The organism is Janibacter limosus, assembly GCF_004295485.1.
Lineage (GTDB): Bacteria > Actinomycetota > Actinomycetes > Actinomycetales > Dermatophilaceae > Janibacter > Janibacter limosus_A.
The window spans coordinates 341,196-453,120 of sequence record NZ_CP036164.1 but is presented as its reverse complement, the minus strand read 5'-3'; the positions used below and the strand labels follow the sequence as shown (position 1 = coordinate 453,120).

At 70.9% G+C, this 111,925-nt stretch carries 115 protein-coding genes and 2 tRNA genes (2 of these 117 only partly in view); 39 read left to right on the top strand and 78 right to left on the bottom strand.

The window, feature by feature from the left end; genetic code table 11:
* On the top strand, window positions 1-380 hold the 3' end of the coding sequence (locus tag EXU32_RS02225; RefSeq protein WP_130628428.1) for an SGNH/GDSL hydrolase family protein. It extends 616 nt beyond the left edge of the window; only the last 380 of its 996 coding nucleotides appear in the window; its start codon lies off the left edge, out of view; it ends in the stop codon at window positions 378-380.
* A 255-nt stretch (window positions 381-635) separates the two neighbouring features.
* Here the strand turns inward: EXU32_RS02225 and EXU32_RS02220 are convergent, their stop codons facing one another.
* The 4 genes from EXU32_RS02220 to EXU32_RS02205 form a co-directional block, all read right to left on the bottom strand.
* The gene (locus EXU32_RS02220) at window positions 636-893 is read right to left on the bottom strand and encodes a hypothetical protein (RefSeq protein ID WP_130628427.1); all 258 of its coding nucleotides are present in this window, start codon (window positions 891-893) and stop codon (window positions 636-638) included.
* Window positions 890-1,864 carry a Bax inhibitor-1/YccA family protein gene (locus tag EXU32_RS02215; protein WP_130628426.1) on the bottom strand — a complete coding sequence of 325 codons (975 nt, stop codon included), beginning with the start codon at window positions 1,862-1,864 and terminating at the stop codon, window positions 890-892. Before EXU32_RS02215 ends, EXU32_RS02220 begins: the two co-directional genes overlap by 4 nt.
* A gap of 169 nt (window positions 1,865-2,033) precedes the next feature.
* Window positions 2,034-3,215 carry a cystathionine gamma-synthase gene (locus EXU32_RS02210; protein ID WP_130628425.1) on the bottom strand — a complete coding sequence of 394 codons (1,182 nt, stop codon included), beginning with the start codon at window positions 3,213-3,215 and terminating at the stop codon, window positions 2,034-2,036.
* Window positions 3,216-3,217: 2 nt separating this feature from the next.
* Entirely contained in the window at window positions 3,218-4,600 is a 1,383-nt protein-coding gene (locus EXU32_RS02205) for a cystathionine beta-synthase (RefSeq protein ID WP_130628424.1), read from the bottom strand.
* Between the two features lie 165 nt (window positions 4,601-4,765).
* Between EXU32_RS02205 and EXU32_RS02200 the strand changes: the two genes are divergently transcribed.
* On the top strand, window positions 4,766-5,596 hold the full coding sequence (locus tag EXU32_RS02200) for a siderophore-interacting protein (RefSeq protein ID WP_130628423.1): 831 nt from the start codon (window positions 4,766-4,768) through the stop codon (window positions 5,594-5,596).
* A gap of 7 nt (window positions 5,597-5,603) precedes the next feature.
* On the opposite strand, the gene EXU32_RS02195 is transcribed toward EXU32_RS02200, so the two are convergent.
* A complete protein-coding gene (locus EXU32_RS02195) occupies window positions 5,604-6,692 on the bottom strand; it encodes an MFS transporter (protein WP_165399543.1) in 1,089 nt (362 codons plus the stop codon).
* An 11-nt stretch (window positions 6,693-6,703) separates the two neighbouring features.
* On the bottom strand, window positions 6,704-6,868 hold the full coding sequence (locus EXU32_RS17095; protein WP_165399542.1) for a hypothetical protein: 165 nt from the start codon (window positions 6,866-6,868) through the stop codon (window positions 6,704-6,706).
* A 113-nt stretch (window positions 6,869-6,981) separates the two neighbouring features.
* On the opposite strand from EXU32_RS17095, the gene EXU32_RS02190 reads away from it, so the two are divergent.
* On the top strand, window positions 6,982-7,470 hold the full coding sequence (locus tag EXU32_RS02190) for a winged helix-turn-helix transcriptional regulator (protein WP_130628421.1): 489 nt from the start codon (window positions 6,982-6,984) through the stop codon (window positions 7,468-7,470).
* A 72-nt stretch (window positions 7,471-7,542) separates the two neighbouring features.
* Here EXU32_RS02190 and EXU32_RS02185 read toward each other — a convergent pair.
* The 6 genes from EXU32_RS02185 to EXU32_RS17630 all read right to left on the bottom strand — a co-directional run bounded on the left by EXU32_RS02185 (window position 7,543) and on the right by EXU32_RS17630 (window position 12,238).
* Window positions 7,543-7,617 (bottom strand) — tRNA-Leu (locus EXU32_RS02185).
* A 7-nt stretch (window positions 7,618-7,624) separates the two neighbouring features.
* Window positions 7,625-8,620: a Ppx/GppA phosphatase family protein gene (locus EXU32_RS02180; protein WP_130628420.1), complete on the bottom strand. Its 996-nt coding sequence runs from the start codon at window positions 8,618-8,620 to the stop codon at window positions 7,625-7,627.
* Window positions 8,617-9,153 carry a DUF501 domain-containing protein gene (locus EXU32_RS02175; protein ID WP_130628419.1) on the bottom strand — a complete coding sequence of 179 codons (537 nt, stop codon included), beginning with the start codon at window positions 9,151-9,153 and terminating at the stop codon, window positions 8,617-8,619. The genes EXU32_RS02180 and EXU32_RS02175 overlap by 4 nt, the downstream gene beginning before the upstream one ends.
* Window positions 9,150-9,689 (bottom strand): FtsB family cell division protein, encoded by a 540-nt coding sequence (locus EXU32_RS02170; protein WP_130628418.1) that lies wholly within the window; start codon window positions 9,687-9,689, stop codon window positions 9,150-9,152. Before EXU32_RS02170 ends, EXU32_RS02175 begins: the two co-directional genes overlap by 4 nt.
* An 8-nt stretch (window positions 9,690-9,697) precedes the next feature.
* Entirely contained in the window at window positions 9,698-10,978 is a 1,281-nt protein-coding gene (gene eno / locus EXU32_RS02165; RefSeq protein WP_130628417.1) for a phosphopyruvate hydratase, read from the bottom strand.
* A gap of 138 nt (window positions 10,979-11,116) precedes the next feature.
* On the bottom strand, window positions 11,117-12,238 hold the full coding sequence (locus EXU32_RS17630; RefSeq protein WP_130628416.1) for a GNAT family N-acetyltransferase: 1,122 nt from the start codon (window positions 12,236-12,238) through the stop codon (window positions 11,117-11,119).
* 164 nt (window positions 12,239-12,402) lie between these two features.
* On the opposite strand from EXU32_RS17630, the gene EXU32_RS02155 reads away from it, so the two are divergent.
* The gene (locus EXU32_RS02155; protein WP_130628322.1) at window positions 12,403-13,782 is read left to right on the top strand and encodes an IS1380 family transposase; all 1,380 of its coding nucleotides are present in this window, start codon (window positions 12,403-12,405) and stop codon (window positions 13,780-13,782) included.
* A 139-nt stretch (window positions 13,783-13,921) separates the two neighbouring features.
* On the opposite strand, the gene EXU32_RS02150 is transcribed toward EXU32_RS02155, so the two are convergent.
* The 3 genes from EXU32_RS02150 to mfd form a co-directional block, all read right to left on the bottom strand.
* On the bottom strand, window positions 13,922-14,593 hold the full coding sequence (locus tag EXU32_RS02150; RefSeq protein WP_242612855.1) for a MazG nucleotide pyrophosphohydrolase domain-containing protein: 672 nt from the start codon (window positions 14,591-14,593) through the stop codon (window positions 13,922-13,924).
* A gap of 95 nt (window positions 14,594-14,688) precedes the next feature.
* Window positions 14,689-15,255 (bottom strand): SurA N-terminal domain-containing protein, encoded by a 567-nt coding sequence (locus EXU32_RS02145; RefSeq protein ID WP_130628414.1) that lies wholly within the window; start codon window positions 15,253-15,255, stop codon window positions 14,689-14,691.
* Window positions 15,256-15,277: 22 nt separating this feature from the next.
* Window positions 15,278-18,916, bottom strand: coding sequence for a transcription-repair coupling factor (mfd, locus tag EXU32_RS02140; protein ID WP_130628413.1), 3,639 nt, complete (start codon window positions 18,914-18,916; stop codon window positions 15,278-15,280).
* Window positions 18,917-19,032: 116 nt separating this feature from the next.
* Between mfd and EXU32_RS02135 the strand changes: the two genes are divergently transcribed.
* The 4 genes from EXU32_RS02135 to EXU32_RS17085 all read left to right on the top strand — a co-directional run bounded on the left by EXU32_RS02135 (window position 19,033) and on the right by EXU32_RS17085 (window position 22,384).
* A complete protein-coding gene (locus tag EXU32_RS02135) occupies window positions 19,033-21,078 on the top strand; it encodes a TPM domain-containing protein (protein ID WP_165399541.1) in 2,046 nt (681 codons plus the stop codon).
* A gap of 103 nt (window positions 21,079-21,181) precedes the next feature.
* Window positions 21,182-21,898 carry a PspA/IM30 family protein gene (locus EXU32_RS02130; protein WP_130628411.1) on the top strand — a complete coding sequence of 239 codons (717 nt, stop codon included), beginning with the start codon at window positions 21,182-21,184 and terminating at the stop codon, window positions 21,896-21,898.
* 10 nt (window positions 21,899-21,908) lie between these two features.
* Window positions 21,909-22,073, top strand: a complete 165-nt coding sequence (locus tag EXU32_RS17090; RefSeq protein ID WP_165399540.1) for a hypothetical protein — start codon at window positions 21,909-21,911, stop codon at window positions 22,071-22,073.
* 149 nt (window positions 22,074-22,222) lie between these two features.
* Window positions 22,223-22,384, top strand: a complete 162-nt coding sequence (locus EXU32_RS17085; protein WP_165399539.1) for a hypothetical protein — start codon at window positions 22,223-22,225, stop codon at window positions 22,382-22,384.
* Window positions 22,385-22,408: 24 nt separating this feature from the next.
* On the opposite strand, the gene pth is transcribed toward EXU32_RS17085, so the two are convergent.
* Complete coding sequence (pth, locus tag EXU32_RS02125) at window positions 22,409-22,999, bottom strand: aminoacyl-tRNA hydrolase (RefSeq protein WP_130628410.1); 591 nt, start codon at window positions 22,997-22,999, stop codon at window positions 22,409-22,411.
* 125 nt (window positions 23,000-23,124) lie between these two features.
* On the opposite strand from pth, the gene EXU32_RS02120 reads away from it, so the two are divergent.
* Window positions 23,125-23,538, top strand: coding sequence for a hypothetical protein (locus EXU32_RS02120; protein WP_130628409.1), 414 nt, complete (start codon window positions 23,125-23,127; stop codon window positions 23,536-23,538).
* A 68-nt stretch (window positions 23,539-23,606) separates the two neighbouring features.
* Here EXU32_RS02120 and EXU32_RS02115 read toward each other — a convergent pair whose 3' ends face one another.
* Both EXU32_RS02115 and EXU32_RS02110 read right to left on the bottom strand, forming a co-directional pair.
* Window positions 23,607-24,275: a 50S ribosomal protein L25/general stress protein Ctc gene (locus EXU32_RS02115; protein WP_130628408.1), complete on the bottom strand. Its 669-nt coding sequence runs from the start codon at window positions 24,273-24,275 to the stop codon at window positions 23,607-23,609.
* 185 nt (window positions 24,276-24,460) lie between these two features.
* Window positions 24,461-25,492, bottom strand: a complete 1,032-nt coding sequence (locus EXU32_RS02110; RefSeq protein ID WP_130628407.1) for an EamA family transporter — start codon at window positions 25,490-25,492, stop codon at window positions 24,461-24,463.
* A 73-nt stretch (window positions 25,493-25,565) separates the two neighbouring features.
* Between EXU32_RS02110 and EXU32_RS02105 the strand changes: the two genes are divergently transcribed.
* Complete coding sequence (locus EXU32_RS02105) at window positions 25,566-26,123, top strand: CGNR zinc finger domain-containing protein (RefSeq protein ID WP_130628406.1); 558 nt, start codon at window positions 25,566-25,568, stop codon at window positions 26,121-26,123.
* A gap of 213 nt (window positions 26,124-26,336) precedes the next feature.
* Here EXU32_RS02105 and EXU32_RS02100 read toward each other — a convergent pair whose 3' ends face one another.
* The 10 genes from EXU32_RS02100 to EXU32_RS02055 form a co-directional block, all read right to left on the bottom strand.
* Window positions 26,337-27,308, bottom strand: coding sequence for a ribose-phosphate diphosphokinase (locus EXU32_RS02100; protein ID WP_130628405.1), 972 nt, complete (start codon window positions 27,306-27,308; stop codon window positions 26,337-26,339).
* Entirely contained in the window at window positions 27,305-28,732 is a 1,428-nt protein-coding gene (glmU, locus tag EXU32_RS02095) for a bifunctional UDP-N-acetylglucosamine diphosphorylase/glucosamine-1-phosphate N-acetyltransferase GlmU (RefSeq protein WP_431603057.1), read from the bottom strand. Before glmU ends, EXU32_RS02100 begins: the two co-directional genes overlap by 4 nt.
* A gap of 152 nt (window positions 28,733-28,884) precedes the next feature.
* Window positions 28,885-30,570 carry a phosphoenolpyruvate--protein phosphotransferase gene (gene ptsP / locus EXU32_RS02090; RefSeq protein WP_130628403.1) on the bottom strand — a complete coding sequence of 562 codons (1,686 nt, stop codon included), beginning with the start codon at window positions 30,568-30,570 and terminating at the stop codon, window positions 28,885-28,887.
* Between the two features lie 5 nt (window positions 30,571-30,575).
* Window positions 30,576-30,848: an HPr family phosphocarrier protein gene (locus EXU32_RS02085; protein ID WP_130628402.1), complete on the bottom strand. Its 273-nt coding sequence runs from the start codon at window positions 30,846-30,848 to the stop codon at window positions 30,576-30,578.
* 69 nt (window positions 30,849-30,917) lie between these two features.
* Window positions 30,918-33,026 carry a PTS fructose transporter subunit IIABC gene (locus EXU32_RS02080; protein ID WP_130628401.1) on the bottom strand — a complete coding sequence of 703 codons (2,109 nt, stop codon included), beginning with the start codon at window positions 33,024-33,026 and terminating at the stop codon, window positions 30,918-30,920.
* Between the two features lie 20 nt (window positions 33,027-33,046).
* On the bottom strand, window positions 33,047-34,009 hold the full coding sequence (pfkB, locus tag EXU32_RS02075) for a 1-phosphofructokinase (RefSeq protein WP_130628400.1): 963 nt from the start codon (window positions 34,007-34,009) through the stop codon (window positions 33,047-33,049).
* Window positions 34,006-34,827 carry a DeoR/GlpR family DNA-binding transcription regulator gene (locus EXU32_RS02070; RefSeq protein ID WP_347400287.1) on the bottom strand — a complete coding sequence of 274 codons (822 nt, stop codon included), beginning with the start codon at window positions 34,825-34,827 and terminating at the stop codon, window positions 34,006-34,008. The genes pfkB and EXU32_RS02070 overlap by 4 nt, the downstream gene beginning before the upstream one ends.
* A gap of 103 nt (window positions 34,828-34,930) precedes the next feature.
* Complete coding sequence (locus EXU32_RS02065) at window positions 34,931-35,389, bottom strand: PTS sugar transporter subunit IIA (protein WP_130628399.1); 459 nt, start codon at window positions 35,387-35,389, stop codon at window positions 34,931-34,933.
* Window positions 35,386-35,619, bottom strand: a complete 234-nt coding sequence (locus EXU32_RS02060; RefSeq protein ID WP_068263317.1) for a glucose PTS transporter subunit EIIB — start codon at window positions 35,617-35,619, stop codon at window positions 35,386-35,388. Before EXU32_RS02060 ends, EXU32_RS02065 begins: the two co-directional genes overlap by 4 nt.
* Before the next feature lie 28 nt (window positions 35,620-35,647).
* The gene (locus EXU32_RS02055; RefSeq protein WP_207233860.1) at window positions 35,648-36,670 is read right to left on the bottom strand and encodes an SIS domain-containing protein; all 1,023 of its coding nucleotides are present in this window, start codon (window positions 36,668-36,670) and stop codon (window positions 35,648-35,650) included.
* An 88-nt stretch (window positions 36,671-36,758) separates the two neighbouring features.
* Here EXU32_RS02055 and EXU32_RS02050 point away from each other — a divergent pair, with 88 nt between their 5' ends.
* The 4 genes from EXU32_RS02050 to EXU32_RS02035 are packed head-to-tail and all read left to right on the top strand — an operon-like array spanning window position 36,759 to window position 40,836.
* Window positions 36,759-37,508, top strand: coding sequence for a GntR family transcriptional regulator (locus tag EXU32_RS02050; protein ID WP_242612854.1), 750 nt, complete (start codon window positions 36,759-36,761; stop codon window positions 37,506-37,508).
* Entirely contained in the window at window positions 37,505-38,773 is a 1,269-nt protein-coding gene (locus EXU32_RS02045) for a PTS transporter subunit EIIC (protein WP_431603037.1), read from the top strand. The genes EXU32_RS02050 and EXU32_RS02045 overlap by 4 nt, the downstream gene beginning before the upstream one ends.
* Window positions 38,770-39,882: an N-acetylglucosamine-6-phosphate deacetylase gene (nagA, locus tag EXU32_RS02040; protein ID WP_130628397.1), complete on the top strand. Its 1,113-nt coding sequence runs from the start codon at window positions 38,770-38,772 to the stop codon at window positions 39,880-39,882. The genes EXU32_RS02045 and nagA overlap by 4 nt, the downstream gene beginning before the upstream one ends.
* Before the next feature lie 3 nt (window positions 39,883-39,885).
* Window positions 39,886-40,836, top strand: coding sequence for an alpha/beta fold hydrolase (locus EXU32_RS02035; RefSeq protein ID WP_130628396.1), 951 nt, complete (start codon window positions 39,886-39,888; stop codon window positions 40,834-40,836).
* A gap of 10 nt (window positions 40,837-40,846) precedes the next feature.
* On the opposite strand, the gene EXU32_RS02030 is transcribed toward EXU32_RS02035, so the two are convergent.
* Together EXU32_RS02030 and EXU32_RS02025 are read right to left on the bottom strand one after the other, a co-directional pair.
* Entirely contained in the window at window positions 40,847-41,524 is a 678-nt protein-coding gene (locus EXU32_RS02030; protein ID WP_130628395.1) for a histidine phosphatase family protein, read from the bottom strand.
* Window positions 41,525-41,533: 9 nt separating this feature from the next.
* The gene (locus EXU32_RS02025) at window positions 41,534-42,100 is read right to left on the bottom strand and encodes a TOPRIM nucleotidyl transferase/hydrolase domain-containing protein (protein ID WP_130628394.1); all 567 of its coding nucleotides are present in this window, start codon (window positions 42,098-42,100) and stop codon (window positions 41,534-41,536) included.
* A 53-nt stretch (window positions 42,101-42,153) separates the two neighbouring features.
* On the opposite strand from EXU32_RS02025, the gene EXU32_RS02020 reads away from it, so the two are divergent.
* Complete coding sequence (locus EXU32_RS02020) at window positions 42,154-42,786, top strand: cation transporter (protein ID WP_130628393.1); 633 nt, start codon at window positions 42,154-42,156, stop codon at window positions 42,784-42,786.
* A 20-nt stretch (window positions 42,787-42,806) separates the two neighbouring features.
* Here the strand turns inward: EXU32_RS02020 and EXU32_RS02015 are convergent, their stop codons facing one another.
* The 3 genes from EXU32_RS02015 to EXU32_RS02005 form a co-directional block, all read right to left on the bottom strand.
* Window positions 42,807-44,171, bottom strand: a complete 1,365-nt coding sequence (locus EXU32_RS02015; protein WP_130628392.1) for a hypothetical protein — start codon at window positions 44,169-44,171, stop codon at window positions 42,807-42,809.
* A complete protein-coding gene (locus EXU32_RS02010) occupies window positions 44,168-45,553 on the bottom strand; it encodes a hypothetical protein (RefSeq protein WP_130628391.1) in 1,386 nt (461 codons plus the stop codon). The genes EXU32_RS02015 and EXU32_RS02010 overlap by 4 nt, the downstream gene beginning before the upstream one ends.
* Before the next feature lie 29 nt (window positions 45,554-45,582).
* Window positions 45,583-45,661 (bottom strand) — tRNA-Gln (locus EXU32_RS02005).
* A gap of 66 nt (window positions 45,662-45,727) precedes the next feature.
* On the opposite strand from EXU32_RS02005, the gene EXU32_RS02000 reads away from it, so the two are divergent.
* The gene (locus tag EXU32_RS02000) at window positions 45,728-46,360 is read left to right on the top strand and encodes a TetR/AcrR family transcriptional regulator (protein ID WP_165399538.1); all 633 of its coding nucleotides are present in this window, start codon (window positions 45,728-45,730) and stop codon (window positions 46,358-46,360) included.
* 19 nt (window positions 46,361-46,379) lie between these two features.
* Here the strand turns inward: EXU32_RS02000 and EXU32_RS01995 are convergent, their stop codons facing one another.
* Window positions 46,380-46,739 carry a VOC family protein gene (locus EXU32_RS01995; RefSeq protein ID WP_130628390.1) on the bottom strand — a complete coding sequence of 120 codons (360 nt, stop codon included), beginning with the start codon at window positions 46,737-46,739 and terminating at the stop codon, window positions 46,380-46,382.
* A complete protein-coding gene (locus tag EXU32_RS01990; RefSeq protein ID WP_130628389.1) occupies window positions 46,736-47,536 on the bottom strand; it encodes a methyltransferase domain-containing protein in 801 nt (266 codons plus the stop codon). The genes EXU32_RS01995 and EXU32_RS01990 overlap by 4 nt, the downstream gene beginning before the upstream one ends.
* A 90-nt stretch (window positions 47,537-47,626) precedes the next feature.
* Here EXU32_RS01990 and EXU32_RS01985 point away from each other — a divergent pair, with 90 nt between their 5' ends.
* Window positions 47,627-48,133 (top strand): MarR family winged helix-turn-helix transcriptional regulator, encoded by a 507-nt coding sequence (locus EXU32_RS01985; RefSeq protein WP_130628388.1) that lies wholly within the window; start codon window positions 47,627-47,629, stop codon window positions 48,131-48,133.
* Window positions 48,134-48,153: 20 nt separating this feature from the next.
* Here EXU32_RS01985 and EXU32_RS01980 read toward each other — a convergent pair whose 3' ends face one another.
* The 6 genes from EXU32_RS01980 to metG form a co-directional block, all read right to left on the bottom strand.
* Window positions 48,154-49,971: an ABC-F family ATP-binding cassette domain-containing protein gene (locus tag EXU32_RS01980; protein WP_130628387.1), complete on the bottom strand. Its 1,818-nt coding sequence runs from the start codon at window positions 49,969-49,971 to the stop codon at window positions 48,154-48,156.
* Complete coding sequence (locus EXU32_RS01975) at window positions 49,971-50,909, bottom strand: 4-(cytidine 5'-diphospho)-2-C-methyl-D-erythritol kinase (protein ID WP_130628386.1); 939 nt, start codon at window positions 50,907-50,909, stop codon at window positions 49,971-49,973. Before EXU32_RS01975 ends, EXU32_RS01980 begins: the two co-directional genes overlap by 1 nt.
* Window positions 50,906-51,793 carry a 16S rRNA (adenine(1518)-N(6)/adenine(1519)-N(6))-dimethyltransferase RsmA gene (gene rsmA, locus EXU32_RS01970; protein WP_130628385.1) on the bottom strand — a complete coding sequence of 296 codons (888 nt, stop codon included), beginning with the start codon at window positions 51,791-51,793 and terminating at the stop codon, window positions 50,906-50,908. Before rsmA ends, EXU32_RS01975 begins: the two co-directional genes overlap by 4 nt.
* A 139-nt stretch (window positions 51,794-51,932) precedes the next feature.
* Entirely contained in the window at window positions 51,933-53,168 is a 1,236-nt protein-coding gene (locus tag EXU32_RS17595; protein WP_278044455.1) for a resuscitation-promoting factor, read from the bottom strand.
* A 253-nt stretch (window positions 53,169-53,421) separates the two neighbouring features.
* Window positions 53,422-54,306, bottom strand: coding sequence for a TatD family hydrolase (locus tag EXU32_RS01960; protein WP_130628384.1), 885 nt, complete (start codon window positions 54,304-54,306; stop codon window positions 53,422-53,424).
* Window positions 54,306-56,102, bottom strand: a complete 1,797-nt coding sequence (metG, locus tag EXU32_RS01955) for a methionine--tRNA ligase (RefSeq protein WP_130628383.1) — start codon at window positions 56,100-56,102, stop codon at window positions 54,306-54,308. Before metG ends, EXU32_RS01960 begins: the two co-directional genes overlap by 1 nt.
* A 92-nt stretch (window positions 56,103-56,194) precedes the next feature.
* On the opposite strand from metG, the gene EXU32_RS01950 reads away from it, so the two are divergent.
* On the top strand, window positions 56,195-56,794 hold the full coding sequence (locus tag EXU32_RS01950; protein ID WP_130628382.1) for a DUF4126 domain-containing protein: 600 nt from the start codon (window positions 56,195-56,197) through the stop codon (window positions 56,792-56,794).
* A gap of 3 nt (window positions 56,795-56,797) precedes the next feature.
* On the opposite strand, the gene EXU32_RS01945 is transcribed toward EXU32_RS01950, so the two are convergent.
* Window positions 56,798-57,391, bottom strand: a complete 594-nt coding sequence (locus EXU32_RS01945; protein ID WP_130628381.1) for a TetR/AcrR family transcriptional regulator — start codon at window positions 57,389-57,391, stop codon at window positions 56,798-56,800.
* Window positions 57,392-57,523: 132 nt separating this feature from the next.
* Here EXU32_RS01945 and EXU32_RS01940 point away from each other — a divergent pair, with 132 nt between their 5' ends.
* On the top strand, window positions 57,524-57,706 hold the full coding sequence (locus tag EXU32_RS01940; RefSeq protein WP_130628380.1) for a hypothetical protein: 183 nt from the start codon (window positions 57,524-57,526) through the stop codon (window positions 57,704-57,706).
* A 61-nt stretch (window positions 57,707-57,767) separates the two neighbouring features.
* Window positions 57,768-58,538, top strand: coding sequence for a CPBP family intramembrane glutamic endopeptidase (locus EXU32_RS01935; RefSeq protein ID WP_130628379.1), 771 nt, complete (start codon window positions 57,768-57,770; stop codon window positions 58,536-58,538).
* A 41-nt stretch (window positions 58,539-58,579) separates the two neighbouring features.
* Here the strand turns inward: EXU32_RS01935 and EXU32_RS01930 are convergent, their stop codons facing one another.
* Genes EXU32_RS01930 through EXU32_RS01915 form a run of 4 tightly spaced genes read right to left on the bottom strand, consistent with a single transcriptional unit; the run spans window position 58,580 to window position 62,949 of the window.
* Window positions 58,580-59,440, bottom strand: coding sequence for a hypothetical protein (locus EXU32_RS01930; protein ID WP_130628378.1), 861 nt, complete (start codon window positions 59,438-59,440; stop codon window positions 58,580-58,582).
* Window positions 59,441-59,477: 37 nt separating this feature from the next.
* The gene (locus EXU32_RS01925) at window positions 59,478-60,221 is read right to left on the bottom strand and encodes a succinate dehydrogenase/fumarate reductase iron-sulfur subunit (RefSeq protein ID WP_130628377.1); all 744 of its coding nucleotides are present in this window, start codon (window positions 60,219-60,221) and stop codon (window positions 59,478-59,480) included.
* A 2-nt stretch (window positions 60,222-60,223) separates the two neighbouring features.
* Window positions 60,224-62,218 carry a fumarate reductase/succinate dehydrogenase flavoprotein subunit gene (locus tag EXU32_RS01920; protein ID WP_130628376.1) on the bottom strand — a complete coding sequence of 665 codons (1,995 nt, stop codon included), beginning with the start codon at window positions 62,216-62,218 and terminating at the stop codon, window positions 60,224-60,226.
* 17 nt (window positions 62,219-62,235) lie between these two features.
* Window positions 62,236-62,949, bottom strand: a complete 714-nt coding sequence (locus EXU32_RS01915) for a succinate dehydrogenase cytochrome b subunit (protein WP_130628375.1) — start codon at window positions 62,947-62,949, stop codon at window positions 62,236-62,238.
* 136 nt (window positions 62,950-63,085) lie between these two features.
* Between EXU32_RS01915 and EXU32_RS01910 the strand changes: the two genes are divergently transcribed.
* Window positions 63,086-63,769: a hypothetical protein gene (locus EXU32_RS01910; RefSeq protein WP_130628374.1), complete on the top strand. Its 684-nt coding sequence runs from the start codon at window positions 63,086-63,088 to the stop codon at window positions 63,767-63,769.
* Window positions 63,770-64,244: 475 nt separating this feature from the next.
* Here the strand turns inward: EXU32_RS01910 and hemL are convergent, their stop codons facing one another.
* The 13 genes from hemL to EXU32_RS01845 form a co-directional block, all read right to left on the bottom strand.
* Window positions 64,245-65,576 carry a glutamate-1-semialdehyde 2,1-aminomutase gene (gene hemL, locus EXU32_RS01905; protein WP_130628373.1) on the bottom strand — a complete coding sequence of 444 codons (1,332 nt, stop codon included), beginning with the start codon at window positions 65,574-65,576 and terminating at the stop codon, window positions 64,245-64,247.
* 278 nt (window positions 65,577-65,854) lie between these two features.
* A complete protein-coding gene (locus tag EXU32_RS01900; protein WP_130628372.1) occupies window positions 65,855-66,337 on the bottom strand; it encodes a MarR family winged helix-turn-helix transcriptional regulator in 483 nt (160 codons plus the stop codon).
* Entirely contained in the window at window positions 66,334-67,338 is a 1,005-nt protein-coding gene (gene hemB / locus EXU32_RS01895; RefSeq protein ID WP_242612853.1) for a porphobilinogen synthase, read from the bottom strand. Before hemB ends, EXU32_RS01900 begins: the two co-directional genes overlap by 4 nt.
* Window positions 67,335-68,879: a uroporphyrinogen-III synthase gene (locus EXU32_RS01890; RefSeq protein ID WP_242612852.1), complete on the bottom strand. Its 1,545-nt coding sequence runs from the start codon at window positions 68,877-68,879 to the stop codon at window positions 67,335-67,337. Before EXU32_RS01890 ends, hemB begins: the two co-directional genes overlap by 4 nt.
* Before the next feature lie 92 nt (window positions 68,880-68,971).
* Window positions 68,972-69,931, bottom strand: coding sequence for a hydroxymethylbilane synthase (hemC, locus tag EXU32_RS01885; protein WP_130628370.1), 960 nt, complete (start codon window positions 69,929-69,931; stop codon window positions 68,972-68,974).
* The gene (locus EXU32_RS01880; protein WP_130628369.1) at window positions 69,928-71,202 is read right to left on the bottom strand and encodes a glutamyl-tRNA reductase; all 1,275 of its coding nucleotides are present in this window, start codon (window positions 71,200-71,202) and stop codon (window positions 69,928-69,930) included. The genes hemC and EXU32_RS01880 overlap by 4 nt, the downstream gene beginning before the upstream one ends.
* Window positions 71,202-71,882, bottom strand: coding sequence for a redox-sensing transcriptional repressor Rex (locus tag EXU32_RS01875; protein WP_130628368.1), 681 nt, complete (start codon window positions 71,880-71,882; stop codon window positions 71,202-71,204). Before EXU32_RS01875 ends, EXU32_RS01880 begins: the two co-directional genes overlap by 1 nt.
* Window positions 71,883-72,005: 123 nt before the next feature.
* A complete protein-coding gene (locus tag EXU32_RS01870) occupies window positions 72,006-72,254 on the bottom strand; it encodes a glutaredoxin family protein (protein WP_347400286.1) in 249 nt (82 codons plus the stop codon).
* An 8-nt stretch (window positions 72,255-72,262) separates the two neighbouring features.
* On the bottom strand, window positions 72,263-73,807 hold the full coding sequence (locus tag EXU32_RS01865) for a lysophospholipid acyltransferase family protein (protein WP_130628367.1): 1,545 nt from the start codon (window positions 73,805-73,807) through the stop codon (window positions 72,263-72,265).
* Entirely contained in the window at window positions 73,807-74,859 is a 1,053-nt protein-coding gene (locus EXU32_RS01860) for an NAD-dependent epimerase/dehydratase family protein (RefSeq protein WP_130628366.1), read from the bottom strand. The genes EXU32_RS01865 and EXU32_RS01860 overlap by 1 nt, the downstream gene beginning before the upstream one ends.
* A gap of 180 nt (window positions 74,860-75,039) precedes the next feature.
* On the bottom strand, window positions 75,040-75,138 hold the full coding sequence (locus EXU32_RS01855) for a 30S ribosomal protein bS22 (RefSeq protein ID WP_003792170.1): 99 nt from the start codon (window positions 75,136-75,138) through the stop codon (window positions 75,040-75,042).
* Between the two features lie 172 nt (window positions 75,139-75,310).
* Window positions 75,311-75,508 (bottom strand): helix-turn-helix domain-containing protein, encoded by a 198-nt coding sequence (locus tag EXU32_RS01850; protein WP_068315878.1) that lies wholly within the window; start codon window positions 75,506-75,508, stop codon window positions 75,311-75,313.
* Window positions 75,509-75,710: 202 nt separating this feature from the next.
* Window positions 75,711-76,901: an acetoin utilization protein AcuC gene (locus EXU32_RS01845; RefSeq protein ID WP_130628365.1), complete on the bottom strand. Its 1,191-nt coding sequence runs from the start codon at window positions 76,899-76,901 to the stop codon at window positions 75,711-75,713.
* Between the two features lie 71 nt (window positions 76,902-76,972).
* Between EXU32_RS01845 and EXU32_RS01840 the strand changes: the two genes are divergently transcribed.
* Window positions 76,973-77,632: a potassium channel family protein gene (locus EXU32_RS01840; protein ID WP_431603035.1), complete on the top strand. Its 660-nt coding sequence runs from the start codon at window positions 76,973-76,975 to the stop codon at window positions 77,630-77,632.
* Window positions 77,633-77,708: 76 nt separating this feature from the next.
* Here the strand turns inward: EXU32_RS01840 and EXU32_RS01835 are convergent, their stop codons facing one another.
* From EXU32_RS01835 to EXU32_RS01795, 9 genes are read right to left on the bottom strand one after another with little or no spacing between them, the layout of a single operon-like run.
* Entirely contained in the window at window positions 77,709-78,227 is a 519-nt protein-coding gene (locus EXU32_RS01835; protein WP_130628363.1) for a GNAT family N-acetyltransferase, read from the bottom strand.
* A 58-nt stretch (window positions 78,228-78,285) separates the two neighbouring features.
* Window positions 78,286-78,762 carry a GNAT family N-acetyltransferase gene (locus EXU32_RS01830; RefSeq protein WP_130628362.1) on the bottom strand — a complete coding sequence of 159 codons (477 nt, stop codon included), beginning with the start codon at window positions 78,760-78,762 and terminating at the stop codon, window positions 78,286-78,288.
* Window positions 78,762-79,550, bottom strand: a complete 789-nt coding sequence (gene proC, locus EXU32_RS01825; protein WP_165399537.1) for a pyrroline-5-carboxylate reductase — start codon at window positions 79,548-79,550, stop codon at window positions 78,762-78,764. Before proC ends, EXU32_RS01830 begins: the two co-directional genes overlap by 1 nt.
* Before the next feature lie 32 nt (window positions 79,551-79,582).
* Window positions 79,583-80,530: a hypothetical protein gene (locus tag EXU32_RS01820; protein ID WP_130628360.1), complete on the bottom strand. Its 948-nt coding sequence runs from the start codon at window positions 80,528-80,530 to the stop codon at window positions 79,583-79,585.
* Window positions 80,527-81,447 (bottom strand): diacylglycerol/lipid kinase family protein, encoded by a 921-nt coding sequence (locus EXU32_RS01815; protein ID WP_130628359.1) that lies wholly within the window; start codon window positions 81,445-81,447, stop codon window positions 80,527-80,529. The genes EXU32_RS01820 and EXU32_RS01815 overlap by 4 nt, the downstream gene beginning before the upstream one ends.
* A gap of 24 nt (window positions 81,448-81,471) precedes the next feature.
* Window positions 81,472-82,206: an ABC transporter permease gene (locus EXU32_RS01810; protein ID WP_130628358.1), complete on the bottom strand. Its 735-nt coding sequence runs from the start codon at window positions 82,204-82,206 to the stop codon at window positions 81,472-81,474.
* On the bottom strand, window positions 82,203-82,925 hold the full coding sequence (locus EXU32_RS01805; protein ID WP_130628357.1) for an ABC transporter ATP-binding protein: 723 nt from the start codon (window positions 82,923-82,925) through the stop codon (window positions 82,203-82,205). Before EXU32_RS01805 ends, EXU32_RS01810 begins: the two co-directional genes overlap by 4 nt.
* A 4-nt stretch (window positions 82,926-82,929) precedes the next feature.
* Window positions 82,930-83,748 carry a sugar phosphate isomerase/epimerase family protein gene (locus EXU32_RS01800; RefSeq protein ID WP_130628356.1) on the bottom strand — a complete coding sequence of 273 codons (819 nt, stop codon included), beginning with the start codon at window positions 83,746-83,748 and terminating at the stop codon, window positions 82,930-82,932.
* Window positions 83,749-83,789: 41 nt separating this feature from the next.
* A complete protein-coding gene (locus tag EXU32_RS01795; RefSeq protein WP_130628355.1) occupies window positions 83,790-84,716 on the bottom strand; it encodes a Ppx/GppA phosphatase family protein in 927 nt (308 codons plus the stop codon).
* 76 nt (window positions 84,717-84,792) lie between these two features.
* Here EXU32_RS01795 and EXU32_RS01790 point away from each other — a divergent pair, with 76 nt between their 5' ends.
* From EXU32_RS01790 to EXU32_RS01760, 7 genes are all read left to right on the top strand, one after another.
* Complete coding sequence (locus EXU32_RS01790) at window positions 84,793-85,629, top strand: hypothetical protein (RefSeq protein ID WP_130628354.1); 837 nt, start codon at window positions 84,793-84,795, stop codon at window positions 85,627-85,629.
* A 2-nt stretch (window positions 85,630-85,631) separates the two neighbouring features.
* The gene (locus tag EXU32_RS01785; protein ID WP_130628353.1) at window positions 85,632-87,050 is read left to right on the top strand and encodes an FAD-binding oxidoreductase; all 1,419 of its coding nucleotides are present in this window, start codon (window positions 85,632-85,634) and stop codon (window positions 87,048-87,050) included.
* Between the two features lie 44 nt (window positions 87,051-87,094).
* Window positions 87,095-88,492 carry a DNA repair protein RadA gene (gene radA, locus EXU32_RS01780; protein ID WP_130628352.1) on the top strand — a complete coding sequence of 466 codons (1,398 nt, stop codon included), beginning with the start codon at window positions 87,095-87,097 and terminating at the stop codon, window positions 88,490-88,492.
* Between the two features lie 9 nt (window positions 88,493-88,501).
* Window positions 88,502-89,578, top strand: coding sequence for a DNA integrity scanning diadenylate cyclase DisA (disA, locus tag EXU32_RS01775; RefSeq protein ID WP_130628351.1), 1,077 nt, complete (start codon window positions 88,502-88,504; stop codon window positions 89,576-89,578).
* A 7-nt stretch (window positions 89,579-89,585) separates the two neighbouring features.
* Window positions 89,586-90,827, top strand: a complete 1,242-nt coding sequence (locus EXU32_RS01770; RefSeq protein ID WP_130628350.1) for a DUF4185 domain-containing protein — start codon at window positions 89,586-89,588, stop codon at window positions 90,825-90,827.
* The gene (locus EXU32_RS01765; protein ID WP_130628349.1) at window positions 90,824-91,726 is read left to right on the top strand and encodes an A/G-specific adenine glycosylase; all 903 of its coding nucleotides are present in this window, start codon (window positions 90,824-90,826) and stop codon (window positions 91,724-91,726) included. Before EXU32_RS01770 ends, EXU32_RS01765 begins: the two co-directional genes overlap by 4 nt.
* Window positions 91,727-91,877: 151 nt before the next feature.
* Complete coding sequence (locus tag EXU32_RS01760; RefSeq protein ID WP_130628348.1) at window positions 91,878-93,164, top strand: ISL3 family transposase; 1,287 nt, start codon at window positions 91,878-91,880, stop codon at window positions 93,162-93,164.
* A gap of 125 nt (window positions 93,165-93,289) precedes the next feature.
* On the opposite strand, the gene EXU32_RS01755 is transcribed toward EXU32_RS01760, so the two are convergent.
* Entirely contained in the window at window positions 93,290-93,787 is a 498-nt protein-coding gene (locus EXU32_RS01755) for an amino-acid N-acetyltransferase (protein ID WP_130628347.1), read from the bottom strand.
* 1,404 nt (window positions 93,788-95,191) lie between these two features.
* Here EXU32_RS01755 and EXU32_RS01750 point away from each other — a divergent pair.
* From EXU32_RS01750 to EXU32_RS01740, 3 genes are read left to right on the top strand one after another with little or no spacing between them, the layout of a single operon-like run.
* Window positions 95,192-95,566 (top strand): ArsR/SmtB family transcription factor, encoded by a 375-nt coding sequence (locus EXU32_RS01750; RefSeq protein ID WP_130628346.1) that lies wholly within the window; start codon window positions 95,192-95,194, stop codon window positions 95,564-95,566.
* Entirely contained in the window at window positions 95,563-96,060 is a 498-nt protein-coding gene (locus EXU32_RS01745; RefSeq protein WP_130628345.1) for an SRPBCC family protein, read from the top strand. The genes EXU32_RS01750 and EXU32_RS01745 overlap by 4 nt, the downstream gene beginning before the upstream one ends.
* Window positions 96,057-96,638, top strand: coding sequence for a TIGR03086 family metal-binding protein (locus EXU32_RS01740; RefSeq protein ID WP_130628344.1), 582 nt, complete (start codon window positions 96,057-96,059; stop codon window positions 96,636-96,638). Before EXU32_RS01745 ends, EXU32_RS01740 begins: the two co-directional genes overlap by 4 nt.
* 212 nt (window positions 96,639-96,850) lie before the next feature.
* Here the strand turns inward: EXU32_RS01740 and EXU32_RS01735 are convergent, their stop codons facing one another.
* From EXU32_RS01735 to EXU32_RS01725, 3 genes are all read right to left on the bottom strand, one after another.
* On the bottom strand, window positions 96,851-99,373 hold the full coding sequence (locus tag EXU32_RS01735) for an ATP-dependent Clp protease ATP-binding subunit (RefSeq protein ID WP_130628343.1): 2,523 nt from the start codon (window positions 99,371-99,373) through the stop codon (window positions 96,851-96,853).
* A gap of 158 nt (window positions 99,374-99,531) precedes the next feature.
* On the bottom strand, window positions 99,532-99,846 hold the full coding sequence (locus EXU32_RS01730) for an antibiotic biosynthesis monooxygenase family protein (RefSeq protein ID WP_130628342.1): 315 nt from the start codon (window positions 99,844-99,846) through the stop codon (window positions 99,532-99,534).
* 61 nt (window positions 99,847-99,907) lie between these two features.
* Complete coding sequence (locus tag EXU32_RS01725; RefSeq protein WP_130628341.1) at window positions 99,908-100,606, bottom strand: DUF4328 domain-containing protein; 699 nt, start codon at window positions 100,604-100,606, stop codon at window positions 99,908-99,910.
* An 84-nt stretch (window positions 100,607-100,690) separates the two neighbouring features.
* Between EXU32_RS01725 and EXU32_RS01720 the strand changes: the two genes are divergently transcribed.
* Window positions 100,691-101,278, top strand: a complete 588-nt coding sequence (locus tag EXU32_RS01720; protein ID WP_130628340.1) for a flavin reductase family protein — start codon at window positions 100,691-100,693, stop codon at window positions 101,276-101,278.
* Here the strand turns inward: EXU32_RS01720 and EXU32_RS01715 are convergent, their stop codons facing one another.
* The 4 genes from EXU32_RS01715 to EXU32_RS01700 form a co-directional block, all read right to left on the bottom strand.
* Entirely contained in the window at window positions 101,279-102,103 is an 825-nt protein-coding gene (locus tag EXU32_RS01715) for an Fpg/Nei family DNA glycosylase (protein WP_130628339.1), read from the bottom strand. It lies immediately after the preceding gene.
* A 13-nt stretch (window positions 102,104-102,116) separates the two neighbouring features.
* On the bottom strand, window positions 102,117-103,055 hold the full coding sequence (locus EXU32_RS01710; RefSeq protein ID WP_130628338.1) for a Ku protein: 939 nt from the start codon (window positions 103,053-103,055) through the stop codon (window positions 102,117-102,119).
* 108 nt (window positions 103,056-103,163) lie between these two features.
* Window positions 103,164-104,378: an L-2-hydroxyglutarate oxidase gene (gene lhgO, locus EXU32_RS01705; protein WP_130628337.1), complete on the bottom strand. Its 1,215-nt coding sequence runs from the start codon at window positions 104,376-104,378 to the stop codon at window positions 103,164-103,166.
* A gap of 24 nt (window positions 104,379-104,402) precedes the next feature.
* Entirely contained in the window at window positions 104,403-106,289 is a 1,887-nt protein-coding gene (locus tag EXU32_RS01700) for a hypothetical protein (RefSeq protein ID WP_130628336.1), read from the bottom strand.
* A 106-nt stretch (window positions 106,290-106,395) separates the two neighbouring features.
* Between EXU32_RS01700 and EXU32_RS01695 the strand changes: the two genes are divergently transcribed.
* The 6 genes from EXU32_RS01695 (at window position 106,396) to ligD (EXU32_RS01670) (ending at window position 111,185) form a co-directional block, all read left to right on the top strand.
* Complete coding sequence (locus EXU32_RS01695; protein WP_347400285.1) at window positions 106,396-106,593, top strand: hypothetical protein; 198 nt, start codon at window positions 106,396-106,398, stop codon at window positions 106,591-106,593.
* A complete protein-coding gene (locus tag EXU32_RS01690; RefSeq protein WP_130628335.1) occupies window positions 106,590-107,333 on the top strand; it encodes an ABC transporter ATP-binding protein in 744 nt (247 codons plus the stop codon). Before EXU32_RS01695 ends, EXU32_RS01690 begins: the two co-directional genes overlap by 4 nt.
* A gap of 74 nt (window positions 107,334-107,407) precedes the next feature.
* Window positions 107,408-108,733, top strand: a complete 1,326-nt coding sequence (locus EXU32_RS01685; protein WP_130628334.1) for a hypothetical protein — start codon at window positions 107,408-107,410, stop codon at window positions 108,731-108,733.
* Window positions 108,734-108,825: 92 nt separating this feature from the next.
* A complete protein-coding gene (locus EXU32_RS01680) occupies window positions 108,826-109,332 on the top strand; it encodes a hypothetical protein (RefSeq protein ID WP_130628333.1) in 507 nt (168 codons plus the stop codon).
* A 43-nt stretch (window positions 109,333-109,375) separates the two neighbouring features.
* A complete protein-coding gene (gene ligD, locus EXU32_RS01675) occupies window positions 109,376-110,311 on the top strand; it encodes a non-homologous end-joining DNA ligase (protein WP_130628332.1) in 936 nt (311 codons plus the stop codon).
* On the top strand, window positions 110,304-111,185 hold the full coding sequence (ligD, locus tag EXU32_RS01670) for a non-homologous end-joining DNA ligase (protein WP_130628331.1): 882 nt from the start codon (window positions 110,304-110,306) through the stop codon (window positions 111,183-111,185). The genes ligD (EXU32_RS01675) and ligD (EXU32_RS01670) overlap by 8 nt, the downstream gene beginning before the upstream one ends.
* Window positions 111,186-111,214: 29 nt before the next feature.
* Here ligD (EXU32_RS01670) and EXU32_RS01665 read toward each other — a convergent pair whose 3' ends face one another.
* Complete coding sequence (locus tag EXU32_RS01665; protein WP_130628330.1) at window positions 111,215-111,829, bottom strand: (2Fe-2S)-binding protein; 615 nt, start codon at window positions 111,827-111,829, stop codon at window positions 111,215-111,217.
* A gap of 11 nt (window positions 111,830-111,840) precedes the next feature.
* A protein-coding gene (locus tag EXU32_RS01660) for a histone-like nucleoid-structuring protein Lsr2 (protein ID WP_130628329.1) crosses the window boundary here: on the bottom strand, window positions 111,841-111,925 show its final stretch. Its footprint extends 245 nt past the window's final position; 85 of the gene's 330 nt are visible here — the last part of the coding sequence; its start codon lies beyond the right edge, outside the window — the gene reads right to left on this strand; its stop codon occupies window positions 111,841-111,843.

The window sequence follows — 111,925 nt, the reverse complement described above, 5'->3', positions numbered from 1 at the left end:
CGGTCGCTGCCGTCGAGGCCGGGGCACGCACCGTGTCCCTGGCCGACTTGCTCGGGCCCGAGTTCGCCGCCAGCCCCACGGTGATGTTCAGCCAGGACCGCTTCCACCCCTCACCTGCCGGCTATGCCCGGGTCGCGTCCGCGCTGCTGCCATCGGTCGCCGCCGAGGTCGACGCCTGGCCCGAGGGCGCGGAGAAGGACACCGAGCCCGAGGCCCACCGGGGCGAGGGCATCGGCGCGCTGGACGACGCGGCCGAGCGGGCCGCGGCCTCCCCCGGCACCGAGGTGGGGCCAGCCGAGGTCAGCGGCCGCCGCGCCGGGCCCCGAGGCCCCTGGGCGATGCTGCGCCGGCGGGGCGAGCACGAGGTCACCGACCTCTGAGCGTCCAGCACCTCCCCACGCCCCCGCTCGGTGGAGGTAAACGCGCGGACGATTCACCCGCGCGCACGCCTCCACCCGCGCCCCACCCGCGCCAGGGCGATTGGAGGTAAACGCGCGGACGATTCGCCGGCGCGCATACCTCCACCCGCGCCGGCACCAGGGCGGTTGGAGGTAAACGCACGGATGATTCGTCGGCGCGCATACCTCCACTCGCGCCGACATCCGCCCGCGCGCGCGGGGCGGCGAGCCGGTCCCTCAGGACCAGCTGAGGCGCAGCTCGGCGAGCCGCTGCGCGAGGTGCGGGGGGCTCCCTTCGCCCCGGCAGATGTCGAAGACGACCACCCGCAGCTGATCCATCGCGACCCCGGGGCCGAGATCCGGGAGGGGCTCACCCGCCAGATCGGCGCACAGCGCGAGGACCCCGGGAAGCGCGTCGGCCGCGCGGTCCAGCGGCAGCTGCTGCCACCTGCGGACCGCGCGGCCGAGCTCCGTCGCGATGTCGTCCGGGATCAATCCGAGCGGAGCCGGGCCAGCAGGCGCAGCAGCTCGAGGTAGAGCCACACGAGGGTGACCAGCAGACCGATGGCCAGGTGCCACCCATAGCTGACCGGAGCGCTCGTCCGGATCGCGGTGTCGATCGCGTCGAAGTCGAGTGCAAGGGTGACCGCCGCGAGGCCGGTGCCGAAGACGGAGATGGCGATGCCCAACCAGCCGGTGCCGCCGAAGCCGAAGGGCGAGCCGTCGAAGAACATCATGTAGCCGAGGTTGATCAGGGAGAAGACGAAGTAGCCGACGATCATCATGCTGACGATCGCGCGGAACTTCGCCGTCACCTTGATGACACCGGTGCGGTAGAGGACGAGCATCGCGCCGAAGACGCACAGGGTGGCCAGGATCGCCTGGGTGACGATCGACTCGAAGACGCTCGTTCCGGGCGCGTCGTAGATCGCGTGGTAGAACCCGCTGATCGGGCCCACCAAGGCACCCTCGAGGACCGCGTAGAGGACGGCGACGACGGCGCCCACCGGCTTGCGACGGAACATCATGAACAGGCTCATGCCGATGGTGCCGACGAGGCCGACCATCAGCATGATGCTGCCGAGTGCCGGGACCATGGCCGAGAGTCCCCAGCCGACCGCGGCGACCGCGAGCATCACGGCGAAGAGCGCACCGGTGCGCATCAGGACGTCGTCGAGGGTGATCGCGCGACCACCACCACCGTCGCCACCGAGGCCGCCGACGGGACCGGGCTGGCCGTAGCCGGGCTGCGGCTGCTGGCCGTACCCGGCCGGCGCCTGGCCGTAGGGCTGCTGACCGTAGCCGCCAGGTGCCTGACCGTAGCCGCCCTGCTGAGGCGCGTAGCCCTGCTGGCCGTACCCCGCCTGGGGCTGGCTGTAGCCCTGCTGGGGGGCGCCGGTGTCGCGGAAACCCGCGTAACCACGCTGCGCGTCCTTCTGGACCCGGTCGAGGATCGGGTTGCTCATGTCTGCTCCTGGTGAGGGGCTGGCGCGGCCAGGTCGCCGCCGACTGTCACCAGACTAAGCGCTCGGGGGACGCTCGGTGTTCCCGCCATCCACAGACGTCGACCGGCCCCGCACCACCAGAGGCGGTACGGGGCCGGTCGACGTGCCCGGTCAGCGAGCGGGAGGAGCCTCAGGCCAGCCCGTCGAGCGCCTGCTCGAGGTCGGCGAGGATGTCCGAGCAGTCCTCGATACCGACGGACAGACGCACCAGGTCGTCGGGGACCTCGAGCATCGAGCCGGCGGTCGACGCGTGGGTCATCGCCCCCGGGTGCTCGATGAGCGACTCGATCCCGCCGAGGGACTCGGCGAGGGTGAAGACCTCGGTGCGGGCGCACAGCTGCTGGGCGGCCTCGCGCCCACCGGCCAGGCGGACCGAGATCATCCCGCCGAAGCGCGACATCTGCCGGGCAGCGACCTCGTGGCCGGGGTGCTCCGGCAGACCCGGGTAGAGCACGGTGGTGATCTCCGGCCGGGCGGACAGCAGGTCGACGACGGCCTCCGCGTTGTCGCAGTGACGGTCCATGCGCACGCCGAGGGTCTTGATCCCCCGCATGGTCAGGTACGCGTCGAAGGGCCCGGGCACGCCGCCCGACCCGTTCTGCAGGAAGGCGACCTGGGCGTCGATCTCCTCGTCGTCGGTCACGAGGAGACCACCGACGACGTCGCTGTGGCCACCGAGGTACTTGGTGCTCGAGTGGACCACGACGTCGGCGCCCAGCGTCAGCGGCTGCTGCAGGTAGGGGCTGGCGAAGGTGTTGTCCACGACCAGGCGGGCCCCGGCGCCGCGCGCCACCTCGGCGACCGCGCTGATGTCACCGATGTTGAGCAGCGGGTTGGTCGGCGTCTCGAGCCAGACGAGCTTGGTGGTGGGCCGGATCGCCGCACGGATCGCGTCGACGTCACCGACGGGCGCGGGCGTGTGCTCGATCCCCCACTCGGCGAAGACCTTGTCGATGAGGCGGAAGGTGCCCCCGTAGGCGTCGTCGGGGATGACCATGTGGTCCCCGGGACGAAGGGAGGCCCTCAGGATCGCGTCCGTCGCCGCCATGCCGGAGGCGAAGGCACGACCGTAGGTGCCCGACTCGATCGAGGCCGCGTTGGCCTCGAGTGCCCGACGGGTCGGGTTACCGGTGCGGGCGTACTCGAAGCCGCTGCGCATGCCGCCCACGCCGTCCTGCGCGAAGGTCGAGCTCGCGTAGATCGGCACGTTGACCGCGCCGGTCAGCGGGTCCGGCTCGTAGCCCGCGTGAATGGCGCGGGTGGAAAATCCTTGGCTCGAGCGGGCGTCCGCCGCGCTCTTGTGCTCTCCCATGGTCAGCCCTTCGCTCGGTTGGACAGGTGGCCCAGCAGGTCCTGCCGGGTGATGACGCCCAGCGGCTTGCCGCCCTCGACGACGAGCAGCGCGTCGGCGTGCTCGAGCGCCTCGGTGGCCGCGCCGACGGGCTCGACGGCACCGATCTGCGGCAGCTTGGCACCCATGTGCGCGCTCACCGGGTCGGCGAGGGAGGCGTGCCCCTCGAAGACCGCGGTGAGCAGGTCACGCTCGTTGACCGCTCCCGCGACCTCGCCGATGACGACTGGGGGCTCGGCCCCGACGACGGGCATCTGCGAGACGCCGTACTCACGCAGGATGTCGATGGCCTCGCGGATGGTCTCGTTGGGGTGGGTGTGCACCAGCGCGGGCAGCTCGCCGCCCTTGCCGCGCAGCACGTCGCCGACGCTGGAGTCGCTCCCTTCGTCCCCGGGGAGGAAGCCGTAGGACGCCATCCACTCGTCGTCGAAGATCTTGCCCAGGTAGCCGCGGCCGCCGTCGGGCAGGAGGACGACGATCTTGGCGTCGGGTCCCTCGCGCTCGGCGATCTGGAGCGCGGCGACCACGGCCATGCCGCTGGAGCCACCGACGAGCAGGCCCTCCTCGCGGGCGAGCCGGCGGGTCATGGCGAAGGCCTCGGCGTCGTTGACGGCGATGACCTCGTCAGGCACCGACGGGTCGTAGGCACCGGGCCACATGTCCTCGCCGACGCCCTCGACGAGGTAGGGGCGGCCGGTCCCACCGGAGTACACCGAGCCCTCGGGGTCGGCGCCGATGACCTTGACCCGACCCTGCGAGACCTCCTTGAGGTAGCGGCCGGTGCCGGTGATCGTGCCACCGGTCCCGATCCCCGCGACGAGGTGGGTGATCTCACCGTCGGTCTGCTCCCAGATCTCCGGACCGGTGCTCTCGTAGTGCGCCTGAGGGCCGTTGAGGTTGAAGAACTGGTTGGGCTTCCACGCCCCGTCGATCTCCTGCGTGAGGCGGTCGCTCACCGAGTAGTAGCTGTCCGGGTGGTCGGGGGCGACGGACGTCGGCACGATCTGCACCTCGGCGCCGTAGGCACGCAGCACGTCGATCTTGTCCTTGCCCACCTTGTCGGGGCAGACGAAGATGCAGCGGTAGCCGCGCTCCTGGGCGACGAGGGCCAGGCCCACGCCGGTGTTGCCGGAGGTCGGCTCGACGATGGTGCCACCCGGCCGGAGCTCACCGGAGGCCTCCGCGGCGTCGATGAGCTTGCGGGCGATCCGGTCCTTGACGCTGCCGCCGGGGTTGAGGTACTCGACCTTGGCCGCGACGAGGCCGGCCTCTGCGGGGGCGACGGAGGAGAGCTTGACCAGCGGCGTGTTGCCGATCAGGTCGGTGATGTGGTCTGCGATCTGCATGCTCAGCATCGTGGCACGGACCACCCGGCGGGTGACACCGGGCCCCGGTTGCCGGCTCGGCGACGGGGCCGGCGGTCGACCCACACGAAGGTAAGGGTATCCTTTGTTGAGCCAACAACTTTCCGCTGGCACGTCGCCGTCGGACCTCGAGTGATCGGATCCCCCATGCCTCCCTCCCCCAGGGCCCCACGGCCGCAGCGGGTGCTCACCGTCGAGTCCACGCAGCGACTCGGTCCGCACCTCGTGCGGCTCGTCCTCACGGGCGAGTCCCTCGCGGACTTCGGGGCGCAGGAGTCCACGGACGCCTACGTCAAGCTGCTCTTCGTCGACCCCGACCTCGGGCTGGAGCCTCCCTTCGACCTCGCGGCGCTGCGCGAGAGCCTGCCCGGCGACGAGCAGCCCGTGACCCGCACGTACACGGTCCGGGCGATCGACCGGGCCGCGCTGCGCCTGACCCTGGACGTCGTGGCCCATGGCGATGTCGGGTACGCCGGACCGTGGGCCCAGCAGGCGAAGGGGGGCGATGTCGCCGTCGTCATGGGGCCCGGTGGCGGCTACGCACCGCGGCCCGACGTCGGCTGGCACCTCTTCGCGGGCGATCTGTCGGCGCTGCCGGCCATCGCCGCATCGCTCGAGGCGCTGCCGACCGAGGCGAAGGGGGTCGCGCTGATCGAGGTCGAGCTCGAGGAGGACATCATCGAGCTCGAGGCGCCGGACGGTGTCCGGGTCAGCTGGCTCGTCAACCCCGACATCACCGACGTCGACTTCCTCGCCCGGGCCGTCGACGCGGTGGCCTGGCCGCAGGAGCTGGCGGCGGAGTCCGTGCAGGTCTTCGCCCATGGTGAGCGCGAGTCGATCAAGTGCGTGCGCGCCGCCCTCAAGCGGCGCGAGGTGCCCCGCGCGGCCATCTCGATCTCGGGGTACTGGGCGCGCGGTCGGACCGAGGACGCCTTCCAGGCGGAGAAGAAGACGCCGATCGGCAAGATCGAGGACTGAGTCCGGCTCACCCGCCGGTCGGCTGCCCCTGCTGGGGCGCCATCTGCGTGCTCCGCGCCGGGGCGGGGTGGACGAGGAGGAGGACGACCGTGGCCAGGCACAGGACACCCAGCCCCACGGCCCCCGCGCCGACGGCCAGCCCGAGCGTCCCGGAGGTCGCGAGCGCACCGACGCCGAGCGCCGTCACGGCCTGGAGGGTGTACGCGATCAGGTAGAGCAGCGAGAGGATCGCGCCCCGGTGATGCTGCGGGGCGAGCTGGTTGATCAGGCCCAGACCTCCGGTGAAGGCCAGCGAGTAGGCGATCCCGCCGACGACGCACCAGGCCAGGAAGAGGGGCAGCGACCGGACCGTGCTGGCTGCCGCCATGAGCGCCAGGCTGAGCAGCGTCAGGGCGGTGCCCGACCACACGAGGGTGCGGGCGGGCACCTTGGCGAGGAAGAGCCCGGTGCCGCCGATGAAGAAGGCCGACATGGCCAGGAGCGCACCGACCACGGCGGTGTTGTCGGTGCTGGTGAACTGGCCGATCATGTGCGCGCCGAGGGAGAGGAAGATCGCGCCCACGCTGTACGCCAGGGCGACCGACAGCGTCGCGATCGCGAAGCCGATGCGGATCCCCGCCGGCACGAAGGGGGTCTGGGGCCGCCATCCGGCCCGCACGGCCGGGCGGTCGTCAGGTGAGGCGAGCAGAGCCATGATGGACGCGGCCGAGAGTGCGAGCAGGACGACGTAACTCCACACCAGGGGCAGCGGCAGGTACTCGGCGAAGATCCCGCTGACCAGGAGCGCGAGGGTCAGGCCGGCGGCCGTCGCGACCGTCGCCACGGTGCTGGCGAAGCGCGGGTTGCCGGTGGTGTTGTTCTCGACGAGCGAGGCCGTCGCCGCACCCATCGCGAGGCCTGCTCCGGCGCCCTGCAGCATGCGCCCGACGAAGAGATAGCCGACGTTGGGCGCGACGGCGAAGACGAGTGCGGAGGCACCGATCAGCGCGACGCCCACGAGCATGACCTGTCGGCGCCCGATCAGGTCGGACAGGTTGCCGAAGAGCGGTAGCACGACCATCAGCGCGAGCTGGTAGGTCGCGAAGACCGATGTCACGACGACCGGCGTCAGGCCCACCGCGCGGCGTAGATGGGGTACAGGACGCTCGGCGCTCCCGAGGACCACAGCGCGAGGGCGAGCACGGAGGCTGCGGCCCAGAAGGTCGTCGACCGGTGCCTTGGCGTGATGGCGTCCGTGGTGGCGATGAGCGTGCTCGATGCAGGGTGCGTCATGCCGGGAGCTCCTGGAGGCGTCGGACGATCAAGTGCTAGGTTGGTTATACCAACACAGATGTCATGGCCTTGTCCATGTCTCGTCCACGCCGAGGTCAGGGAGGATGACCGGTATGCCTCGACAGTCCCCGACGCTCGCCCGGGCCCTGGACGACCCGTGCTCCATCATCCGCAGCCTCGGGGTGCTCAGTGACTCCTGGAGCTTCTTGATCATCCGCGAGGCACTCCTCGGCACCCGGACCTTCGGACAGCTCCGCGAGCGCCTGGGCATCGCGTCCGACGTCCTCACTGCCCGGCTGAGCATGCTCGTGGAGCAGGGGGTCCTCGACAAGGTGCCCTACCGAGAGCCCGGCCAGCGCACCCGCGACGCCTACGACCTCACACCTGCAGGTGAGGACCTGAAGACCGTCATGGTCGCCCTGCAGCAGTGGGGCGTGGCGCATGTCCCCCGAGAGCAGGGACCACGATTCCTCCCCGTCACCACCGACGCGGCAGAGCCCGTCCGCGCCTGCTTGGTCGACGCCCGGGGCAGGATCGTCTCCGATGCGGACGTCGCCTTCGTCCGCCGCGACGCCCGCCCGACCCCTGACCTGCCCGCCTGAAGGATCCCCGGACAGCTGTCGGGTACGTGGAGCGATCCTGCCTCCGGCCGTGACGGCGCCGAAACCATCAAGTGCCCCCGGCGGGACTCGAACCCGCACCGGTCGCCATTTTAAGTGGCGCGTCTCTGCCAGTTGGACTACAGGGGCGTGACGCTCAGTCCGTCGCGGACTCGTCCTCCACCACAGCAGGATGCACGATCGACAGTGCGATGCCGTCGAGGATGTCCCGCTCGGAGACCGTCACGACGAGGTCGGGGCCGTTGGCACCGCGCGTGCGCTCGAGGATCTCCCACCAGATGAGCGCGCCGGCGCCGATGACGTCGACCCGCCCCGGGTGCATGAAGGGTTGGGCCGCCCGCTCGGCACGCGTGCTGAGGATCAGCCGCTCGCACGCGGTCATCATCTCGTCGATGGAGATGCGCGCCAGGTGGATGGCGGAGGGGTCGTACGAGTCGAGCTGGAGGGCGAGGGCCGCCACCGTGGTGACCGACCCGGCCAGACCGACGACCGTCGTGACCCCACCGAGGCCGACCTGGGCCTCTGCCTCGTCCAGTGCCTCGGCGATGTCGAAGCGCGCGGCGTCGATCACCTCCTGGGTGGGCGGGTCCGTGCGGTGGTGCCGCTCGGTGAGCCGCACCGAACCGATGTCGAGGGAGGTGCCGGCGACGACCTCGTGGGTACCCCGGGCGAGCTCCGTCGAGCCACCGCCGATGTCGGCCACGAGGTAGGGCCCCTCGAACCCGGCTGCGAGCAGCCCGCCCGTCGCGCCGGTGAAGCTGAGCGCGGCCTCCTCGGAGCCGGGGACGACCTCGGGGACGACGTCGAGCTCACCGAAGGCCTCGCGCACGCCGGCGATGAACTCGTCGGCGTTGCTGGCGTCCCGCGAGGCCGATGTCGCGACGAAGCGGACATTGCCGGGTGGCACCGCGTGGTGGCGGCACTGCTCCGCGTACTCGCGGCACATGTCCAGGGTCCGGGCGAGCGCCTCGGGCGCCAGGTATCCCGTCGTGTCCACGCCCTGCCCCAGTCGCACCACCTCGCTGCGGCGCACGACGTCGACGATCGGCGTCGTCTCGGAGGCGGTCTCGTCGATGTCCGCGACGAGCAGACGGATCGAGTTGGTCCCGCAGTCGACGGCAGCGACTCTCATCGCTCGCTCCCTTCGTCCGTGCTGACGCACGGGCTGGCGCACCACCACTGGGGCAGCAGGTCGAGGGCCTCGTCGCCGAGCGGGTTGACCCCGGGGCCGGCGGCCAGCGAGTGCGCGACGAGGACGTGCAGGCACTTGACGCGGGTGGGCATGCCGCCCGCGGAGATGCCGTCGATCTCGGGGACGTCGCCGAGCTCGGCACGCCGGGCCAGGTAGTCGTCGTGGGCCGCGCGGTAGCGGGCGGCCAGGTCCTCGTCCTCGAGCAGTCGCTGCGACATCTGCGCCATCAGCCCGCTGGTCTCCAGGGTGGAGATCGCCCCGGTCAGTCGCGGGCAGGTCGCGTAGAAGGTCGTGGGGAAGGGTGTGCCGCCGGGCAGCCGTGGCTCCGTGCGCAGGACGGTGGGCCCGCCGCACGGGCACCGGTGGGCCACGTCGACCGTCGCCCGGGCCGGTCGGCCGAGCTGTCGGTGCACGATCTCCAGGTCCACGGGGTCGACCCGGTCAAGGTCGTTGCCCCACTCGTCGCGAGTCACCGCGCCGAGGCGGGGTCGTCGGCGGACTCCACGGAGGAGGAGATCTGCTCGTACCACGGCTGGGTGGATGGTGCCGTCACCGCTCCGGTCTGAGGGTCGACCGACGGGCCGTCCCCGTCCGGGTCGATCACGGTGTAGGACCGCTCCCCCGGCATGACGAACTTCAGCCGCTTGCGGGCCTGGGCCTCGACGTACTCGTCGGTCCCCCACAGGTCGCGCTCGCGCGAGAGGGTGTCGACATTGGCCTCCTGCGCCGAGACCTGCTGGCGCAGGTCGGCGAGCCGCTGACGCTGGTCGTACCAGGACTTGCCGGTCGGCAGGAGCATGACGGCCAGCAGCAGACCGAGCGACCCGAGCACCACCCAGCGACGGGTCGTCATGACGGCCCGCCCCTGCTGGGCCCGTCGGGCCGCGGCCCCGGTCCGAGGTCGTGGGGTGCGCGTCCCTGCCCGTCCCGCGGGGCGGGTCGTGCGGGCTCGCCGCGTCGCGCCCTGCCCGCTGGAGCGGGTGGGGCGACGACGCGGCGTACCGGCCATGACGGGGATCAGCCCTTGAAGCGCGGGAAGGCGCCCGCGCCGGCGTAGATCGCGGCGTCGTCGAGCTCCTCCTCGATGCGCAGGAGCTGGTTGTACTTGGCGACGCGCTCGGACCGGGCCGGGGCGCCGGTCTTGATCTGACCGCAGTTGGTGGCGACGGCCAGGTCGGCGATCGTCACGTCCTCGGTCTCACCGGAGCGGTGGCTCATCATCGACGCGAAGCCGCTGCGGGTCGCGAGCGCGACGGCGTCGAGCGCCTCGGTGAGCGAGCCGATCTGGTTGACCTTGACCAGCAGGGCGTTGCCGGCCTTGTCGCGGATGCCGCGGGCCAGCCGCTCGGGGTTGGTGACGAAGAGGTCGTCGCCGACGATCTGGACCTTGTCGCCGAGGCGCTCGGTCATCGTCTGCCACCCCTGCCAGTCCTCCTCGTCGAGCGGGTCCTCGATCGAGACGAGCGGGTAGGCGTCGACGAGCTCGGCGTAGTAGTCGACGAGCTCGGAGGCGCTGATCTGCTTGCCCTCGAAGGTGTAGCGACCGTCCTCGTGCAGCTCGCTCGCGGCGACGTCGAGCGCCAGCGCGATCTGCGTGCCGGGCTCGTAGCCGGCCTTGGTGATCGCGTCGAGGATCAGGTCGAGCGCCTCACGGTTGCTGCCGAGGTCGGGCGCGAAGCCACCCTCGTCACCGAGACCAGTCGACAGGCCCTTGTCCTTGAGGACCGCCTTGAGCGAGTGGTAGACCTCGGTGCCCCAGCGCAGCGCCTCGCGGAAGGAGGGCGCGCCGATCGGGGCGATCATGAACTCCTGGATGTCGACATTGGAGTCCGCGTGCGAGCCGCCGTTGAGGATGTTCATCATCGGGACCGGCAGGATGTGCGCGTTGGGTCCGCCGATGTAGCGGAAGAGCGGCAGCCCGGCGGACTCGGCAGCGGCCTTGGCCACCGCGAGCGAGACGCCGAGGATCGCGTTGGCGCCGATCTCGCTCTTGTTGTCCGTGCCGTCGATGGCGAGCATCTCACCGTCGATGAGGCGCTGCTCGCTGGCGTCGAAGCCCACGAGGCGCGGGGTGAGGTCGTCCTCGACCGCGCGGACCGCGTCCTCGACACCCTTGCCGAGGTACCGGTCCTTGTCGCCGTCGCGACGCTCGACCGCCTCGAAGGCCCCCGTGGACGCGCCGCTCGGGACCGCCGCACGAGCGATGGTGCCGTCGTCGAGGGCGACCTCGACCTCGACGGTCGGGTTGCCGCGCGAGTCGAGGATCTCGCGCGCGCCTACTGCTTCGATGCTGGCCACTACCGGCTCCTTGGTGGTGCTCGATCAACACGGGGAAGGACGTGTCCGAGCGTAACCGCTCCCCGGGGGCTGGTCGCGGTCCGACCCACCCCACGCGGCCCGCGTCACACGCTGCGCTGCTCCCGCGGCGAGCGGAGGTCAGCCCACCGCGAGCAGGTCGGCCAGGCGGCGCTGCTGGACCCCGTCGACGAAGTTGCCCTCCGCCAACCACGCGTCGTGCGCGGCCCGGATGCGCGGCCAGTCGTCGTCGGTCATCGCGAACCACGCGGTGTCGCGGGACCTCCCCTTCGTCACGCGGTGCCGGCGGAAGGTGCCCTCGTAGGCGAACCCGAGCCGCTCGGCCGCGCGTCGGGAGGGCGCGTTGAGCGCGTCGCACTTCCACTCGTAGCGGCGGTAGCCGAGGTCGAAGACGTGCCGCGCGAGCAGCGCCATCGCCTCGGTCGCGGCGGTGGTGCGCCGGAGGCGGGGGCCGAGCAGGACGTTGCCGATCTCGACGCCGCCGTGGGCGTGGTCGATCCGCATGAGGGCCACCAGCCCGCACGCCACGCCATCGGCGTCGCGGATGACGACCTCGACCGAGTCATCGGTCAGCCTCCCGGCGACGTACCGGGCGAAGGGGGCCGCCTCGGTGATCGGGTCCTCCCCCAGATAGGTCCAGAGGGAGGGGTCGATGGCGCCCAGCTCGACGAAGAGCTCGTCGGTGTGGCCGGTGGCCAGGGGCTCGAGGGAGCAGTACGCGCCGGTGATCGCCTCGAGCTCGGGTCGGGGCGGCGGGGTCCAGGCGGGCAGGTCGGGGCCCACGGGCTGGTCGAGGTCGTTGCGGACGACCTCCGCCCGCGAGTCCGGCGGCAGGACGGACTCCCCGATGGGCCCGGGGTTGACCGCGATCTCCCAGCGGAACCCGGCCGGGTCGGCGAAGTAGCCGGTGTACCCACCCCAGTCACGCGGCTGCGCCTCACCCACGTCCGAGGAGCCCGCCGCACTCGCCAGGGCGAGGATCTCGTCCACCTCTCGCGACGTGGCGACGTTGTGCGCCAACGTGATCGGCACGATCCCGGCCCCGCGTCGGACTGGACCGACCTCCCCTTCGAAGCCGTCGGTCGTCCACAGGCTGAGGACCTGCTGCTCCCCCACCCGGATCATCACGACCTCACCGGGCACCTCGAGCGCCACCGGCCACCCCAGCCCGGCCACGTAGAAGCGGCGCGCGGCGTCGAGGTCGTCCACGACGAGGGTGACGAAGCTGATCCGGGGGTCCATGCCCCCGACCCTATGAAGGGGTGGGCCTCAGCCCGGATCCACCGATGAGGTGTCGATGACGTAGGCAGTTGTGCGGGTCGGAACATGCGAATGCCCCTGCGAGCGAGGAGAATTGGGACTTACGACAGTTCCAGTTCACCAAGCAAAGAAGGGGCATCCGGTAGATGCAATCCTCTCACAACCTCACCGCCGTTTTCGATGACCCGAACCTGGTCTCCTGCGCCGGGCTGGCCCCGACCATGGCGCTGGCCCAGCGCGCCGGCCTGGCCCGGCTGGTCACCAAGCACCTGACACTCGAGGGGGACGGCAGCGCCAACGCGCACCTGAAGATCCCCGCCCTGGTCGCGGGGATGGTCGCCGGCGCGGACTCCATCGATGACATGGACCTGCTGCGCCACGGCGGGATGGACCGCCTGTTCACCGGGGTACGCGCTCCCTCCACGCTGGGCACGTTCTTGCGCACCTTCACCTTCGGGCACGTGCGGCAGCTGGACGCGATCGCCTCCCGGTTCCTGACCGGCCTGACCAAACAGTCTCCGGTCCTGCCCGGCGCGCACCGAATCGCCTACCTGGACGTCGACGACACGATCAAGGCCACCCACGGCTACGCCAAGCAAGGCGTCGGCTACGGCTACAACCACGTCAAGGGCGTCAACGCGTTGATCGCCACCCTGTCCACCCCGCTGGCCGCGCCGGTCATCGTGGGCACCCGACTGCGCAAGGGCAACACCAACTCCGCCCGCGGCGCGGGCAAGTTCGTCGCCGACGCACTGGCCACCAGCCGCGCCGCCGGCGCGACCGGCGAGCTGATCGTGCGCGCCGACTCCGCCTATTACGGCCACGACGTGGCCGCCGCCGCCCACCGGTCCGGTGCCAGGTTCTCCGTCACCGCCCGGATGAACACAGCTGTCACAGCGGCGATCTCGACCATCAGCGAGGAATCGTGGGTCCCGATCCGCTACCCCAACGCGATCTGGGACGAGGACGAACAGCGTCTGGTTTCTGACGCCGAGGTCGCCGAGATTCCCTTCACCGCGTTCACCTCCCGCCGCAAGAGTGAGCACATCACCGCCCGGCTGATCGTGCGCCGCGTCAAGCGCCTCAACCCCACCAGCGTGCCCGCCGGGCAAGGCGAGCTGTTCCCCACCTACCGCCACCACGGCGTGTTCACCGACACCCCGCTGCCCATGCTCGACGCGGAGGTCGCGCACCGCGCCCACGCCATCATCGAGCAGGTCCACGCCGACCTGCGCTCCGGTCCCCTGGCCCACGCACCCTCTGGCTCGTTCGCGGCGAACAGTGCCTGGCTGGTGCTGGCCGCGATCGCGTTCAACCTCACCCGCGCCGCCGGGGCCCTGGCCTCCCTCTTCCACGCCAAGGCCACCACCGCCACCATCCGCGACCAACTGATCAGCGTCCCGGCCCGGCTGGCCCGCTCCGCCCGCCGCCTGCGCCTGCATCTGCCCGAGGGCTGGCCCTGGCAGTACGCCTGGGAAGTCCTGTTCGCCGCCACCTGCGCACCACCAGGCACCGCGAGGAACTGACCACCAGCCCCGCCGGGGCACGACCAAGGACCTGCAGTGGAAGAGCCGGACAGACCGGCGACTACCTCACGCCCTCACACGCGACCACCCGAAAATCGTGAATCACGCCGTCACGAGAACCCGGACGGTGGATCCGGGCTCAGCGGTCGTCGGCGCGCGCGGCCTTTTCCTGCAGCTTGATCGCCTGCCACTGCGCCTCGATCTCCTCGAGGGTCTCGGCCTGCGCGTCGGCGAAGACGTGGGGGTTGCGGCGCACCAGCTTGTCGACGAGCGCCGCGGCGACGTCGTCGACGGTGAAGGGAGCCCCGACGTGGTCGGCGGCGACCCGGGCGTGGAAGAGCACCTGGAAGAGCAGGTCGCCGAGCTCGTCGGTCAGGTCTGCGCGCAGCCGGACGTCGTCGGGGTCGGCGATGACGGCCTCGAGCGCCTCGGTCACCTCGTGCGCCTCCTCCATGACGAAGGGGGCCAGGCTCGCGTGGTCCTGCGCCGCGACCCAGGCGCACCCGCCCGGTGAGCGCAGCCGGTCCATCACGGCGACGGCGTCCAGCAGCCGACCACCCTCGACGTCCCAGGAGCCGACGAGCACCTCGACCTCCGGCGCGTCCTCGAGGCGGGAGATCTCGGCCGCGATCGCGTCGCTGAGCCCGGGGTCGCCGTCGGGTGAGCCCGCCCAGAGCACGACGCTCCCGCGCGCGGCGGCCACGAGCTCACGCGCCCGCTCCCGTGCGGTGGTCGACGCGATGACCTCGACGCCCACGCCGTCGTCGACGAGCGCGAGCGGGAGGGCGTCGCCGCCGTCAGCGGCCAGCACCCGATCGGCGCTCTCGAGCGAGCGCCACGCATCCCGGCTCAGCAGGCCCGGCGAGACGCGAGGACTGGTCGCCAGCAGGACGAGCCGACCGGAGCTCAGGGCGCCTCCACGGGTGCCTGCTGCTGCTCGACCGGCTGCTCGAGCCAGTCGGGGGTCTGGCCGGTCGCGGCCGCGTACCGCGGGCTGATCGTGACCGTCTGCTTGTCCAGGTGGGCGAGGAGCTGCTTGCGCGTCTTGTCGTCGAGCTGGCTGCTGAGCGCGTTGGCCCGCAGGAAGTCGACGGTCTCCTCGGAGGGCGCCGGCAGGACCTTGGCCACGCTCTGGCGCACCGACGCTGCGGACGGGACCGGCATGTCCTGCTCCTCGGCGAAGTCCAGGACGGCGGGCGCCTGCACGAGCAGGGTGACGACGCTGCTCGCTTCCAGCTGCTGCGGCTGCTGCCCCGAGCTGGCGGCCTGCGCCTCGAGGAAGGTGCGCAGCTCACGTGTCGTGCGCTGCACGTCGCCGACGGTGATGTCCTGACCCGCGACGGCGGCGGCGACCGCGTCGCTGCCCTCGGCGGGCGCACCGTCGGAGCCGCCGCAGGCGCTCAGGGCGAGGGCGGCCACGGCCGCGAGGGCGGCCGCTCGAGCGGGGCGACCGATGGGGTGTCGACCGAGCACTGGTGGGTCCTTTCGTCGATCCTCAGCGCGAGCGCGAGGTGTCTCGGGGCGCCGTCGCCCCTGTGTCCACGATGACATCATCGAGCATGACCTGACGGATCAGGTCAGTGGCCCACGAGAGCACCGCCGTGTCCCGCAGGGGCGAGCCCCCGATGCGCGCCGTCATGGGCTTGGGGACGAGCACCGTGCCGGTGCCCTCCTTGTAGCTCGACCTGGGGTAGAGCCGCGACAGCCGCAGCTGCTTGCTCTCGCGCAGCTGGGCCGGGGCGAAGCGCACGTTGTTGCCCTGTGCGACCACGTCGGTCAGGCCGGCAGAGCGCACGACGATGCGCAGGCGCGCGACCTCGACGAGGTTGCGCACAGGCTCCGGCGGCTCGCCGTAGCGGTCGGTGAGCTCCTCGATGACCTCGTCCAGGTCCGCCTCGGTCTCCGCCGACGCCAGCTTCCGGTAGGCCTCGAGTCGCAGCCGCTCCCCCGGGATGTACTCGTGCGGCAGGTGTGCGTCCACGGGCAGCTCGATCTTGACCTCGGCGGGCGCGGTCTCCCCTTCGCCCTTGAAGTCGGCCACCGCCTCCCCGACCATCCGCACGTAGAGGTCGAAGCCGACCCCGGCGATGTGCCCGGACTGCTCGCCACCGAGGAGGTTGCCGGCGCCGCGGATCTCGAGGTCCTTCATCGCGACCTGCATGCCGGACCCGAGGTCGGTGTTGCTCGCGATGGTCTGGAGCCGGTCGTGGGCGGTCTCGGTGAGCGGCTTGTCGGGCGGGTAGAGGAAGTAGGCGTAGGCGCGCTCCCGGCCGCGGCCGACCCGGCCGCGCAGCTGGTGCAGCTGGCTCAGGCCGAAGCGGTCGGCCCGGTCGAGGATCAGCGTGTTGGCGTTGGAGATGTCCAGGCCGGTCTCGACGATCGTCGTGCAGACCAGGACGTCGAAGCGGAGCTCCCAGAAGTCGAGGACGACCTGCTCGAGCCGGTGCTCGCCCATCTTGCCGTGGGCGATCTCGACCCGGGCGTCCGGCACGAGCTCTCGGATGCGGGCGGCGGTCCGGTCGATGCTGCTGACGTTGTTGTGGACGAAGAAGACCTGCCCCTCGCGCATCAGCTCGCGGTGGATCGCGGCCGCGACCTGCTTCTCCTCGTACCCACCGACGAAGGTGAGCACGGGGTGCCGCTCCTCGGGAGGCGTTGCGAGAGTGGACATCTCGCGGATACCGGTGACGGCCATCTCCAGGGTGCGCGGGATGGGCGTGGCCGACATGGCGAGCACGTCGACATTGGTGCGCATCGCCTTGAGCTGCTCCTTGTGCTCGACGCCGAAGCGCTGCTCCTCGTCGATGATGACCAGGCCGAGGTCCTTGAACTTCACCTCGTTGCCGAGGATCCGATGGGTGCCGATGACCAGGTCGACGGCACCGGAGGCCATCCCCTCGAGCACGTCCTTGGCCTGCTTGTCGGTCTGGAACCGGCTGAGTGCCTTGACCGTGACCGGGAAGCCGGCGTAGCGCTCGGAGAAGGTGTTGAGGTGCTGCTGGACGAGCAGGGTCGTCGGCACCAGGACCGCCACCTGCTTGCCGTCCTGGATCGCCTTGAAGGCGGCCCGGACGGCGATCTCGGTCTTGCCGTAGCCGACGTCGCCGCAGATGAGGCGGTCCATCGGGACCGTCTTCTCCATGTCGGCCTTGACCTCGTCGATCGTGCCGAGCTGGTCGGGCGTCTCGACGTGGGCGAAGGCGTCCTCGAGCTCGCGCTGCCACGGCGTGTCGGGGCCGAAGGCATGCCCCGGCGTCGCCATCCGTGCGCTGTAGAGACGGATCAGCTCGGCAGCGATCTGCTTGACGTGCCGCTGGGCCCGCGACTTGGTCTTGTGCCAGTCGCCCCCGCCCATCTTGTTGAGCGGCGGCGCGTCCCCGCCGACGTAGCGGGTGACCTGGTCGAGCTGGTCGGTCGGGACGAAGAGCCGGTCACCGGGGTGCCCGCGACGCGAGGGCGCGTACTCGATGACGAGGTACTCGCGGGTCGCGCCCTGGACGGTCCGCTGGATCATCTCGACGAAGGACCCGACACCGTGCTGCTCGTGGACGACGTGGTCGCCCGGGCGCAGCTGGAGCGGGTCGACCTGCTTTCGGCGACGCGACGGCATCCGTCGCATGTCGCGCGTCGTGGCTCCCGTGCCGCTGGAGCCGAGCAGGTCGGCCTCCGTGATGACGGCCAGGCGCTGCTCCTCGGCGACGAAGCCGGTACCGAGGCTGGCCCGCACCAGCGTCACGACCCCGTCGGAGAGCTCCACCTGGTCGTCGGGTCCGGTCGTGCGGGTGGCGACGTCGGCCTCGCCGAGGACCTCGGCGACGCGCGCGACGAGGCCGGCGCCGTCGGTGGCCACGAGCACGCGCCACCCCGCGCCGCTCCACTCGGCGAGCTGGGCGACGGCCGACTCGGTGTTGCCCCGGAAGTGCGGCGGCTCCTGCGCCGGCACGCGCAGCCCGACGTTGTCGTGGTCGACGCGGTCGTCCATGTCGGCCGCGATCGCGGCCAGCTCGTCGTCGACGGCGAAGGGGGTGACCGTCCACCACGGCAGGTCGAGGTCGAGCGCGTGCTCGCGGGCCTGCGCCAGGGTCCAGTGGGACGCGGTCCCGAGGACGCCCTCGAGGTCGACCGGGACGGCATTGCCGGCCGCGGCATTGGCCCAGCTCGCCTGGAGGAACTCCTCGCTCGTCGAGACGAGGTCGTGGGCGCGAGCGCGGACCCGCTCCGGGTCGAGGAGGACGACGCCCGCTCCCTTCGGCAGCACGTCGAGGATCGACTCCATGCCGTCGACGAGGACCGGGCCGAGGGACTCCATGCCCTCGACGGCGATGCCCTCGGCGACCTTGAGCAGCATGTCGGCGACCCCGGGCAGCTCCTGCGCGACGGTCGCGGCCCGCTCGCGCACCGCGTCGGTCAGGAGGATCTCGCGGCACGGCGGCGCCCACAGCTCCTGCGCCGTCTCGGAGCTGCGCTGGTCGGCCACCTTGAAGCATCGGATCTCGTCGACGGTGTCGCCGAAGAACTCGACGCGGACCGGGGACTCGTCGGTGGGCGGGAAGACGTCGAGGATGCCGCCGCGCACGGCGAACTCACCGCGCCGCTCGACGAGGTCGGTGCGCACATAGGCAGCGGCGGCGAGTGCCGCGGTGACCTCGGGCAGTGCCCGCTCGTCCCCGACCCGCAGGCGCACCGGCTCGAGGTCGGCCAGGCCCTTGGCGATCGGCTGGAGGACCGCGCGGACGGAGGCGATGACATAGCCGGGTCGCCCGTGCCCCTCACCCGTGGCGTCGGGGTGACGCAGCCGGCGCAGCACGGCCAGCCGGCGACCGACCGTGTCGCTGCGGGGGCTCAGCCGCTCGTGCGGCAGGGTCTCCCAGCTGGGGAAGGTCGCGACGAGGTCCGGCCCGACGAGCTCCGTGAGCGCGGCGGCCATGTCGTCGGCCTCGCGGGCGGTCGAGGTGATCACCAGGCGCGGCGCGTCAGAGGGGACGTCGCCGCCGATGAGGGCGACGGTCGGCGCTCGCAGCCCGGTCGGGGCGACGATGTCCACCTGATCGCTCGAGGCGCGGTGTCGGGGGATGTCCGCGAGTCCGGGCAGGCCGGCGATCGCGCTCATGAGCGGGGCGAGTGAGGAAGTCATTCTTCTCCCGATTCTGCCGCATCCCACCGACAGCCCTGCCACGGCAGGCCTGCGTGTGGCAACGTACGACTCAGTACCGCCACCCGCGGCGGGAGCGACACGGACCAGGGGGCCACGTGACAGGGACCAGTCGGACGCACCGGGCAGCGAGCCTGCTCGCAGCCCTCGTAGCGGTCTTCGCCGTCCTGTGGGCGGCCGCCCCCGCCACGGCGCTCCCGGCCGACGCCCCCTTCAGCGTCTCCGGTGACATCACCGACCGCGCGGGCGTCCTCGGGGACACCAGCGTGCTCCAGTCCGAGATCGACGGTCTGCGCACGGACGCCGACCTGCAGCTCTTCGTCGTCTACGTCGACTCCTTCGACGGGCAGTCGGGGGCCGAGTGGACCCAGCAGACCTTCGAGACGTCCGGCATGGGTGGCAACGACGTGCTGCTCGCGGTGGCGGTCCAGGACCGCTCCTATGGCATGTGGACCACGGCCGACTCCGGGCTCGGCAGGGCCGACGTGACGAGGGTCCAGTCCCGCGACGTCGAGCCGGCACTCGGCGACGACGACTGGGCCGGCGCGGTCTCGGCCGCCGTCACCGGCCTGCAGCGGCAGGTCGACGACCCCGCCAGCGACAGCAGCAACGACGGCAGCAGCGGTGGCAGCAGCGGTGGCGGGATCTTCTCCTTCTTCTCCCCCTTCTCGCTCTTCTTCATCGCGGTCTTCATCCTCCCGATCATCGGCCGGGTCATCAGGTCCATCACCCGTCGACAGACGTCCGCCCAGACGCCGCCCCCGATCGACCAGCCGGCTCCCGTCATGTCGAGCAAGAGCACCGACCAGCTGCGCCAGGAGGTCGCGACCGCCCTCGTCGACCTCGACAACGCGATCCGCTCCTCGACGCAGGAGCTCTCCTTCGCCCAGGCACAGTTCGGCGAGCAGGCCACCCTGCAGTTCACGGCCGCGCTCGAGGAGGCTCGCGGTCGCGCCGCCGACGCCTTCCGGATCCAGCAGGAGCTCGACATCGCCCGCGGCGCCGGCCGGCTCGACGAGCCCGAGGAGCGGGCCCGGCTCGCCCAGGTCCTCGACCTGACCAGCGCCGCCGACGCCGAGCTGGACGCCCAGGAGGCGGAGTTCACCCAGCTGCGCGACCTCGAGGCCAATGTCCCCCAGTTCCTCGCGTCCTTGCGCACCCGCATCTCCGAGGTCGAGTCGCGCATCCCCGTCGCCACGCAGGAGCTGGCCGGCCTGTCTGCGACCCACCCCCGCGAGTCCCTGACGACCCTCAACGACCACATGCAGCAGGCACCCCGCCTCATCGAGTCGGCACGCGGCTTCGTCACCACCGGTGAGCAGCACGTCGACGCCGGGGACCGCCCTTCGGCAGTGTCCGCCGCACGGGCCGCCGAGGACGCCCTGGGCCAGGCCGACGCCCGGCTCGAGATGGTCATCTCCGCCCGAGCGGTGCTCGACGACGCCACCGCCTCGCTCGACACCGCCTTGGCCTCCATCTCCTCCGACCTCGTCGACGCCAAGCGCCTGCAGGCCAACGACCAGATGACCGTCTCCGCGGTCGGCGAGGCGCAGAAGGCGGTCGAGGTGGGCACCCGGGCCCGCTCCGGCGGCGACGTGCTCGGCGCGCTCGCCGGGCTCGAGCGCGCGGAGCACTACCTCGACACCGCCCTGGAGCGGTACCGCAAGGACGCGGACCGGACCGCTCAGCGGACCGAGAAGTTCGACCGCCGGTACGAAAACGTGCGCACGCGCATCGTCACGGTCGAGCGCCAGATCGACACCGTCCGCGGGATGGTCGGGACGCAGCCACGCACCCAGATCCGCGAGGCCTCGCGCCTGCTGGCTGCCGCGCACAGCGAGCGCACCCAGGACCTCGACAAGGCGTCGGAGCACCTCACCCAGGCCGAGGTGCTCGTCGAGCGGGTCGTCGCCTCCATCAACTCCGGCTCCGACGACTTCCACGGCTTCGGCGGTGGCATCGGTGGCGGTCGCAACAACGGCATCGACATCGGCTCCCTCGTCCTCGGCGGCATCCTCTCCGGCGGCTTCGGCGGTCGGGGTGGCGGCTGGGGCGGCTCCTCTGGCGGCTTCGGCGGCGGGGGTGGCGGCTTCGGCGGCGGTGGAGGTGGCGGAGGCGGCTTCGGTGGGGGTGGCCGCTTCTGAGCCAACTCCCTTCTGCCGTCCGACGCACTCCGAGACCTGACCCGCAGGCGAACTCATCCACACGCACCACGACCGGCGGTCCCACCGCCAGGAGGAACGCATCATGACCAAGAAGCAGACGATCATCGGCCGTGTCAGCCAGCTGGCCAAGGCCAACATCAACAGCCTCCTCGACCGCGCCGAGGACCCCGAGAAGATGCTCGACCAGCTCGTGCGGGACTACACCAACTCGATCGCCGAGGCCGAGGAGGCCGTGGCCCAGACGATCGCGCACGTGCGGATGGCCGAGGGCGACCTCAAGAGCGACCAGGACGCAGCGAGGGAGTGGGGCAACAAGGCTGCGGCCGCCGCCAAGAAGGCCGGCGAGCTCAGTGCTGCCGGGGACACCGCCGGCGCCGACAAGTTCACTAACCTCGCCAAGGTCGCGCTCGGTCGACAGATCCAGCACGAGGACGAGGCCAAGACGGCCGAGCCGGCCATCACGGCGCAGAACGCGCAGGTGGAGCAGCTCAAGGCCGGCCTGGTCTCGATGAAGACCAAGCTGGAGGACCTGAAGTCGCGCCGCTCGGCGCTCGTCGCCCGCGCCCGCAGCGCCGAGGCCCAGTCCCGCGTGCAGGAGGCCGTCGGCTCCATCGACGTCATGGACCCCACGAGCGACCTGGGTCGCTTCGAGCAGAAGATCCGCGAGCAGGAGGCCCTCGTCCAGGGTCGCGCCGAGGCGCAGTCGGCCTCCCTCGACGACCAGTTCGCCGAGCTCGAGGACCACAGCCAGGACGCCGAGATCGAGGCCCGTCTGGCAGCCCTGAAGAACCAGGGCTGAGAGCCGCACCATGTGGTGGCTGGTCGGCGGATTCGTCGTCGCCGCGTCCGGCCTTGGTGCGATCATCGGCCGGCGCGGCGGGGCCATGGACGGGTTCGACCACAACGACAAGGGCGCGCAGTTCCAACGGCAGGTCCTCGAGCGCATTCGGTTGCGCCGCAGCAGGAGGGACTGACCGACCGCTGCGCTCCCGGTTCGTCAGGCCCCCGGACAGCACCCCCTTCGCTCGGGATCAACGTCCCGGCGAAGGGGGTGTTCCCTACCGCCCGCATCTCTGGGAGGGTCGACCCATGGCGGAGACTCCGCCGAGGGGGAGGACACATCATGTGGTGGATCATCGGCGGGATCGTGCTCGTCATCGCGGGACTGGGCAGCGTCCTCGGCAGGCGCGGTGGCTCGATGTCGGCGACGGACGTCGACGGTCACGGCAGGGCCGCCGCCGAGACGATCGGCACCCGCAACGACAACGGCGGCGCCGGACTCTGACCCGCGTCGTCCCGGAGTGGTACCTCAGGGACGCGGTGCGTGCACGACCTGCTGCGCGTCCGTCAGGCCCCGCTCGATGAGCAGCTCGACGGCGTCGGCGGCATCGTCGACGAGGAAGGGCAGCTCCTTGCGCTCCGTCGACGAGAAGTCCTTGAGCACGTAGGACGCGGCGTCCATGCGGCCGGGCGGACGGCCGATGCCGATGCGCACGCGCAGGTAGTCCTTGGTCCCGAAGGAGCTGGAGATCGAGCGCAGGCCGTTGTGCCCCCCTTCGCCCCCGCCGAGCTTGAGTCGCACCTCGCCGAAGGGGATGTCCAGCTCGTCGTGCAGGACGATCGTGCGCTCGGGCGGGACCGAGAAGAAGCTCGCGAGCCCCTTGGTCGGGCCGCCCGAGAGGTTCATGTACGAGTGCGGGATCCCGATGATCGCCCGCGTGCCGGGCGGCGTCCCCAGCCGGACGGACTCGGCGCTGGCGCCGGCCTTGTGGGTCCGCAGGAGCGCTCCGGCTCGCTCGGCGAGGTGGTCGATGACCATCGCGCCCACGTTGTGCCGGTTGCCGGCGTACTGCGGACCGGGATTGCCGAGGCCGACCACGAGCCAGGTGTCATCACTCACGGGGCCCCACTCTAGGCAATGACGAAGGGAGGTCCCTCCCCCTCCCGTGGCCGCGGTCCACAGATGTCCACAGCCGACCGCTGCCCGCTCTGCGAGATGATCGTCCGCGTGGCAATGTTCAGAGCATGGCTCTTGGCTCGCACCTTCGTCCCAGCCCGCCCACTCGAGACGAGTTCGACATCCGGGCTCGCAACGCGCGCATGCTCATGGCCACCATCGGTCGCCGCCTCGACAACGTGCACACCCACCCCCACAACGACCTGACGCCGGACGACATCGAGGCTCTGCGCCAGCGACTCGCTCAGGCCCGGGCCGGGCTGGATCGCGCGGAACAGCTGGTGGAGTCGAGCCCGTCGCAGGCGGCCCTGCTGCTCGACGAGGTGACTGAGGTGGCCGACGGCATCGGGGACAGGGCCCTCATCCGCACGCCGACACCCGGGCCGACCAGCCCGGGTCTCCTGGACAACCGTGATGGGCGGACACCGATCCTCGACGCCATCCTCTGGCTCATCGACGGAGGGTTCTTCCGCCGACGCTGACACGAGCCAACCGACGAAGGGCGGGACCCCCGTGAGGAGGTCCCGCCCTTCGTCGTGGTGCAGGTGGGTCACTCCTTGTCGGAGGACTCCTCGTCACCCTCGGGGGCCTCGGCGGCCTCCTCCTCGGGTGCGTCGTGCTCGATGCCGGCCTCGGCCTCGGCGTCGGCGAGCTCGGCCTCGAGCTCGTCGGCGGAGATCTGCTGGGTGATGTTGACGACGAGCAGCTCCGGGTCGGAGACGAGCGTCGCGCCGGCAGGCATCTCGACGTCGCTGGCGTGGATCATGGTGCCGATCGCGAGGCCCTCGACGGAGACGATGAGGTTGTCGGGCAGGTTGGTGACGTCGGCCTCGATCTCGAGGGTCTGGGCGTCGACCGTGACGACGGTCTCGGGGGCGGCCTCACCCTCGAGGTGGACGGGGACCTCGACGGTGACCTTCTCGCCACGCTTGACGATGACGAGGTCGACGTGCTCGATGACCGGCTTGATCGGGTCGCGCTGGACGTCCTTGGCCAGGGCCAGCTGGTCCGCCTCGCCCTCGACGGCGATGGTGAGCAGCGCGTTGGGGTTCTTCAGCGCCTGGAAGGTGCTGTGGAAGGGCAGCGCGAGGTGGACGGGGGCCTCGCCGTGACCGTAGAGGACGGCGGGGATCTTGTCGGCGCGACGCAGCTTGCGGGCCGCGCCCTTGCCGAACTGGGTGCGGGTCTCGGACTCGATGCGGATCTCGTCGTGGGCCATGTGGTGCTCCTTGTGCTGGTTCGGCCCGCGCAGGGAGCGGGCGATGTCTCGTGGATGCGGTGGCCTCGGCGCGGGACGCGGCGCGGACGAGATGTCGACGCGCAGGCGAACCCACGGGGCGGCACCGCGTCGATTACGGATCGCTGCGACCGTGCAGCGTCCCTCGCCGAGGCAACCCCGAGATACTAGTGGACCCGCTCCGACTCGGCAAAGCCGGTCGACGGCTCACCGTCGGCGGCGGCCAGCAGCGCGGCGTCCACGTCATCGGTGGGCAGCCCGGGACCGGGGCGCCCCCCTTCGCCCAGCTTGACCGCGACGACACCCGCGAGGACGGCCACTCCCCCGACGATCTGCACCGGTGACATCGCCTCGCCGACGATCAGCCACGCGAAGACGACGGCGAAGAGCACCTCGCTCAGCCCGACGAAGGACGCGACCGTGCCGCCGAGCAGGCGCGCCGCCGCGATCCCGGAGACGTAGGCGACCGCGCCCGCGACCAGCGCGAGCTCGATGATCGGGACCCACCAAGGGGCCGACCATCCGGCGAGGACGACGGCGGAGGTGTTGGCCGTCATCGGCAGCAGACCGAGCCCGGCGGCGAGCAGCAGGCTCACGGCACCCACGGCCAGGCCCGCGCCCGCGAAGCCGATCGGCGGGAGGGCGTCCTGATCGTCCGCGGCGACGAGGAAGAAGATCACGAGGCCGACGGCGGCGAGCAGGCCCCACAGCACGCCGACGAGGTCGAGCTGGGCGCCGGAGGCCACCTCGAGGACGAGGACGAGACCCAGCACCGCCGCGGCGACCCCGGCCATGGTGAGGGGCGAGGGCCGCCGGCCGTGCCGGGCCCAGACCCAGGCCACGATGAGCACGGGCGCGAGGTACTCCAGCAGCAGGGCCACGCCGACCGAGAGGTGGTCGACCGCCATGAAGTAGGCGAACTGGCACCCCGCGACCGCGAAGAGCCCGTACGCCACGATGCGAAGGGCGTTGCGGCGCAGCAGGTGCCACTGGCCGCGCATGGCGACGACCGTCGGGACGAGCAGCACCAGCGCCGCACCGCAGATGCGCAGCGTGACGATGGCGCCGGGGCTCCAGCCGGTCGTCAGGAGCGAGGCGCCGAAGGTGCCCGAGGAGCCGAAGGTCGCCGCGGAGAAGAGCGCGACCAGCAGGCCCAGCGCGAAGGGGGCTCGCTGCGGGGTGGAGACGGCGGCCGCCACGGCTGCTCCTTGCGTCATGAGTCACGTAACCTGTTGGTGATGACGCTAGACCTCCATCACGTCAGGAGTCAACATGGTCTTTGCCCATGACACCGAGATCGCCCTGCGCACGGCGGCAGCCTTGGTCAACACCGCCGCCGGCACGAGGGGCGACGATGCAGTGGACACCCTCTCGACGGTCGAGGAGCTCCGCGGGTTCTACGAGACCTGGGACTGGACCGGTCGCTTCGACGGTGACGCGGCGGAGCTGAAGCAGGCCCGCGCGCTGCGCCCACGCCTGCGCGCGCTGTGGCAGGTCGCCGACGACCCCGGCGCCGTCGCCGACCAGGTCAACGAGCTGCTGCGGACGGGCCACGCACTCCCCCAGATCGTCGAGCACGGCGACTACGGCTGGCACATCCACGCGACCGACGGGGACGCCCCCTTCGCCCAGCGGATGCAGGTCGAGGCGGCCATGGCGGTGGTCGACGTCATCCGGGCGGGCCAGCTCGACCGCCTGCGGATCTGCGCAGCGGACGACTGCGACGACGTGCTCGCCGACCTGTCCCGCAACCGCAGCAAGCGCTACTGCGACCGGGGCTGCGGCAACCGGCTCGCCGCCGCCGCCTATCGGTCGCGGCGGGCCGACTGAGCTTCCACTACCCGCCCCCATCCGGGCCGGCGGCAGGACACGTCGGCGCCGGCCGAAGTCCTTCGTCGTCGTCCGGGGGCGTTGTCGTTCTCGACTTCGGCTTGAGTGGCGCCAACATCTCCTGTCGCCGCCCCTTCGACAGCGCCTTCCCGGGACGCAGCGTGCCCCCCGCGCCGGCCGGCTGCGGAGGGCTCGCTACGTGCGGTGCCTCGGTCAGTTGAAGAGGCTGGTGACCGAGCCGTCCTCGAAGACCTCGCGGATCGCGCGGGAGACCAGTGGGGCGATCGACAGGATCGTCAGGTCGTCGAACTTCTGCTCGTCGAGCAGCGGGAGGGTGTCGGTGACGATGACCTCCTCGGCCGCGCAGGCGACCATGCGCTCGACGGCGGGGCCGGAGAAGATCGCGTGGGTGGCGGCGATGATCACGCCGGCGGCGCCGTCGGCCATCAGGGCGTCGGCGGCCTTGGTGATGGTCCCCGCGGTGTCGATCATGTCGTCGACGAGCACGCACCAGCGGCCCTCGACCTCACCGACCACGCGGTTGGCGACCGACTCGTTGGGGCGGTCGATGTTGCGCGTCTTGTGGATGAAGGCCAGCGGCACCCCGCCGAGGTGGCGCGACCACTGCTCGGCGACCTTGATCCGCCCGGCGTCCGGGGAGACGACGGCGAGCTTGCGGTCGCCGTACTTCTCCTTGACGTAGGTGGCCAGGATCCGACGGGCCATGAGGTGGTCGACCGGTCCGTCGAAGAACCCCTGGATCTGGTCGGTGTGCAGGTCGACCGTGATCAGGCGGTCGGCTCCCGCGGTCTTGAAAAGGTCAGCCATCAGACGCGCGGAGATCGGCTCGCGACCGCGGTGCTTCTTGTCCTGGCGGGCGTACCCGTAGAACGGGAGGACGGCGGTGATCCGCTTGGCGCTGGCCCGCTTGAGCGCGTCGACCATGAGCAGCTGCTCCATGATCGCCTCGTTGATCGGCGTGGAGTGGCTCTGCAGGACGAAGGCGTCACACCCTCGCACCGACTCCTCGTAGCGCACGTAGATCTCGCCGTTGGCGAACTCGTAGGCGCTGGAAGGCACGAGGTCGATGCCGAGCTCCGCCGCCACGGCGTCGGCCAACGCCGGGTGGGTGCGTCCGGTGAAGACCATGAGGTTCTTCTCCGGGGTCCTGTGGATGCCGCTCACTGGGGTGCCTCGCTGCTCTCGGGGGTGGGTTCGGTCGAAGGGGGCTGGGTCGCCGCCTGCGCGGCGGCGTCGGTCGACGTGCCGGCCCGGTGCGTGGCGACCCAGCCGTCGATGTTGCGCTGGCGCCCGCGGGCGATGGCCAGCTGCCCGGCGCCGACGGCGTCGGTGAGCGCCGAGCCGGCAGCCACGTAGGCACCGTCGGCGACCTCCACGGGCGCGATGAGCACGGTGTCGGAGCCGACGAAGGAGTGCTTGCCGATGACGGTCTGGTGCTTGTCGACCCCGTCGTAGTTGGCAAAGATCGTGCCGGCACCGATGTTGGCGCCCTCCCCGATCACGGCATCGCCGGCGTAGGTGAGGTGCGGGACCTTGGCCCCGTCGCCGATCTTGGCGTTCTTGGTCTCGACGAAGCCGCCGATCTTCCCCTTCGCCCCCAGCTCGGTGCCCGGCCGCAGGTAGGAGAAGGGACCGACCGTGGCACCGGCACCGATGACGGCCAGGTGGCCCTCGGCGCGCTTGACCTCGGCCCCGTCGCCGACCTCGCAGTCGGTGAGGGTGACGTCCGGGCCGATGGTCGCCTCGGCGCCGACGCTCGTGGCGCCGAGGAGCTGGGTGCCGGGCAGGACGCGCGTGTCCTGGCCGATGGTCACGTCGACGTCGATCCACGTGGTGGCCGGGTCGACGATCGTCACGCCGGCTCGCATGTGCCGCTCGCAGGTGCGTCGGTTGAGCTCCTTGCCGAGCCTGGCGAGCTGGACGCGGTCGTTGACGCCCTCGGTCTGGTCGAGGTCGGTGAGGACGTGCGCGGCCACCGTGCCGCCGGCGGCACGAGCCAGCTGGAGGACGTCGGTGAGGTACTTCTCGCCCTGGGCGTTGTCGGAGGTGACATTGGCCAGCTCACGGCGCAGCACCGCGGCGTCGAAGGCGTAGATGCCGGAGTTGATCTCGCGGATGCCCCGCTCGGCCTCGGTGGCGTCCTTGAACTCCACGATCCGCTCGACATTGCCGTCGGCGTCGCGCACGATCCGGCCGTAGGCCTGGGCGTCCGGCAGCACCGAGGTGATGACGGTGACTGCGGCGCCGGCCTCGACGTGGGCGCGGGTGAGCTCGCTGATCGTCTCCGCGGACAGCAGCGGGACGTCACCCATGGTGACGACGACCGTGCCCTGCAGGTCGGCCGGCAGGACCTCGAGACCGCACTCGACGGCCCGCCCGGTGCCCTTGATCTCGTCCTGGTCGGCGGTACGGCAGGTGAGCTGTGTCTGCGTCGAGTACTGGTCGATGAAGGCGACGACCCGGTCGCGCTGGTGACGCACGACGACGACGGTCTCGCTCGCTCCCGCACCGGCCGCGGCTCGCATCGCGTGACCCAAGAGGGGTGCACCGCCGATGGGGTGCAGGACCTTGGGGAGGGTCGACTTCATCCGGGTTCCCTCGCCCGCGGCGAGGATGATGACTGCGTCTGGACGGACGTCGTTCACGCGGTGTACTCCGAGGTCTCGGGGGTGCGGCTGGCCCTCTGGGCCGCTCACCAACTGTAGCGGCCAGGCCGTGCCGTGCTCGACCGAGGCCGGACTCAGAGCAGGTCGGTGACCTCGGCCACTGCCTCCTCGAGGCAGACGGCCCGTGCCGCCGCTGCGGTGCGCGCCCCCAGCACCGCCGTCGCGATGCGCTGGCAGTCGGTCAGCGCATGCCGGGAGAGGGCCAGCCGGACCATCGGGACCTTGCTGGGCGCCATCGACAGGCTCGAGACGCCGAGCCCGACGAGCACGAGCGCGAGGAGGGGGTCGCCGGCGGCCTCGCCGCACACTCCGACCGGTGTGCCGGTCGCGGCGCCTCCGGCGCACGTGGCGGCGACCAGGTCGAGCACTGCGGGCTGCCACGGGTCCAGCAGCTCGGACAGCGCACCCTGCATGCGGTCGGCCGCCATCGCGTACTGCGAGAGGTCGTTGGTGCCGATGCTCGCGAAGTCCATCCCGGCCAGGACGTGCCGGGAGCGAAGGGCGGCGCCCGGCACCTCGACCATCACGCCGGCCTTGGGCAGCCCGTGCTCGCGGACCCGGCGGGCAAACCAGTCGGCCTCCTCCGCCGTGGCCACCATCGGTGCCATCACGCGCACGTCCGCGCCGGTCTCCCGGGTCGCGATCGCCAGGGCCTGCAACTGGGCGTCGAGCAGGTCGGGACGCTCCGCGGACAGGCGCAGACCTCGGCGCCCGAGGGCGGGGTTCTCCTCCGGGCCGAGGTCGGCGAAGGCGAGCGGCTTGTCGGCGCCGGCGTCGAGGGTGCGCACCACGACGCGGCGGCTCCCGAAGGGCGCGAGGACCCGACGGTAGATCTCCGCCTGCTCCTCGACGGTCGGGGCTGACGAGGAGGAGAGGAAGACGAACTCGGTGCGGAAGAGCCCGACGCCCTCGACGTCCTGGGCTGCCGCTGCGACCGCATCCTCGACGTCGCCGATGTTGGCGAGCAGCGCGACCGCGTGGCCGTCACTGGTCCGCCCCGGGCCGGCGGAGCCCGACAGCGCTGCGGCCCGGCGCTCCCGACGCGCGGTGAGGTCGGCGACGAAGGCCTCGCTCGGCTCGATGGTGACGGTGCCCATGTCCCCGTCGACGGCGACGTGGGCCCCGGCGACCAGGTCGAGGGCCCGGTCGCACTGGACGACCGCGGGGATGCCTCGCTGCGCAGCGAGGATCGCCGTGTGGCTCGTGCGACCGCCGCCGCTGGTGACGATGGCCAGGACGAGCGCTCGGTCGAGGACGGCCGTCTCCGCCGGGGCGAGGTCGGCGGCGACGACGATGCTGGGCACGTCGAGGTCTGGCACTCCGGGGGCGGGAAGGCCAAGGACCGCGGCCACCGCCCTGGCACCGACGTCACGCAGGTCGGCGACGCGCTCGGCGAAGTACCCACCGAGGGCCTCGAACTGCACGACGAACTCGTCGATCGCCGCCTCGATCGCGGTGGCGGGGCCCCTCCCTTCGCGAAGGTGCTTGCCCGCGGCCTTGAGCAGGCTCTTGTCCCGGGCGATGAGCGCGGTGGCCATGAGGATCTCGCCAGCAGTGTCGTCCACCCGGCCGGCGCGCTCCTCCAGGTCTCGGGCGACCGACTCGAAGGCCGCCTTCACCTCGGTGAGCGCCAGCTCGGGATCGGCAGCGGCCGGCTCGCCCTCGGGTGCGCGGACCGGCGGGGCGACGAGCACCACCGGCCCGTAGGCGCTGCCCGGCGAGACACCGATGCCGCGACGCGTGCTGTCCTCGTCGGCCATCGGGCTCACTCCTGCGCGTCGAGGTCGGTCTCGAGGAGGGTGACGAGGCCGTCGAGGACCTGGTCGGCGTTGTCACCGTCGGCGGTGATCTCGACCTGCTCGCCGTGCTTGGCCCCGAGGGCCATGACCCCGAGGATGCTCGTCGCGTCGACGGGCTCCTCGCCGGGGCGAGCGATCTGCACGTCGAGGCCGGACTCGCTGGCCTGCTGGACGAAGAGGGCTGCCGGCCGGGCGTGGAGGCCGACGGACGAGGCGATGGTGGTGGTGCGACTGGCCATGTGATGCTCCTGGTGTGTGGTGGTCGTTGGTCGTCGTGACCGCACGCGGCGGACCGGGCTTCCACTCTGTCAGGCGGTGACCCGCTGCGGGTCCGAGTCGACACCCGTCGTGCGGGCCGCGTGGGACTTGAGGGCGACGACGATGGCGGTCATCACGAGGACCCCGACGACGAGGGCCACGACGAACATGAGGAAGTTGCCCATGAGCGGCAGCACCCAGATGCCTCCGTGCGGCGCGCGGAGGGTGACTCCGGCAGCCAGGGCGATCCCACCGGTGACGGCCGACCCGACGACGGAGCTGGCCATGACCCGGATCGGGTCTGCGGCGGCGAAGGGGATGGCCCCCTCGGAGATGAAGGACGCACCGAGCAGCCAGGCGGCACGGCCGTTCTCCCGCTCGGGCTCGGTGAAGAGGCGCGGCCGGACGGTCGTCGCGAGCGCCATGGCCAGCGGGGCGACCATGCCGGCGGCCATGACGGCGGCCATGATCTTCAGCTGGACGGCGTCGGTGGCGGCGCCGGCGGTCGCCAGACCGGTCGTGGCGAAGGCGTAGGCGACCTTGTTGACCGGTCCGCCGAGGTCGAAGCCCATCATCGCGCCGAGGATGAGCCCGAGGACGAGCGAGCTACCGCCACCCATGCCCTCGAGGGCCGCGGTGAGGTTGTCCATGAGCCAGGTGATCGGGCGACCCAGCACGGTGATGAAGAGGCCTGCGGTGATGAAGGTCGACAGCAGCGGGATGACGACGACTGGCATGATGCCGCGCACGCCCGCGGGCACGGTCCATCCGGAGACCCAGCGGGCGACGAAGCCGGCCAGGAACCCGGTGGCGAGGCCGCCGAGGAATCCCGCGCCCATGGTCGCGGCGATCCAGCCGCCGACGATGCCGGGGACCAGGCCCGGACGATCGGCGATCGCGTAGGCGATGTACCCGGAGAGGATCGGCACCAGGAAGCCGAAGGCGGCTCCGCCCATGACGAAGAGGAGCGCGGCCCACGAGGTCAGGCTCAGCGGGCTGAAGCTGTTGGTGATGTTGTACTTGCCCTCGGCGTCGAGCGCGTACTTGGTGATCTCGATGGCGCCCTGCTCACCGAGGGCGACCTGGGCGAGCATGAAGGACAAGGCGATGAGGATCCCGCCCGCGGCGACGAAGGGGATCATGTAGCTGACGCCGGTCATGAGCCACTGGCGCACCTTGGTGGCCGTGGACACCTCGTCGTTGGCGTCGAGGTCGGAGTCGTCCGCGTCGACACTCGCAGCGTGCGCGGCGGCTCGGTCGGGGTCCGCAGCCCACTCGTCGGCCAGCTTGGTCGCCCGCTGGACGAGCTCGGGGGCATCGGAGACGGCCTTCTTGACACCCACGTCGACCGTGGGCTTGCCGGCGAAGCGGCCCTTGTCCCGAACCTCGAGGTCGTGGGCGAAGATCACCGCGTCAGCACGCTGGATGTCCTTGCGGGACAAGGGCTTCGAGCCGGCGGAGCCCTGCGTCTCGACGGAGATGGTGTGGCCGGCCTCCTTGGCCGCGATCTCCAGCGCCTCGGCCGCCATGTAGGTGTGGGCGATGCCGGTCGGGCACGAGGTGACGGCGACGAGGTGGCGGGGAGCCGGGCCGTCGGACGAAGGGGGCTGCTCCCCCTGCGCGTCGGGTTCTGGTGTCGACGGAGCGGCGGCCGCGGTGGCTGAAGCCGTGGTGGAGGCGGCTGCGGCGGGTGCAGTGGCGGCCGACGGCTCGTCGAGGGCCACCCGGGCGTTGACGATGTCGACGACCTCGGACTCGCTCGTGGCTGCCTCGAGCGCGGCGCGGAAGGTCTTGTCCATCAAGGCCTTGGCCAGCTTGGGCAGGACCTGCATGTGCGCCTCTCCCCCACCTTCGGGTGCGGCGATGAGGAAGATCAGCGTCGCCGGACCGTCCTTGGCCCCCCAGTCGATGCCCTCGCTCGAGCGACCGAAGACGAGTGACGGCTCGCTGATGGCGGCGCTGCGTGCGTGCGGGATCCCGATGCCGCCGGGCAGCCCGGTCGCCATCACCTCCTCGCGGGCCCGCACGTCCTCGAGGAAGCCCTCGAGGTCGGTGCTGCGGCCGGTCGCCACGAGCGTCTCGGCCAGGGTCCGCGTCGCGGCATGCCGATCGGGAGCGGTCAGGTCGAGGACGACCTGGGACTCGGTGATGAGCGCCATCTGGATTCCTTTCGTCCGGCTCAGTCGCGGACGGCGAGGGAGCGGTCGGGGGTCGTGGTCAGCTCGACGGCGATGCCGGCGAGGTCGTCGGGGGCGGGGACGCGGCTGCCGGGCAGCGTCACTGCGGCAGCCCCCCACAGCACGCCGGTGCGCAGGGCATCCGCTGCGGGGCGGCCGGACGAGAGGTCGTGGACGAGGCCGGCGAGCATGCAGTCGCCGGCACCGACCGTGGAGCGCGGCCGTCCGATCGTGGCCCGGGCGTGCGTGGCACCGGAGTCGTCGACGAGGACGGCGCCGTCGCGGCCGAGGCTGACCGCGACCCGGCCGACGCCCTGCGCGACGAGGTCGCTCGCGGCATCGATGACCGCTCCCAGGGTCGTCAGGTCGGCACCCACCAGCTCCGCGAGCTCGACGCGGTTGGGCTTGATCAGGTCGGGGCACTCGGCCACCGCGGGGCGAAGGGGGTCCCCCGAGGAGTCGACGGCCACGAGGGCACCGGCCTCGCGTGCCGATCGCACGAGCCGCGCATGGAGGTCCACGGGCGCACCGGGCGGCAGCGACCCGCAGGTGACGACCCAGACCTGCTGCGGGTCGGGCGCGGAGCGCACGCACGTGGCGACGGCATCGAGGAGGGCGCGGACCTCCCCTTCGTCCAGCGTCGGACCGGGCTCGTTGAGCTTGGTCGTCGTGCCATCGGGCTCCACGGCGGTGATGTTGAGCCGGACAGAGCCGCGGATGGGCACGCCACGACGGACGACGCCGGCGTCGTCGAGCAGGTCCGCCATGAGGTGGCCCTCGGGGCCGCCCTCGGGCAGGACGGCGATCGTCGAGGCACCCTGGGCGGTCAGGGCCCGGGAGACGTTGACGCCCTTGCCGCCGGGATCGATGCGGCTGGACGTCGCCCGGTTGACCGCACCCCGGTGCAGCTCGTCGAAGGCGACGGTGCGGTCGACGCTGGGGTTGGGGGTCAGCGTGATGATCATGCGAGCACCACCGCCATGCCCTCGGCGCCCAGCTCGATGACGGTGTCCGCGTCGAGCGACTCGTCGGTGATGAGCGCGTCGATCGACGCGGTGTCGGCGAAGCGGTGGAAGTGGTCGTCCCCGGACTTGGTGGCGTCGGCCAGGACCACGGCGCGACGGGCTGCGCCGACCATGGCGCGCTTGGCGACCGCCTCGGCCTGGTCGGGTGTGGTCATCCCGCGCGTCGGCGAGAAGCCGTTGGCCCCGATGAGCGCGACGTCGACGCAGACCCCGGCGAGGGCCGAGGTGAGCCAGTCCCCCACGCACGCACCGGTGCGGCCACGCACCCGGCCCCCGAGGACGTAGACGTCGGTGTGGGTGTGGCCCTGGAGGATGGCCGCGGCATCGATGGAGTTGGTGACGACCGTCAGCCCCTCGCGGTCCGGGATGAGCTCGGCGAGCGCCCGGGTCGTCGAGCCGCCGTCGAGGAGGATCGTGCCCTCGGCCGGCACCTCGTCGAGAGCGCGGGCGGCGATGCGCCGCTTGGCCTGGGAGTTCTGGGTCGTGCGCGTCGCCAGGGGTGGCTCGACCTCGAGCCGCTCGACCGGGAGCGCCCCGCCGTGGACCCGGCGGACGGCTCCCCGGCGCTCGAGGACGGTGAGGTCACGACGGACCGTCTCGGTCGTCACCCCGAGGTCCTCGGACATGGTCACGACCTCGACCCGTCCCTGCGCGCGCGCCGTCTCGAGGATGCGCTGCTGCCGCTCGGGTGCGTACATCGCGGTGGACTCCCTCGTCCTCTGGGCGCCCATGGCGCCGGTGCCGGTGGTGATGCCCACAACGATAGGACTCAAAACAACAGAAGTAAAGAGATACGGGCCTTTGTTTCAGTTGCCTTTTCCGCACGACCTTAAGGTCGTGCGGATCTGGGGGTGCATTGCCCTAGGGCAATGCGAAGAGAGGATCGCCGGGGGCGACGTCGCCGGGCAGGTCCGACAGGTCGAGCGAGTCCGCGGGCACGTCGAGGACCACCACGGGCACCTGACGTGAGATCGCTTGTCCCGCAGCTTCGCTCGGCAGGGCGGACGGGTCCCAGGTGATCATCGGGTCGCCGGCCGTGACGATGGACCCCTGGGTGGCATGCACCTCGAAGCCCGCGCCCTCGAGCCGCACCGTGTTGATGCCGAGGTGGACGAGCACGCCGGCGCCCTCCCCCACGACGACGAAGGCATGGGGGTGGATCTTCATGACGGTCCCGGCGATGGGGGCGACGACGGTCTGGCTGCCGTCCGGCGGGTCGATGACCAGACCCGGACCGACGAGCTGCCCGGCGAAGACCTCGTCGACGCACTCGGTGATGGGCAACACCCTCCCCGCGCAGGGGGCGAGGACCTCGCTCACATCAGGTCCTCGATGTCGTCCGCGAGGTTGTCCGCCTCGGGCCCGACGACGACCTGGATGACGGTGCCCTGGGCCATGACGCCGTGGGCGCCGGCCGCCTTGAGCGCGGCCTGGTCGACCAAGGAGCCGTCCTTGACCTCGGTGCGCAGCCGGGTGATGCACGGCTCGATCTCGACGATGTTGTCCGCGCCGCCGAGGCCGGCGAGGATCTGCTCCGCCTTGGTTGCCATGGTGTGGTTCCTTCCAGTTGGGGGTGGATCAGTGTGAGTCGGTACGGGTGACCTTGGCCAGACCCCGGGGGTTGTCCGGGTCATGGCCGCGCGCCCGGGCGAGCTGCTCGACGAGCAGCTGGGCGGGCACGACGAGCCCGAGGGGGGCGACGGGCTCGGGCAGGTCCGGGCCGGGCACGTGCACGTCGCAGGTCCGGGCGAAGGGGGTGTCCCCACCGATGCCGACGACCCGCGCCCCCCGGCGGCGCAGGTCATCGGCAAGGGCCGTCATGGGCTCGAGCATCGGCCCGTCGGAGGCAGCCACCAGCACCGCCACGACGGAGGGCTCGATGACCGAGATCGGTCCGTGGCGCAGGTCTGCGTACGAGTACCCGCGCACCGGGGTCAGTGATGTCTCCTCGATCTTCAGCGCGGTCTCGAGTGCCGTGCCCAGGCACAGCCCACGGCCGGTGACGACGACGTGCGCGGCATCCCGCAGCAGGGCGACGGCGGGCTCGACGAGCTCGGCGCCCCGCACCGCACCGGCCACCTCGTCGGCGACGCGGGCGAGGTCCTGCTCGAGGTCGGCGCCGAGGGCGTCGGCGAGCACGGCCATCGCGACCAGCTGCGTGAGATAGGTCTTGGTGGCCGGCACGGCCACCTCCGGCCCCGCCCTCGTGACCAGGGCGACGTCCGCTCCCTTCGCCAGCGGGGAGTCGGCGACATTGGTCACGGACACGATCGCGGCGCCGTGCGAGCGGGCCCAGTCCACGCACTCGACGATCTCGGTCGTCGCCCCGGACTGGGACACGGCCACCAGCAGCGTGTCGGTGAGGTCGAGGTCCGCGCGGTAGTGGGTCGCGATGCTCGGGGCGGCGAGCGCGGCGCTGACCCCGGCGCACGCCTCCAGGAGGTAGCGACCGTAGGTCGCGGCGTTGTCGCTCGAACCGCGCGCGACGAAGGAGACCCGCCGGCGACCGGCGAAGAGCCCACGCAGCTCCTCGCGCAGGGGCAGCAGCGCGTCTAGGGTGCGTCGGATCGCCTCCGGCTGCTCGGCGATCTCGTCGGCCATGACGGTCACGATGCTTGACACCTCCCACCTCGACGTGGATCCTCACTGGTACGTACCAGACCGTACCAATGAAGGTGAGGATCCGGAAGTGCCCCGAGCACCCCTGGCAGGGCCGCGCCCCAAGCACGTCCAGCTGCGCGATGCCCTCACCGAGCTCGCCGGACAGCTCGGCCCCGACGCGGCCATCCCCTCCGAGCGCGAGCTCATGGTCGGCTTCGACGTCTCCCGCTCCACGGTGCGCAAGGCCATCGAGGCACTCATCGGCGACGGGCTGCTCCACCGGGTGCACGGCAAGGGGACCTTCGTCGCCAGGCCACGGCTCGAGAGCCGGCTGCACCTCGCGAGCTTCAGCCAGGACATGCGCCGGCGCGGGCTGGAGCCCTCGACCCGGCTCCTGGACATCGAGCTCGCCACTCCCCCGCAGGACGTCCTGGACTGGCTCGGTGGTACGCAGGCCTGGCGGGTCGAGCGGCTCCGTCTCGCGGACGGTCAGCCGATCGCGCTCGAGGAGAGCTGGTACTCAGCCAGCCTGCTGCCCGGCCTGGACTCCCACGACCTGGGCGACTCCCTCTACGCGCTGCTCGCCGACGAGTACGGCGTCGTCATCGACGCCGCCGAGCAGACCCTCTGGGGCGAGAGCGCCCAGGGGCGCGTGGCACGACTCCTCGCGAGCCCGCCCGCCACCCCGCTGCTCGTCTTCCGTCGCCTCTCCACCAGCCTCGGCCGCCCCGTCGAGCACGTGATCTCCAGGTACCGCGGTGACCGGTACCAGCTGCACATGTCGTTGAGCCGGAACGACGACCCAACCCCGGCACTACCCGAAGGGAATCGCTCGTGACCACAGCAGACGGGCCCATCGACGTGCCCGGCAACGAGCCGGCACGCAAGAAGAAGTTCAACCTCGCACCCATCCAGAAGTTCGGCCGCAGCCTCATGCTGCCCATCGCGGCCCTCCCGGCGGCCGGCCTCCTGCTGCGCCTGGGACAGCCGGACCTCCTCGGCGCGGACGGCCTCGGCTGGACGCACGTGGCACCGATCATCGGCGCCGCCGGTAGCGCCCTCTTCGACAACCTGCCGATCCTCTTCGCCGTCGGTATCGCCATCGGCATGGCCAAGAAGGCCGACGGCTCGACGGCCCTGGCGGCGGTCGTCGGCTACCTCGTCTTCAAGGGGGTCGGCGACGCGATGTCCCCCTTCGTCCTCGACCCGCCGGCGAAGGGCAAGGAGCAGTCCCTCATCGAGTACGGCGTCCTCGGCGGCATCGTCATGGGCCTGACCGCGGCCTGGCTGTGGCAGAGGTACCACCGGATCAAGCTGCCGACCTACCTCGCCTTCTTCGGCGGGCGACGCTTCGTCCCGATCATCACCGCCGTCGCGGCGATCGTCCTCTCGGTGCTCATGAGCTTCGTCTACCAGTTCTTCGACGCGGGCATCACCAGCCTCGGCGAGTGGGTCGCCGACAACGAGGTGATCGGTGGCTTCGTCTACGGCACGGTCAACCGCCTGCTCATCCCGACCGGCCTGCACCACATCCTCAACAACCCGCCGTGGTTCCTCATCGGCGAGTACACCCCGGCTGGCGGCAAGACGGTCACGGGAGACATCCCGCGCTTCCTCAACGGCGACCCGACCGCCGGAGCCTTCATGACCGGCTTCTTCCCGATCATGATGTTCGCCCTCCCGGCCGCCGCCCTGGCCATCTACCAGGAGGCCAAGCCGGCGCAGAAGAAGCTCGTCGGCGGCATCATGGGCTCCACGGCGCTGACCGCCTTCCTCACCGGCGTCACCGAGCCGCTCGAGTTCGCCTTCATGTTCGTCGCGTGGCCGCTCTACGTCATCCACGCCCTGCTCACCGGCTCGTCGCTCGCCCTGGTCAACGCCCTGGGCATCAAGGACGGGTTCGGCTTCTCCGCGGGCCTCTTCGACTACGTGCTCAACTTCAACATCGCGACAAAACCGTTGCTGCTCATCGTCATCGGGCTCGGCTATGCCGTCGTGTACTACGTGCTCTTCCGCTTCGTCATCCGCCGGTGGAACCTCAAGACCCCGGGCCGTGAGGACGAGGGCGAGGAGTCCCTGGTCACCGCGGACGACAGCGCGTGATCCTCACCGCCGATCGCATCATCACCCCGGGGCGCACGATCGCCCCGGGGTGGGCGCGCGTGGTGTCCGATCGCGTCACCGAGCTGGGCGAAGGGAGTCCCCCCTCACCTGCCGATGTGGTCCTGACGGGCACCCTCGTGCCGGGCTTCGTCGACGCCCACTGCCACGGTGGCGGAGGCGCGTCCTTCACCGTCGGCGACGCCGACGAGGCGATGGAGGTGGCCTCGGCCCACCTGCGCCACGGCACGACCAGCATGGTGGCCAGCCTCGTCACCGACGAGGTGTCCGAGCTGGAGCGCCACGTCCGCGTCCTCGGCGAGCTGGTCACCGACGGGGTCCTCGCCGGTGTCCACCTCGAGGGGCCGTGGCTGTCTCGGGACTTCTGCGGTGCCCACGAGCCGAGCCTGCTGCGTCCCCCTTCGCGCGAGGACGTCGACCGGTTGCTCGCTGCCGGAGGCGATGCCCTGCGGATGGTCACCATCGCACCCGAGCTCGACGGTGCGATGGACGCCATCCGCCGGGTCGCCGGGGCCGGGGTCGTCGTCGGTGTCGGGCACACCGACGCGACCTGGGAGCAGGCCGGCGAGGCGATCGGGGCCGGGGCCACCGTCGCCACCCACCTCTTCAACCAGATCCGCGGGCTGCACCACCGCCGCCCCGGTCCGATCGCCGCCCTGCTCGAGGACGAGCGGGTGTCGATCGAGCTGATCAGCGACGGCGTGCACGTGCACCCCGCCATGCTGCGCCTGGCCCTGACAGCGGCGCCCGGGCGGATCATGCTCGTGACCGACGCGATGGGCGCTGCGGCGGCGGACGACGGCGACTACCACCTCGGCCCGATCCACGTGCAGGTCCGTGACGGCGTCGCCCGGACACCGAGCGGCGCCATCGCAGGGTCCACGCTGACGATGGCCGGCGCGGTCCGGCACTCGGTGGCGAGCGGCTTCACCCTCGAGCAGGCGGTGGACGCCGCCACCCGGGGCCCGGCCGCGGCGCTCGGACTGACCGATGTCGGACGGATCGAGGTCGGCGCGCGCGCCGACCTGGTCGTGCTCGACGAGGACCTCGCGGTCACGGCGGTCATGCGCCGCGGCGCGTGGCAGAGTTGAGAGATGGTCCGGTACCCGCTCGTCGAGCCCTTCGACGAGGGCGTGCTCGAGACCTCTGACGGTCATCACATCCGGTGGGAGCGTGTGGGCTCACCGGGTGGCAAGCCGGCCGTGGTCCTCCACGGCGGGCCCGGCTCCGGCGCCGCCCCGTGGTGGCGCCGCTACTTCGACCCAGAGCGCTACTGCGTGACCCTCTTCGACCAACGGGGTTGCGGGGGCAGCCGCCCCCTCGCAAGCGACCCCGACGCGGACCTGTCGACCATCACGACGCAGCACCTCATCGCCGACATCGAGGCCCTCCGCGAGCTGCACGCCGTCGAGCGTTGGCTCGTCCTCGGTGGGTCATGGGGGTCCACCCTCGGGCTGGCCTATGCGGTCGCCCACCCCGAGCGGGTCAGCGAGATGGTCTTCTGGGGTGCCGTGACCACGACGCGCGAGGAGGTCGACTGGCTCACCTGGACGATGGGCGAGATCTACCCGGAGGCCTTCGCCTCGCTGCGCTCTCTCGTCCCGCACGTCGAGCGTGGGGGCAACCTGACGATCGCGATCAACGAGCTGCTCCTGGACCGCGATCCGGCGGTCCACCACCGCGCCGCCCGGGCATGGTGCGACTGGGAGGAGCGCCTGGCCGCGCTCACCGGGCCGCCCGTGGCCAGCCCGCGCTACGCCGATCCCACCTTCGCCCTGGGGTTCGCCCGACTGGTCACGCACTTCTTCGGCCACCACGCGTTCCTGCCCTCCGACGGGATCAGCGGGCACCTGGACGCCATCCGCGACATCCCAGCCGTCCTCGTCAGGGGGCGGCTCGACATCGCCGCACCACTGGGTGTGGTCCACCGACTCGTCGAGCGTCTGCCGCTCGCGACCCTGCACGTCGTGGAGGACGAGGACCACGGCGGGGCCGAGGTGACCGACGGGCTCATCGTGCGGGCGACGGACGACTTCGCCCGCTGACGAGCACCAGTCAGTCGTCGAGCTCCTCGTCGATCGCCTCACCCGTGACGTCGTGCGCGCGGGCACCGGCCAGGTGCGCTCCACCGAGCGGCTCGCCGGTCCAGCGCACGAGCTGCCAGCCGTCGTCCGGGTGTCCCTCGAGCAGGATCATGCCCGTGTTGTTGATCCACATCCCCTCGACCTCGTCGGCGCCGAGCCCGGCCGCGATGGTCGCGTAGACGCGGATCGCTGCGCCGTGGCTGAAGAGGGCGACGGTGTCGTGCCGACCGTGCTGCTCGGCGACCCCGCGCACGGCTCGGTCGTAGCGGTCCATGAAGTCGCGTCCCGTGCGTCCACCGGGCAGGGCATGGTCGAGGTCACGGTGCAGCCAGGCCGACACGCCACCGAGGTAGGCCTCCACGGCCTCCCGGTCCGAGCGCATCTCGAAGCGGCCCGCGGCGATCTCCTCGAGCCCCTCGCGCACCTGCACGTCGATCCCCCGCTCCACGGCCAACGGGCTGCCGGTCAGCTGGGTCCGCACGAGCGGCGACGCATAGACCGCGCTGACGTCCTCGTCGGCGAGCGCGGCCGGCACCGCCGCCGCCTGCGTCTGACCCAGGTCAGTCAGGCCCGCTCCGGGGAAGGCGGTGTCGAGCGCACCGGTGACGTTGTTGGGGGTCTGGCCGTGACGGATGAGGAGAAGTCGCACGCTGGCAGGCTACGTGGCACTCACGCGCTCGACGACGGCCACCATCGGCGCCGGCGCCCTCCGCAGGTCCATCGCCTCGACGAGGAGGCGGGCATAGCGGACCTTGCGCCCCGACTGCGAGCACAGGAAGCGGCGCACCAGCTCCTCGCGGGCCCAACCCTGCTGCGCGGGCATCTGTGCCAGCAGACGAAGGGAGCGCCCCTCCCCCGCGTCCTCGATGACGGCCTCCACCCCCTCGAGCCCCACCGCGCGGACGAGCTCGTCCTCGAGGTCGGTGTGGCACGCGTGGAAGCCCTGCCCTGCCGGGCCGATGACGTCGTCCACGGGCAGACCGGCGGCGAGCAGCCCCCTTCGTACGTGACGCTCCTCGCCGACGTCGTAGAGGCCGGCGAGCCGCTGCCCGAGACCATGCGGGCCGTGGCGCCCGGCGAAGGCGCGGATGTTGGTGATGCCACCCATCGCCACCACCTCGACACCGTGGGACCCGACATCGCTCCCGAGGCGATCGGCGAGCGCGAGCAGCGCCACCCGGTCGCTCTCCCCCTCGACCAGCACGACGGTCCGCGGTGCGCTCACCAGACCATTGAGCGCCCGGGAGAGCCGCACCGCAAGCCGATATCGTCGCGACCATGAGCGCCGACGTGCACCCGCCCGGGATCGACGCCCGGCGACTGCGACGGATCGTGCTCGTCGTGGCGCTGCTCAACTTCGCGTACTTCTTCGTCGAGTTCACCGTCGCCCTCGGTGCCGGGTCGGTGTCGCTGCTCGCGGACAGCGTCGACTTCCTCGAGGACACCGGGATCAACCTGCTGATCTTCGTCGCTCTCGGCTGGCCACTCGCCCGTCGCGCCCTGATGGGCAAGGCGATGGCCCTCGTCATCCTCGGACCGGCCACCGTGGCCGGCATCGAGGCGGTCCGCCGCTTCGCCGACCCGGTCGCACCCGAGGTGCTGCCCGTCGTCCTCGCCTCGCTCGGCGCCATCGTCGTCAACGGCACGAGCGGCTGGCTGCTGGCGGGCGTGCGGCACGCCGGGGGCTCGCTCAGCCGGGCGGCCTTCCTCTCCGCCCGCAACGACGTGCTCGTCAACGTCGCCGTCATCGGCATGGCCGTGGTGACGCTGTGGACCTCGTCGGGCTGGCCCGACCTCGTCCTCGGCTGCGCCATCATCCTCATCGCGCTGCACGCCGCGTGGGAGGTCTGGGAGGTCAGCGAGGAGGAGCGACTCGCGGCCAAGGCCCTGGCCGGCGAGGAGATCGACTGAGCGGTCGACGGACTCGACGCTCAGGACGGCCGCTGCACGTCCTCGACACCCACCAGCCATGCGTGGCTGCGCGGGGGGCGGTTGCGCCGACGCTCTACGTACTCGCCGAGGATCGCGTACCCGTCCGTAGAGACCTCTGCCCCGGGTGAGAGGTCGTCGTCCGTCGTGGCCACGAGCTCGGCCGTACGGGTGTCGACGAGGATGTGGGCGCTCTCCGCAGCATCGCTCAGCAGCTTGTCGGCCGGCCGGTAGAAGCCGATGAGCCGACCTCGCAGGTCGTTGGTGGAGATGCGATACCCGTCAGGGACCTCGATGGTCCCGATCTCCTTGTCGGCCAAGGCGTCCCGGAGGGTCAGCGAGTCACCGCTGCGTGAGATGAGGAAGCGGTCGAAGACCACCGAGCGACCGTCGGGGACCTCCTGGCTCTCGCCGACCGGTGGACTGTCGACGGTGACGAAGCCGTCGTCCCCGAGCAGCCGCACGCCGTCACCGCAGCGCACGAGCGGTGTCCCCTCCGCGGCCAGACGTCCACCGGACTCGCCGATCCCGTCGAGCCGCGCTCCGGGGCAGCTGGTGCGGGCCAGCTCCTTGCCCGAGCGAAGGGAGGTCACCGTCACCGTGTCGCCGGTCCGGTGCACCGCCTCGTCCTGGCGCACGATGACCCGTCCGCGCGGCGCCTGCTTCCAGGTCCTGGCGATCGTGCCGGTGTCGAGGTCCAGCGCCTGGGTGGTCTCCTCGGTGGGGGTGATCAGGACGTGGCGCTGCTCGGGCAGCCCGTGCGGGTAGAGCGTCGCGAGCCTGGTGGCGCACCCGACCTCGGTGTCATGGCTCCACGCCACGTGGCCGTCCGCGAGCGCGATGCCCGAGACGACGAGCCGCCCCCCGGGGACGTCCTTGCCGAGGCGGGCCTCGCCGGCGGGCGAGAGGCAGGAGACGACTGCCGCGTGCCGTGCCGACAGGCCGATGACCTCGACCTCGTCGCCGGGCTGCAGCTCCTTGTCGCCGTGGGCGACGAGCAGGTCGCTGCCCTCGGTGACCACGACGCCGCTCGCCCGCGCGACGCGGACGTCCGGGCCGAGGGTCGACACCGCTGCCCCGTCTGAGGTCAGGACGGGCGCGCCGTAGAGCCGCTCTCCTCCCCAGCGCTCACCGGTCGGTGCGTGCTCGACCCACTCGCCGTCGTCGTCGGCGTAGGCGAACCATCCGTTGGGGCCGATCGTCATGCTGGTCGGACGATCACCTGTGTAGAAGACGCGACCGTCGACCCCGCCGGCCCCGGTCCCGGTCAGCAGCCACCACCCGCCGAGGGTGGCGGCGAGCGTCGCGACGACGAGGGTCGCCACCAGCTTGGCCAGGTCGGCGCCCTTGCGGGGTGTCGTGCTCACGTGGACTCCTTCGTCCCAGCGACCCACAGCCGGGTGCCCTCGACGTCCTCGTCGTCGGACTCGACGACGATGATCCCGTCGGGCGAGGCGTCCGCGCCGGTGCGCATCCCCTCACCCGTCGAGACGACCAGCTCCCCGGTCACCGTGTCGAAGGCACGGTAGCTGCCGGTGTTGCGGGGGCCGCCGTCCTCCCAGGCCACGAAGTGGACCAGCCGACCCGATGGTGCGTAGCGCCCGACCTCGAAGTCCTCCGGGACGTCGAGGTCACCGATGGCCTTGCCGGTCAGCCCATTGCTCAGACGGATGATGGCGCCCTCCCGTCGCAGGACCAGGTGCCCGACCGCCAGCTCGTCCCCGTCGGCGACCGGCTCCCCTTCGGCGAAGGGCGGCGTGGCGATCTCGGTGAACCCGTCCTCCCCGACTGCCTGGACGCTGTCGCGGCACTCGACGAAGGGAGTGGCCTCCGGCGAGAGCTGGCGCGAGGTGTCCCCCGGGTCGCCGACGGACATCAACGGGCAGCTCACCTCGTCGATCTGCTTGCCGGTGCGCAGGGAGCTCCACGTCGCGGTCCCCTGCCCGTCCGTCGCGAGCACGTGCTCTCCCTGGACGGCGAACCAGTAGCGCTTGGCGCCGGACCACCGCTGGGCGACCGAGCCGGTGTCCAGGTCTACCGCCATGATCTGCTCCTCGGCGGGCTCGAGGAGCAGGTAGCGCTGCGCGGGCAAGGTGCTCGGGTAGGAGCTCTGGGCCACGTCGCCCCCGCAGCCCGCCCCCGTGTCCCTGGTCCAGTCGACGGAGGCGTCCCGGAGGTCGACCCCGGCGAGGACGGCGCGCCCTCCCTCGACCTCGTCCGTGAGCCTCGACGGCTTCGGGGCCAGGCAGGTCAGCACGGCGACATGGCGCTCGCTCACTCCGACGAGCTGGCTGTCGGTGCCCGGCCAGAGCCGGTCGTCGCCGAACTCCGCGAGGATCTTCGTCGTGGAGGTCGTGTGCGTGGCTCCCTCGCGCTGCACGAGGATCCGCTGGCCGTCGGGCTGCACGACGACCCCGTCGGGGGTGATCTCCCGTCGGGAGGAGAGGTCGCCGATGGTCCACGACTCGCCGGTGCGCACATTGCGGGCGATGTAGTCGCCGCCCTCTCCGGGGTGGGTCAGCCAGCCGTTGGGCCCCAGCTGGATCGCGAGGTCCTCGCTCGTCCACAGCACCTTGCCCTCGACCTCGGCCGGTCCGACCCGGCCGGTCAGCCCGGCGATCCCGCCGGGCAGGAAGGAGACGACACCGGCGGCGAACATCGCGACGAGGGCGAGGACGCCGACACCGGTGATCAGCGTGCGGGGGAGGCTGCGCCGACGTCGGGTGGGCGTCTCGTGTGGTGCGGTCACGCGAGTGATTGTCCCTGAAGACGGATGAGCTCCCCGGGTAGGAGTCGAACCTACGTCGCTAGTCCTGATTCAAAGTCAGGCGGGCCCTGCCGGCAGACCAACCGGGGAACGCCGCCGAGGCGGCACCGGTCAGGGTAGTCGACTCTCGCGGCAGCCTTCACCGACAATGGTCACATGAGTGACCAGGAGGACGGCGCGCGCCTGCGCAGGGGACCCCGGATGACGGGCGCGGCCCGCCGGGAGCAGCTCGTGGCCGTGGGGCGAGGGGTCTTCGCTGCGAAGGGGGTCGAGGGCACCTCCGTGGAGGAGATCGCGGCCACGGCGGTGGTCTCCAAGCCGGTCGTCTACGAGCACTTCGGCGGCAAGGAGGGCCTCTACGCCGTCGTCGTCGACCGTGAGCTCAACGACCTGACCGACCGGGTGACGGCCGCCCTGACCGCTGGCGGCAGCGACCGCGAGACGATCGAGCGGGCCGCGCTGGCGCTGCTCGACTACATCGAGGGCTCCCCCGACGGCTTCCGCATCCTGGTCCGCGACGTCGCGGGCCAGGCCCCCTCGGGGACCTATGCCTCGCTCATGTCGGATGTCGCGGCGGAGGTGTCCCACCTGCTCTCCGACGCCTTCGCGGCGCGCGGCCTCGACGGCGAGCACGCGCCGATGTACGCCCAGATGCTCGTCGGCCTCGTCTCCCTCACCGGGCAGTGGTGGCTGGAGACCCGCGCACCCGACAAGGAGGTCGTCGCCGCCCACATGGCCAAGCTCGCCTGGCGCGGCCTCGCCGGCCTGGGTGGGACTGCATTGCCATAGGGCAATGCACGTTTCCGGCTCAGGCCTGCTGCAGCTCGACGCGGTTGCCCACGGGGTCATCGGTGTGGAAGCGACGGGTCCCGGGGATCGCCTCGTCCCAGCGAACCTCACCGCCCGCCTCGGCGACGGCCGCCGCCACGCTCTCGATGTCCTCGACGAGCAGGCACGGGTGCGCCTTGAGGGCTGGGCGGAAGCCCCCTTCGACCCCGCAGTGCAGCTCGTGGTCACCGACGCGGAACCACACGCCACCCCGAGCGGCCAGCACGGGCGGCTTGGGGATCTCGGGCAAACCGAGCACCCCGGAGTAGAAGGCCCTCAGGCGGTCCTCGCTGCCGGCCGGGCAGGCGATCTGGACATGGTGCAGGCCGACGACGCTCACGCCTTGTGGCCCACCGCGAAGACCCGGCGGAAGGCCAGGAGCACGCCCGCGGGCGTCCGCGGGTAGGCGGTGGCCACCCGCTCGGCATAGGTGGCGAGGAAGTCCGCACGCTCGGCCTCGTCCGTCAGGACCTCGAGCATCGGGCGCAGGCCGGTGCCGGACACCCAGTCCAGGACAGGGTTGTCGCTCTCGGCCCGGGGGTCGAGCACGTGCGTGTACGTCGTCTCCCAGGCGTCCACGGCGAGCCCCACCGCGGTGAGGACCTGGAGGTAGGTCGAGGGGTCGCCGGCCCCGTAGCGCTTGGTGGCCGCCTCGAGCTCACCGCTGCGTGGGTGGTCGATCGCCACCTCGCGCATCAAGGCGTGCGTCGGGGCGTCGAAGTTGCCCGGCACCTGCAGGGCGAACCAGCCACCGTCCGCGAGCGCCGCGGACCAGGTCTCGATGAGCCGCAGGTGGCGCGGGACCCACTGCAGGGCAGCGTTGCTGACGATGACGTCAGGGGCGGCACCCAGACCGGCGATGTCCCAGTCGGCCAGGTCGGCCTGCACCCACTCGACCCGCGAGTCGGTGTCCGAGGCCTGGGCGGCCGCCAACATCTCGCGGCTGCTGTCGACACCCACGATGCGCGCCTGGGGCCACCGCTCTGCGAGCGAGAGAGTGAGCCGGCCGCTGCCGCAACCCAGGTCGACGACGAGCTGCGGCTGCGTGGCCGCGACGCGACCCATGAGGTCGGCGAAGGGGCGCGCTCTCTCGTCGGAGAACTGCCCGTACCGGCTCGGGTCCCAGGTCACTGTCATGTTGCCTCCTCGGTAGCGTCCGACGAGCGTAACCGCCGACGAACGTTTTGTCTCGACATCAAGATTCACGATGGCAGGTATTCTCGATGCATGACCAGCCGCCACGACCCCTCCGACGACGTCGATGCGATCGTCGAGGCATGGCGACGCGAGCGCCCCGATCTCGACGTCGAGCCCCTCCATGTCTTCTCCCGGGTCTCCCGGCTGGCCCGCCTGCTCGACCTCGACCGGACCACGGCCTTCGCCCGGCACGAGCTCGAGGGCTGGGAGTTCGACGTCCTGTCGGCGCTGCGGCGCGCCGGCGAGCCCTACGAGCTCTCCCCCGGCCGTCTGGTCCAGGAGACCCTCGTGACGTCCGGGACCATGACCAACCGGATCGACCGTCTGGCGACCAAGGGATGGGTCGAGCGCCTCCCGTCGCCCACCGACCGTCGCGGCGTCATCGTCCGCCTGACGAAGGGGGGTCAGGCCGCGGTCGACTCCGCGATGGCCGACCTGCTGACCCGCGAGGGCGAGCTCCTGGACGACATGGCACCCGCCGAGCGGGATGCGCTGACGCGTGCGCTCAAGCGGCTGCTGGCTCCCTTCGAGGCCTAGCCACCCCCGCCTGAGCGGGGTCAGTCGACGAGCTCGGCCGTCTCCAGCCACTCCAGCTCGAGCAGCTCCTTCTCGTCCCTGATCGCACCAAGCGTCGCATTGAGCTCAGACAGCCGCGTGTGGTCGTGCACCGCATCCGCCATCTCGTGGTGCAGCTTGTTCTCACGAGCATCGAGCTTGGCCAGCTGCTTCTCGATCCGCGCCATCCTCTTGCGCGCGTCCCGCTGCGCGGCGGGGTCACCCGCTGGAGTGGAGGACGAAGGGGGCTGCGCTCCCCCCTTCGTCGTGGTCGCGATGGCTGCCGCCATCGCACCGGGACCACCCGTCGATCCTTGGGCGGCCCGCAGTCGCAGGTACTCGTCCACGCCGCCGGGGACGTGCCGCAGGCGGCCGTCGAGGATCGCGTACTGCTGGTCGGTGATCCGCTCGAGGAGGTAGCGGTCGTGCGAGATCACGATGAGCGTGCCCGGCCACGAGTCGAGCAGGTCCTCCATCGCCGCCAGCATGTCCGAGTCGACGTCGTTGGTCGGCTCGTCGAGGGCGATGACATTGGGCTCGGCGAGCAGCAGCAGGAGCAGCTGCAGGCGACGCTTCTGGCCACCGGACAGCTCACCGACTCGCGCTGACAGGTGCTCCCTCGCGAAGCCGAGTCGCTCCAGCAGCTGCGCCGGCGTGTGGTCCTTGCCGTCGATCGTGAAGGTCGTCTTGGTCCGGGCGAGCACCTCGCGCACCCGGTCCGTCCTGATCTCCTGCAGCTGGGAGAACTGCTGGTCGAGGAAGCCGAACTTCACGGTCTTGCCCCGCTTGACCCGGCCGCTGGAGGGCTCGAGGTCACCGGCGATCAGCGCGAGGAGCGTCGACTTGCCCACGCCGTTGGCGCCGAGGATCCCCGTGCGCTCGCCCGGCGCGATCCGCCAGGTGATGTCGCGCAGGATCTTGCGGTCACCGAAGGTGACGCTCGCGTCCTCGATGTCGATGACGTCCTTGCCCAGCCGGGCCACGGCCATCTGCTGCAGCTCGATCGGGTTGCGTACGGGGGGCACGTCAGCGATGAGCTGGTTGGCGGCCTCGATGCGGAACTTCGGCTTCGACGTGCGCGCAGGCGCGCCGCGCCGCAGCCAGGCGAGCTCCTTGCGCATGAGGTTCTGGCGCTTCGACTCCGTCGCCGCGTTGATCCGGTCTCGCTCCACCCGCTGCAGGACATAGGCGGCGTAACCGCCCTCGAAGGGCTCGACGATGCCGTCGTGGACCTCCCACGTCTCGGTGCAGACCTCGTCGAGGAACCACCGGTCGTGGGTGATGACCACCAGGCCACCGAGGTTCTTGGGCCAGCGGCGCTTGAGGTGCTCGGCGAGCCAGGAGATGCCCTCGACGTCGAGGTGGTTGGTGGGCTCGTCGAGCGCGACGAGGTCCCAGTCGTGCACGAGCAGGGCCGCGAGCGCGACGCGTCGGCGCTGCCCACCGGACAGGTCACCGACCCTCGCCTCCCACGGGACGTCCGAGACGAGGCCGCCGATGACGTCGCGCACGACGGGGTCGCCGGCCCACTCGTGCTCGGGCCGGTCGCCGACGATGACATGGCCGACGGTGTGGTCGGGGTCGAGGTCGTCGGACTGGGCGAGGACGCCGAAGCGCACTCCCCCGCGTCGGGTGATCCGGCCTGACTGCGGCTCGATCGTTCCGGCGAGCATGCCGAGCAGGCTCGACTTGCCGTCACCGTTGCGGCCGACCAGACCGATCCGGTCGCCCTCCTCGATGCCGAGGCTGACGGAGTCGAAGACGACGCGCGTGGGGTACTCGAGATGGAGCGATTCCGCTCCGAGCAGAGGTGTCGCCATCAGCTGGCACGCACCGTGGGCAGGATGTGGGCACCGTGCGTCGGCCCGGTCGCCCGCAGGACGTCTCCGGCGACACCGGATGCGGTCAGAGCCACGGCCAGGTCGATGGCACCCTCGGCGCCGGAGGCGAGCATCGCGACGGTCGGGCCCGACCCGGAGACGATCGCGGCCAGGGCGCCGAAGCCCATCGCTGCCTCGATGAGCTCACCGATCGCCGGTTGGAGGGCGATCGCGTCAGCCTGCAGGTCGTTGTCGAGCACGGGTGCCAGTGCGGTCGGGTCGCCCGACCGCAACGCGCTCATCAGCGCGGTGCTGGGCCGCGGCTCCGGGATCGCGGTGCCGGCCAGGCGCTGGTCGAAGGCCGAGTAGACCATCGGCGTCGACAGGCCACTCGCGGCGGAGGGGACGAAGACCCAGTGATAGGTCCCCTTGGCCAGGACAGGGGTGACGACCTCGCCACGCCCCGAGCCCACACAGGTCCCACCGTGCAGCAGGAAGGGGACGTCGCTGCCGATACCAGCCGCGATCTCCTCGAGCTCCTCCTTGGGCAGGTCCGTGCCCCACAGTGCGTCGCACGCCACGAGCGCAGCCGCAGCATCGGCGGAGCCGCCGGCCATGCCGCCGGCGACCGGGATCTCCTTGTGGATCGACAAGTGGACGGGGTCCTGCCCACCGGTGTGCTCGGCGAGCGCACGGGCAGCGCGCAGAGCGAGGTTGGACTCGTCCGTCGGCACCTTGTCGGCATCGCGCCCACGGACCGAGCAACCCCACTCGTCGGACGGTGCCGCGGTCACGTCGTCGTGGATCCCCACGGCCTGGTAGACCGTCGACAGCGAGTGGTAGCCGTCATCGAGCAGCGGCCCGACGAAGAGCTCGAGGTTGACCTTGGCCGGCGCACGCACGGTCACGGCCGCGGGCAGCTCGAGCACGGAGGTCATGCCGTCACCCTAGCCATGAGCTCCTCGGTGATCCGAGCGAAGGCGAGAACGTCCAGCTGCTCACCGCGCGTGCGAGGGTCGACACCGGCCGCCAGCAGGGCCGCCTCGGCCACCTCACCGGACCCGGCGATGCCGCGCAACGCCGCTCGCAGGGTCTTGCGGCGCTGGGCGAAGGCAGCGTCGACGACCGCGAAGACCTGCTGGCGCGTCGCCTCGGTGACCGGTGGGTCGTGGCGCACGAGCTTGACGAGGCCGGAGTCGACATTGGGCACGGGCCAGAAGATGCTGCGCGAGACGCGGCCGGCGAGCCCCACCTCGGCCCACCACGCCGCCTTGACGCTCGGCACCCCGTAGGTCTTGCTCCCCGGCCCCGCGGCCAGTCGCTCGGCGACCTCGAGCTGGACCATGACGAGCACCCGCTCGATGCTCGGGAAGGTCTCCAGGAAGTGCAGCACGACCGGCACGGAGATGTTGTACGGCAGGTTGGCCACGAGCGCGGTGGGCTCGGGCCCCGGCAGCTCGGTGACCCTCAGCGCGTCGGCGTGCACGACCTCGAGGCGCTCCTGCGCCCCGGGCAGCTGCACCGCCACGGTCTCCGGCAGGGCCGCTGCCAGCACCGGGTCGACCTCGACGGCCGTGACCCGGGAGGCCTGCTCCAGCAGGGCGAGGGTCAGCGAGCCGAGGCCCGGCCCGATCTCCACGACGTGGTCGTCGGGCGTGACGTCCCCCGCCCGGACGATGCGGCGCACCGTGTTGGCATCGACGACGAAGTTCTGCCCCCACTGCTTGGTGGGACGCACGCCCAGCCGGTCGGCCAGCTCGCGGACGCGGACGGCCCCGAGCAGGCCGGAGCCGGCAGCGGGCTCGGGCAGGTCGGTGCTCATGAGGGGACTCTATTCATCGAGGGGAAGGCTTCGGCAATCGCAGTGACGACGGACCCCCGAGACCGTGAGGTCTCGGGGGTCCGTCGTCAGTGGTGCGGCGGTGTCCTGAGGAGGTTGCGCAGCAACTGTCTCGAAGGGATCAGGCAGCGTTTGCGCAGCCCCACGGGGAGAGGCCACGCGAGGCCTTCACGCGGTTGGCCACGGTGATCTGCTCGGCGCGCGAGGCGAGGTCGGCGCGCGGGGCGAAGTCGCCTCCGCCGGCACCGAGCCAGGTGCCGATGTCGAACTGCAGCCCGCCGTAGTAGCCGTTGCCGGTGTTGATCGACCAGTTGCCGGTCGACTCGCACTGGGCGATCCGGTCCCACATCGCGGCGTTGGCCAGGTTGATGCCCGCCGTGCTCTGGGTGGGTGCCGGCGCCGACGGTGCGGGAGCCGAAGTCTTGGGAGCGGACGCCTTGGGGGCCGTGGCCTTGGGTGCGGACGCGGTGGGGGCCGGCGGCTGCGGCGCCGGTGCGGCCGGAGCGGGCTTGGGCTTGGGCTTGGCCTTGGTGCCCTCGAGGACGACCTTGCTGACCGGCTGCCGGGTCACCGTGCTGCTCGTGACCTTGCTGGCGGAGACCTTGCCGTTCTTGTAGACGAGCTTCACCGTGTTGGTGCGCAGGCCGTCACGGCCCTCGCGCTCGACCTTGCTGGTGCCCTCGAACCGAGATGAGTCCTTCTTGACGACCGTCGTGAAGGGGATGCTCTCGGTGCGCTTGGCGCCCTTGGTGGCGACGCGGTCCAGACGGATCGTCATGCCGTCGGTGACCGCCTTGGCGGCACCCGGCTTGATGAGGTCGTTGGAGTCGAAGCGGACCTCGGCCTCCTTCAGCGCGGCCTTGACGGTCGAGGCCGTCACCGTCGCGGTGCTGCGCTTGCCGGCGACGACCAGCGTGACGTCCTTGGGGGTGGCCATCTTCAGCTCCAGCCCGTCACGACCGATGCCCGCGCTACGAGAGGCGGACAGGACCGCGTCCTCGCTGCCGCGGATGCCGAGCTCCTGGAGCGCCTGGCCGACGGTCGAGGCCGTCGTCCAGTACACCCGCTCCTTGCCGTCCACCGTGACCGCCAGCTTGCGGCCGTAGCGCACGACGATCGTCTGGCCGTCGTCGACCGAGGTCTGGGCCGACGGGGTCACGACGTCGTTCTCGCCGAGCTCGATGCCCTGCTTGTCGAGGACATCGGCGACGGTGCCGCCGAAGGAGTGGACGGTCGACTTCTGCCCGTCGACCGACAGTGCGACGGACTTGTCCATGACGACGACGCCCGAGACTCCGAGGGCAAGGGCGCAGACGACGCCGGCCTGGGTGGCACGACGGATCGTGGGTGAACTCACGGTGCTCCGATGATCGAACTTCCCGGGCACCGGTGGGTCCGCGCACGGGGACCCACGGTTGACGGGCACCTGTGTCAGCGAAAGATCAAGATCAGGGGAAACCGGCCCCGGCCAACAGCGGACCACGATGCACCAGCGGTCCCCCGAAGGTCAAGTTTTGATAACGGAACCCTCGGGGACTCACGGTCGCAGAGCGACCTGCGTCCCCGAGAACCCCCGAAAAATTAGGCCCCAGGCGGCCTGGTTGCCGCAACTATGAGGTGCGCCACGGACCGTAGACGCGCTCGCTGTTGTCCGAGATCGCCGTGCACATCGTCGCGACGTCGACACCGAGGGCTGCGGCCATGACCCGGACCGTGTGCGGCAGCAGGTAGGGGGCATTGGCGCGGCCCCGCTCGGGCGACGGGGTCAGGTAGGGCGCGTCGGTCTCGGCGAGCACCTGGTCGATCGGGGTGTGGGTCAGCGCCTCTCGCAACCCTGCCGCGCTCTTGAAGGTCACGGTCCCGGCGAAGGACAGCAGGTATCCCCGCTCGACGCACTCACGCGCCATCGCGAGGTCACCGCTGAAGCAGTGCAGGACCGTGGTCTGCGGGGCCCCCTCCTCGGCGAGCACTCGCAGGACGTCCTCGTGGCTGTCCCGGTCATGGATCTGCAGGGCCTTGCCGGTGCGCTTGGCCAGGTCGATGTGCCAGCGGAAGGACTCCTGCTGCACAGCGCGCCCCTCGGGTCCGGTGCGGAAGTAGTCGAGACCGGTCTCCCCGATGGCACGCACCCTCGGGTGCGCTGCGAGGCGCTCGATCTCGTCCCACGCCTCCTGGAGCCGGCCCGACTCCGCGAGATCAGGGATCTCGTTGGGGTGCAGCGCAACCGCGCCCAGCATGGACGGATGGCGCTCGACCTGGTCGACGGTGAACCGTGCGCTCTCGAGGTCGCACCCCACCTGCACGACCCGGTCGACCCCGACCGTGGCTGCCGTCGCGAGCGCGGCGGCCACGTCGGCCGTGGTCCGCTCGCCCTGCCCGTCAGGCGCGATGGCGTCCGGGATGTCGTGCCGCCGGATGTCGAGGTGGGTGTGGTTGTCGACGACGGCCAGAGGAAGGGGGTCCGGCCGTGCCGCGACGTCGTCTCGCCCGGCCATCAGTCGTCCGACATGGCCGCACGCTCCGTGGCGACGACCTCCTCGGGGTCGAGCTTGACGAAGACCGGGGTCGGCTTGGCGATCGGGCTGCCCACTGCCACAGGGCTGCTCGCCCAGTCGGGAGTGCCCGCGTAGTCACCGGTGATCACCGGGTAGCCCGGACCGCCGTCGAGGTCCTCCACCTCCTCGACCCGAGGCATCGGCATCAGGTCGCCGGTGCCGCCGAGCACGGCGTCGACCCGGTTGGCCGCGTGCGGGAGGAAGGGGGCCAGGAGCAGGTTGCAGTCGCTCGTCGCCTGCACGAGCGTGTGCAGGACCGTCGCGAGACGCTCGCGCTGGTCATCGCCCTTCAACCGGAAGGGCTCGGTGTCGGACACGTACTTGTTGACGTCGCCCACGACCCGCATCACCTCGGCGAGCGCCGCCTTGACCCGGTTGCGGGCGAGCAGCCCGCCGACCTCGTCGAAGGCCGCCGCGACCCTGGCGAGGACAGCGGAGTCGACCTCATCGAGGTCACCCGGCTGCGGGATCTCGCCGAAGTTCTTCGCCACCATCGACGCGGTGCGGTTGACGAGGTTGCCCCAGCCGGCGACGAGCTCGGAGTTGTTGCGCTGGACGAAGTCGGGCCACGTGAAGTCGGAGTCCTGGGTCTCCGGGCCGGCCGCGCAGATGTAGTAGCGCAGCGGGTCGGGGCCATAGGTCTCGAGCACGTGGCGCAGGCCGATGACGTGACCGCGGCTGGAGGAGAACTGCTTGGACTCCATCGTGAGGAACTCGCTGGCCACGACCTCGGTGGGGAGGTTGAGCTCACCGAGGGCCCCGGGCTGGCCTCCCTTCGCCCCCTTGCCGGAGTAGGCGAGCAGCTCGGCCGGCCAGATCTGGCTGTGGAAGGTGATGTTGTCCTTGCCCATGAAGTAGAAGGACTGCGCCTGCGGGTCGTTCCACCACTCGCGCCAGCGCTCGGCGTCGCCGGTGCGGCGGGCCCACTCGATGGACGCGGACAGGTAGCCGATGACCGCGTCGAACCACACGTAGAAGCGCTTGGTCGGGTACTTGTCGCCGTACTCGCCGGGAAGGGGGATGCCCCAGTCGATGTCGCGGGTCATCGCCCTCGGACGGATGTCGTCGAGGATGTTGAGGCTGAAGTTGATGACGTTGTGGCGCCAGGTGCCCGTCGCCTCACGGCCCTGCAGGTACTCGCGCAGCGCGTCGGCCAAGGCCGGCAGGTCGAGGAAGAAGTGCTCGGTCTCGCCGAACTGCGGGGTAGCCCCGTCGATCTTGCTGCGCGGGTCCAGCAGGTCAGTCGGCTCGAGCTGGTTGCCGCAGTTGTCGCACTGGTCACCGCGGGCATCCTCGTAGCCGCAGATCGGGCAGGTGCCCTCGATGTAGCGGTCGGGCAGGGTGCGTCCGGTGCGAGGGTCGAGCGCGACCTGCTGGGTCTGCTCGATGAAGTAGCCGTTGGCCAGGCACTGCTCGAAGAGGTCCTGCACGACCCGGTAGTGGTTGCGCGACGTCGTGCGCGTGTAGAGGTCGTAGGAGCACCCGAGGTCGACGAGCTCCTGCGCGATGATGCGGTGGTTGCGGTCGGCGAACTCGTGCGCCGAGATGCCCTCCTTGTCGGCCTGCACCAGGATCGGCGTGCCGTGCTCGTCCGACCCGCTGACGACGAGCACGTCGTGACCCGCCATGCGCATGTACCGGCTGAAGACGTCCGAGGGAACCCCGATCCCGGCGACGTGACCGAGGTGACGAGGGCCGTTGGCATACGGCCAGGCAACAGCGGAGAGAACCTTCATGCCGATCATCCTAGGTTCCCGGCACCCCCGATCCATCGGCGCTAGCCTGCGAGGGCACGCGGGGGCGACCCGCGCCGTCGAGAGGTGAGCCGATGATCGCTGCACTGACCGGGATGGGGCTGAGTGCCGCCGCGGGGCTCAACGCCTACATCCCCTTCCTGCTCGTGGCCCTGCTCGCCCGGTTCAGCGACATCGTCGTGCTCCCGACGGGGTTGGAGTGGATGGACTCGTGGTGGGCGATCGGTGTCGGAGCGCTCCTGCTCGTCACCGAGCTCACCCTCGACAAGATCCCCGCCGTCGACAGCATCAACGACGCCGTGCAGACCTTCATCCGCCCCAGCATGGGTGGACTCATGGGCGCCGCGACCGCCGGCGCGAGCACGCTCGACGGCTCGACGTGGATGCAGGAGCACGCCTGGGTTGGCGTCCTGCTCGGCGTGGTGGTCTCGGGGCTCGTGCACACCGGCAAGGCCGCGGCGCGGCCGGTCGTCAACGCAGGGACACTCGGCCTGGGAGCGCCCGTGGTCTCCACCGCTGAGGACGGCGCCTCGGTGGGCATCGCGCTCGTGGCGGTCTTCCTGCCGGTCCTCGTCGTCCTCGTGCTCATCGTCCTCGCGGCGATGCTCATCAAGGTCTTCACCCTCCATGCCGGACTCCGCCGGCGTCGCAGCCGCGGTCGGGTCGCGACCTGACGCTCAGCCCACGGTGGGGACGAAGGCGGTGATGATCCGCTTGCCGACCTCGCGGACATAGGCCTCGCGCTCCGCCGTCGGCTTCGCCAGCGCACTGGCCAGCACGCCCTCCATCGCCGCGATGATGGCCTGCGCAGACGTCTGCACGTCACCGACCCCCGCTCGAACGAGGATCTGGCCGACGATCCCCTCGATGCGCAGACGAGCCGGCTCCAATGCCTCGGCGACCTCGGGCTGACGCATCGCCTCCTGCGCCAGCTCGGCCTTGGCGAGCAGCGCCTCCGGCTCGCGCAGCCATCCGGCGAAGAGGTCCAAGGCGTGCTCGACGACCGTGGCAACCGGCTCCCCGGCCTGCTGCTCGCCCGCCAGCTCCTCGACGCTGTCGATGAGCCCGGCAGCGATGAACTCCGCGAGTGCCGACACCAGCGCCAGACGGGTGCGCAGGTATCCCGACGTCGAGCCCTGCGACAGGCCGGCCTCGGCGTCGACCGCGCGATGGGTCAGGCCTCGCATGCCACCGGCCGCGACGACCTTGGTCGCCGACTCGAGGATCAGGCGCATCCGCGGCGACAGGGTGGCGCTCTCGTGCGTACTCATCACGGCCACGCTACCGCGCGCCGGGCCCGTCGATGCGGGCCCACACGAATCGGTCAGCGTCGAGTTGACGAGGATCTTCTACGTGTGTAGATTCATCACTGTCTTCAACATATGCAGAAAGGAATGCACGTCATGAGCATCGCAACCGTTTCCGGCTTCCTCACCGCCGCCCTCACCCTCGTGGGCATCGCCCTGGCCGTCCTCGTCGTCTCGGTGGGCATCGCCGCCTTCCAGTTCTTCAGCGAGAACCGTCGCGTGCGTGTCGCGCGTCGCGAGCCGCTCTTCGCGTACTACAGCCACCTCGCCTTCAGCTGACATCACCGGGGAGGGTCCCTCCGCGAGCCGGCGACACCCCAAGCGGATCTAGGCTGAGGCCATGTCCGCCGCTCCGGAAGTCCTCACCCGCCGGACTGCACTGACCGAGTCACTGCTCGTCCTCGGCGTGTCCTTGGGCGCGTCCGCCCTGTGGTCGGCCCTGTCGCTCGCGCGCAAGCTGACCACCCAGGGCGGCCTCTCCGGCCAGGTCACCGCGATGAACCAGTCGGTGACACCCGACCGGCCCTGGCTCGACCTGACCCATCAGCTCGTCGGCATCGGTCTGGCCCTCATCCCCGCCGTGCTGGCACTGCACCTGCTCGCCCGACAGCACCCGCACCCCCTTCGCCTCATCGGCCTCGACCGGAGCGCGCCCGTCCGCGACCTCGTCCAGGGACTCGCGCTGGCCGCCACCATCGGCATCCCCGGCCTCGGGCTCTACCTCGCCGCACGGGCCCTCGACCTCAACACCACGATCGCCGCCTCAGACCTGTCGGCTGCCTGGTGGACCATCCCGGTGCTCATCCTCGCCGCGGGGCAAAATGCCCTCCTCGAGGAGGTCATCATGCTCGGGTACCTCTTCACCCGGTGGCGTGAGGCCGGCTGGTCGCCCGTGGCCATCGTCGTCGTCAGCGCGCTCGTGCGCGGCAGCTACCACCTCTACCAAGGCCTCGGTGGGTTCGTCGGCAATGTCGCGATGGGGCTGCTCCTGGGAGCCGTCTACCTGCGCGTGCGACGCGTCGCGCCGATGTTCATCGCGCACTGGGTCATCGACGTCATCGCCTTCGTCGGCTATGCGCTGCTGGCCACCCGGTTGGCCTGGCTCGGCTGAGCCCACCTCGCGGCTGAGGAGCTCCACGCCCTCCCGGCCGATCAGAAGCTGCCGATGAACCCGTCGAGGGAGGTGGCCTTGGCGGGACGCTTCCAGTCCTCGCGGCTGCTCCCCCACTTCGTGTACCGCAGCACCGAGCGTTGCGCGCCCTCGCCATAGCTCAGCCGGATCGGGGCCGGTTTGCCGGGCTCGGTCGAGACCCACAGGATCCGCTCGCCCGCGGAGGCCGCGTCCGCCTTGCGGATCGCCACCCGGTAGGTCTCCTGCCCGTCGAGCCGGTCAAAGCTCGCCGGGCTCTGCTTGGCGTCGTAGGGGGTGAGGGACTTGCCGTAGAAGGTCTGCTGGAGCAGTGTCTGCGGGCGGTAGGCGTCGATGGGCGAGTTGTCGAAGGGCACCTGGACCCAGACACCCGTGCGCTTGCGCAAGGGGCTGTCGCGGGGTGCGTCCATCGCGTCCAGCCACGCCTTGTCGGCCTTGAGGTAGTGGTCGGTCCCCACCGCGAGCGTCGCCAGCGTGCCACCGCCGGGGGCGGACAAGGTGGTGCGGGAGATGCCGGCCTTCTTCGACGTCGAGAGCAGCCCGCCGGTGGAGCCCTCGGCCCGGATCGTGATGGTCAGCTTGTGCTCGGGGTCGTAGACCGTGCCCGAGATCGTCACATTGTTGATCGCCGCCATGTAGGCGCGTGACTCCGTGAGGACGCTGCTGCCGCTCGGTGGGTTCCTGGTCGTCACGCTGCTCGTCGTCGACGACGCCGTGGACCCGCTCGTCGTGGTCGTCGTCAGGGGCACCTGGCTCGTCGGCGACGGTTGGTCCTCGCCACCGGCGAGGAGGCTGCAGCCGCTCGACGACGCGACCACGGCGCCGGCCAGCAGGATGCTGGCGAGGCGCCGTGGTCGTCTCACGCGTGGGCTGATGAGGCAGTCCTCGTCGTGCCGGGTCTCAGGACCCGCTGCGGGCGGCCCTGCGCAGGTCCGCGTTGAGCGTGCTGATCACGTCGAGCGGGATCTCCTTGGGGCACGCCGCGGAGCACTCACCGATGTTGGTGCAGCCGCCGAAGCCCTCGAGGTCGTGCGTCTCGAGCATCTTGACGACGCGACCGTTGCGCTCCGGCTGACCCTGCGGCAGCTCACCCAGGTGGGTGACCTTGGCGCCGAGGAAGAGCATGCCCGAGGCATTGGGGCAGGCCGCGACACAGGCGCCGCAGCCGATGCACTTGGCGGAGTCGAAGGCCCGGTCGGCCTTCTCCTTGGGCACAGGCACCGCGTGCGCCTCGGGGGCGGCACCGGTGTTGACGGAGACATAGCCACCGGACTGGATGATCCGGTCGAAGGCGCTGCGGTCGACGATCAGGTCCCGGATGATCGGGAAGGCGTTGGCCCGCCACGGCTCGACCGTGATGGTCTCTCCGTCACGGAAGGAGCGCATGTGCAGCTGACAGCTGGTGGTGCGCTCCGGGCCGTGTGCCTGGCCGGAGATCATCAGGCCGCACATGCCGCAGATGCCCTCGCGGCAGTCGCTGTCGAAGGCGATCGGCTCGGTGCCCTCGGCGATGAGCTGCTCGTTGAGGACGTCGAGCATCTCCAGGAAGGACATGTCCGCAGAGATGTCCTTGACCGGGTAGGTGACGAGTTCGCCCTTCGCCGTGGGTCCGGCCTGGCGCCAGATCTTGAGGGTCAGATTCATGCTCACTTGTAGCTCCGCTGCTTCAGCTCGATGAACTTGTAGTTCAGGTCTTCCTTGTGCAGGACAGGTGCTCCGTCGCCGCCGAACTCCCAGGCCGCGACGTACGCGAACTCGTCGTCGTGGCGCAGCGCCTCGCCGTCCTCGGTCACGGACTCGGCGCGGAAGTGGCCGCCGCAGGACTCGCGGCGGTTCAGCGCGTCGATGCACATGAGCTCACCGAGCTCGAGGAAGTCGGCGACGCGGCCGGCCTTCTCGAGGCTCTGGTTGAGCGAGTCCGCGGTGCCGAGCACCCGGACATTGCTCCAGAACTCGTCCTTGAGCTCCCGGACGAGGGCGATGCCCTTGCGCAGGCCCTCGTCGGTGCGCTCCATGCCGCAGTACTCCCACATGATGTGGCCGAGCTCGCGGTGGAAGGAGTCGACACTGCGCTCACCGTTGATCGACAGGAACTTCTCGATCCGGTCGGTGACCGCGGTCTTGGCCTCGACGACTGCCGGGTGGTCCTCGGCGATCTTGTCGAAGGGACCCTTGGCCAGGTAGTCGCGGATGGTGTTGGGCAGGACGAAGTAGCCGTCCGCCAGGCACTGCATCAGCGAGGAGGCGCCCAGGCGGTTGGCGCCGTGGTCGGAGAAGTTGGACTCGCCGATCGAGAAGAGGCCCTCGACCGAGGTCTGCAGGTCGTAGTCGACCCACAGGCCGCCCATCGTGTAGTGCACGGCCGGGTAGATGCGCATCGGCACCTCGTAGGGGTTCTCACCCGTGATCCGGGCGTACATGTCGAAGAGGTTGCCGTACTTCTCCTCGACCGCGGCCTGACCCAGACGCTCGATCGCGGCAGCGAAGTCGAGGTAGACACCGCGACGCATCTGGCGCTTGTTGCCGTCGGCGTCGACCTCGTCGACGAGCGGGCCGACGCCGCGGCCCTCGTCGCACATGTTCTTGGCCTGGCGGGAGGCGATGTCACGGGGCACGAGGTTGCCGAAGGCGGGGTAGATCCGCTCCAGGTAGTAGTCGCGGTCCTCGGGGGCGATCTGCCGCGGGTCCTTGTCGCAGTCCTCGGCCCGCTTGGGCACCCAGATGCGACCGTCGTTGCGCAGCGACTCCGACATCAGCGTCAGCTTCGACTGGTGGTCACCGGAGACCGGGATGCACGTGGGGTGGATCTGCGTGTAGCACGGGTTGGCGAAGTACGCGCCCTTGCGGTGGGCCCGCCACGCGGCGGTGACGTTGCAGCCCATCGCGTTGGTCGAGAGGAAGAAGACGTTGCCGTAGCCACCGCTGGCGAGCACGACGACGTCGGCCAGGTGCGTCTCGATCTCACCGGTGACCATGTCACGGGCGATGATGCCGCGGGCGACACCGTCGACGATGACGACCTCGAGCATCTCGTGGCGGCTGAACTCGGTCACCGTGCCCTTGGCGACCTGGCGCTCCATGGCCTGGTAGGCGCCGATGAGCAGCTGCTGGCCGGTCTGGCCCGCGGCGTAGAAGGTGCGCGCGACCTGGACACCACCGAAGGAGCGGTTGTCGAGCAGGCCGCCGTACTCGCGGGCGAAGGGGACACCCTGTGCGACGCACTGGTCGATGATGTTGCTGCTGACCTGGGCCAGCCGGTAGACGTTGGACTCGCGGCTGCGGTAGTCGCCGCCCTTGACCGTGTCGTAGAAGAGGCGGTAGACGGAGTCGCCGTCGTCGTTGTAGTTCTTCGCGGCGTTGATCCCGCCCTGGGCGGCGATCGAGTGCGCGCGACGGGCGCTGTCCTGGTAGAAGAAGCTCTTGACGTTGTAGCCGGCCTCTCCCATCGTCGCGGCGGCCGAGGCGCCGGCCAGGCCGGTGCCGACGATGATGACGTCGAGCTTGCGACGGTTGGACGGGTTGACCAGCGCGGAGTCGAACTGGTGCTGCGTCCACATCGTGTTGATGTCGGCGACGTCGGGCGCCTTGGTGTCGACGACGGGCTCGCCGACGGAGAAGTACTCGCTGAGGGTGTCAGTCATGGTGTGGAGGCTCCTGCTCAGAGACTGTCGATGAAGATGTAGACCGGCGGGATCAGGAACCCGACCACGATCACCGCAGCAAGGACGGCTCCGATCGCACGAGCGCGTGCGCGGGCCGTGGCGGTGTTGTTCAGACCCATCGTCTGCGAGGCGCTGTAGACGCCGTGGTAGAGGTGCATGCCGAGCGCCACCATGGCGATCACGTAGATGAGCAGGACCCACCACATCGCGAAGGCCGCGCTGAGCATCACGTAGGGCGACTCCTTGATCGCGGCCGAGTCAGCCGCCCCGTAGAGGTTGGGCTTGACGATCGTGAACTGGATCAGGTGGAAGATCACGAAGACGAAGAGGGCGAGCCCACCCCAGCGCATGGTGCGCGAGGCGAGCGTCGAGCCGATGTTCTTCTTCACCTGGTACTTGACCGGCCGCGCCGCGTTGTTGCGGGCGATGAGCCGCAGTGCGGCGTAGACGTGCCCGACGATCGCGAGGATCAGCACGATCCTCACGGTCCACAGGAGACCGCCGTACGGGAGCATCGGCTCACCGAAGGTGCGCAGGTGGTGCGCATACGTGTCATAGGCTTCCTGACCGGCCAGGGCCTTGAGGTTGCCGTACATGTGCAGCAGCACATACAGGATGAAGATGACGCCGGTGCCTGCCATGAGGAGCTTGAGCCCGATGGAAGACGACGCCACCCCCTTCTTCTTCGCGGGGAGGGTCGTAGTAGCCACGGGCTCAAGGTACCGCCTTGTGAGCGGGCACACGGTACCGGGTGCGCCTGCCGCCGTGTGACATTGCTCCGGTTACCCTCACGTAATAGACAACACATCAGTCCCGAAAATCCGGGCCGGTGAGTGGAGGAGCCCCATGGACACCACCTCCGAGACGATCGTCTCGGCGACCACACCCCGCGGCGAGATCGCATTGCGCGTGCGTCCCGACCCCTCCGGGTCGGGGGTCGTGCACGAGCTCGTCGTCGCGGGGGTCTTCGCCATGGACAGCCTGGACCCCTCGACCGAGGTGGCCCTGGCGCAGGAGGCCCTCGCTCGCGTCGACTCTCCTGACCGCGTCCTCGTCGGCGGGCTCGGGCTGGGCTTCACCACCTGGCAGGTGCTCAAGGACAAGCGGGTGCGGCACGTCGACGTGGTGGAGATCGAGGAGGACCTCGTGGCGTGGGCCCGCCTGGCGCTCGCCCCGACCCTCGGCCTCGTGGCCCGCCACCCCCGCGTCACGATCCACGCCGGCGACGTCGACCGCGTGCTGCACGGCGAGTCCGACCCCGCTGGACCGTGGGACCTTGTGCTCCTCGACGTCGACAACGGCCCGAGCTTCCTCGTCCACGAGGGCAACGAGCGCCTCTACCGCGCCGATGCCCTGCGCGCCGCCCTGTCGCGGCTCGCCCCCGGCGGGGTGCTCGCGATCTGGGCCGCCCAGCGCGAGCCCGCGCTTCTGGACACGCTCGAGTCCCTCTCCCCCACCGACGAGGTGCTCCTCGAGGTCGAGCGCGAAGGGCGGCGCCTCGAGTACGCCCTCTACCTCGCCCGCGCCTGACCGCTCGTCCGGCTGGGAATCTCGTTCGGCCGCCCCCACGGGTGGGTCGGCGCGCGCCGGAGTCCCTTCGTTCTCGAGATCACTGACCTTGTCGTATCGGACTTCGGTTTGATGCGCGCCGACCCACCCACGGCGTCCGCCTACGCCACGTCACCTCCGTGCGTGCCTGGCGTCGTTGTGCACGGTTGGCCGACGCTCTCGCGTCAGCCAACCGTGCAGTTCGACGCCACCCCTCGACATCGACGCCGGGCTGGGTCACCTGGGGGACGAAGGGGGAAGGCTGGCGTGGGCGCATCGGCGCGACTCAAGGAAAAGGCCGGGCTGGGTCACTTGGGGGACGAAGGGGGAGGCCGGGAAGGGTGGGTCCGCGCGACTCAAGCCGAAGTCGAGAACGACACCTGGCTCGGACGATGACGAAGGACTTCGGCCCGCGCGGACCCACCCTTCCGGGCCGACCTCCACGGCCGGCAACCGGTCAGGCCGAGGCAGACGCCTTGGCCGCAGCAGGAAGCGCGGCGCGGATCGTGTCGAGCGCGCTCTCGTCGAGGGCGTCGGAGACGAACCAGACCTCGAAGGCGCTGGGCGGCAGGTGGACCCCGGCCTCGAGCATCGCGTGGAAGAACCGACCGTAGGCCTGCGTGTCCTGGGCCTGCGCGTCGGCGAAGGAGCGCACCTGCCCGTCCCGGAAGAAGATGGAGAACATCGAGCCGGCCCACTGCACCCGGTGGGCGACACCCTCGGCGGACAGCGCGGCGGACGCTGCGTCGGCGATGGTGCGGGCGGTCGACTCCAGCCGCGGGTAGAGCCCCTCGGTGCACCCGCGCAGGGTGGCCAGGCCGGCGGCCGTCGCGACGGGGTTACCCGAGAGGGTGCCCGCCTGGTAGACGGGTCCCTCGGGGGCGAGGTTGGCCATGAGGTCGGCGCGGCCACCGAAGGCCGCAGCCGGGAAGCCACCGCCCATGACCTTGCCGAAGGTGAAGAGGTCGGGTGCGCCGCCGGCGTAGCCACCCGGGTGGGCACCCGTGGGGCCGGTCTCGAGGCCGTACCAGCCCGAGCGGCTGGCGCGGAAGCCGGTCATCACCTCGTCGCTGATGAGCAGGGCACCGTGCGCTGCCGTGACGCGACGCAGGCCCTCGGTGAATCCCGGCTCCGGCGGGACGACCCCCATGTTGCCCGGGGCCGCCTCGGTGATGACCGCGGCGATCTCCTCGCCGCGCACGGCGAAGAGCTCCTCGACGGCGGCGAGGTCGTTGTAGGGCAGGACGATCGTCTCGCCCGCGGCCGATGCCGGCACTCCGGCCGAGTCAGGCAGCGCGAAGGTCGCGACACCCGAGCCGGCCTGCGCGAGAAGGGCATCGACGTGCCCGTGGTAGCAGCCGGCGAACTTCACGACGACCGAGCGGCCGGTCGCACCGCGGGCGAGGCGAAGGGCGGACATGGTCGCCTCCGTGCCGGAGGAGACCAGACGCACCTGCTCCAGCGGCTCGACCCGGTCGACGATCTCGGCGGCGAGCAGCACCTCGTTCTCGCTCGGTGTGCCGAAGGAGAATCCCTTGGCCGCGGCTGCGGTCACCGCGTCGAGCACGTCGGGGTGGGCGTGGCCGAGGATCATCGGCCCCCAGGAGGAGACCAGGTCGACGTAGCGGTTGCCGTCGACGTCGGTGAGCCAGGCTCCCTTCGCGCTGTCGATGAAGCGCGGGACCCCACCGACCCCACCGAAGGCGCGCACCGGCGAGTTGACCCCACCGGGGATGACCGTACGGGCGCGGTCGAAGAGGGCCTGCGAACCAGTCGTCGAGAGCGTCATGCCCTCAGTCTCCCAAACGAGCTGGCCGCTCCCCGAGGGGGTGCAGCGGTCCCCCTGGAGGTCGCGCGCAGCCACGTGCGCATTTCCTTAAGGTCGTACGCACCCACTGCGCATCTCCTTGAGGTCGTGCGCATTTCCTTGAGGTCGTGCGCATTTCCTTGAGGTCGTGCGCATTTCCTTGAGGTCGTCGCATCCATGTGCGCATTTCCTTAAGGTCGTGCGCATTTCCTTGAGGTCGTCGCATCCATGTGCGCATTTCCTTAAGGAGATGCGGTGCCTCAGTCGTCGAGACCGATCTCGTGGTGCGTCGGCGCCATCCCGTCGCGCAGCACTGCCATCGCGACTCCCAGCGCCTCGAACTGCTCGGGCGTCAGGGCGTCGACGAGGTGCCGGCGGACGGACTCCACGTGCACCCGCGACAGCTCGGCGAGCGCCTCGCGTCCGGCGTCGGTCAGGGAGATCTCGACCCCGCGACCGTCATCGCTGGAGCGGCAGCGCTCGACCCAGCCGCGCTTCTCCAGCCGGGAGGCCGTGTGCGTCACGCGGGAGCGCGACTGGATGATGTCGTCGGCGAGCCGGGACATCCGGGTGCGCTGGTCCGGTGACTCCGAGAGCATCGAGAGCAGCTCGTACTCGGTGAGCTGGATGTTGAGGGGCGACAGGTCGTCGGCGAGCGCGCGCTCGAGCAGGCGTGACCCCCGCAGGTAGGCGCGCCAGTGCTCCTGCTCGCGGGCGCTCAGCCAGGCCGTCTCCTCGCTCACAACCGCCCCGCGACCTCGAGCGCGAAATAGGTGAGGACGATCTGCGCACCGGCCCGCTTGATGTGCAGCAGCGACTCGAAGACGGCCGCTTCCCGGTCGATCCAGCCGCGCTCGGCGGCGGCGACGATCTGGGCGTACTCCCCCGAGATTTGGTACGCCGCGACAGGGACGGGTGAGATCTCGGCGGCTGCCGCGACGATGTCCAGGTGCGGCTGCGCGGGCTTGACCATGATGATGTCGGCGCCCTCGGCGAGGTCCAGCTCGATCTCGCGCAGGGACTCGGTCGCGTTGGCCGGGTCCTGCTGGTAGGTCGCGCGGTCACCGCTCAGGGAGGACTGGACGGCCTCGCGGAAGGGCCCGTAGAGCGCCGAGGTGTACTTCGCGGCGTAGGCCAGGACGAGCGTGTCGGTGTACCCGGCGTCGTCGAGGGCGGCGCGGACGTGGGCGACCTGGCCGTCCATCATCCCGGACAGCCCGAGCACGTGAGCGCCTGCGGCCGCCTGGGCCAGGGCCATGTCGGCGTACCGCGCGAGGGTCGCGTCGTTGTCGACGACGATGCTCCCGTCCAGTGCCGTCGTCAGCACCCCGCAGTGACCGTGGTCGGTGAACTCGTCGAGGCACAGGTCGGTCATGACGACGAGCCGGTCCCCGACCGCGTCGACGACGGCCCGGGTCGCGACGTTGAGGATCCCCTCGGGGTCGTCGGCGCCGGAGCCGCGGGCGTCCTTGGCCTGCGGTACCCCGAAGAGCATGATCCCGCCGATGCCCGCGTCGACGCAGGCCCGCGCCTCGTCGACGAGCGAGTCGACGGTGTGCTGCACGACGCCCGGCATCGAGGAGATGTCGACGGGCGCGTCGATGCCCTCACGGACGAAGACCGGCAGGACCAGGTCCGCCGGGTGCAGCCGGGTCTGCGCGACCAGACGACGAAGGGGGATGCTCCCCCGCAGTCGTCGCGGCCGGATCGCCAGCCCAGCCGGACGAGAAGCGGCGGGGCTCACCCCTTCGCCTTGCGCCGGGTGGACGACTTCTTGCGACGCTCGCTCGGACGGGTGACCTCTTCACCGGCCTCGTGGGCCGCTGCGGCCAGCTCGCGGCCGTGGGTCGCGAGGGCCTCGACGAGGCTCTCGCCGGTCGCCTCGGGAGCCATGACGTCGACCCGCAGACCGGCCTCCTCGGCCGTCTTGACGGTCGCCGGGCCGATGCAGGCGATGATCGTGGACGGGTGCGGCTTGCCGGCGATGCCGACGAGGTTGCGCACCGTGGAGGACGAGGTGAAGACGACCGCGTCGAAGGCGCCCTGCTTGATGGCGTCGCGCACGGGTGCCGGCGGCGGGGTGGCCCGCACGGTGCGGTAGGCCGTCACGTCGTCGACCTGCCAGCCCATCTCCTGCAGCCCGGCGACGAGGGTGTCGGTGGCGATGTCGGCTCGCGGCAGGAAGACCCGGTCCATCGGGTCGAGGACCTCGTCGTAGGGAGGCCACTCCTCGAGCAGGCCCTTGGCCGACATCTCGCCCGTGGGCACGAGGTCGGGCTCCAGGCCCCAATCGCGCAGGGCATCGGCGGTCACGCCACCGACGGCAGCGATCTTCAGCCCCGAGAAGGCACGGGCGTCGAGGCCGAACTCCTGGAACTTCTCCCGGATGGCCTTGACGGCGTTGACCGACGTGAAGCCGATCCACTGGTAGCGGCCGGTGACCAGACCGCGCACGGCCCGCTCGACGGCCTGGGGGGTGCGGGGCGGCTCGACGCTGATCGTCGGGACGACCTGGCTCGTCGCACCGTGGCCGAGCAGCTGCTTGGTCATCGGTCCGGCCTGGTCCTTGGTGCGAGGGATCAGCACGCGCCAGCCGTACAGCGGCTTGGTCTCGAACCACGAGAGGCTCTCGCGCAGGCCGACGGTCGAGCCGATGACGGCCAGGGTCGGCACCTCGAGGCCGACGATCGCCCGGGCCGCCTCCTCGAGGGTGGTCTGCCGGGTCGTCTGGTGGGTGGTCGTGCCACCACGCGTGAGGGCGACGGGGGTGTCCGCCGCGCGTCCTGCGGCGAGCAGGTCGGTGAAGGCCTGACCCAGGTGCTCGGGCAGGCCGAGCAGCACGAGCGTGACGTCGTCGCCGATCGACGCGGACAGGTCGGTCCGCTTGCCGCCTGCGACGCTCACGACGTGCAGCGCACCGGTCGAGCGCGAGGTGAGCGGGACGCCGGCGTAGGCGGGGACCGCGCTGACCGCGGAGACGCCCGGCACGATGTCGAAGTCGATGCCCGCCTTGACGAGGGCCTGCGCCTCCTCGGCGAGGCCGTTGAAGGTGGCCGGGTCGCCGTCCATGAGTCGCACGACGAGGCCGGACTTGTGCGCCTTGGCCGTCTTGACGACGAGGCGGGCGCGCATGGCGTGCGTCAGCTGCTGGCCGTGCTCGCCGTGGCTGGCGTCGACGACGTCGACGCCCTCGCTCGTCATCGAGGCGACGATGTCCTCGTTGGTCAGCTGGTCGGTGATGACCGCGTCCGCCCGACCGAGCAGGTCGACCGCGGCAACGGTCATCAGTGAGACGTCACCCGGTCCAGCGCCGACGAAGGCGACACGCGCCGGTCGGCGGGAGGCGGCGGAGGGGGTTGCGGCAGAGCGCTGGGGGGTCACTGGACATGCTCCGAAGCGGTCGAGGGGTGGGTGGCTTGCAGGTCGGCGAGCTCTGGGGCGCCGTCGGCGACGAGGGTGCGGGCGAGACGACGACCGAGGTCCTCTGCCTCGGCCATCGGGCCGGTGATGGACCGGCGCAGATCTGCGGAGCCGTCGGTCGCAGTGACCACGGCCCGGAGGGAGATGACGAGGCCGTCGACGTCGTCGACGATCTCGGCGAGGGCGCCGATGGGGGCGGCACACCCGGCTTCGAGCTCCGCGAGGACACCGCGCTCGGCGGTGACGGCGGCGCGGGTGTCCTCGTGGTCGAGTAGGTGAAGGGCGGCGAGCACCTGCTCGTCACCCTCACGGCACTCGACGGCCAGGGCGCCCTGCCCGGGAGCGGGCAGCATCTGGATCGGCTCGAGCAGCTCGGTGATCTGCTCGCGCAGACCGAGGCGGGTCAGGCCGGCGGAGGCGAGCACGACGGCGTCGAGCTGGCCCTCGTCGGAGCCGACCATGGCCAAGCGGGTGCCGAGGTTGCCGCGGATGTCGCGGAACTCCAGACCAAGGCCGAGGGCCGCGAGCTGCGCGCGGCGGCGAGGCGAGCCGGTCCCGATGACCGCACCCTCGCCGAGCTCACCCAGGGTGAGGCCGTCGCGGGCGCACAGGGCATCACGCGGGTCGACCCGGGCGGGGATCGCGGCGACGACCAGCCCCGGGGCCGGGGCGGTCGGCAGGTCCTTGAGCGAGTGCACGGCGAGGTCGATCTCACCGGCGTGCATCGCCTCGCGCAGGGCGGTGGCGAAGACGCCGGTGCCGCCCATGCTCGCGAGCGACGCGCGGTTGGTGTCGCCTTCGGTGACGATCTCCACCAGCTCGACCTCGTGGCCGGCCGCCCGCAGCGCGTCGGCGACGTGACCCGACTGGGTCATGGCCAGGGCCGAGCGACGGGTTCCGAGACGAAGGGAGGTCACAGGGCACCTCCTTCGGCGTGGAGGTCGAAGAGCTGGTGCAGCGCGTCCTCGTACTCGCCGAAGCGGCCATCGCTGGCCAGCTCCTTGGCGCGGACGGTGGGCGCGTGCAGCAGCTTCTCGACGATGCGGTGCACGGCGCGGTCGACCTCCGCGCGGTCGCTCTCGCTCATCCCGGGCGTGCGCTGACCCAGCCGGGCCAGCTCGCGCTCGACGACCTGCTGGGCGGCGCTGCGCAGGGCGCGCACGGTGGGGCCTGCGATGCTGGCCGCGCGCTGGCCCAGGTGCTTGGTCACGGCGTCGCCGACGATCGTGCGGGCCTCCTCGACCTCGGGGACCGAGCCCCCGGGCCCGAGTCGGTCGCCCAGCTCGGCGAGCCCCAGACGGGTGACCTCGCTGAGGTCGGCCACCTCGTGCGCGATGTCGTGGGGCAGCGCGAGGTCGATGAAGGCCTGCGGGAGCCCGCCGCGCGCGACCTGGGCGTCGGCGACGTCGGGCAGCGTGATCGCCAACCCGGTGGACCCGGTGCAGGAGATGACGACGTCGGCGTCGGCGAGTGCCTGCGCGAGCTCGTGGGCCGGGCGGGCTCGCGCCCCCAGGCGCTCGGCGAGGGAGACGCCGCGCTCGTGCGTCCGGTTGACGACGGTCAGCTCGGCGACCCCTCGGCGGATCGCGCTGGTCGCGGCGAGGGCGCTCATCGCGCCCGCCCCCACGACGAGGACGTGTGCGCCGGCCAGCGCGCCGACGTGCTCCTCGGCGGCGTCGAGGCCCTCGCCCACGAGCGAGCGGGAGACCTCGTCGATGGCGGTCTCGGAGTGCACCCGCTTGCCGGTGCGCAGCGCCTGCTGGACGAGGGCGTTGAGGTTGGTCCCGACGTGGCCCTCGCTCTGCCCGCGGCCGAGGGCATCACGCAGCTGACCCAGGATCTGGGACTCGCCGACCGCCATCGAGTCGAGCCCGGCCGCGACATTGAAGACGTGGGCCACCGCGGCGTCGCCGTAGTGCAGGTCCAGGTGTGCCTTGAGGTCGTCCTGGGTGATGTCCGTGGCCTGCGTCAGCGCCGCGGTGAGGTCGGCGACCGCGCCGTGGAAGGCGGTGACCTCGGCATAGATCTCGGTGCGGTTGCAGGTCGCGACGACCAGGTGCTCGCTGATGTCGGGGCTGGCCGTCGCCGCCTCGATGATCTGCGACAGGCTCGTCTCGTCGAGCGCTGCCCGCTCCAGGACGGAGATCGGGGCACGGCGGTGGTTGAGGCCGAAGGCGAGGAGACTCATCAGCCGATCTCCTCCAGCAGGTCGTCGGACACGGCACCGGAGCGTTGCTGCTCGTGGAAGGCAAGGATCTGCAGCTCGGTGGACAGATCGACCTTGCGCATGTGGACCCCTTCGGGAACCTGGATCGCGGTGGCAGCGAAGTTGAGGATGGAGGTGACGCCGGCGGCGGAGAGCAGGTCCGCGACGTCCTGGGCCGAGGCAGCCGGGGTGGCGATGACACCGATGCAGGCCTCACCGGGCGTCACGACGGCGGTCAGCGCGTCCATCGGCTGGATCGTCAGCTCGTCGAGCCGCTCACCGGCCAGCGCACGGTCGCGGTCGAGGAGCGCCACGACCTTGAAGCCCTTGGTCGCGAACCCGCCGTACGAGGCCAGCGCGCGGCCGAGGTTGCCCATGCCGACGATGACGACGGGCCAGTCGTGGGTCAGGCCGAGGGCGCGTGAGATCTGGTAGGTCAGGTGGGCCACGTCGTAGCCGACGCCGCGCACACCGTAGGAGCCGAGGTGGCTGAGGTCCTTGCGCAGCTTGGCCGAGCTGACCCCGGCGCTGTGCGCGAGCTCCTCGGAGGAGACGGAGAGCACGTCCTGGGCGGTGAGCTGACCCAGCGCCCGCAGGTATCCGGGGAGTCGGGCAACCGTCGCGTCGGGGATGTCGCGCTTGGCGGCCTGATCGACGGACACGGCTTGGCTCGGGCTCCTCTCCCGGTCCAGGGGCGAACGCCACCTGAGGACCGAACACCACGAGATTACGCTCTTGTGAACAAATGCACAAAGTCGCGCACGGTCCGTGGACACGCGGCCCGGTCACTGCTGCAGCGCCGCGCGCAACCGCCCTTCGTCCACCCGCCAGTAGTCGTGCTGGCGCCCGTCGACGAAGGTGACCGGCACCTCGTCGGTGTACCGGGACAGCTCGGGGTCGGCGTCGATGTCGACCTCGGCGAAGCTGTCACCGGTCTGCGCCACGACCCGCTCGATGACCTCGCGGGCCACGTCGCACAGGTGGCAGCCCTCGCGGCCGACCATGACGACGCGGGCAGCAGGAAGGGGGCTCACCGCGCCTCCTAGAAGAAGACCGAGCGCCGCGTCACCAGGACCGAGTACAAGGTCTGCTGGATCGTCTCGCGCACCTGGTCGGTGATCTCGAAGACGAGCATCGGGTCCTCGGCTGCGTCCGGGCCGAGGGACGCGGTGTCGATGGGCTCACCGAACTCGATGATCCACTTGCTCGGCAGCGGGATCAGGCCCAGCGGGCCGAGCAGCGGGAAGAAGGGCGTGATCGGGGCATAGGGCGCGCCGAGCAGGCGGGCCACCGTCTTCATGTTGCCGATCATCGGGTAGACCTCCTCGGCCCCGACGACGGAGCACGGGATGATCGGGACCTCGGCCTTGATCGCCGCCGAGACGAAGCCGCCACGACCGAAGCGCTGCAGCTTGTAGCGCTCCCGGAAGGGCTTGCCGACACCCTTGAAGCCCTCGGGCCACACGCCGACGAGCTCGCCGCCCCGCATGAGCCGGTCCGCGTCCGCCGCGGACGCGAGGGTCGCACCCGTCTTGCGCGCGAAGTCGCCCACGACCGGCAGCTGGAAGACGAGGTCGGCACCGAGCATGCGCAGGAAGCGCCGCTGCGGGTGGGCGTCGTGGATGGCCAGCTGGGTCATGATCGAGTCGATCGCGACCGTGCCCGAGTGGTTGGACACGAGCAGGGCCCCGGTGTCGGCCGGGATGTTCTCGATCCCGCGCACCTCGATGCGGAACCACTTGTCCTTCAGCAGCCGCAGCACCGGGAAGACGGTGTGGATGGTGAAGTCCTCGTCGAAGCCGAAGTCGTCGACCGCGTAGTCGCCCTTGACCCGCCGCTGGAGGAAGTGGAGGGTCTCGGTGAACCGGCGCTCCCAGCCCTCCCCCGCTGCCGCGCCCGCGGCGTGGCCCAGGGTGCGTGAGGTCATCTGACCGGCGGACAGCAGCACCGACAGCAGCTCGGCCAGACCCGGCACGACGGCCTGTCCGCTCTCGGGGGTGCCCTGCGACGACGACAGGTCCGCGGGGCGGGCGGCGGGCGCCGGACGAGCAGCGGAGTCCGTCCGTCGGGTGGGGGGCCGGCGTCGGGTCGAGCTCTTGGCCGGCGCGGTGCGCCGGGCCGCCGGGGGCGACCCGTCGGGGCCGGGAACCACGGTGAGCGTGGGCTTGCGCGACGTGCTCGACGCCCGGGTGGACGACGTCTTGGACCGTGCGGTGGCACCCGAGCGCGTGGGCGCCTGGGCCGAGGGACCGGTGAGAAGGGGGGTGCTGCGCCGACGGGCGCGCTCGCCGCCGGCCCGGTCGGCTGCCGCGGAGACCGCGCTGGGCCGGGCTGCCTTCGCGGCGGGCGCCTTGCGAGCGGGGGCCGTCGTGGAGGCCTTCTTCGCAGCCGCCTTCTTGGCCGGTGCCTTGCGGGCGGTCGGCGTCTTCGCAGTCGCCTTCTTCGCAGTCGCCTTCTTCGCAGTCGCCTTCTTGGCCGGCGTCTTCTTGGCCGGCGTCTTGGTGGCCGTCCTCGAGGCCGTGGCCTTGCTCGCCCCGGGCTTCTTGGTCGCGGACGTGGTGCTGGTGGCGCGGGTGCTGTCGGCCATCACTTCTCACTCTCGGGGGTGGGCGTCACGGCCCGCAGCGCGGCCTCGGCGGCCTGCACGGCCGACCATCCGGGCTGGGCGAAGGGCAACCGGTCGAAGACCCTCCCCTTCGTCGCGCGGGCGTAGTCCTCGTAGGCGGCGCGCGTCGTGTAGGCCGGCTCGAAGCCGAGGTCCTCGCGCATGCGGGTGGTGTCCAGCCCGCGACCGAAGCTCAGCAGGTCGAGCTGGTCGGAGCCGATGTCGATGAGTCCGAACCTCTTGGCCAGGTCGGTGACGCTGCCGGTGGCCATCCGCGGGACGAGCACGAAGGGGCGCCCGGCGAGGTTGGCCGCCTGGCTGGCGGTGATGATCCCGTCACCGGCGACGTTGACCGCGCCCAGTCCGGGCAGCTCGATGGCGCGCACGAGCGCGGCCACGCAGTCGTCCTCGTGGACGAACTGGAGACGGGCGTCGTAGCCGAAGGGGATGGGGATGACCGGCAGGCTGAAGTGGTCGGTGAAGGCGGTGCGGATCCGCGGGCCGATGACGTTGGCAAAGCGCAGGGTGGTGATCTCGATGTCGGGACGTCTGCGGGAGAGCCCACGGACATAGCCCTCGACCTCGACGCTGTCACGGGCCCAGCCCGAGCTGGGCATCTTCTTCGCCGACATGTCCTCGGTGAACATCGCCGGGTCCCGCGGGCTCGACCCGTAGACGCCGGCGGTCGACTTCACGACCAGCTTGGTGACCGACTCGGCTCGCTGGCACGCGGCCAGGAGCTGCATCGTCCCGATGACGTTGACCTCTTTTTGCGTGGCCCGCCCGCCACCAGCCCGCGGGGTCGCGACGACGCCCATGTGCACGACGGTGTCGACGTCGTTGCCCGAGATGATCCGGCCGATGAGGGGGCTGCGGATGTCGGCCCGCATGAACTCCGCGCGGCCGATCCCGTGCCGCGGGGGCACGACGTCGACGCCGATGATCCGGCCCACGGAGTCGTCACGGCTCAGGCGGCGCGCGAAGGCACCGCCGAGATGACGGGAGACCCCTGCGACGAGAACGGTCTCGGGCACCGGAACACCTTCCTTGGGGACTGACGACCACAGGTCATGGACTGGGCCGCAGCCTAGTCTCGCGACGACCTCGGCGGGAGGGGCAAGGGGCCGCCAGGGGCGATGAGAGACAGGGATCACCCGACGGCGGGGGACGACGAAGGGGGCCCGTCCGCGATGCGGCGGGCCCCCTTCGTGAGGTCACTTCTTGTTGCGACGCTGGTGGCGCGTCTTGCGCAGCAACTTGCGGTGCTTCTTCTTCGCCATGCGCTTGCGCCGCTTCTTGATGACAGAACCCATGCGGATGTTCCTTCGTGTCGAGATCAGTGCTGACGGTGGTGCCTCGAGCGATGCCAGTCCTGCAGTCGCAGGCCCCACCGAGAACGAGTCAGACGACAGAGTCTATCCGCTCCGTCGCGATGCTCCGTGCAGGGGCCCTCTGCAGGGCTCCCGTGCAGTGCACTGCCGAGGGTCAGGCCGTCTCGACGAACGAGGTCTCGAGGTACGTGTGCACGGCGTCCTCGGGGACCCGGAAGCTGCGCCCGACGCGAACGGCCGGCAGGTCACCGTTGTGGACCATGCGGTAGACCGTCATCTTCGACACCCGCATGATCGACGCGACCTCAGCCACGGTGAGAAAACGCACCTCACCCAGTCGGTCGTTGGACATGATCACCTCGATATCCGCAGGACCGCGCCGCCGACCGGTGCCGGCGGATCTCGACGAGCCCTGCAGAGGACAACCATAGGGGCAGATGTGACAACTGTGAAGACGGGACGGAGCAAATCTGCGCTCACGTCCACCCGACACGCCGACAGGACGGGACGATTCTGGCGAAATGACGTCCGGATCTGAATCCGGATCAGGGCCGTCAGTCATACCAGACGTCGAGACCGTGCACGGGGAAGACCGCCTCGCGGGTGGCCATCACGGCCCGGTCGACCCCGCTGTGCGGGTTGTAGCCCATCGCCCACGGCTGCACCCAGATCGGCAGGTCCTTGTCGGGGAGGTCACCCATGCGGGCGGGACCTGCCTGCCCGGCGACCAGCTCGACGTGGTCGCGCCAGGCCTGTGGGGTCTCGGTGGAGGGCGGTACCGGCTTGTGCGCCGCGATGGCCGTCAGGTGCGCCCAGGCGCGCGGGACGGCGCTCGCGATGTCGTAGCCGCCCCCTCCGACCGCCAGCCACCGCCCGTCGGCCACCTCGTGCGCGAGCCGATGCAGGTTGACGGCGGCCTGCCGCTGCGCGTCGAGCGAGAGCGCCATGTGCGCGAGCGGGTCGTCCTTGTGGGTGTCACACCCGTGCTGGGTGACCAAGACCTGCGGCGCGAAGGCCCGGACGACCGGGGCGGCCACCGACGTGATCGCCCGCAGCCAGGGTCCGTCGGTGACTCCCGGGGGCAGCGCGACGTTGACCGCGGTGCCCTCGGCACCCGGACCGCCGGTGTCACCGGGCCAGCCCGTGCCGGGGAAGAGGGTGCGCCCCGACTCGTGGACCGAGACCGTGAGCACGCGCGGGTCGTCGTAGAAGATCTCCTGCACCCCGTCGCCGTGGTGGACGTCGACGTCGACGTAGGCCACCCGCTCGACGCCCTGCTCGAGCAGCCAGGTGATGGCGGCGGCGATGTCGTTGTAGATGCAGAAGCCGGCCGCCCTGCCCCGCATGGCGTGGTGCATCCCACCGGTGAAGTTGACCGCGTGCTCCGCCTCGCCGGTCCACACGCGTCGTGCTGCCTCGATGCTGCCGGCCACGATGCGAGCGCTCGACTCGTGGATGCCGGCGAAGGCGGGCACGTCGTCGGTGCCGATCCCCCACTGCCCGTCGGCTGTCGTGGGGTCGGCCGAGATCCTCTTGACCGCCTCGATGTAGTCGCCGTCGTGGACGGTCCTCAGCACGTCGTCGCTCGCCGGCTCGACGTCGACGACGTCCATGTCGTCGAAGATCCCGAGCTCTCGGCACAGCCGGGCCGTGAGATCGAGGCGGATCGGTGACATCGGGTGACCCACCCCGAAGTCGTAACGCGTGAAGTCCTCGCCCCAGATGGCGCACGCCTGTGTGCTCATGATCCGGAACGCTACCCCGGCTAGTGTCGTATCCCACGACCCCCTGATGATCGGAGGACCGCGTGCCGCGCATGCGTCTGCACAACGAGGACGTCCTCGTCCTCGGCCTCGGCCGCTTCGGCGGCGCGGTGGCCACCGAGCTGCACCGTCTGGGCAACCGGGTGACCGCGCTCGAGCTCGACCCCTCGCTGGCCGAGGCCTACCTGGGCCGCGTCGGGCGGATCGTCCAGGGCGACGCGACCTCGGTGACGACGATCGAGGAGCTGAAGCCGCACGCCTTCTCCGCCAGCGTCCTGGCCATCGGGTCCTCGATCGAGGCGAGCGTGCTCGCCGCGGTCAACCTCATCGACGGTGAGGCCCCCAAGGTGTGGGCCAAGGCGGTCAGCCCCGAGCACGCCCGCATCCTCAACCGGATCGGCGTCCACCACGTCCTCTCCCCCGAGATCGAGTCGGGCAAGCGCCTGGCGCACCTCATCGGCAGCCGCCTGATGGACTACATCGAGTTCGACGACGGCTTCGCGATCGTCAAGATGACGCCGCCCCAGGAGGCCGTGGGCTTCACGCTCGAGCAGTCCTCGATCCGCAGCAAGTACGGCGTGACCGTGGTCGGGGTGAAGTCACCCGGTCAGGACTTCACCTATGCGCGCCCGGAGACCAAGGTGCGCAACGGCGACCTGATCATCGTCAGTGGCCCCACGGCGCTCATCGAGCGGATGGCCGCTCGCCCCTGAGGTCGACCCCACCGAGCACGGTGGCCCGCCCCCTTCGAGCGAAGGGAGCGGGCCACCGGTCGTCGTGCGGGCTGGGTCAGCCGCGGTCCTCGCCCAGGGCGAGGACGAGCGCGATCTCCTGCTCGTCCTGGCCGTCGGCGGTGGCCACGCGCATGGGACGGCGGTCGTCGGTGGGGCGGAAGCCAAAGCTCGAGGCGAAGGCGACCGCGCGGCCGTTGTCGGACCCGACCCAGTAGAAGAGCTGGCGCAGGCCCTTGCGCTCGGCGAGCCTGGCGCTCTGCCCCACGAGCTCCGCGGCGACGCCGCGTCCCCGCCACTCGGGGTGGACCCACAGGCCGAAGAGCTGACCGGCGTCCTCGGAGTCGTTGTCCTCGGCGGCCCCCAGGCTGACGACCCCCAGCCGCTTGCCCTCGGCCTCGGCCACGAGCCGGTCACTGCGGCCCATCCGGGCCCGCCAGAAGTCCTCGGCCTCGGCGGCCTCGGCGGCGTGGTCGGCCACGAAGGCCTCCGGAGATTCCTGCAGGGCTTCCAGACGAAGGCTGCGGTAGGTCTCCCACTCATCCTCGGTCAGTGCGCGCACGGTGATCTCACTCATGGCGTGAGTCTCTCATCCTCGCGAGCGGATTGACCTGCCGGGTCATGAACTGTTCACCTCACCCGGGGAGGTGACGGCTCATCCGGTCGCACCCCTCGACGTCACCGGCTGACCCGTCGAAGGCGAACCCGGCCCGCTCGTAGAAGGCCACGGCCCGCGGGTTGTCGCGCATGACGTGGAGCCGCACGACCGCGTCGCCGCGATCGCCGGCGAGGTCGACGCAGGCCTGCACGAGGGCATCCGCGATGCCCTGTCCCCGCGCGTGCCCGGCGACCCACATGGCGACGATCTCGGGGTCGTGGGACTCGTCGGGGCGGTAGAGGGTGGCCGCACCCAGCGGCAGTCCCGCGTCGCGCTCGGCGAGGAAGACGGGGTGCTCGAGCCGCTGACGCCACGTGGTCTCGTCGAAGGCCTCCTCACGGGCGAAGGTGCTCCCGTAGGCGTCCGGCTGGTCGAGGAGCATCGCGAGCCGGACGGCCCGGTGGCGCTGCCAGTCGTCGCCGGAGAGCCGGCGCACTGCCCACCCGTGGTCCATCAGCTCGCTCGGTCGGTGCAGGCGTCCACGGCGTCCGCGAAGGCGTGCCGGACCGCGTGGGCCTCGAGCCGCGCCAGGGCTGCGGCCGTCGAACCCCCGGGTGAGGTGACCGCTGCGCGCAGCAGAGCGGCCTCCTCGCCCGTCTCGACGAGCATGGCGCCGGCGCCGCGGGCGGCCTGCCCCGCGAGCGCGAGCGCGTCGGAGCGGGTGAGCCCCCGGGCGACGCCCGCGTCGACCATGGCCTCGACGACGAGGTAGAAGTAGGCCGGGGCCGAGCCCGACAGTGCCGTCGCCACGCCCTGCTGGGACTCCGGCAGGACGATGGTCTCGCCGGTGGGCGCGAGCAGGTCACGCACCTGCTGCAGCTGCTCGTCGGTGACGTCGTCGGCGGGGCTGAGCACCGTCATCCCCTGACCGACGCGGGCCGGGGTGTTGGGCATGCCGCGGATCGCGGCCACGCCGTCGGGCAGCGCCTCGGCCAGGTCGGCGAGCGAGACGCCGAGGGCCAGGCAGAGGACGATCGACCCCGGGCGAAGGGAGGGAGCCAGCTGCGCGAGCAGGCCCGCCACGGAGTAGGGCTTGACGACGACGAGGTGCACGTCCGCGCGTGACGCCGCGGTCGTGGCGTCGACGACCTCGACGCCCGCCCGGTCGGCGTACTGCCGACGCAGGCTCTCGGCCCGCTCCGCCGCCCCCTCGACGGCGAGGACCTCCCCTTCGCCATCGGCCGTGAGTGCCTCGAGGATCGCGCCGCCCATGGCGCCGACTCCGTAGATCGCGGTCGTCATCTCTGCTCCTGCTCGTGGGTGGTGGGGGGTCGTCATGCCCTGCCGCTCAGCGTCTCGACGAGACGGCGCACCCCGGAGGGGCGGCGGGCGAGGTCGTGGAGGTGCTCGAGCCAACCGGGACCGTAGGGGACGAGCACGCGGACGCGGTGCCCGGCGTCCGCGGTGCGCAGCTGCAGGTCGGAGTCGGCGCCGAGGAAGAACTGGTACTCGAGCCCTTCCGGGCCTCGGCCGGACTGGTCGGCGAGGCCGTCAGCCAGGTCGAGGAGGGTCGGCTCGTGCGTCGCCACCACCGTGTGCACGCCGCTGCCGAGGAGCGTCGCGAGGCATCGGGCAAAGGCCAGGTCCACCTCGTGCGGGTCCTCCCACGCGATAGAGCGGGGCTCACCCGCGCCACCGCGGACCAGCCGCACCCGGGCACCCGAGGACGCGAGCGCGAGGGCATCGGCCTCGCTGCGGTGGCGGCGGGCGACGAGAGAGGTCGTGAGGCGGGGGTGCTCCTGACGCGCCCCTCGGACGAGATCCAGCAGAGCGTCGATATCGTCGTGCGGGCCGGATCGGAGGGTCACGTCGACCCGGTGATCGTCACCGGCGACGCAGACCCGGTGCAGGGCATCGGCAGCCAGGCCCGGGTCGACCCCCAGGGCCAGCTGCTCGGGAGCGAGGTAGATCTCCGACCGGTAGTCACCTCCGGAGGTCACCGGCGCGACCCGCTCGATCGCGGTCACCGCCTCGGACACGGTGACCTCGACGCCCGCGGCGTCAGTGGCCTCGGGCAGGAGCGGGTGAATGGCAGCGAGCCGGTTGGTGCGCCGCAGCCAGGCGGCGGTGACGACGGCCTCGTCGATCGAGTCGCCGGAGACGAACCGCTCGCGCGCCGCCCTGGCGACACGCGACCGGGCGACTGCGTCGCTGCGCTGCGGCGCGACGAGCGCGTCGAGCACACGCGTGCGCAACCGGTCGGGGTGCCACCGAAGGCTCATCGCGTCGTCTCCGGCGTGTGCAACCGGTAGGCCTCGGGCACGACGCGCCAGGTGCGCTCCCGAGCCGGGCTGAGCTCCTCGCCGTCGGAGTTGGCGGCGACGTCGTGGTGGCGCCCGCGGACGGTGACGGTGCGCGCCCGGGTGGTGACGACGTCGTCGAGCTCGGTGTGGGTGCCCCGGCTCAGACGCAGGGCGTAGCGGGCGCGGCGGGCGGGGGCCACGGCGTAGGACACCACGACCTCGGCGAGCCCGTCTCCGGGTCGGGCGTCAGGCGCCAGCTCGGTGCCGCCACCGACGCTCGTGCCGATCGTGATGGCGACCTGCAGCACTCGGCGGCTGCCGTCGCTGACCACCTCGTCGTCCGCGATGATCTCGAGGTGGCGTCCCTGCTGGCCGAAGCCCGCAGCGATCCCCCCGATGGCGTAGCCGATGATCCCCAGGTGCACCTTGCCCAGGCGCTCCTTCCACGGGGCCGCGATGCGTCCGGCCTCCTCACCGACGCCGATGTGCACGGCGTTGGCGACGAGGTTGTCGTCGTCGTCGATGAGGACGTCGACGGGCTGGACCGGGCTGGCCAGGACGACCCGCGCGGCCTCGGCGGGGTCCGTGGGCAGGTCGACCGACCGGGCGAAGTCGTTGCCGGTGCCCATGGGCAGCAGGCCCACGGTCGGCGGGTCCTCGCCCAGGTCACCGGTGCGGCACAGGGCCGTGACGAAGGCGTGGAGCGATCCGTCGCCGCCTGCGATGACGACCTCGCGGCCGTCGCGTCCGGCGACGGCCTCGGTGAGCTCGTCGATCGACTCGGTCTCGACGACCTCGACCTCGGCATCGGCTCGCAGCACTGCCAGCGCGGCGTCCTGGCTCTCGCGGTCCGACGTGCCCGCTGAGGCGTTGGCGATGAAGAGGAGTCGTCTCACGGGCGCCAGCCTACGGTCAGCGGGTCACGGGGTCCGGCGGCGCAGCGTGAGGCTCCCGAGGACGAGGGCGACGACGACCCAGCCGGCGATGACGAGCAGGGGGCTGGCGAGGTCGCTGCCCGGCTGCACCTGTCGCGTGACCGCGGACGCGGCGTCGACGACATGGGAGAGCGGCAGCACGTCCGACAGCAGCTCGAGGGCCCGCGGCAGCTGGTCCCGCGGGACGAGCAGCCCGCACAGGAGGAACTGCGGCAGCACCGTCGCAGGCATGAGCTGCACCGCCTGGAACTCCGTGGCGGCGAAGGCCGAGGCGAGCAGGCCGAGCGAGGTGCCGAGCACACCGCTCGCGACCACGACGAGCACGAGCCATGCTGCGGAGGCCGCGGTGTCGAGGCCGAGCAACCCCACGGAGACCGCCGTGACGACCGCGCCCTGGACGACGGCGAGGAGGCCGAAGGCGAGCGCGTACCCGAGGACGAGGTCGCCCTTGCCCATCGGCGTCGTGAGCAGTCGCTCGAGGGTGCCACTGGTGCGCTCCCGCAGGGTCGCGACGCTCGTGACGACGAACATGACCACGAAGGGGAAGACCGTCAGCAGCGCCGGTCCGACCCGCTCGAAGAGCGGTCCGTCGGCGTAGATCCACGCGAGCAGGCACATCAGGACCACGGGGACGACGAGCATCAGCGCCAGGGTCCGGTGGTCGCGCAGCACCTGCCGCAGGACGCGGCCCGAGGTGACCAGGGTCAGCCGGGGGTTCATGTCGCGGCCTCGTCGACGAGCGAGAGGAAGGCTCCCTCTGCGTCGGCGGCCCCGGTCCGCTCGAGCAGCCCGGCCGGGGTGTCGTCGGCGAGGACCTCCCCTTCGCGCAGCAGGACGAGGCGGTCGCAGCGGGAGGCCTCGTCCATGACGTGGCTGGAGACCAGCAGCGTCACGCCGTCGTCGGCGAGCCGGCGGAAGAGGCCCCAGAGGTCGCGGCGCAGCACCGGGTCGAGCCCGACCGTCGGCTCGTCGAGGACGAGCACCTCGGGGCGACCGACGAGCGCCGCCGCGAGGCTGGCTCGGCTGCGCTGACCGCCGGACAGCGCGTCGGTGCGCGAGCGCGCGTGGCTGGTCAGGTCGACCCGCTCGACGGCCTCGCGGGCGGCGGAGTCGGGGTCGGGCACGCCGAGCAACCGGGCGAAGTGGACGACATTTTCGGCGACGGTGAGGTCGCCGTAGACGCTCGGCGCCTGGGTGACGTAGCCGACCCGGTGGCGCAGGTCCGGGTGGCCTGCAGGCAGCCCGAGGACCTCGACCCGGCCCGCCTCGACCCGCTGGACGCCCACGACCGCCCGCATCACCGTCGACTTGCCGCCCCCGCTCGGCCCGAGGAGCCCGACGACCTGGCCGGTGGGGACCCGCAGGTCGAGGCCGGGCAGGACGAGCCGGCCACCGCGGGTGACCCGGAGCCCCTCGATCTCGATCGCGTCGTCCGTCATGCGATCACGTGCTCTCGCCTGGGTCGTCCGCGACCTGGCCAAGGTGTCGCCGGGCGAACTCGAGCGACTCCCTCAGGTCGTCCTCACGCTCACGGGGTCGCCGACGGGTCCCGACCTCGAGCACGACCGCGCCGGAGAACCCGCTCGTGGAGATGTGCTGGAGGACCTCGGCGCACGGTTGGGTCCCGCGGCCGGGGACGAGGTGGTCGTCCTTGAGGGTCGTCAGGTGACCGTCGGCGAGGTGGATGTGCGAGAGGCGATCCCCGAGGTCGAGCACCATCTGCATCGCGTCGCTGCGCGCGGTCGCCGTGTGCGACAGGTCGATCGTCACGTGGTCGTAGGGCTGGGGCACCGGGTCCCAGTGCGGCAGGTAGGCCTGCACCTGCCGGCCGCGGGCCGCCCACGGAAACATGTTCTCGACGGCCAGCACGATGCCGCTCTCGTCCTCGCGCTCGGCGACCCCGTCGGCGAAGGTGCGGGCGTACTCCTTCTGCCAGCGGAAGGGCGGGTGGAGGACCACCGTCGGGGCCCCCACCTCCTGCGCGAGCTCGATCGACCGGTCGACCTTGCCCCACGGGTCAGGGCTCATCACCCGCTGGGTCAGCAGCAGCGTCGGCGCGTGGATCGAGACGATGTCGATGCCGTGGTGGTCGGCGAGCGCACGCAGGGCCCCGGCGTTCTGCGAGATCGGGTCGGTCCAGACCATGATCTCGACACCGTCGTAGCCGAGCCGGGCAGCGGTCTCGAAGGCCGCCGCCGCCCCCTCGGGGTAGACCGAGGCGGTGGACAGCCCCACCGGCAGGTGGCGCGCTGGATCTGGCATGCATCGAGAGTAGTCCCGCCGGGGCGGGGACCAGGAGGGCCTCAGGCCAGCACGTCGAGGTAGCGCAGGAGCACACCCTCGCGCAGCGCCCACGGGCAGATCGTCAGCTCCTCGACACCGAGCAGGTCCATCGCAGCCTCGGCGACGATGCCGCCGGCGAGGATCTGGTGGGCCCTGGACGCCGACACGCCGGGCAGCTCGACCCGCTGCTCGGCGGTCATCGGGGTGATCCGGGCGATCGTCGCGGTCACGTCGTCGCGGCGCAGCCGACGCTCGACGTACGGCCCGTCGGCACTCGGGGCCGCACCGGCGATGCGGGCCAGCGAGCGCATCGTCTTGCTCGTACCCAGCACCGTGTCGGGCGAGCTGGCCCTGGCATAGGGGCGGATCTCCTTGGCCAGCGTCGCCCGCACGTGGCGACGCGCCTGCTTGATCTGCTGCGCGGTCGGCGGGTCCGCGGCCAGCAGCTCACGGGTGGTGCGGCCGGCTCCGAGGAGCAGGGACTTGGCGATGTCGGGGTCCTCGTCGTCACCGAGGGTCAGCTCCAGCGAGCCGCCACCGATGTCGATGACGAGCAGCTTGCCGGCCGACCAGCCCGCCCACCGGCGGGCGGCGAGGAAGGTCAGGCGCGCCTCGTCCTCACCGCTGAGCACCTGCAGGTCGACGCCGGTCTCCGCGCGCACCCTGGCCAGCACCTCGTCACCGTTGGGTGCCTCACGGACCGCGCTGGTGGCGAAGGCGAAGACCTCCTCGGCACCCTGGTCCTCGGCGACCTCGAGGCACTCGGCGACGAAGCGGGAGAGGTCAGCAGCGCCCCCTTCGTCGATCCGACCCTCGTCGTCGACGTGCTCGGAGAGCCGCAGCAGGATCTTGTGGGACGTCGCAGGGATCGGCGCCGCACCGTGGTGGGCGTCGACGATGAGCAGATGGACGGTGTTGGAACCGATATCGATGACACCAAGGCGCACGGGGGCAACAGTAGACGCAGCAGGAGCGGGCACCGCCACGCCGGGCCGTGTGGTCTCGCGGCATAGGGTGACGGCCGTGAGCGATGACACTCCCCAGCACCCCGGCGAGACCGACCTGACGACGGCGCGCACCTGGGTCGAGTTCGAGGACCCGGGCGAGGACGACCAGCGCTTCCGCTGCGACCTCACGTGGCTCACCTCGTCGTGGACCTGCGTCTTCGGCAGCGGGTGCCACGGCATCGACGCGGACAAGCCCGACTTCGGCTGCTGCGTCCTCGGCGCGCACTTCACCGACAAGGACGACATCGCTCGGGTCAAGGCCGTCGCGGACGAGCTCGGCGAGGACGAGTGGCAGCTGCACCCCGGCTCCACCCGCAGGTCCGCGTGGACGGAGAAGGAGGACGGTGACCTCAAGACCAAGGTCGTCGACGGCGCCTGCATCTTCCTCAACCGGCCGGGGTTCCCCGCAGGGGCGGGCTGCGCCCTCCACCAGCACGCCGTGCTCACCGGCGTCGAGCCGCACACGGTCAAGCCCGACGTGTGCTGGCAGCTGCCGATCCGGCGCACCTACCGCACCGTCGAGCTGCCCGACGGCAGCAGCTATCTCGAGGTGAGCATCGGAGAGTACGACCGCCGCGGCTGGGGTGCGGGCGGGCACGACCTGGACTGGTACTGCTCCGGCAGCCCTGATGCCCACGTCGCCGTCGACCCCGTCTACGTCACCGAGCGAGCCGGGCTCGTCGAGCTGATGGGCGCGGCCGGCTACGAGGAGCTCGCCGCGCGCTGCGAGGCCCACCTCGAGCTCGTGGCCGCCATCACCACGACGAAGGGGGGGTCCCGCCCTTCGCCCTCCGGCCGGGCCCTGCTCCCCCTGCTCGTGCATCCCGCAACCCTTGCCGCACAGGAGAAGTGACCATGGAGCCCAGCGACCTCATCAGCTCGATCCGCACCGAGCTCGGCGCGGTGCTCAGCGACGGTGCGCTCGTCACCGACCCCGACGTCGTCGGCTCCCACTCGCGCGACCAGGCACTCTGGTGCCCTGACGACGGGGCACTCGCGCTCGTGCGGGCGCGCACGATCGAGGACGTCCAGGAGACGATGCGCTTCGCCACCCGTCACCGGGTCCCGGTCGTGCCACAGGGAGCGCGCACCGGGCTGTCCGGCGGGGCCAACGCAGTGCCCGGCTGCCTGCTGCTGTCGCTGGAGCGGATGACCCGGGTCCTGGGCATCGACGCCGGCGAGCGCACGGTGACCGTCGAGCCGGGGATCATCAACCAGGACCTCAAGGACGCACTCGTCGAGCACGGGCTGTCCTACCCACCGGACCCCGGGTCGGTGGCGATCTCCTCCATCGGTGGCAATGTGGCGACCAACGCCGGCGGGCTGTGCTGCGTCAAGTACGGCGTGACCCGTGACTACGTCCGGCAGCTGCGGGTGGTCCTCGCCGACGGGACCCTGACGACGATCGGCACGACGACGGCGAAGGGGGTCGCCGGGCTCGACCTGCGCGGCCTCTTCGTCGGGTCCGAGGGCACCCTCGGTGTCGTCGTCGAGGTCACCCTGCGCCTCGTCCCCACCCTGCCGCAGCCCCTGACCGCGGTCGCGACCTTCGCCGACCTGCGCCACGCTGCGGCCGCCGTGGCCGACCTGATGACGTCGGGGGCCCAGCCCTCCTTGCTGGAGTCGATGGACGGCACGACCCTGCGGATGATCAACGCCTACCGCGACATGGGGCTCGACGACGAGGCGGGCGCCATGCTGCTCATGCAGTCGGACGGCAGCGGTGACCCGCAGACTGCACGCGTGGAGGTCGAGGCCTTCGCGGCCTTCGCCGAGGCCAACGAGGCGATCGACGTCGTCTTCTCGGAGGACCCGGCCGACAGTGCGGCGCTGGTCGCGGCACGGCGCCTGGCGCAGACGGCTTACGAGCACCACGCCCAGTCGCACGGTGGCGGCCAGCTCCTCGACGACGTCTGCCTCCCGCGGCACCGGCTGCCGGAGTTCTACGACCGGCTCGACGAGATCGCGGCGGAGACCGGCCTGACCCTCGCGGTCGTCGCCCACGCCGGTGACGGCAACACCCACCCGTCGATCTTCTTCGACGCGTCCGACCCGCAGGACGTGGCGCGGGCGGACGCTGCCTTCGACCGGATCATGGAGGTCGGGCTCGAGCTCGGCGGCACGATCACCGGCGAGCACGGCGTCGGCTACCTCAAGAGGAGCTGGCTGGCGCGCGAGCTCGACGAGGGCAGCCGCCAGGTGCACCGGGCGGTCAAGGCGGCGCTCGACCCGCTGGGGATCCTCAACCCCGGCAAGATGTTCGCCGACCTCTGAGCGCACGGGGGCTCGCTGTCGGGGTGGGCACGTAGGTTCTGACCATGGCATCGAAGAAGGGCGGACCGACGTACCGCTGCAGTGAATGTGGCTGGACCAGCGTCAAGTGGGTCGGGCGCTGCGGCGAGTGCCAGGCCTGGGGCTCGGTCGACGAGGTCGGCGGTCCGACGGTCCGCACGCTGGCCGCCGCACGGGTGGAGCGCCCTGCCGTGCCGATCCGCGACGTCGACGCCGAGGCAGCGACCCACCGCAGCTCCGGGGTGCCGGAGTTCGACCGGGTGCTCGGCGGCGGGCTCGTGCCCGGGTCCGTCGTGCTGGTGGCTGGCGAGCCCGGCATCGGCAAGTCGACGCTGCTGCTCGACGTGGCCGCCCGCGTGGGTGAGCAGCGGCGGGTCCTCTACATCAGCGGCGAGGAGTCGGCCGCCCAGGTGCGCGGCCGCGCCGAGCGCATCGACGCCGTCACCGACGGGCTCTACCTCGCGTCCGAGACCGACCTGGCGACCGTCCTCGCGCAGATCGACCAGGTGCGGCCCGACCTCGTCGTCATCGACTCGGTGCAGACCATCTCCTCGACCGAGGTCGACGGCGCTCCGGGCAATGTCGGGCAGGTCCGCGAGGTCGCCGGCTCGCTGATCCAGGCCGCCAAGTCCGCTGGCTTCGCCATGCTCCTCGTGGGGCACGTGACCAAGGACGGGTCGATCGCCGGGCCACGGGTGCTCGAGCACCTCGTCGACGTCGTCGTCCAGTTCGACGGCGACCGGCACTCCCGGCTGCGGCTCGTGCGCGCGGTCAAGAACCGCTTCGGCCCGACCGACGAGGTCGGCTGCTTCGACCTGTCCGACAGCGGGATCATCGGCCTCGACGACCCCAGCGGGCTCTTTCTGTCCAGCCGGCACATCAATGTCCCGGGGACCTGCGCGACCGTGACCCTCGAGGGCCGTCGGCCACTCGTCGTCGAGGTCCAGTCGCTCGTCAGCCCGTCGCAGATCCCGACCCCTCGTCGGGCCAATGTCGGCCTCGACAGCGGTCGGCTGGCGATGATCATCGCCGTCCTCGACAAGCGGGCGGGCGCCCCCATCGGCAACCAGGACACCTATGTCTCCAGCGTCGGCGGGGTCAAGATCACCGAGCCGTCGAGCGACCTGGCCGTCGCGGTCTCGATCGCGAGCGCAGTCCTCGACGAGCCCATCGCGCACGACCTGCTGGCGCTGGGCGAGGTCGGTCTGAGCGGTGAGGTTCGCCCCGCCGCCGGGGTCGCGCGGCGGCTGACCGAGGCGGCCCGCCTGGGCTTCCGCACGGCCCTGGTGCCCAAGGGCGCGCTCGGCGACACCCCCGCCCCTCCCGGCATGGAGGTCATCGAGGTGGTCGACGTGGCCACCGCGATCACACAGGCCAGAGGACGCCGCGCCCGACCACACCTCGTGCCCAGCCGCACACCATAGACTCGCGGCGTGCCCGACACCGATGATGAGCTCTTCCGGTCGACCCTTGCCGCGGTCGCGCCGGGCTCCGTGCTGCGCGATGGCCTCGAGCGGATCCTGAGAGGCAACACCGGCGCCCTCATCGTGCTCGGGCACGACAAGCTGGTCGAGTCCCTGTGCACCGGCGGATTCGACCTCAACATCGAGTTCTCCGCGACCCGGCTGCGCGAGCTGGCCAAGATGGACGGCGCGGTCGTCGTCGACTCGGGCGTCTCGCGCATCCTCAAGGCAGCGGTCCAGCTCGTCCCCGACTCGAGCATCGAGACCATCGAGAGCGGGACCCGGCACCGCACGGCCGAGCGGGTCGCCAAGCAGACCGGCCACCCGGTCGTCTCCGTGAGCCAGTCGATGCACATCATCGCGTTGTACGTCGACGGGCGACGGCACGTCCTGCGCACGACGACCGAGCTGATCTCCCAGGCCAACCAGGCCATGCAGACGCTCGAGCGCTACACCAACCGCCTCAACGAGGTCACCGGCACCCTGTCCGCCCTCGAGATCGAGGACCTCGTCACCGTGCGTGACATCGCCGTCGTCCTCCAGCGACTCGAGATGGTCCGTCGCATCCACGCCGAGATCGCCGAGTACGTCCTCGAGCTCGGCGTCGACGGGCGCCTGCTCACGCTGCAGCTCGAGGAGCTCACCGCCGGGCTCGACGAGACGCTCGACGCGGTGATCCTGGACTACCTCGACCCCGAGGGCGCCGTGGCCTCCAGCGCGCAGGTGCTCGACAACCTCGCCGCCCTCGACGCCACCGAGCTGCTCGACCTGGGGCACGTGGCCAAGTCGATGGGCTTCCCCATCGTCGGTGAGTCCATCGACGCCTCGGTCAGCCCGCGCGGGCTGCGCATCCTCGGCAAGATCCCTCGCCTGCCGGGCGCGATCGTCGAGCGCCTCGTCGAGCACTTCGGGTCGCTGCAGCGCCTGCTGGCCGCGGGCATCGACGACCTGATGACCGTCGACGGGGTCGGCGAGCTGCGCGCCAGGACCGTCCGTGAGGGGCTCTCGCGACTGGCCGAGTCCTCGATCCTCGAGCGGTACGTCTGATCGACCGGTGGGTCGCTTCCTGGTCTCGCTGACCGCCGGGATCCTCGTCATCCTCGGTGGCTGGGTCGGATGGTCCCGAGCCGACTCCGTCGACGACCTCCTGGCCGACGCCAGCTCGGTGGTGGCCCCCTCGACCGACCCGACCTCGTCCACTCACGGCGCGGCCTCCTCGCTGCCCACGGACGCCGACGGGTCCATCTCGCTGCTGGACAGCCCGGCCAGCCCACCCTGCAGCCGGCCCCGACCGATCGGCGCGGGCGGGATGAACCGACTCATGGAGCAGCTCGACGGCGAGCCGCGCCTGCAGGGAGGCGACCACGGCGGCAGCGTCGCGCTGGCCGACGGGCGGCGGCTCTTCGTCTACGGCGACACCATCCGCGACCCGGTGAGCGTCTCCCCCTTCATGGTCCGCAACTCGGCCCTCGTGACCAACCGGGGGTGCGTGACGGCGTTGGCCGGTCCGTCCGGCGATGCCTTCATCCCCGACGACGCCGACAACACCGGGTACTGGCCGCTGTCGCTGCGGTCGGTCGCGGTCACCGGTGGTACCCGCGTGCAGATCATCACCAACCGGGTCCGCCAGACCGGCGACGACGCCGTCTTCCAGACCCTCGGGTCCTCGCTCGTGACCCTCGAGGCACCGACCGGCCGCCTGCCGCAGGTCGTCGACCAGCAGCCGCTCGCCGAGGACACGACCGACCCCCGGGTGCCCACCTGGGGCGCCGCGATGTGGGACCACGACGGCCGCGTCTACGTCTTCGGCACGGCCAGCAACGCGACCAAGACCACGGCCGGGTGGTCCCTGCACGTCGCCCGCACGATGCCCGACGACCTCGGCGACATGGACCGCTGGGAGTACTGGGACGGCACCCGGTGGGCGGGGCGGGACGAGGTGCCGGCGCGGGGCAGCGCCGCCCTGATCCCCGCGGAGCAGGGTGTGTCGCACGTGCTGTCGGTCTTCGAGCGCGGCGGCTCCTGGTACGCGGTGAGCAAGGAGGGCGACTACCTGGGCCGATCGCTCGCGGTGTGGAAGGCTCCCTCCGTCACGGGCCCGTGGACCAAGCACGTCATCGAGCCGCTGGACAACTCCGACGGCATCCTGCGCTACACGCCCCTGGCCCATCCCGACTTCGTGACCCCTGCGGGGACGCTGCTCATCTCGTGGAGCGAGTCACCCGTGGACCACGGTCTCTACCGCACCAACCCGCAACTGTACCGGCCCCGCTTCCAGGAGATCATCCTCCCGTGACGACTCCAACCCCGTCGGCCGCCGCCGGTCCCGCGCTGCACTCCGCAGTCCTGGACTGGTACTCCCAGCACGGCCGCGACCTGCCCTGGCGGGACCCGGACTGCACGCCCTGGGGCATCTATCTCTCCGAGGTGATGTCCCAGCAGACGCCGGTCGCCCGGGTCCAGCCCGTCTGGGAGCGGTGGCTGCAGCGGTGGCCGACCCCCGCGGCGCTGGCAGCGGACTCCCCCGGCGAGGCCGTGCGCATGTGGGACGGGCTCGGCTACCCCCGGCGGGCGCTGCGGCTGTGGGAGTCGGCGCGGGTCATGGTCGAGCAGCACGGCGGCCAGGTCCCGCGCGATCACGAGGACCTGCTCGCGCTGCCGGGCGTGGGCGCCTACACGGCGGCGGCCGTCGCGTCCTTCGCGTACGAGGATCCGCGCACGGTCGTGGACACCAATGTGCGTCGCGTGCTGGCGCGGACAGTCACGGGGACACAGCACGCGGCCCCGGCGCTCACCGCTGCCGAGATGCGCCTGGCGCAGGCATCGATGCCGGCCGACCGCGACGACGCCAACGCGTGGAATGCCGCGTCCATGGAGCTCGGGGCGCTCATCTGCACCGCCCGCTCCCCCAAGTGCCTCGAGTGTCCCGTCGTGCACCTGTGCGCGTGGCAGCTCGCCGGACGACCCGAGCACGAGGGGCCCGCCCGTCGCGGACAGGCCTGGCACGGCACCGATCGGCAGGTCCGCGGCCGCATCGTCCAGCTGCTGCGCGAGAGTCCAGACCCGGTCTCGCGCGGTGCCCTGGGCACGGCCTGGCCTGACGACGAGAGCAAGCTCGAGCGCTGCCTCGCAGCCCTCGTCGACGACGGACTGGTCGAGCCACGCGGGGGCGACCGCTACTCCCTACCCAGCTGAGCGGTCCTCCCCCTTCGCCCCACCGCACGACCTTAAGGGGCTCTCCGTGGTTCGTGGTGAAGGAGAGGTCCGCGTCGTAGCGGCGTAGGAGCTCGTGGCCCTGCTGTGATGGGTGTTGTCGAGACATCCAAGAACAGAGGACCACGAGCCTGTGCACGAGCCTACGGTCTCGCGGCGTGATGCTGCGAGCACGATCTTCAACCTGCCCGGCTACCGCGTCATCGACGCCGTCGACCTGCCCGATGTTGGCCGGCGGGTGACGGTGGCCTCGACCGACCCGCCGGGGTGCCCTGGGTGTGGAGTGATCGCGACGAAGGTCCACTCTCGTCGTCTGCAGCGAGTCCGGGACGTCCCGGTCGCCGGCGCTGTGGAGGTGGTGTGGGCCAAGCGGCGCTGGTTCTGCTCCGAGCCGCGGTGTGGCAGAGGCACGTTCGCCGAGGCCACCAGGCAGGTTCCGCGGTTCGCGCGCTCGACCAGGCGGTTGAAGGACCAGGTCGTGGCCGCGGTCATCGTCTCCGGTCGCGCTGCCGCGGAGGTCGCCCGCGCCCACCAGATCTCGTGGTGGCTGGTCCAGAGCGCGCTGACGAGCGCGGCGGTCATGCTGCCGGACGTGGACGACGTCGTGGTCACCCGGTTGGGGATCGATGAGCATCGCTACCGCTCGGTGCGCTTCTTCCGCGACCAGAGCGGCGCCTGGCGTCGCTACGAGCCGTGGATGACCACGCTCGTCGACCTGACCACCGGGCAGGTCCTCGGTGTGGTCCAGGGGCGCGACTCGACCGCCGTGGTGGCCTGGCTGGCCGAGCGTTCCCCTGCGTGGCGCGAGCGGGTTCAGGTCGTCGCGATCGACCCCTCGGCGGCGTTCCGCAAGGCGCTGCGCGAGCACCTGCCCCTCGCGGCGATCTCGGTGGACAAGTTCCACCTGGTCAAGCTCGGCCATGACATGGTCACTCGGGTGCGGCAGCGCCTGGCCCGTCAGCAGCACGAGCGACGAGGCCGCAAGAATGACCCGGCATGGGCGCACCGCTTGCTGCTGCTACGCGGCGCGGACACTCTCTCCGAGCGGGCCTGGGCCCGGCTGGACCGGGTCTTCGCCACCGACGACCCGACCGACGAGCTGTCGGCGGCGTGGGCGATCAAGGAACAGCTCCGTCGCCTGCTGACCGTCGATTCGCTCGCCGACGCCTGGGAAGAGCGGATGCGCCTGGGCTACTACGTGATGGTCGCCGACATGCCAGAGACCACCGCGCTGTACGAGACGGTCGTGGCGTGGTGGGACGCCATCGAAGTCCTCGTCGTCACCGGCGCCACCACTGCGAAGGTCGAGGCCGCGAACACCGGCATCAAGCAGATCAAACGCACCGGCCGAGGCTTCCGCAACCCGCAGAATTACCGCACCCGTATTCTGCTGACCAGCGCCGCCAGATCAGCAGCGTGAACACCGATCACAGCAGGCCGTTCACCACGAACCGCGAAGAGCCCCTTAAGGAGATGCGGCCCCAGGTGCGCACGACCTTAAGGAAATGCGGCCCCAGGTGCGCACGACCTCAAGGAAATGCGGGGTCAGAGCTGGCGGAGCATCCGGGTGTTGCCGAGGGTGTTGGGCTTGACCCGCTCGAGGTCGAGGAACTCGGCGACACCTTCGTCATAGGAGCGCAGCAGCTCGACGTAGACGTCAGGGTCGACGGCCTGGCCCTCGATCTCGGTGAACCCGTGGCGGGTGAAGAAGTCGGTCTCGAAGGTCAGGCAGAAGAGCCGCTCCACGCCCAGCTCGATCGCGTCCTGGGCGAGGGACTCCAGGAGGGCGCCGCCGACGCCGTGGCCGAGCTGGTCCGCCGCGACGGCGAGGGTGCGGATCTCGGCAAGGTCGTCCCACATGACGTGCAGCGCACCGCAGCCGACGACGCGACCGTCGATCTCCGCGACGCGGAACTCCTGCAGCCCCTCGAAGTAGGCGACCGTGTCCTTGCTGACGAGTACCCGACGCTCGGCCAGCGGCGCCACGAGGGAACGGATCTCGCGCACGTCGCTGGTGCGCGCGCGGCGGATGGTCAGGGTCACCCGGACAAACCTACGCCCCCGCCGGGAGGGCGGGGGCGCAAGTCGGTTACGGCCACTGTCGGCAGCTTCAGCTGGCGGCCTTCAATGCGACAGCACGCCATCGAGTCTGGGATCCGGTGACCACTTTGATTTTCCCAGTCGATGGATCCACGAAGAACTGTCCGAAATTGCGCAATCCGTCGCAGGGAACAGAGTGAACCTCTCCCCCCCCCAAGAACAACGTCAATTTGGCGCCACCCTCGCAGACGAACACCCACTCAATGGTCGCTTGCTTCGAGCCATGCGCATTCGGAAGGGTCTTCGGGCCAGTAGCTTCGAGGGGAACCCCGATCTGACGCGACTTCAATGCTGCCTCTGGGAGAAGTTCGCCTTTGAGATAGTCGACCTTGCTCTCGACAGGCGTCGCTCCGCCGCTGCGAGAATCAGATTTACTTGGTGCCACCGGCGCCTCTGCGTCACAGGCCGCCAAGCTCGCCAACGAGATCACAAACGCTAATAAGGCGATGCTCGGACGAGTGAGCTTGTTAATAGTACAGCCTCCATCCCTTCCGGTACGGCGCATAGAAGTTGAAGTAGGTGCTAGAACCCGTGTTGCAATTGCTATACACGTAGTACCTGCGCATTTCCACATTCTCTTTGTAGACACCGTAGTCACCCTCGAGAGTCGAGTAGGGCTTGACAGAGGAGCTAGCAGTGACACCGATACTGGACGTCATCGACTTGGAGATTCCGGCATTGACCGTGCCTGAAACCTTGGCGAAGATTGCGGCCTTCGCCTCGGCCGTCACGGAGATTGAAGCCGCATAAGTCACTGTGCCTGATGAGTCGGAACGGAATGTGCCGTTAATCGTTCGGGATGTCCCGTTGGTCACGAAAGCTCGGTCGTGGACTTTCATGGAGTTGGCTGTGTTTCGGTACACCCGATACTGCGTCCCGGGAGGGCAGTAAACACCGCACAATCGAGCGCTTGAGGAGCGCTCGGCTTCGGCGCCAACCAGGGCACCGCACGCGTCCTCTGGATCGACGTCTGGCTCAGGCGCGGGCGGCGCTGTCCCTTCGTCAAGAACGACGTCATCACTGGGAACTGGCTGGTCGATCGCATCGCCTGCGTACGCAGGCGCAGCGCTAAACGCTACAAAGAGGGCAGCCGACAATGCCACGGGTACACGCATGTTTCCCCCACTTATTATGATCGGCCATATTGGCCGAAGTGAGGAAAATGTATAGGCCTGGCCCAGCGTCCGCAATCGCTAGCGCGCCCGCTCGGATCTCGAAGTGGTAACAGAACCGGGGCGTACGCCCCGACCACCCCACGGGCGGACGCGCAACCCGCCGATCGACCCTTGACGCCAGGCAACAGTCGGGCCAATATCGCATTCAACGCATCAGTTGATAAGGAGCAGCGTGACAGACCCACCAGACGAATGGCTCTCCCGGGCCTTCGCCGCGCTCTCCGACCCCGTCCGGCGGGACATCATCGCCCGCCTCACCGTCGGTGACGCCACCGTCTCCGACCTCGCCGCCCCCTACGACATGAGCCTCCAGGCCGTCAGCAAGCACGTGAAGGTCCTGGCCGATGCCGGGCTCGTCAGCCAGCGCAAGGAGGCCCAACGCCGCCCGGTCCACCTCGAGAGCCGAGCGCTGGCCGAGATGACCGGCTGGATCGAGCGGCACCAGCAGCGGGCCGAGCAGCGCATGACCCGCCTCGAGGAGGTCCTGGCGGACCTCCCTTCGTCCGACACCACAGGCACGTCCGACACCCACGGAGCAGGACAATGAATCAGACCACCGACCACATCACCACGGCCACCATCGAGGCCGACCCCGAGCTGCCCGTCATCCGCATCACCCGGGACTTCCGGGCAACGCCGGCACAGCTCTTCACCGCCCACACCGACCCGGACGTCTACGCGAGGTGGGTCGGGCCCGACTCGGTCGGCACCGTCATCGACCACTGGGACGCGCGCACCGGGGGCAGCTACCGCTTCCTCAACACGCGCGGCGACGAGGAGTACGGCTTCCACGGCAGCTTCCACGAGGTCTCCCCCGAGCGCATCGTGCAGACCTTCACCTTCGAGGGCCACCCCGAGGGCGTCTCGCTGGAGACGATGACCTTCGAGGAGCTCGGCGACGGGTGGACGCGCGTGCATGGCCACTCGCTCGTCGGCACCTTCGAGGCACGGGAGATGATGCTCGCCTCCGGCATGGAGGTCGGCATCAACGAGGGCTACGCAGCCCTCGACCGGATGCTCGCCGCCGGGGAGCTCGCGTGACCTCGCTGACCGAGATGTCCGTCGTGGACCGCTACCGGTCCGCTGCCAGCTCCTTCTCCGACAAGGTGGCGGGGACCCATGACTGGGACGCACCCACACCGGTCGCCGAGTGGCGGGCCCGCGACGTGGTCGGTCACCTGACGACCTGGCTGCCGGCACTCGTCTCGTCGGGCAGCCCGGTCACCTTCGAGCCGGTGCCCTCCGCCGACGAGGACCCCGTCAGCGCCTGGGCGCAGACCGACGCCCAGGTGCTGGCCCTCCTGGAGGACCCGGCGAGCCAGGAGATCACCTTCGCCCACGAGCACATCGGCGAGCTGCCGCTGCCGGCCATGCTCGACCGGTTCTTCGCCAGCGACGTCGTCTTCCACACCTGGGACCTCGCCCGGGCCACGGGCCAGGACGACCAGCTCGACGAGGGCTTCATCGCCGGCGCGCTCGAGGGGATGTCCGCGCAGGGCGAGATGATCCGCGGGTCCGGGCAGTTCGGCCAGGCCCAGCCGGTGCCTGAGGACGCCACCGTGCAGGAGCGCTTCTTCGCCTTCATCGGGCGCGACCCGAGGTGGACGCCGTCGGCGTGAGGCGTCGCCGCGCATGACGAAGGGAGGGCCCCACCGTGTGGTGGGACCCTCCCTTCGATGTTGAATCCTTGCCCCTTCGCCCCCTTCGAGACGCTCGCTGCGCGAGCTCCTCAGGGAGCGTGGCGGACGCTCAGGAAGCGTGGCGGACGCTCAGGAAGCGTGGCGGACGCTCAGGGGGCGTGGCGGATGCTCGGGGGGCGTGGCGGGCGGGATCAGCTCCCGGCGCCACCGTCACCGGCTCCGAGGAGCGGGACGTCGAGCTCGCCCATCTTGGGTGCACCTTTGAAGGTGAAGACCGCTGCCTTGCCCTCGCCCTCGACGTCCACCGCGACGATCTCGCCGGCAGAGAGGTCGCCGAAGAGGATCTTCTCGGACAGCACGTCCTCGATCTCGCGCTGGATGGTCCGCTTGAGCGGACGCGCACCGAGCACCGGGTCGTAGCCGCGCTTGGCGAGCAGCTCCTTGGCCGCGGGCATGAGCTCGATGCCCATGTCCTTGTCCTTGAGCCGCAGGTCGAGCTTGGCGACCTCGAGGTCGACGATCTGCACGATCTCCTCGGGGCTCAGCTGCGGGAAGACGATCGTGTCGTCCACGCGGTTGAGGAACTCGGGGCGGAAGTGCTGCTTCAGCTCGTCGGTGACCTTGTCCTTCATCCGCTCGTAGCTCGACTGCTTGTCGGAGCCGGAGGTGAAGCCCAAGGACCCCTTGGAGATGTCCCGGGTACCGAGGTTGGTCGTCATGATGATGATCGTGTTCTTGAAGTCGACCATCCGGCCCTGGGAGTCGGTCAGACGCCCGTCCTCGAGGACCTGCAGCAGCGAGTTGAAGATCTCCGGGTGCGCCTTCTCGACCTCGTCGAAGAGGACCACCGAGAAGGGCTTGCGGCGCACCTTCTCCGTCAGCTGGCCACCCTCGTCGTAACCGACGTAGCCGGGGGGCGAGCCGAAGAGACGGCTGACCGTGTGCTTCTCGGAGTACTCCGACATGTCGAGCGTGATGAGGCTGTCCTCGTCGCCGAAGAGGAACTCCGACAGCGCCTTGGCCAGCTCGGTCTTGCCGACACCGGTCGGACCGGCGAAGATGAACGAGCCACCCGGACGACGCGGGTCCTTCAGACCAGCGCGCGTGCGACGGATCGCCTGCGAGATGCCCTTGATGGCCTCGTCGTTGCCGACGACCCGCTTGTGCAGCTCGGCCTCCATGTTGAGCAGTCGGCTCGACTCCTCCTCGGAGAGCTTGAAGACGGGGATACCGGTCGAGGCAGCGAGCACCTCGGCGATCAGCTCCTCGTCGACCTCGGCGACGACATCCATGTCGCCGGCCTTCCACTCCGCCTCGCGCTTGGCCTTCTCCGCGAGCAGGTTCTTCTCGTCATCGCGCAGGCTCGCCGCCTTCTCGAAGTCCTGGCCGTCGATGGCCGACTCCTTCTCGAGGCGGACCTTGGCGACCTTGTCGTCGAACTCCTTCAGCTCCGGCGGAGCCGTCATCCGGCGGATGCGCAGCCGCGCGCCCGCCTCGTCGATGAGGTCGATCGCCTTGTCCGGGAGGAAGCGATCGTTGATGTAGCGGTCGGCCATCGTGACCGCGGCGACGATCGCCGGGTCGGTGATGGTCACCTTGTGGTGCGCCTCGTAGCGGTCGCGCAGGCCCTTGAGCATCTCGATGGCGTGCGGCAGCGACGGCTCCGCGACCTGGATCGGCTGGAAGCGACGCTCCAGGGCCGAGTCCTTCTCGATGTGCTTGCGGTACTCGTCGAGCGTCGTCGCACCGATGGTCTGCAGCTCACCACGGGCGAGCATCGGCTTCAGGATGCTCGCGGCGTCGATCGCGCCCTCGGCGGCCCCCGCCCCGACGAGGGTGTGGATCTCGTCGATGAAGAGGATGATGTCGCCGCGGGTCTTGATCTCCTTGAGCACCTTCTTCAGGCGCTCCTCGAAGTCACCGCGGTAGCGGCTGCCGGCCACGAGCGAGCCGAGGTCGAGCGTGTAGAGCTGCTTGTCCTTCAGCGTCTCGGGCACGTTGTCGTCGACGATGTCCTGGGCCAGCCCCTCGACGACGGCCGACTTGCCGACGCCGGGCTCACCGATGAGGACAGGGTTGTTCTTGGTGCGTCGCGAGAGCACCTGCATGACGCGCTCGATCTCCTGCTCACGCCCGATGACCGGGTCGAGCTGGCCCTCACGAGCAGCCTGCGTCAGGTTGCGACCGAACTGGTCGAGCACCAGGGAGCCCGCGGGCTGACCCTCGGCGGGGCCTGCACCGGCGCCGACACCCGCGGCCTGTCCCTCCTTGCCACCCTGGTAGCCCGAGATGAGCTGGATGACGGTCTGGCGCACGCGCCCGAGGTCGGCCCCGAGCTTGACGAGGACCTGGGTGGCGACACCCTCGCCCTCGCGGATCAGGCCGAGCAGGATGTGCTCGGTCCCGATGTAGTTGTGGCCGAGCTGCAGCGCCTCACGGAGGGAGAGCTCGAGGACCTTCTTGGCACGGGGGGTGAAGGGAATGTGCCCCGACGGTGCCTGCTGGCCGGGACCGATGATGTCCTGGACCTGCTCACGGACGGCATCCAGGGAGATGCCGAGCGACTCGAGTGCCTTGCTGGCCACCCCTTCGCCCTCGTGGATCAGGCCGAGCAGGATGTGCTCGGTCCCGATGTAGTTGTGGTTGAGGAGGCGCGCCTCCTCCTGGGCGAGGACGACGACCCGGCGGGCCCGGTCGGTGAACCGTTCGAACATGGGATCTCCCCTTCACGTGGTGCTCTGACCTCGATGCTAACCGTGCCCGCTGCCTGAGCCGGGCGGCGAGCCTCTCACGGGGTCACAACGCAGGTACCCCCAACCCTGTTCCATGACACGGCGGGGTGCACCCCGTGTTCGCTCTCAGCGGATCGCGCTCACTCCGCCGTGGGGGCCGGGACGTCGATGACGACGTCGAAGCCGAGCAGCTCGGCGCCCGTCGCCACCGGCTTCTTGGCCTCACCGGAGTGGGCTGCGCGCGCGTCCCCGTCACGCCAGGCGGCGAAGGACTCCTCGTCGGCCCAGCGGGTGACGACGAAGTAGCGGTCACCACCCTCGGTCGGGCGCAGCAGCTGGAAGCCCTCGAAGCCGGGCGCCTTGTCGACAGTCCCCTGCCGGGCAGCGAAGCGACGCTCCATCTCCTCGCGGGCCTGCTCGGGGACGCTGATGGCGTTGATCTTGACGATGCTCATGGCCCCCATCCTCCCCCCAGGTGCATCGTCACGAGCCACGAAATCACCAGAGCCAGCAACGTCAGCGTGCTGACGTGGCCGGCGGCGTCTGGGCTGCCGAGGGGGTCGGGGTGTGCACAGCCCGGTGCGCATCGCGGCTGACGCGCGCCACGACCGCCCACCATGTCGGCAGGGCCACGAGCAGGAGCAACGCCGCGATGCAGGTGCCGAGCACCCAGCTGCCGATCTGGTCGGGCGTCATGAGGTCACCGCCCATGCGGGAGCTGGCGTTGCCGAGGACGATCGCCACGAGCCAGGCCGTCCACCAGACCGTCAGGAGTCGTCGGGGTGACGCTCCGCGCATGGCGGACAACGAGTCGCTGACCACCTGGAGCGGGAACCAGAGGTTGACGATCGGGACGACCCAGCCGAGGACGGCCCACACGTCCGAGCGTCGGTAGGGGTACCGGGGATCGACCGCGCGTGCGACACCACGCACGCCGAGCAGCCAGATCGACCCGGCCAGCCAGGCGCAGATCATGAGCACGATCTGGGCGCCGCCCAGCACCGTGAGGATGACGAAGCCGCGTGACGCGTCGCCTGTGCCCTCGACGTAGGCCTGCATCTCCCCCTTCGTCACGACGGCGACGACCGCGGTGACGAGCGCGACCACCGTCCAGCCCACGGCGGTTCCCACCGCCAGCCGGGCGGAGAGGACCGGTGCCGTGACGGGCAGTGGCGGGTTCGACGTGGTGGCAGGGGCGCTGGCGATCTGGCTCATGCCGTCGAAACTAGGCTCGGCCGACGATCGTCGCTCGCCGTCAGGTCGATGCCTGTGGACAACCGTCGAACCTAGGCTGTCCCCATGCGCACGGTCTTCGACGTCAGCGACCCCGACACCAACGCCTACGCGTTGCTCACGTCCGTGGTCGTGCCCCGGCCGATCGCGTGGATCACGAGCATCGGGTCGGACGGTGTCGGCAACCTCGCGCCCCACTCCTTCTTCAACGTCGCGTGCGCACGCCCCCCGATCGTCAGCTTCACCTCGGTGGGTCGCAAGGACACGCTGCGCAATGTCCTGCAGACGCAGCACTTCGTGATCAACCTCGTGAGCGAGGAGCTCGCGGACCTCGCCAACGCGAGCAGCGCTCCCTTCGACCCGTCGGTGGACGAGGCGGACACGCTCGGGATCACCCTCGAGCCGAGCGAGCTCGTCCCCGTGCCGCGCGTGGCGGACTCACCGGTGTCCATCGAGTGCCGCCTGCACTCGAGCATCAAGCTGGGCAACAGCCACCTCGTCCTCGGCGACGTCCTGGCGATCACCGTCCGCGACGACGCCCTCGTCGATGGTCACCCGAGCATGGCGGCGCTGCGCCCGATGTCCCGGCTCGGCCGCGACGAGTGGGGGCGACCGCCCGAGGTGGTCCACCTGACTCGACCCGAGCGAGCCTGATCAGCTGCGCCGCTGGCAGTTCCCGCACCAGTACAACGTGCGACCGGCGACGTCCTTGGCCTTGACCTGCGACCCGCAGCGGTCGCACTCCTGACCGGTCCGCTTGTAGACGTAGCTGGTCCGCTCGGTGAGGTGCACGTCCTCCCCCTTCGCCAGGGCGGACTCGACCTGCTCGACCTGCTCGTCGACGGTCACGATGCGACTCGTGGCGACACCGAGCGGGAGCAGGCGACGCAGGTCCGCCCAGATGAGGTCCCAGGAGGCGCGCTTGAGACGCTCCCCCGGTGTCGCCGGGTTGATCTGGTGCCGGTGCAGCACCTCGCACCGGTAGACATTGCCGACGCCGGCGAGCACGTCCTGCTCCATGAGCAGCGCCGCGATCGACTTGCGTGAGCGGTGGATCCGCTCCCACGCCGGCCCCCCGTCGGTGTCCCGCAACGGATCCGGGCCGAGCTTGGCGTGGACCGCGTCCTCCTGCTCGGGCGTGATCACGGCACAGGTCATCGGTCCGCGCAGGTTCGCGACGTGCTCGTCCGTCGCGATCCGGCAGCGGACCTGCCCGACGACCGGCTGCTCCCCCACGTACGCCGCGGAGTCGATGGTGAAGGTGCCGATGAGCCCGAGGTGCACGTGCAGGATCCGCTCGCCGGCAAATTCCACGAAGAGGTGCTTGCCGTGCGCCCGCGCCTCCACCAGCTGGTGGTCGGTCAGCAGCGCCGCGCCAGCGCCGAATCGGCCCTGCGGTGAGGACACCTCGACGACCTGCCCGGCAAAGGTGCCGTGCAGGTCGCGAGCGAGACGATGGAGGGTGTGGCCTTCAGGCATGACGAAGGGAGTCTCAGCTCGCCTTCTTCTTCGGGGCCGACTTCTTCGCCGTCGACTTCTTGGCAGGGGCCTTCTTCGCGGCCGCCTTCTTCGTGGTCGACTTCTTGGCCGCGCTCTTCTTGGCCGGGGCCTTCTTCGCCGGAGCCTTCGTGGCCGGAGCGCTCGACGTGCTCTCTCCCCGCGACGCCTTCGCCTTCTCCACCGACCGGGCGAGTGCGGCGAGTAGGTCGACGACCTCGCCGGACTCCTCCTCCTCGACCTCGGGCTGCTGGACCTCGCCCCCTTCGAGCTTGGCCTTGACGAGCGCCTCGACGGCGAGCGCGTAGTCGTCCTCGTACTCGTCCGGGTCGTAGTCGCCAGCGAGCTCGTCGATCAGCATGCGGGCCATCGACATCTCCTTGTCGCTGACCTCCTGGTCCTCGACCGTCGCGAAGTCCGCCGCCCGGATCTCGTCGGGCCAGAGCATCGTCTGCATGACGATGACGCCATCGCGGACACGCAGGACGGCCATCGTCATCCGGGTGCGGATCGAGACGGTGACGATCGCCATGCGGCCCTGGACCTCGAGCGCCTCGCGCAGCAGCACATAGGGCTTGGTCGCGGACTTGTCCGGCTCGAGGTAGTAGCTCTTGTCCAGGAGCATCGGATCGATCTGGTCCTCGGGGACGAACTTCTCGACGCTGATCTCCTTGCTGGAGCGCGTCGGGAGATCAGCCATGTCCTCGTCCGTCAGGACGATCATGCTGCCGTCCTCGGTCTCGTACCCCTTGGCGATGTCGTCGTAGGCGACCTCCTCGCCGTCCTTGCTGCAAAACCGCTTGTACTTGATCCGGCCCCCGTCGGTGCGGTGCACCTGACGGAACTGGACGTCGTGGTTCTCCGTCGCCGAGTACAGGCGGACCGGGACGTTGACGAGGCCGAAGGAGACCGCACCCTTCCAGATTGCACGCATGGGTCCAGCATGCCTGCTCGCGCCGACGACGTCACGGCCGAAGGGGGCCGCGCCCCGACCCGACCGTGGTTCAGCGCCCCGCGCGTCCTTCAGCGCCCCGAGCGTCGTTCAGCGCCTCGAGCGTCGGGCCATGGCCTCGGCCACGACGTGCTCGGCGATCGCCAGTGCAGAGGTCGCGCCGGGCGAGGGCGCGTTGCGCACGAGCACCACCCGGTCGGTGCCGGTGATGACGAAGTCGTCGACGAGACGCCCGTCCTCGCCCATCGCCTGCGCCCGCACGCCCCTCGTCCCGCGGACGGCACCGGAGGTGTCGAGCCCGGGCACGTACTTGCGGGCCTCGGCGACGAACTGCCTCGAGCTGAGCGCGGTGCGCGACTCCCTCACTGCCGCAGGCAGGTTCGCGGCAGCGAAGCGCCAGAACCCCGAGAAGCCCACGACGTCGAGGACGTCCGCGGGAACCGGCGCACGACGGCCGTAGGACTCGCGCCCGAGCGAGAGGAAGGCATTGGGGCCGAGCGTCAGCACACCGTCGACGCGCGGCGTGACGTGCACGCCGAGGAAGGGGTAGCGCGGGTCCGGCACCGGGTAGACCATCCCCCGCACCGCCGCGCGCTGCTCGCGCGGCAGCACGAAGTAGTCCCCGTAGAAGGGCACGATCCGCGGGCTGCGCGACTCACCGACCATGGCCGCGAGCCGATCGCTCTGCAGACCACCGCACGCGATGACGAGGTCGTACTCACCCCCGTCGGAGGCCCCCTTCGCCATCGTCTCGACGCACACCCCGGTGCCACGGTCGGCGATGCCGGTCACCTCGTGGCCGAGCCGCACCTCTCCCCCGGCGTCGGTGAGCTGGGCGCCGAGCGCCCGCGTCACGGCGGGGTAGTCGACGATCGCCGTCGTCGGCGAGTGCAGCGCGCGCACCCCCGTGGCACCGGGCTCGATGTCGTGGAGACCGTCACGGTCGACGAGCCGCGCACCGGGCACGCCGTTGGCGACCGCCCGCGCGTGGAGCGCGTCGAGGCGCCCGGCCTGGACCTCGTCGAGGGCGACGACGACCTTGCCGCACTCGTCGTAGGCGATGTCGTGCTCGTCGACGAACTCCCGCAGCAGGCCGACTCCCCTGCGGCACAACGTCGCCTTCATGCTGCCGGGCTCGTAGTACAGGCCGGCGTGGACGACCCCGCTGTTGTGCCCGGTCTGGTGCCCGGCGAGGTGGCCCTCCTTGTCGAGCAGGGTCACGGTGGCGTCGTGCTCACGGGCGAGCAGGCGCGCCACGGCCGTACCGATGATGCCGCCGCCGATGACGGCCACGCGGAGGGTCATGGTCGGTCTCCTCTCGGTCGTCGCCTACGCGTCAGGATCGGGGCGCAGGGCGTAGATCCGCGCGGGTGCGCCACTCTCCGACGCCACGATCAGCCCCAGCCCCTTGCCGGTCACCGCGACGGGGACGCCGTCTGGGTCGACGACGGGCGTGGGGAGCGGCTCGGTGCTCGCTCCCTTCCTCGTCGCGAGGGAGCTGCGGGACCACGCCCGGTCGTCGAGGATCCGGATGGTCGACCAGTCCTGGCCCAGCTGGCTCTTCTTGCCGCTCGCCAGGTCGATGGCCTCGGTCCCGGCCGTGGCCCAGGACCCGTCCGGGGAGATGCTGAAGTCCTCCTGCGCGACCCGTCCGGGCACGGTCATCTTCCACGCCACGCTCATCTGGTCCGAGACGTCGTACCCGACCAGGTGGGTCGTCTGGTTGCTGCGGGTCCAGTTGACCACGAGGGTCGTACCCCCGACGCCGAGCACCGTGCCCGGCAAGGACCCGTAGGCCGGCGGGGTGAGCAGCGTGCCCGTGGTGACGTCGCCACCATCGCCGGAGGACCACCAGTGGCCCGCCGAGCCGACGGACAGCACCCGCCCCTCCTCGTCTGCAGCGACAGGGCGACCGCTCGACGGCAGGGTGCGCTTGCGCAGGTCGCCGTCGTGCAGGACGAGTGCGGTGAGGGTGTCCTCGTTGGCGAGCAGCGGCACCGGGCTGCCGGCGACGAGCACGAGGTCCGCCTCGGTGAAGCTCCACGTCTGCGGCGTCGGCGCCCCGCCGGTCGCGTCGAGGTCGGTCCAGAGCAAGAGGTCGTTGGCCGTGGCCGCGATGACGGCCGGCTCGTCCTTCCAGGTGATCAGCTGGGGCGGGCCGGTGAGTGCAGCGCCGACCGGGCTCGACCAGATCTCGGTACCGTCCGAGCCACGCAGCGCGGTGATGTCCGGCGAGGCCGGGTCACCGGTGGTGGTGATCGCCGTCCCCTCGGCAAAGAGCACCGTGGGCGCCTGGTCGCCCGACGCGATGGGCGGCGAGGTCCACGCCGTCTGGCTCGTCCACCCGTGCACCGGGCCCACCGGCGAGAGTCCCGGGGTCGAGGTCGTGGAGTCGTCGCCCCACGGCACGCCCCCCGCGAGGACGAAGGGGGTGACCCCCAGCGCCACGACCACGGCCACCGCGGCAGCGAGCAGCGCCCAGCGACCTCGGCGCGGCGACGAAGTGGGAGCGGGTGCCCCCCAGGTGCTCGGCGGGCCGGCCCAGGTCCCTGCCGGCGCCGTGCCGGGTCCAGCGGCTGGTCCGCCACCGGCTGGCCCCCCCGCGAAGAGGTCCCGCACGTCGATGCGGGGCTGGGTGTCCATCTCGTCCTCGGGCACCTCGTCCTCACCGACGACCTGCATCACCCCGTCCCACGCGAGGCGGGAGGCCTGCGGGAGCGCGGCCTGCTGGAGCGGGTCGGCCAGCGGGGTGGGGTCGTGGGGCACGACCAGGGTGGCGCGAGCCAGTCCGACAAATCTCGCGGTGACCTCGCTCGGCGCGGGGTGCCCGGCATCCGCCCGGGAGAGGACGACGACTGCCCCGGCGGCCAGAGCCGCTCCGGGGCCACCCCAGCCGTGGAGGGCACGCAACTTGGCCGCTGCGGAGTCGACATCGGCGGTGATCGCGGCGACGACGACCTGGTCGGCCCGGTCGACGACCGCGGCCCAGTGCAGCGGGTGGCTGGCCGTCGCGATGACCAGGCTCCGCGCGCCCCGGGCCAGGCGGTGCGCCACGGTGACCCCGGGGCCTGCGGTGGGCTGCTCGGGTCCTCGGGACAGCAACGAGTAGCCCTCACGGCGGATGGCGGCCGCCGCGAGCATCGACGCAGCAGCGGCAGCGAGCGGCCCCTCGCCGATGACCACGACGGTGCGTTCGTCGCTCTGGTCCTGGTGCACGAGGTCCCCTCCCTGACGTGACTGCTGGCTCGGCGGGGTCCCCACGGTCCCTTTCGCCCCGCGCCACGATATCCCGGTCCGGGCGTGACGGCGGCAGGATGGACCCATGCGCCCGATGCTCGCCACCCTCACCGAGACGGTCCCGGCAGGGCCGGAGTGGGTGCACGAGGTCAAGTGGGACGGCATGCGCATCCTCGCCGAGGCGAAGGGAGGCGGCCTGACCCTGACCAGCCGCTCCGGCCGTGACGTCACCGTCGCCTTCCCCGAGTTGGTCCCGCTGGCCGGCCTAGTATCGATGCCATGAGGCGCCCTCAGTCCGATGCGTTGGAGATCGACGGGTTGACCTTGGCGTATGGGGGCACGAATGTTTTGGAGCAGGCCACGGCGCGATTCGCGGCCGAGATCACCTGTGTCGTTGGCACGAACGGCGCGGGCAAGTCGACGCTGCTGCGCGCACTCGCCACGCTGATCAGACCCGGCGCGGGATCGATTCGATATGGGGAGGTGGACGTGTGGGGTTCCGCGGCGGCGCTGCGGGACTATCGCGCTCAGGTCGGCTGGGTGCCGCAGGAGATCGACATGCCCGGCTCGGCGAGCGTGATTCAGGTCCTGCGGTACGCGGCGTGGTTGAAGGAGCTGCCGAGGCAGGCTTGGCCACACGCAGAGGAGCGTGTCCTAAGCATTACCGGATTGGGTGAGCTCGCTGGTCGGCCGGTCGGCCGACTGTCGGGAGGGCAACGGCGACGAGTGATGCTCGCGGCCGCGCTGATATCCACTCCCCGGATCGTCCTTTTGGACGAACCAACCGTCGGGCTCGACTCCGAACACCGAACTGCGCTGTACGACGCCCTACGGCTAGTCGCGCAAGAGTCGATCGTCGTGCTGTCGACACACCTCCTCGAGGACTTGGCGAGCATCGCCGACGTAGCGATTGAAGCCGTCGGCGGCGGGCTGCGACCGATCGATGCACCCAACTCGGACGTGGATGTCGCTGACCGAGCCGCGTTCTACCTGCGGCGGATGAGCTCGCCACTCACCTCGTGAGTATCGACTTTCGCCCAGCGGCGGGTCGGCGAGGCGGTCAGCCACGCGGGCTCGCCCCTGTGCTGCGTCGGCGGGTGTCCGCGCTCTGGTTGGGGGTCACCATTGTGTGCACCGCAGCCGGCTTGATCATGGTCTGGGCAACCCGGGGCAAATGGTTGGGCTGGCTGCCGGGAACGGTGAGCGCTTCCCAAGATCCGACATTCGTGTGGACCTGCGTCGTGGCCGGCTTCGGCTGTTGGCTGGCCTTGCCCTTGCGCGCGGGCTTCCTGCGTGAGCTGGCAGTCGGGTCAGCGCGTCCAGCGCAGGCTCGTTACCGCGCGAGCGTGGTGGTCAGTGCCACCAGCGGCATGGTCAGCTACCTCACGCTGCTGGCCGCGATGGTGTGGCTGAGCTACTCCAAGGCATCGGACGTCGGGCCGGTGCTGGGCTGGGCATCGGCCGGTCTCATCGCGGTGCAGGTGTGCTCCGCCGTGTGCTGGGCAAGCGTCGGCGTCGCTACAGCTCGGTTCTTACCGGGATTTCTCGCTCTGCCAGTCGCGGTGGCGATCCCTTACGCCTGGAACGCGCTCTTGGTCACCCGAGGCGACGGGGCTACTTGGGCAGCCTTGGCGTCCAACGACGCATCCGGTTGGGATTTCGATTCACCAACGGCCTCGTCCTCGATCGTTCGGGTGGCGTGGTGGCTGGCACTGGCGATGACAGCATTGGCCGTGGCGTGTCTCGGCCGCGCGTGGCTGAGGCCGACCTTGGTGTGCCTGAGTGTCGCGCTGGCAGCCACCATGCTGCTACCGCCGAGTTGGTCCCCGATCGCCGGCAGCACTGACGTGACGTGCGCCGGTGAGGCGCCCCGCATGTGCACACTTGGGAGCTACGCCAACCGTGTGGCCGACTACCAGCGCGCAGCCAAACTGTCGCTGACCCCCCTTCCGTCTCAACTGCGCCCGACAACCATCGGTCCGGATCGGGCCTCGACGGGACCAGCCGGCGCCAGACACGTTGAACAGCCGCCCGAGCCGGTTTATCCAGGAATCGCACACGACGGCTATCTCGTGTGGCAACCGAGCGATGGGCGGTATTCCCCGACCCGACGGGTCGACGTCCAGCGGTGGGAGGCCGAGCTGGCGGTGAGCCTGCTCGTGGGGCCGTGCCTCGATAACAGTGCCAATATCGCGCTGTTGCGGTGGTGGGGGCAGCAACGCTCGATTGACGTCTTCGCCACTGCCGGGTCGGGGCAACAGCCCATGATCGCTCAGGTCCTCGAACCAACGGCGTGGGACAACGCGATCCGCCTCGGTGACCGGCTAGCCGATCTCCCCGACGAACAGGTGCGGGACTGGCTTGCCGGACAGGAACGTCCCCCGACGGATTGCGAGCTTGATGTGGACGACCTGCCGTCGTGAACCCGCCTCTCATGACAGGACTCGGTCCGGGTAGTGCACCGCGGCTAGCGCTGGGCTGGCTGCTCTGGTTCGCCGCGACGTGGGTCGTGGTGGTGACCGCGACGCACTTCGAGCTTCCGGACCTGGCCCAACGGGTGGACCTTCCGCCCACGCTGCTGACTCAATGGGGCGGGGTGGCGCTGGCGTTCGTGCCGCTGCCGCATGCCTACCTGCTCACCCGGGACGTGCCGTGGTTGGTCGCGGTCACTCCCCGCCGCCGCACCACCCTTCATGCGATCCGCATCGCCATGCATCTGTGCCTGAGTGCGCTGGGGATGACCACCGTGCTGACGATCCTTGGACCGACGGTCGCCAGTGGGCAACTCGCTGCCCTCTGGCTTGCGTATTGGGGGTTGACCCTGGTGGGGCTCGCGGCCCGTGGGCGCCCGGGGGGGGTGACGCCGACCGTCGTCGCGATCTTCATGTCCGTCCCGGGTCTGGTTCCTTGGGACTACAACATCGCGTACAACGACACTCTCAGTGCGCCCCGCACAGCAACCGGCCTGATGTTGATGGGGATTGGCCTGATCGCCGCCGTTACGCGTCCACGCAGCCTCTAGCCGGTCAGTTCCCCACGGCGTCCAATGTTGCAGGATTGGCCTCATGCGCCCGATGCTCGCCACCCTCACCGAGACGGTCCCGGCCGGGCCGGAGTGGGTGCACGAGGTCAAGTGGGACGGCATGCGCATCCTCGCCGAGGCGAAGGGAGGCGGCCTGACCCTGACGAGCCGCTCCGGCCGTGACGTCACCGTCGCCTTCCCCGAGCTGGTCCCGCTGGCCGACCTCTACGACGACATGCTCCTCGACGGCGAGGTGGTCTCCTTCGCCGACGGGCGCCCGTCCTTCGCCGCGCTCGCCGACCGGATGCACGTGGCCGACGCGCGCAAGGCGGCCCGGGCCGCCGTCGCCCGTCCGGTGACCTTCGTCGTCTTCGACGTGGTGCGGCTGCTCGGCCAGGACCTGACGGCCCAGCCGTGGTCGGCCCGACGCGCCCTGCTCGAGCAGCTCGACCTCGAGGGCCCTCGCTGGCAGGTCCCTGCGACCCATGACGACGGCGAGGGCCTGCTGGCCGCCACGGCCGAGCAGGGGCTCGAGGGCATCGTCTCCAAGCGACGCTCCTCGCCCTACTCCCCCGGACGGCGCTCCCCCGACTGGCTCAAGCGCCCGCACCGCGACACCCTCTCGGTCGTCGTCGGCGGCTGGCGCCCCGAGACCGGGGGCAACCGGCTCGGCGCCGTGCTCGTCGGCCGCCCGGGCGACGGCGGCTGGGAGTTCGTGGGTCGCGTCGGCGCCGGTCTCGCCGGACGTGCCGGCGCGAGTCTCCTCACGCGGCTGCGTCCGCTGGAGCGAGCGGACTCTCCCTTCGTCAGTCCGGTGCCGCGCGAGGACGCCGTCGGGACCATCTGGGTCGAGCCAGAGGTCGTCCTCGACGTCGCCAGCCTGGGCCGTGGTGGTGGCGGTCGGCTGCGGCAGCCCTCCCACCAGAGGGTGCGCACCGACCTGACCGCCGCCGACCTGATGGAGACGAGCGATGGCTGACCCCCAGGGCAGGACCACCCGGGTCCAGGTGGCCGGGCGCACGATGCGCCTGACCTCGCTCGACAAGGTCATGTACCCCGCGACCGAGACGACCAAGGGCGAGGTCCTCTCCTACTACGCCCGGGCCGGCGAGACGGTGCTCGCGCACCTGGCGGGGCGACCCGTGACGCGGGTGCGCTTCCCGCACGGGGTGGAGGACATGAGCTTTTTCGAGAAGAACCTGCCCTCCGGCGCGCCGAGCTGGCTGCCCAGGGTCGAGATCTCCGACGTCACCTATCCCCTCGTCGAGGACCTCGCGCAGCTGACCTACCTGGTCAACCTCAACAGCATCGAGCTGCACGTGCCCCAGTGGCGGGTCGAGGACGGCGAGCGGCTCAACCCCGACCGGCTCGTCATCGACCTCGACCCCGGCAAGCCCGCCGGCCTGCACGAGTGCGCCCGCGTCGCGCTGCTGCTGCGCGAGCGGCTCGGCGGACTCGGGCTCGACCTGCACCCGGTGACGTCGGGCAGCAAGGGGATGCAGCTCTACGCCCGCCTCGGGGGTGACCTCACGAGCGACCAGGTCCGTGACCTGGCGCAGCAGCTCGCGCAGGAGATGACCCAGAAGCATCCCGACCTCGTGCTGTGGAAGATGACCAAGACGCTGCGCCCGGGCAAGGTCTTCATCGACTGGAGCCAAAATGTCGCGGCCAAGACCACGGTCTGCCCCTACTCGATGCGCGGCCGTGAGGACCCGTGGGTCGCCGCTCCTCGGACCTGGGACGAGGTCGAGGCGGGCGCGCAGGACGCGGACGCCCTGACCCAGCTGGACTTCGAGCAGGTGCTGGATCGGCTCGAGAGCGACGGCGACCTGCTCGCGCCCCTGCTCCCCTGACGCATCCCCTCCAGTCGCGCCCGTCCCCGTCAGGTCTGGCGAGGACAGCCCGCGCACGGCTGGCAGTCCGGCAGCGAATAGATGAGGCAGCACGAGAGCCGCTCGGGCGGTGGCGCGCCGGCCAGCCGGGCGAGGGACATCTCCCACATGTCCTCGACCATGCCGAGGCGCTGGCGAGAGCTCATCCTCGTCGGCGACGGCAGCGCGGTCGCGATCTGGTCGGCCGTGGCGCGATATCCCTCGTAGGCGAGGTCGAGCCGCTCGATGTCGTCGTCGACCCGTCGATGGTCGCCCGCGCGCACCTGCGCCGCGACGGGATAGAGGTAGGTCGGCTCGAGGCCGATCGACCAGAGCGAGGGGTCCGCCGACAGCGCGAAGGGGGTCCGGGTCGCGGCCGCGGAGATGACCGTGGCCAGCGGGTCGACGAGGTACTGCAGGACGAAGGCGGAGGGCATGCCGGGTGGGGCGGTCCCCCACTGCTCGATCGTCAGCTCGCGATAGGTGTCGATCCACCCCGGGGCGATCTCGTGCGCCCTGGCCAGGGGTATGCCGAGGTCCGGGTCGCCGTCATCGGCGACCCGGACCTGCAGCACGGCAAGAGAGCGGCCGAGCTGGGTGATGACATCGCGCAGCTCGGCGCTCACGGGTGGGTGACTCAGCCGTTGGCCTTGGCGTAGGCGTCGCGCACCTTCTGGCTGATGCGTCCGCGGTCGGAGACGTCGTGGCCGTTGCTGCGGGCC

Coding starts and splice junctions, on each gene's coding strand:
- EXU32_RS02215 (WP_130628426.1), bottom strand. CDS start 1,864: ATGAGCAACCCGATCCTCGACCGGGTCCAGAAGGACGCGCAGCGTGGT.
- EXU32_RS02210 (WP_130628425.1), bottom strand. CDS start 3,215: ATGGGAGAGCACAAGAGCGCGGCGGACGCCCGCTCGAGCCAAGGATTT.
- EXU32_RS02205 (WP_130628424.1), bottom strand. CDS start 4,600: ATGCAGATCGCAGACCACATCACCGACCTGATCGGCAACACGCCGCTG.
- EXU32_RS02200 (WP_130628423.1), top strand. CDS start 4,766: ATGCCTCCCTCCCCCAGGGCCCCACGGCCGCAGCGGGTGCTCACCGTC.
- EXU32_RS17095 (WP_165399542.1), bottom strand. CDS start 6,868: ATGACGCACCCTGCATCGAGCACGCTCATCGCCACCACGGACGCCATC.
- EXU32_RS02190 (WP_130628421.1), top strand. CDS start 6,982: ATGCCTCGACAGTCCCCGACGCTCGCCCGGGCCCTGGACGACCCGTGC.
- EXU32_RS02180 (WP_130628420.1), bottom strand. CDS start 8,620: ATGAGAGTCGCTGCCGTCGACTGCGGGACCAACTCGATCCGTCTGCTC.
- EXU32_RS02170 (WP_130628418.1), bottom strand. CDS start 9,689: ATGGCCGGTACGCCGCGTCGTCGCCCCACCCGCTCCAGCGGGCAGGGC.
- EXU32_RS17630 (WP_130628416.1), bottom strand. CDS start 12,238: ATGGACCCCCGGATCAGCTTCGTCACCCTCGTCGTGGACGACCTCGAC.
- EXU32_RS02155 (WP_130628322.1), top strand. CDS start 12,403: ATGCAATCCTCTCACAACCTCACCGCCGTTTTCGATGACCCGAACCTG.
- mfd (WP_130628413.1), bottom strand. CDS start 18,916: ATGACTTCCTCACTCGCCCCGCTCATGAGCGCGATCGCCGGCCTGCCC.
- EXU32_RS02130 (WP_130628411.1), top strand. CDS start 21,182: ATGACCAAGAAGCAGACGATCATCGGCCGTGTCAGCCAGCTGGCCAAG.
- EXU32_RS17090 (WP_165399540.1), top strand. CDS start 21,909: ATGTGGTGGCTGGTCGGCGGATTCGTCGTCGCCGCGTCCGGCCTTGGT.
- EXU32_RS17085 (WP_165399539.1), top strand. CDS start 22,223: ATGTGGTGGATCATCGGCGGGATCGTGCTCGTCATCGCGGGACTGGGC.
- EXU32_RS02120 (WP_130628409.1), top strand. CDS start 23,125: ATGGCTCTTGGCTCGCACCTTCGTCCCAGCCCGCCCACTCGAGACGAG.
- EXU32_RS02115 (WP_130628408.1), bottom strand. CDS start 24,275: ATGGCCCACGACGAGATCCGCATCGAGTCCGAGACCCGCACCCAGTTC.
- EXU32_RS02105 (WP_130628406.1), top strand. CDS start 25,566: ATGGTCTTTGCCCATGACACCGAGATCGCCCTGCGCACGGCGGCAGCC.
- glmU (WP_431603057.1), bottom strand. CDS start 28,732: ATGAAGTCGACCCTCCCCAAGGTCCTGCACCCCATCGGCGGTGCACCC.
- ptsP (WP_130628403.1), bottom strand. CDS start 30,570: ATGGCCGACGAGGACAGCACGCGTCGCGGCATCGGTGTCTCGCCGGGC.
- EXU32_RS02085 (WP_130628402.1), bottom strand. CDS start 30,848: ATGGCCAGTCGCACCACCACCATCGCCTCGTCCGTCGGCCTCCACGCC.
- EXU32_RS02080 (WP_130628401.1), bottom strand. CDS start 33,026: ATGGCGCTCATCACCGAGTCCCAGGTCGTCCTCGACCTGACCGCTCCC.
- pfkB (WP_130628400.1), bottom strand. CDS start 34,009: ATGATCATCACGCTGACCCCCAACCCCAGCGTCGACCGCACCGTCGCC.
- EXU32_RS02060 (WP_068263317.1), bottom strand. CDS start 35,619: ATGGCAACCAAGGCGGAGCAGATCCTCGCCGGCCTCGGCGGCGCGGAC.
- EXU32_RS02055 (WP_207233860.1), bottom strand. CDS start 36,670: ATGGCCGACGAGATCGCCGAGCAGCCGGAGGCGATCCGACGCACCCTA.
- EXU32_RS02035 (WP_130628396.1), top strand. CDS start 39,886: ATGGTCCGGTACCCGCTCGTCGAGCCCTTCGACGAGGGCGTGCTCGAG.
- EXU32_RS02020 (WP_130628393.1), top strand. CDS start 42,154: ATGAGCGCCGACGTGCACCCGCCCGGGATCGACGCCCGGCGACTGCGA.
- EXU32_RS02000 (WP_165399538.1), top strand. CDS start 45,728: ATGAGTGACCAGGAGGACGGCGCGCGCCTGCGCAGGGGACCCCGGATG.
- EXU32_RS01990 (WP_130628389.1), bottom strand. CDS start 47,536: ATGACAGTGACCTGGGACCCGAGCCGGTACGGGCAGTTCTCCGACGAG.
- EXU32_RS01985 (WP_130628388.1), top strand. CDS start 47,627: ATGACCAGCCGCCACGACCCCTCCGACGACGTCGATGCGATCGTCGAG.
- EXU32_RS01980 (WP_130628387.1), bottom strand. CDS start 49,971: ATGGCGACACCTCTGCTCGGAGCGGAATCGCTCCATCTCGAGTACCCC.
- EXU32_RS01975 (WP_130628386.1), bottom strand. CDS start 50,909: ATGACCTCCGTGCTCGAGCTGCCCGCGGCCGTGACCGTGCGTGCGCCG.
- rsmA (WP_130628385.1), bottom strand. CDS start 51,793: ATGAGCACCGACCTGCCCGAGCCCGCTGCCGGCTCCGGCCTGCTCGGG.
- EXU32_RS01960 (WP_130628384.1), bottom strand. CDS start 54,306: ATGGCCGGGCGAGACGACGTCGCGGCACGGCCGGACCCCCTTCCTCTG.
- metG (WP_130628383.1), bottom strand. CDS start 56,102: ATGAAGGTTCTCTCCGCTGTTGCCTGGCCGTATGCCAACGGCCCTCGT.
- EXU32_RS01950 (WP_130628382.1), top strand. CDS start 56,195: ATGATCGCTGCACTGACCGGGATGGGGCTGAGTGCCGCCGCGGGGCTC.
- EXU32_RS01945 (WP_130628381.1), bottom strand. CDS start 57,391: ATGAGTACGCACGAGAGCGCCACCCTGTCGCCGCGGATGCGCCTGATC.
- EXU32_RS01940 (WP_130628380.1), top strand. CDS start 57,524: ATGAGCATCGCAACCGTTTCCGGCTTCCTCACCGCCGCCCTCACCCTC.
- EXU32_RS01935 (WP_130628379.1), top strand. CDS start 57,768: ATGTCCGCCGCTCCGGAAGTCCTCACCCGCCGGACTGCACTGACCGAG.
- EXU32_RS01925 (WP_130628377.1), bottom strand. CDS start 60,221: ATGAATCTGACCCTCAAGATCTGGCGCCAGGCCGGACCCACGGCGAAG.
- EXU32_RS01920 (WP_130628376.1), bottom strand. CDS start 62,218: ATGACTGACACCCTCAGCGAGTACTTCTCCGTCGGCGAGCCCGTCGTC.
- EXU32_RS01910 (WP_130628374.1), top strand. CDS start 63,086: ATGGACACCACCTCCGAGACGATCGTCTCGGCGACCACACCCCGCGGC.
- hemL (WP_130628373.1), bottom strand. CDS start 65,576: ATGACGCTCTCGACGACTGGTTCGCAGGCCCTCTTCGACCGCGCCCGT.
- EXU32_RS01890 (WP_242612852.1), bottom strand. CDS start 68,879: ATGACCGTTGCCGCGGTCGACCTGCTCGGTCGGGCGGACGCGGTCATC.
- EXU32_RS01880 (WP_130628369.1), bottom strand. CDS start 71,202: ATGAGTCTCCTCGCCTTCGGCCTCAACCACCGCCGTGCCCCGATCTCC.
- EXU32_RS01865 (WP_130628367.1), bottom strand. CDS start 73,807: ATGGCCGACAGCACCCGCGCCACCAGCACCACGTCCGCGACCAAGAAG.
- EXU32_RS01855 (WP_003792170.1), bottom strand. CDS start 75,138: ATGGGTTCTGTCATCAAGAAGCGGCGCAAGCGCATGGCGAAGAAGAAG.
- EXU32_RS01850 (WP_068315878.1), bottom strand. CDS start 75,508: ATGTCCAACGACCGACTGGGTGAGGTGCGTTTTCTCACCGTGGCTGAG.
- EXU32_RS01845 (WP_130628365.1), bottom strand. CDS start 76,901: ATGAGCACACAGGCGTGCGCCATCTGGGGCGAGGACTTCACGCGTTAC.
- EXU32_RS01840 (WP_431603035.1), top strand. CDS start 76,973: ATGCGTCTGCACAACGAGGACGTCCTCGTCCTCGGCCTCGGCCGCTTC.
- EXU32_RS01835 (WP_130628363.1), bottom strand. CDS start 78,227: ATGAGTGAGATCACCGTGCGCGCACTGACCGAGGATGAGTGGGAGACC.
- EXU32_RS01830 (WP_130628362.1), bottom strand. CDS start 78,762: ATGGACCACGGGTGGGCAGTGCGCCGGCTCTCCGGCGACGACTGGCAG.
- proC (WP_165399537.1), bottom strand. CDS start 79,550: ATGACGACCGCGATCTACGGAGTCGGCGCCATGGGCGGCGCGATCCTC.
- EXU32_RS01820 (WP_130628360.1), bottom strand. CDS start 80,530: ATGAGCCTTCGGTGGCACCCCGACCGGTTGCGCACGCGTGTGCTCGAC.
- EXU32_RS01810 (WP_130628358.1), bottom strand. CDS start 82,206: ATGAACCCCCGGCTGACCCTGGTCACCTCGGGCCGCGTCCTGCGGCAG.
- EXU32_RS01805 (WP_130628357.1), bottom strand. CDS start 82,925: ATGACGGACGACGCGATCGAGATCGAGGGGCTCCGGGTCACCCGCGGT.
- EXU32_RS01800 (WP_130628356.1), bottom strand. CDS start 83,748: ATGCCAGATCCAGCGCGCCACCTGCCGGTGGGGCTGTCCACCGCCTCG.
- EXU32_RS01785 (WP_130628353.1), top strand. CDS start 85,632: ATGGAGCCCAGCGACCTCATCAGCTCGATCCGCACCGAGCTCGGCGCG.
- radA (WP_130628352.1), top strand. CDS start 87,095: ATGGCATCGAAGAAGGGCGGACCGACGTACCGCTGCAGTGAATGTGGC.
- EXU32_RS01745 (WP_130628345.1), top strand. CDS start 95,563: ATGAATCAGACCACCGACCACATCACCACGGCCACCATCGAGGCCGAC.
- EXU32_RS01735 (WP_130628343.1), bottom strand. CDS start 99,373: ATGTTCGAACGGTTCACCGACCGGGCCCGCCGGGTCGTCGTCCTCGCC.
- EXU32_RS01730 (WP_130628342.1), bottom strand. CDS start 99,846: ATGAGCATCGTCAAGATCAACGCCATCAGCGTCCCCGAGCAGGCCCGC.
- EXU32_RS01725 (WP_130628341.1), bottom strand. CDS start 100,606: ATGAGCCAGATCGCCAGCGCCCCTGCCACCACGTCGAACCCGCCACTG.
- EXU32_RS01720 (WP_130628340.1), top strand. CDS start 100,691: ATGCGCACGGTCTTCGACGTCAGCGACCCCGACACCAACGCCTACGCG.
- EXU32_RS01715 (WP_130628339.1), bottom strand. CDS start 102,103: ATGCCTGAAGGCCACACCCTCCATCGTCTCGCTCGCGACCTGCACGGC.
- EXU32_RS01710 (WP_130628338.1), bottom strand. CDS start 103,055: ATGCGTGCAATCTGGAAGGGTGCGGTCTCCTTCGGCCTCGTCAACGTC.
- lhgO (WP_130628337.1), bottom strand. CDS start 104,378: ATGACCCTCCGCGTGGCCGTCATCGGCGGCGGCATCATCGGTACGGCC.
- EXU32_RS01695 (WP_347400285.1), top strand. CDS start 106,396: ATGCGCCCGATGCTCGCCACCCTCACCGAGACGGTCCCGGCAGGGCCG.
- EXU32_RS01690 (WP_130628335.1), top strand. CDS start 106,590: ATGAGGCGCCCTCAGTCCGATGCGTTGGAGATCGACGGGTTGACCTTG.
- ligD (WP_130628332.1), top strand. CDS start 109,376: ATGCGCCCGATGCTCGCCACCCTCACCGAGACGGTCCCGGCCGGGCCG.
- ligD (WP_130628331.1), top strand. CDS start 110,304: ATGGCTGACCCCCAGGGCAGGACCACCCGGGTCCAGGTGGCCGGGCGC.